Origin of the sequence: Streptomyces noursei, from assembly GCF_016917755.1 — a bacterium.
Classification (GTDB): Bacteria; Actinomycetota; Actinomycetes; order Streptomycetales; family Streptomycetaceae; genus Streptomyces; species Streptomyces yunnanensis.
Genome location: NZ_CP070326.1, coordinates 4,788,840 through 4,903,299, shown reverse-complemented (window position 1 = coordinate 4,903,299; position 114,460 = coordinate 4,788,840). Strand labels below are relative to the sequence as shown.

Below are 114,460 nucleotides of genomic sequence, written 5' to 3'. Positions count from 1 at the left end.
GTCGGTGGCCTGCGGATCCTTCTCGATGACGTTGAGTACCTGCCAGGCGGTCCGGGTGAGGCCGAACTCGGCCAGCATGGCGTTCATGTAGCAGGTGAGGGCCTTGTCGGTGCGGTTGAGCCAGTAGCCGATGGGCTTCATGTCGTGCTCCGGAGCGGGTCAGTGATGCCGGGGCCGGGCCGTGCGCGGCAGTAGCCGCACGAGGGCGCAGCAGGCGAGGGTGCCGACGGCGACCGTGGCGAGGCTGTGGACGGCTGCGGACGCGGGGGCGCCGGCGGTGTGGAAGTAGACGGTGGTGATGGCCGCGGCGCCGATGCTGTTGGCGAGTTGTGCGACGGCGGAGAGTGCACCGCTGGCGCTGCCCGATTCCTTGGGTCCGATGTCGCCGAGGGTGACCTCGTAGACGGTGCCGAAGCAGGAGCCGAGACCAAGGCCGGTGACGAAGACCGGGGCGAGGAGCGTCCACGCCGTCGGGCTGGTGGCGTGGACCAGGACGAGCAGCGACAGCGTGCCGGTCAGCGTGAGCAGCAGGCCGATGAGGATGAGCGTGCGGCCGAGGCGGGCCATCAGACGGTGCGCGGCGATCGAGGCGAGGATGATGCCGGCGGCGACCGGGGCGAGGCAGAGCGAAGTCTGGGTCGGGGTGCGGTGCAGCCCGTCCTGGAGGAAGAGGGAGAGAACGAGGAGCAGACCGGCGACCGCCGCGTTGAAGACGAGGCCGAGGATCAGGCCGGAGGTGAAGCCACGGTTCTTGAGCAGCGAGGGCTCGATGAGTGGGCCGGCGGCGCTTCGCTGACGCAGGCAGAACAGCGCGAAGAGCAGAGTGCCGGCGGTGAGGGAGAGGATCGGGACGGGCGTCCAGCCGTGGCCGGAGCCGTCGATCAGGCCGTAGAGAAGGCCGAACATCGTGGCGGCGAGCAGACCGGAGCCCGGAACATCGACGGTGACCGTCCGGTCTCCGGCGTCGCGGGGCAGCAGTCGGGCGGCCAGGGCGATCGTGAGGCCCCCGAGTGCGATGTTGATCAGGAACATGGAGCGCCAGCCGAAGCTGTCGATGAGGAACCCGGCGAGGACCGGGCCGCTGATCGCCGACAGGCCGAGGCAGGGGGCGAAGACGCCGAACGCCTTGCCGATCTCGTTCGGGGGGAAGACCGCACCGAGGATGCCGAAACCCTGTGGGATCACGAGGGCGCCGAAGGCTCCTTGGAGCAGGCGGAACCCGATGACGGAGGCGGGTCCTGTGGCCAGGCCGCAGGCGACGGACGCGAGCGTGAAGCCGGTGAGGCCGGCCAGGAACAGGCGGCGGCGGCCGAACTTGTCGCCGAGCCTGCCGCCGACCACCAGCAGGACGCCCATGGCCAGGGCGTAACCGGCGCCCAGCCACTGGACGAGGGCGTCCCCGCCGTGCAGGTCGGTGGCGATGGTCGGGGCGGCGATGTTGGTGATCGTGGAATCGAGGAGGTCGAGGACGGCGGCGAAGAGGACGACGGCGAGGACGGCCCATCGGCGGCGTTCGGTCCTGGTCTGTGGGGTGGCGGGGGCCTGGTTCAAGGCCGTGGACATGGAATCCCTTAGGCGGAGGGGACGGGCCTGTGTGGTGTGGGCCCGCCCGGATCAGTGCCGGGTGAAGGCGGCGGCGTTCTCGCGGGCCCACTGCCGGAAGGTGCGGGCGGGGCGGCCGAGGAGGGTCTGGGCGGTGTCGGCGATGGCGGCCGGACCGTGGTTGGCGGCCTCCCACAGGTCGAGCAGCGAGGTGACCATCGGCGCGGGCAGGTGGCGGCCCATCTGCTGCTCGGCCTCGGCGCGAGTGATGTGCTCGACCGGGATCTCGCGGCCGAGGGTGTCCGCGAGGACGGCGAGTTGTTCGCGGAAGGTGAGCGAGTCGGGGCCGGTCAGGGTGACCGAGCGGCCGGTGAGGGAGGTGCCGGTCAGCGCCTCGACGGCGATGTCGGCGATGTCCTCGGGGTGGATGGGCGCGATGTGCGCGTCCGGGTAGGCGAGTGGGATCGGCATCGACTGGCCGATGAAGTAGGCCCAGCCGAGGGAGTTGCTGGCGAAGGCGTCCGGGCGCAGGAACGTGCAGGCGAGGTCGGAGCCGGCGAGGGCGCGCTCGACCTGGAGGCTGTGACTGGCGAGCGGATCGTGCTCGGCCTCCGGGCCCAGGACCGAGGAGGACGAGAGCAGGACGACGTGCTCGACGCCGGCGGCCTCGGCAGCCTTGACCAGCTCGCGGATGCCGGCTGGCTCGGGGTAGAGGAAGACCTGGCGGACGTCGCGGAGTGCGGAGTCGAAGGTCTCGGGCCGGTCGAGGGCGAGCTCGGCGACGTCGACGCCGTCCGGGACGGTCAGTTCGGCGGGGTTGGCGCTGGCGGCGCGGACGGTGAGACCGGCCGATTGCAGGCGGCTGATGATCGCCTGGCCGATCCTGCCACGGGCGCCGGTGATGAGGGTGGTCATGGAATGCTCCGTTCGTCCATTGCTCAAAAGCATATGCATGCAATCATGCACACGTTTGCTAGTCAACACATGCCTTCGTGGGGTCATCCATGTCTGTACGATGAGGGCATGACGAAGCGCGAGCCGAAGACCGCGGAGGAACTGCTGGACGCCGTGGGTCCGGCATTCGGGAAGCTGCGGCGCTCCTCGCTCCTGGAGGTCGAGGACCCGATTTCCCACAAGGACCTGAGCCGCACGCTGGTTCTCAGAATCGTCCTGGAAGCCGAGCAAGACGACACGGAGGGTGAGGCGGGCGGGCAGTCCGGTGCCGGCGAGATCACCGTCGGCGCTGTCGCCCGGCACCTGGGCGTGGATCCGTCGGTGGCCAGTCGCATGGTCTCCGACTGCATCTCGGCCGGCCATCTGATCCGCGCGGCCTCCCAGCAGGACGGCCGCCGCACCGTCCTCCAGCTCAGCCCCGAGGGCCGTGAGCTGATGGCCCGCTTTGTCCGCCATCAGCGCTCGGCCTTCGAGTGCATCACCGCTGACTGGACCGAGCGGGAGCGCCTGGATTTCGCTCGCCTCATGCTCAAGTACGTCGACTCTCAGGACGCCCTCCGCCACCGGCGCCCAGGTAAGGACGCTCCGCGCTGAGCCACCCCGGCGCGTGCCCTCGCTCAACTGCTTCTGGGACGGGCGGCGATGGAGAAGGGGCGTGTGGCACCAAGCGCCGTTGGGTGTCTCCGCATCAGCACCGGCTCCCGCCCGCTTGACGCAGGTTGCCGTTGGCCGTGCGCCCCTGTCGTCATCGGCGTCGAGCAGGGGCCCGCTTTCGGACAGCGGTGCGCCGGCGGCGGCCGCCGAAGGCCGCCGCCTGACTGGCCGTCAGTCCGCTGGGTCAGGTCTTCGGCACCTTCGCGCGGCCGGGGGCGGCGACCTCGCGTACAGCCGCGGCGACGGCGCGGAAGTCCTTTTTCAGGATCGAAGCGTGGGTGCTGGTGACCTTCGGGTGGATGGTGATGTGCGGGTTGCGGGCGGCCACCGCGGGGAGGGTGGCGCGGTGCCGTTCTTGCTCGTCGCCCTTGCTTCCGAAGGACTTCCCCGAGGCGATCACGTACCGGGTCGGGACGGTGATGTGGTCCAGCACGGGGCCCAGGTTGCGCGCGCGGGCGAGCTTGCCGAGTTCGATGTTGCTGTTAGCGATCTGTGCGGCGGACATCCGCGGGGTCAGGCCCGTCGGGCGCAGCAGCAGCATGATCGGGCTCAGCCGCCGAAACAGCTTCCGGATCCGCTGCTCCATGGCCTCATCGAGCCAGTCGTCCGGTTGCGCGCCCTCGACCAGGACCGCGCCCACGGTACGGCCGGGATTCCGGCTGGCCCAGTGCGCAGCGAGGAACGCTCCGTAGGACCAGCCCACCACCAGCGCCCGGTCCACGCCCCTGGCCGCGAGAACGGCATCGACATCCCGGAGGTGCGTCTCGAACGAATTGGGGTCCGCCGAACGCTTCGACTTGCCGCGGGCCCGCATGTCGTAGGTGATGTGCCGCCACCCCGGCCCCAGTTCGGCGAGGACCCGCCGCCAGTATCCCTGAGTGGCGACGTGGCCGTTGAGGTAGACCACCGGGGTACCGGGACCGCCGGTGTCGGTGACGGCCAGGGCCGTGTCGTCCACCGGCACCATGCCGGTCCACGGTGAATGGTGCGAGGAAGTGCCGTTCTTCGTCATGTGTTCCTCCTGGTTGCGCGAGGCGTCCTGCGCGACTTCTCTGAGTTCTGCACGTGGTTCGCCGACCCTGGATCTGATCGGCTGTCGTTCGGGTGTCTGTTCATTCATGAGAGGTCGCGATCCGGATTCTTCTCAGCGCCGGCCACAGGGTGAGTGATCCCCAAGGCCGGCTTGTTCCCTCGCTGTTGCGAGGGGGCCCGGCGCCCAGCGGCACCGAGCCCCCTCAAGGGTGGCGTCGGCGACTGTCCTGAGCCGGTCGTGCAGCTGATCGCGGAACGTGGCGGCGTCGAAGGCCGGAGCCTGGTCGAGGTCTTCTGCGGACCGACCTCGACCAGGCAGGCCGGCAGGCGGATCAGTCGTCGATTGCCTGGTAGAGCGTGGTCCAGAAGTCGTGGATGGCCCGCGCCGAGTCCGGGGTGGACATCCCGACCTGGGTGAGCAGGATGCCGACGAGTTGGTTGTGCGGGTCGGCGTAGGTGGTGGTGCCGGATCCGCCGTCCCAGCCGAACTGGCCGATGGGCGCGTAGTCGCCTCGGTAGGTGCGCACCGCCATCCCGAAGCCCCAACCGCCGTGCTGGCCTTGGCCGTACGCCAAGTGGACGGCGTTGCGGGCCAGGGCTTCTCGGGCGGCCAGCTGCTCGGCCGGGAGGCGGTTGGTGGTCATCAGCTCGACGGCGGCCCGGGACAGGATCCGCTCGCCCCCGTGCATTCCGCCGTTGAGCAGCATCCGGAAGTAGGCGTGGTAGTCGTCGGCGGTGGAGTCGAGTCCGCCGCCGCCTGACGGGAACGCCGGAGGGCTGCTGTGGTGTCCCCCTTCGGCCGGGTCCTCTACGGTGAACTGTCCGGTCTGCGGGTCGGGGGCGTACAGGGGCGGCAGTCGGTCGATCTTGTCGGCGGGCACGTGGAAACCGGTGTCCTTCATGCCCAGCGGGGCGAAGATGCGCTCGCGCAGGAACGTCTCGAAGGACTGGCCGGTGACCCTGGCCACCAGCACTCCGAGCACGTCGTTGCTGATGTTGTACTGCCACCGCTCCCCGGGCTGGTACATCAGCGGCAGCGAGCCCAGGCGGCGCATCCACTCATCCGGCTCCACCGCCGGCAGCAACCATCCGTTCTCGCCGTAGACCCTGCGCTCGAAGAGCGCGCCCATCATCGGGGAGCCCATCGCCGTCATATCCAGTCCGAGCCCGAACGTGGAGGTGAGCAGGTCCCGTACGGTGATCGGCCGCCGCGCCGGCACGGTGTCGTCCAGCGGGCCGTCGGGCCGCTTGAGTACCTGCCGGTCGGCCAGTTCCGGCAGCCACGGGTCTATCGGGTCGTCCACTCGCAGCCGGCACTCGTCCAGCAGGACCATCGTCGCCGCGACCGCGACCGGCTTGGTCGTCGAGGCCATCCGGAAGATGGTGTCCCGACGCATCGGCGCGCCACCGTCATGGCGCATCGTCCCGATCGCCTCGACGTGCGTCTCCTCGCCCCGGCTGACCAGGGCGACAAGCCCGGGAATCCGCCCGGACTCGACATGCCGCGCCAGTCCCTCGCGCAGCCTGCGCAGCCCTGCTTCGGAGAAGCCGCTCTTGCCTGTTCCCCTCATCAAATCCCCCTGCATAAGAGTGTTGGATACACACAGTGTTCGAACTTGCGAGACCCGTCCCGGTGTGGCGCTCATGGACTGTGCACGGCCGGTGCACGGGCTCGCTCGGGATGCTCAGTCCGCAGCCCCCAGGCCGCGAATGGATGAAGTGTTCATGACATGCGCCATCGTCAAGCGTGCTCTGATATCGACTGCCACCGTCCTGGCGTCGCCGCTGACAGGCGGTGGGAGGTGGCCGGCGGATGGCCCTGTGACCGAGTCACGTCGTCGTCTCGACACGGACGGCTCCGGGTGGCGCACGTCCATACGGAGAGGCGATGCGCACGACTTCGGGAGGTATCCCCGGGTCGACGGTGGGGAAGTCGGCTATGGCGCGACCGGACGCACTTCCACTCCCCGTAGCCAGCGCTCTTTTGTCTCAGCTCGCTGTAGGCCGCAGGCACCGGGACGGCAACAACTGCCGTCCGGCGTCGCCGCCTCCCGGAGTCGTGCACATCCGAAAAGCGCCGAGGGTCGTGGCGCCGCCCGAACTGCCGTCGAGATGCTGCTCCTTGCCGTGTACGAAGCCACAGCCGGGCATGACCCCATGGCCGCGTAGCGCAGAAAGTCGATGGCAGTGCCGCCCGATGCCGGGCGCGATGTGCTGGGCCGTTTTCAGGCCGTCTTGCCTGTTTTTCTGGTGCCTTAGCCGGCGGTGCGCTCGATGGCGTCGGTCAGCTGCTTCCGCGCACGGGCGGGCACGTAACCGCCCTCCGAATAGTTCTGAGCGAACGTCTTGACGAACTCCGCCGGGTCCTCCCCGACGATCTCGCGTATCGACGTTCCGTCCGCCGCAGCCCGTTCAAACAGGTCCGCGAGGTCTTCGAACATCGACTCGGCGCTGTCACCGTCGGCCGGCACGAAGTGCATCAGGTACCGCTCGATCGCTTCGACCGCCGTGCGGTGGTCTTCGGGAAGCTCCTTGACGCGCGCCTTGTACGCCCTCCAGCGCTTCTTGGGCCCGATCACCTTCGAGATGATGCCGCTCTTTTCGACCTCGGACATGGTCACTTTCCCCCTTCGCGGAGCTGTTCCAGTCGTTCCGTGAGGAAGCTCCAGGTCCTCCAGAACTCTTCGAGGTACTCCCGCCCTTGAGCGTTGAGGGAGTGCACCTTGCGGGGTGGCCCCTTCTCGGAGGGGACCTTCTTCACGTCGACGAGGCCGCGCTTCTCCATCCTGATGAGCAGCGCGTAGATGGTCCCTTCGGCGATGTCGGAGAAACCCTGCTCCCGCAGCCGTGCCGTGATCTCGTAGCCGTAGGCGGGCCGGCCGGACAGGGACGCGAGAATGACGCCCTCCAGCGTGCCCTTGAGCATCTCCGTCAGCAGCTTGGCCATGGAACACCTCCTTCCCGAGCTAGTCGGTGTCGTTGAGTACCGGTAGACCGTAACACTGACTACCGGTACTTAGCAAGACGGATTAGTGGAGTTGCAAGCCAGGGCCGCAAGCGTGTGGGTACGGGCGACCTGATCGCTGCTCATGAACGAGGTCGCCGCCCCCTTCAGGGGGGCGCGGGTTGCGTCAGCCCATTGGAGATCCTCGGCTTCACCGTCGTGGATGCGGCGGGAGCACCGGCGACCATGAGCGCAGCCGCGAATGCCGCAATCGCTGCTGGCCGCCCGAGCCTCCTAAAACACGGCCTAGCGGCCGAGCTGTATTCATACCGACCGTCGAACTTGGGGTTCGAGCCGGGGGATCGGCTGATCCCGGAGTGATCGATGCGTGAGGAGGGGCCTCGTGGCCGTTCGGGTGCTGCCCCGGTTCGTGCTCACCGATCTCCGCCAGCACCTGGAGTGGTTCGCCGAGCCGGGCCCGGACGGTCTGGTCTTCGTCGGCGAGCGCGGCGCACCCTTCCGCAGGTCCGCCTTCGGGCGCAAGTACCGCAAGGCGCGGAAGAAGGCCGGCCTGCCCGACGACTTCCGCTTCTACGACCTGCGGGGCACCGGCAACACCCTGGCCGCCGACACCGGCGCCAAGCTGAAGGACCTCATGGTCCGCGCAGGCCATTCCAGCGCGCGGGCCCAGCTGATCTACCAGCACTCCGAGAAGAGGCACCAGCGCAAGATCGCCTCCGCCATCGACGCCGACGTACGGCGTCAGCGCCAGGAGACATCCGAACGCGGAGAGCGGGCCGGTGAGTTGGCCTCTGCCCGAAGAGCGGCTTCGCAACCGCACCGGAACCGACTCCACGGCATGGAGTGGCGAAGGCCACGGAAAGTCGATCTCGCGATTCGAGATGACGGCCGATCAGGATGGTCGGGAAGGGCTTGCGGGCCCCAACTCGGAGCGTTAATGGGCGACTTGTGGCACGCGAATGGCACGCCGCCCCGAAATGGTCTAGACAGCGAACAAGCCCCAGGTCGCTGACCTGGGGCTTCTGTATGGAGCGGGTGACGGGAATCGAACCCGCGCTCTGAGCTTGGGAAGCTCATGTTCTACCATTAAACTACACCCGCGTGACACCGCCCGGTCTGGAGGGAACCAGCCTGGAGGCGGAGCGTCCTCGCACACTCTACCCCATCGCCGCTTCGCGGTGCATTTGGCATGTCCGGGGGCGGGGTGGGGGCCTCGGCGGGTGTCTCGCGCGGGGGTGCGCGCGGGGGTGTCGGGGCGGGATGCGGGTGCGGGGGAAGGGAGTTGGGGCGTACGGTGGGGCATCGGAGTGCCGCCTGCGAGTGCACCCAGTTCATCCCCTAATGTGGCTTTTGTTGTCCACGCAGTTGGGAGAGGGACTTGATGGAGCGCACCGTCGTACGTTGTGCCGAGGGGCACGTCTTCAGCACCGCTTCGTTCCCCATGCAGACCACCGACCGGCTCGGCCCCGGGCGGCTGCTGCGCTGCCCGCGCTGTGCTCGGCTGCGGCACTCGGTGCCGGTGGAGCACGCGAAGCGGTAGCGGCGGTCGCGGGGTCGCGGTGAAGGTCGGCGGTGATCTTCGCACGCGACGTCGGCGTGAGGTCGTAGTGGCCCGGTCCCCGGTGGGGCCGGGCCCTCGTCGTACGGCCGGGGGTGCGCGGGCGCGTATCCTCGTCTGCGTGCTTCTCTCAGACAAGGACATCCGGGCCGAGATCGACGCAGGTCGGGTGCGCATCGACCCCTACGACGAGTCGATGGTGCAGCCGTCCAGCATCGATGTGCGGCTCGATCGCTTTTTCCGGGTGTTCGAGAATCACCGCTACCCGCACATCGACCCCGCCGTCGAGCAGGCGGACCTGACCCGCGAGGTCGTGCCGGAGGGCGACGAGGCGTTCATCCTGCACCCCGGTGAGTTCGTGCTGGCCTCGACGTACGAGGTCATCTCGCTCCCCGACGACATCGCCTCGCGGCTGGAGGGGAAGTCCAGCCTGGGACGGCTCGGGCTGCTGACGCACTCGACCGCGGGTTTCATCGACCCGGGGTTCAGCGGGCACGTGACGCTGGAGCTGAGCAACGTCGCGACGCTGCCGATCAAGCTGTGGCCGGGCATGAAGATCGGGCAGCTGTGCATGTTCCGGCTGACTTCGCCGGCGGAGCACCCGTACGGCAGCGAGCGCTACGGCTCGCGGTATCAGGGACAGCGCGGTCCGACGCCGTCCCGGTCGTTCAAGAACTTCCACCGTACGCAGGTGTGAGGCACCTCGCGGCGCAGGTGTGAGGCACCGCGCGCGAGGGTGCGAGGGCGGGGCCGGCACGGGCCCCGGAGACGAAGAGAAGGTCTGGGAGAGTCGTGGGTGACGTGCGGGAGAACCTGACGTACGAGCGCTTCGGCGGAGCGATCCGTGAGCTGGCGCAGACGATCGCGGATGACGGGTACGAGCCCGACATCGTGCTGTCGATCGCCCGGGGCGGGGTGTTCGTGGCCGGCGGTCTGGCGTACGCGCTGGACTGCAAGAACATTCACCTGGTGAATGTCGAGTTCTACACCGGGGTGGGCACCACCTTGGAGATGCCGGTGATGCTCGCGCCGGTGCCCAACGCGATCGACTTCTCGGACAAGAAGGTCCTGATCGCGGACGACGTCGCCGACACCGGCAAGACGCTCAAGCTGGTGCACGACTTCTGCCAGGGGACCGTCGCCGAGGTCCGCAGCGCGGTGATCTACGAGAAGTCGCACTCGCTGGTGAAGTGCGAGTACATCTGGAAGCGCACGGACGACTGGATCAACTTCCCGTGGAGCGTCGAGCCGCCGGTGGTCCGGCGGGACGGTCAGATCCTCGACGCCTGACGGGCGCCCGCACGGCGTTTTCCGTTCCCGCGAGCCCGCGTACTTTGCGGGCTCGCGGGCTTTTTGTGGCACGCGTTTCGGCCAGTTCTGTTCCGGGTGTTCCACCGTTCTGTACCTCCGAGTAGAAACCGGCGGTAACAGCAGACCGGAGGGGAGGTCCGATGGTGCGTGCGAGACGCGGGCCGCGAGGGAGCGGACGTGCACGAGGGCGGCGGTTACGGGCCGCCGTGGCGGTGTCGGCGGCGGCGTTGACCGCCGCGTTCACGGTGACGGCGGGCGGTGCCAGCGCCACCGGGGTCGCCGGCGCGACGGCGGGTAGCGCGGCGACGGCCGGGCGGCCGGCCGTCCAGCCGCTGTCGCCGGAACTGGAACGGATCCGGGCGCGGGAGGCGACCAAGCTGTACGGCGACGCCGCCGTGCGGCCGCTCGCCGACCGGAAGACCTCGCTGATCTCGCTGGGCGACAGCGAGATCTCCGGCGAGGGCGTCGGGACGTACGAGCCGGGCACCGACGGGCCCACCAACTGGTGCCACCGGTCGCCGGACTCGGCGATCCACCGGACCGGGATCGCCGCGGACGTGACGTACAACGCGGCGTGCTCGGGGGCGTACACCGGCAACATCCGGATCGGCGGCAGCAAGCAGTACGCCGATGAACTGGTGCAGAGCGACAGCCTGGCGATCGCGGCGCGCAACACCCGGCTGAAAATGGTGCTGTTGGTCGCCGGGGCCAACGACGACCTCCAGTTCGGGCCGGTGATGACGGACTGCGTCGAGCGCTGGTTCCTGCTCCAGGGGACCTGCGAGCCCAAGTACCAGCCGGGATGGCAGGCGCGGGTCGACGGGCTGGTGCCGAAGGTCGAGGCCACGGTGCGGGACCTGCGGACCGTGATGCGGGACGCGGGGTACGCCGACGGCGACTACCGCCTCGTGGTGATGTCGTACCCGAGCCCGATCGGTCCGGACGTCGAGGACAACCCCCGGTACCCGGGGAAGATCCCGGGCGGCTGCACCGGGTACACCTCGGACGCCGGATGGGGGCGCAACACGGCGGTGCCGACCTTCGAGCGGGGCATGCGGAAGATCGCACAGGACACCGGCGCCACCTACCTCGACTCCTCGCGGCTCTTCCACGGGCACGAGGTGTGCATGTCGGAGACCTGGGCCCGCGGGCTGTACGTGAACGTCTCCAACCCCTTCCCGCCGGACGCCAATTCGGTCCGCCAGTCCTTCCACCCCAACGCCCGCGGGCACGGCGCGTTCGCGTCCTGCCTGACCCAGCTGTACGCGGCGCCGCAGCTGCGCGAGGCGTCCTGCACCGACCCGGCGAACACCGGGCAGCCCAAGCTGTACCCGGGCGCCTGGGACGACGCCTACCGGCCGCTGAAGAACGCCGCGACCGGCACCTGCCTGGACGCCACCGGCGGGCTGTCCCGCAACGGCACCGCGGTCGGCGGCTGGGACTGCAACGGGCAGCGCAACCAGGGCTGGTGGTACGACCAGGACCGCAAGTCGCTGCATGTGGAGCTGACCCAGGCCCGGTGCCTGGACGTGCCGGGGGCCCGCTACGAGGCCGGCGCCGGGCTGGTGCTGTGGAACTGCTCGGGCGCGGCCAACCAGCAGTTCGTCAGGGACGGCGGCACTCTCCGGCCGGCCGCCGCGTCGTCGCTCTGCCTGACGCTGGGTGCGGCGAAGGACCCGCTGCGGCTCCAGAGGTGCGACGGCTCGGCGGGGCAGCGGTTCGCCTGACCGGCCGCCGGACGCCGTGAGCGGGCCTCCCGCGCCGGCACGACGAGGGGCCCGTTCCGGGAGACGTCGGTGACGTCCATTCGGAACGGGCCCCTCGATCCGTGGGCCGGACCGCGTCGTGCGCCGGTTACAGCGTGCCGAGCTTCACCAGGGCCAGCAGCGCGACCAGTTGGATCGCGGAGGCGCCCAGGGCCTTGGGCCACGGCAGGTCGTGCGACTTGCCGACCATGGAGGTCAGCAGATAGCCGGTGGCGAGCCAGGTGGCCCACCCCAGCACCTGGACCAGCGGGCTGTCGCCGCCCAGGAACATGGCGAAGAGCAGCCGCGGCGCGTCCGGGATCGTCATGACCAGCATGGACAGTCCGACGGTCGGCTGCCAGGCGCCGTCGCCGCCGAGCTGGCGGGCCATGGTGTGGGTGACCGCGCCCAGGATCAGGCTGCCCAGGATGAACATCACCGAGGTGAGCAGCACCCACGGGAGGCTGTTCCCGATCGTCTGGTTGATCACGTCCTCACGGGCCTTGTCGAAGCCGAAGACCGCGAGCAGGCCGTAGACGAAGGTGACGATCAGCGCCGGGCCCCACAGCGCGTGGTCCCGCATCTGCCAGAACGTGGGCGTGGGCCGCAGCACGACGCCGGACAGCAGCTGCTTCCAGTGCAGCCGCGGGCCGGCCGGCGGCGCGCTGGTCTGCCCGGCGCGGTAGGTGCCGCCCTGCGCGTACTGGTCGTCGCCCGACCCGTACCCGTCCCCGTACGTGCCGTAGCCGTCCGGGGCGTCGCCGACGCTGAACTGCTGGGTGTGACCCGGAGCGTTGTTGCGGTTGTCGTAGGGCGTGTACGACGGCTCCGCCGGGTACCCGCCGTCGCCGAAGTACTCGGGCTGCCCCTGTGGGGCCGGCCCGGCCTGGGCGGCGCCGTACGGCTGCGGCGCCGACGGCCACTGACCCTGCGGGGGCGGGGCCTGCCGCCCGTACGAAGCCGGCGGCCCGTACGCCTGCGGCCCCTGGGCCCCGGCCTGCTGTCCGTCCTGTGCGGGGCGGGCATCCCGTCCGCGCCCCATCCTGAATCCAGCCACGCTTTCGAAAGTACCTGGTCCCACGACGCGGGGTGGCCCGCGGAGAATTCTGACGGCCCTTTGGAGCCGAGCTGTGACATCCCCTAGGGGGTACCCCTGGGGTGCGGTGGCGACCGTCACCGCACCCGACCGTCCCGCGCAGCGGACCGGCCCCGCGCAGCGGAACGGCCGGCCCCCGAGGGGACCGGCCGTCACCGTTTCGGCGTCCGGGACGCCGAGGAACTACTGCAGTCGAGGAGCTACTTCACCGGCTCCGGCTCCGGCGCATCCGCCGGCTCCTCCTCGTCCGACGGCGGGTCCATCGGCGTCTTGACGGAGTCCAGCAGCAGCTGGGCCACGTCCACGACCTGGATGGACTCCTTGGCCTTGCCGTCGTTCTTCTTGCCGTTGACCGAGTCGGTCAGCATGACGAGGCAGAACGGGCAGGCGGTCGAGATGATGTCGGGGTTCAGCGAGAGGGCCTCGTCGACGCGCTCGTTGTTGATGCGCTTGCCGATCCGCTCCTCCATCCACATCCGGGCGCCGCCGGCGCCGCAGCAGAAGCCGCGCTCCTTGTGGCGGTGCATCTCCTCGTTGCGCAGGCCCGGGACCTTGCCGATGATCTCGCGCGGGGGCGTGTAGATCTTGTTGTGGCGGCCCAGGTAGCACGGGTCGTGGTAGGTGATGATGCCCTCGACCGGGGTGACCGGGATCAGCTTGCCCTCGTCGACGAGGTGCTGGAGCAGCTGGGTGTGGTGGATGACCTCGTAGTCGCCGCCGAGCTGCGGGTACTCGTTGCCGAGCGTGTTGAGGCAGTGCGGGCAGGTCGCGACGATCTTCTTGGAAGCCTTGGGCTTCTTCGTCGACTCGTCCTCGCTGTCCTCGCCGAAGGCCATGTTCAGGGCCTCGACGTTCTGCTGGCCGAGCTGCTGGAAGAGGAACTCGTTGCCCAGGCGGCGGGCCGAGTCACCGGTGCACGCCTCGTCGCCGCCCATGATCGCGAACTTCACGCCCGCGATGTGCAGCAGCTCGGCGAACGCCTTGGTGGTCTTCTTGGCGCGGTCCTCCAGGGCGCCGGCGCAGCCGACCCAGTAGAGGTAGTCGACCTCGGTGAGGTCCTCGACGTCCTTGCCGACGACCGGGACCTCGAAGTCGACCTCCTTGGTCCAGGCCAGACGCTGCTTCTTGGCCAGGCCCCAGGGGTTGCCCTTCTTCTCCAGGTTCTTGAGCATCGTGCCCGCCTCGGACGGGAACGAGGACTCGATCATGACCTGGTAGCGGCGCATGTCGACGATGTGGTCGACGTGCTCGATATCCACCGGGCACTGCTCGACGCAGGCGCCGCAGGTGGTGCAGGACCACAGCACGTCCGGGTCGATGACGCCGCCCGCGGCGAAGCCGCTGTCGGACGCGGCTTCGAGGGTGCCGATCAGCGGGCGCTCGGCCTCGGCCAGAGCAGCGGCCGGGACGTCCTTGAGCTGTTCCTCGGTCGCCTTCTCGTTGCCCTCCGCATCCTTGCCGCCGCCGGCCAGCAGGTAGGGCGCCTTGGCGTGCGCGTGGTCGCGCAGCGACATGATCAGCAGCTTCGGGGACAGCGGCTTACCGGTGTTCCACGCGGGGCACTGCGACTGGCAGCGGCCGCACTCGGTGCAGGTGGCGAAGTCCAGCAGGCCCTTCCAGGAGAAGTGCTCGATCTGGGAGACGCCGAACTGGTCGTCCTCGCCCGGGTCCTCGAAGTCGATCGGCTTGCCCGCCGACGTCATCGGCTGGAGGGCGCCGAGCGCCGTGCCGCCGTCCGCCTCGCGCTTGAACCAGATGTTGGGGAACGCCAGGAACCGGTGCCAGGCCACGCCCATGTCGGTCTTCAGCGCGACCGTGATCATCCAGATGAACGAGGTCGCGATCTTCACACCGGCGAAGAGGTAGGTGAGGTTCTGCAGCGTGCCGACGCTCAGCCCCTTCAGCCACGCCACGACCGGGTACGAGATGAAGAAGGACGCCTCGTAGCCGTCGACGTGGTGCTGGGCGCCCTCCAGGGCGTGCAGCATGAAGATGCAGATGCCGACGATGAGGATGACGGCCTCGACGAAGTACGCCTGGCCGAAGTTGGAGCCGGCGAAGCGGGACTTGCGGCCCGGCTTGTTCGGCTTGCTCAGTTGCCGGATGACGATCAGGGCCAGGATGCCGAGCGTCGTCATGGTGCCGACGAACTCGACGAAGACGTTGTACGGCGTCCAGTCCCCGATGATCGGCAGGATCCAGTCGGCCTTGAAGAGCTGGCCGATGGCGTTGACGATCGTCAGCAGCAGGGAGAAGAAGCCGACCGCCACGAACCAGTGCGCCACGCCGACGACGCCCCAGCGGTTCATCCGGGTGTGGCCGAGGAACTCCTTGACCACCGTGCCGGTCCGCCGCACGGGATCGTCGGTCCGGGTTCCGGCGGGTACCGGCTGGCCTAGCCGCATGTGGCGGTAGATCTGCAGGATGGCACGGCCGAACAGCGCGACGCCGACCGCGATTAGGACCAGCGACACGATGATCGCGGCGAGTTGCATTGGGGGCTCCTCGAACCTGCGAGAGCGGGCGAAATCTTCAGGGATCCGCGTGATCGGAACGGCCGGGCCGTGGAGATCCGAGCGGAACTACTAAGCGGTAACTTTTTGGGTCTGCGGCTGAGGTTACCGAGTATTCGGGGCCCCTTGAAGCCGCCCGGCCGGTGATCTGTGTCGCGCGGGCAACCGTCGGGCCGGCCCCGGCGTCCTCCGGAATGGCCTGGTGACGATAAGAGGGACATAAAAGTTGAGCACCCTCGGCTCAGGTCTGTTGACAGCTTCGGCTCGGTGCTGCACCCTTGAGCCTGTTCCACTCAAGTCAGCTGGAGGAATCGAAATGGCACGTGCGGTCGGCATCGACCTGGGCACGACTAACTCCGTCGTCAGCGTTCTCGAAGGCGGCGAGCCCACCGTCATCACCAACGCCGAGGGCGCCAGGACCACGCCGTCCGTCGTCGCCTTCGCCAAGAACGGCGAGGTGCTCGTCGGCGAGGTCGCCAAGCGTCAGGCGGTGACCAACGTCGACAGGACGATCCGTTCGGTCAAGCGCCACATGGGCACCGACTGGAAGATCAACCTCGACGGCAAGGACTTCAACCCGCAGCAGATCTCTGCGTTCATTCTGCAGAAGCTGAAGCGGGACGCGGAGTCCTACCTCGGCGAGAAGGTCACCGACGCGGTCATCACCGTCCCGGCGTACTTCAACGACTCCGAGCGCCAGGCCACCAAGGAGGCCGGTGAGATCGCGGGCCTCAACGTCCTGCGCATCGTCAACGAGCCCACCGCGGCCGCCCTGGCCTACGGCCTGGAGAAGGAAGACCAGACCATTCTCGTCTTCGACCTCGGCGGTGGCACCTTCGACGTGTCGCTGCTGGAGATCGGTGACGGCGTCGTCGAGGTGAAGGCCACCAACGGTGACAACCACCTCGGTGGTGACGACTGGGACCAGCGCGTCGTCGACTTCCTGGTCAAGCAGTTCGCGGGCGGCCACGGCGTGGACCTCTCCAAGGACAAGATGGCGCTCCAGCGCCTGCGCGAGGCCGCGGAGAAGGCGAAGATCGAGCTGTCGTCGTCCAGCGAGACGACGATCAACCTGCCCTACATCACCGCGTCCGCCGAGGGCCCGCTGCACCTGGACGAGAAGCTCACCCGCTCGCAGTTCCAGCAGCTGACCGCGGACCTGCTCGACCGCTGCAAGACCCCGTTCCACAACGTGATCAAGGACGCCGGCATCTCGCTGTCCGAGATCGACCACGTGGTCCTGGTCGGCGGTTCGACCCGTATGCCCGCCGTCGCCGAGCTCGTCAAGGAGCTGACCGGCGGCAAGGAGGCCAACAAGGGCGTCAACCCGGACGAGGTCGTCGCCATGGGCGCCAGCCTCCAGGCCGGTGTCCTCAAGGGCGAGGTCAAGGACGTCCTCCTGCTGGACGTCACCCCGCTGTCCCTCGGTATCGAGACCAAGGGCGGCATCATGACCAAGCTCATCGAGCGGAACACGACGATCCCGACCAAGCGGTCCGAGATCTTCACCACCGCCGAGGACAACCAGCCGTCCGTGCAGATCCAGGTCTACCAGGGCGAGCGCGAGATCGCGGCGTACAACAAGAAGCTCGGGATGTTCGAGCTGACCGGTCTGCCGCCGGCCCCGCGCGGTGTCCCGCAGATCGAGGTCTCCTTCGACATCGACGCCAACGGCATCATGCACGTGACCGCCAAGGACCTGGGCACGGGCAAGGAGCAGAAGATGACCGTCACCGGCGGCTCCTCGCTGCCGAAGGACGAGGTCGACCGGATGCGTGAGGAGGCCGAGCGGTACGCGGAGGAGGACCACAAGCGCCGCGAGGCCGCCGAGACCCGCAACCAGGGCGAACAGCTGGTCTACCAGACCGAGAAGTTCCTCAAGGACAACGAGGACAAGGTGCCCGCCGAGGTCAAGACCGAGGTCGAGACCGCCGTCGGTGAGCTGAAGGAGAAGCTCAAGGGCGAGTCCGCCGAGGGCGACAACACCGCCGAGATCCGCACCGCGTCGGAGAAGGTCGCGGCCGTCTCCCAGAAGCTCGGCCAGGCCATGTACGCCGACGCCCAGGCCGCCCAGGGTGCGGCCGGCGCCGCGGGTGCCGCCGGTGGCCAGCAGGCCAAGGCCGAGGACGACGTCGTGGACGCCGAGATCGTCGACGACGAGAAGCCCAAGGACGCCAAGGGTGGTGCGGCGTGACGGAGGAGACCCCGGGCTTCGAGGAGAAGCCCGACGTCCCTTCCGATGCCGCTTCCGAAGACGCGGCGCAGGCCGAGTCCGCCGACAAGGCGGGCTCGGCCCCGGCCGGGGACGTCCAGGGCGTCGCGCTCCAGGCCCAGCTGGACCAGGTGCGCACCGCGCTCAACGAGCGCACCACCGACCTTCAGCGGCTCCAGGCGGAGTACCAGAACTACCGCCGCCGGGTGGAGCGCGACCGTGTGACGGTCAAGGAGATCGCGGTCGCCAACCTGCTCTCCGAGCTGCTGCCGGTGCTCGACGACATCGGTCGGGCCCGGGACCACGGCGAACTGGTCGGCGGCTTCAAGTCGGTCGGCGAGTCGCTGGAGACCGTGGTCGCCAAGCTCGGTCTGCAGCAGTTCGGCAAGGAGGGCGAGCCCTTCGACCCGACGATCCACGAAGCACTGATGCACTCGTACGCGCCCGACGTCACGGAGACGACATGCGTCGCCATCCTGCAGCCCGGGTATCGCATCGGTGAGCGCACGATCCGCCCCGCGCGGGTCGCGGTCGCCGAGCCGCAGCCGGGCGCGCAGGGCGCCAAGTCCGCCTCCGACGAGGAGGCCAAGGGTGCCAAGGGCGGTAAGGGAGCCAAGGGTGCCAAGGCTGCGGACAAGGAGAGCGGTGGCCCGGACAAGGGCTGACGTACGGGCAGAGTCGAGAACCGCGCGGAAGGAGGGACGTCGGGGATGAGCACCAAGGACTTCGTCGAGAAGGACTACTACAAGGTCCTCGGCGTCCCCAAGGACGCCACCGAAGCGGAGATCAAGAAGGCGTACCGCAAGCTCGCCCGCGAGTTCCACCCGGACGCCAACAAGGGCGACGCCAAGGCCGAGGAGCGCTTCAAGGAGATCTCCGAGGCCAACGACGTGCTCGGCGACGCCAAGCGCCGCAAGGAGTACGACGAGGCCCGGGCGCTGTTCGGCAACGGCGGCTTCCGGCCGGGCCCCGGCGGAGGCGGGAACTTCAACTTCGACCTCGGCGACCTCTTCGGAGGCGCCGGGGGCTCGGGGGGTTCCGGCGGCTTCGGCGGCGGGCTCGGGGATGTCTTCGGCGGCCTGTTCAACCGCGGTGGTTCCGGCACCCGTACGCAGCCGCGCCGCGGCCAGGACATCGAGTCCGAGGTGACGCTCAGCTTCACCGAGGCGGTCGACGGGGCCACGGTCCCGCTGCGGATGTCCAGTCAGGCGCCCTGCAAGGCGTGCTCCGGCACCGGCGACAAAAACGGTACGCCTCGGGTCTGCCCGACCTGTGTCGGCACCGGACAGGTCAGCCGGGGCGCGGGCGGTGGCTTCTCGCTCACCGACCCGTGCGCCGACTGCAAGGGGCGCGGCCTGATCGCCCAGGACGCCTGCGAGGTCTGCAAGGGCAGCGGGCGGGCCTCCAGCGCCCGCACGATGCAGGTCCGCATCCCCGCGGGCGTCTCGGACGGGCAGCGCATCCGGCTGCGCGGCAAGGGCGCACCGGGCGAGCACGGCGGCCCGGCCGGCGATCTGTACGTGGTCGTCCACGTGGGCGCCCACCCGGTCTTCGGCCGCAAGGGCGACAACCTCACCGTCACGGTGCCGGTCACCTTCCCGGAGGCCGCGCTCGGCGGCGAGGTCAAGGTGCCGACGCTGGGCGGCCCGCCGGTCACGCTGAAGCTGCCGGCCGGCACTCCCAACGGACGCACGATGCGGGCCCGCGGCAAGGGCGCGACCCGCAAGGACGGCACCCGAGGCGATCTGCTGGTCACCATAGAGGTGGTCGTTCCCAAGGACCTCGGCGACAAGGCGAAGGAAGCGCTGGAGTCCTATCGCGAGGCGACCGCGGGCCCGGACCCGCGGGCGGAGCTGTTCCAGGCCGCGAAGGGAGAATGAGATGGACAGCCGGGGCGGGCAGCGTCGTAACCCCTATGAACTGACCGACGAATCGCCGGTGTACGTCATCTCCGTCGCGGCCCAACTCTCCGGCCTGCATCCACAGACCCTGCGGCAGTACGACCGCCTGGGCCTGGTCTCGCCCGACCGCACGGCCGGGCGGGGCCGCCGCTATTCCGCCCGCGACATCGAACTGCTGCGCACCGTCCAGCAGTTGTCGCAGGAGGAGGGCATCAACCTCGCCGGCATCAAGCGCATCATCGAGCTGGAGAACCAGGTCGCGGCCCTCCAGCAGCGGGTCGCCGAGCTCCAGGGCGCCCTGGAGGGCGCGGCCAGCGCGATGCGGCAGCGGGAGGCCGCGGTGCACGCCTCCTACCGCCGCGATCTGGTGCCGTATCAGGACGTGCAGCAGACCAGTGCGCTGGTGGTCTGGCGGCCCAAGCGGTCGTCGGAGTGAGGCCGTGGTCCACGCGACGAAGGGCCGGGGTGGGCACACCACCCCGGCCCTTCGTGTGTGTCCGGCGTCCCCGCGATCCGCGTCGTCCGCCTGCGGTCAGCAGCCGTTGTACCCGGCCGTCGGCATCGACAGCCGCCGGTGCACCTGCGACTTCATCGCCAGGGTGTAGACCGGCTCGTCCAGGTCGGCGGTCTCCAGCCGGACCCCCGCCGCCGCGCACCGCGCGGTGAACTCGTCGGCGCCGTCGATCGCGTACTCCAGCGCCCGCCGGTTGGGCGTGACGAACACGTCGACCAGTCCCTCTTCGACGTCGTGCCACAGTGCGCTGTGGTCGGCGCGCAGCTGGTGCAGGCTGAGCTGGCAGGTCAGACGGTAGTCACGGGCTGCCGCCCACTGTTTGCACATGGCGTGCTGGCTGCGGTCATCGACCAGGAACGGATCCTCGTCCAGCTCGGACAGCGGCATCAGACAGGCGATCGCCGTCACTCGGACCGAGTTCATCGTGCCCTCCGGGGCGTGGCGACTGTGGGGGCGACGATACCCCCGCCGAGGGCCCGGGGTGGAGGGGCTGCGCCGGGCGGTGAGGCGTATCCGCAGGCATGGCAGATCTTCCAGCCGTCCTGATTCACGGCCAACTGGCCGCCGCACCGGGGGCAGTTCTCGGCGTACGGCCGGGGCCGGATCGTCCGCTTCCGCCGCGGCGGACGGCGCGGAACGGTCGTCGTGTTGCCTAATGCCGACGCCATGCGGCCTCCAGCTGCCGTCTTTTGCCCGGGACAGGTCCGATGCCGCTCGTCGATGCGCGGAGGTGTTCGGTTCCTGCCGTTCCTGACTACCAGGTGGGCGCCCGACGGCGGATCTGGAGCATCCGGTTTCGGCCAGGTCCAGACCTGGACGGGGTCGCGGGCGGCCTCAGGCCCGGCCGAGGGCCTTGGTCACCGCGATCTCGATCATGACGCGGTCGGGGTTGGGCTCCGGGGTCCGGCCGTACCGCTCGGCGTACCGGCGCACCGCGTCGGCCACCGCCTCGGCGTCCGTCCGCACCCGGGCGACGCCCTCCAGGGTCGCCCAGCGACCGCGGTCCACCTGGCACACCGCCACGCGCGCCCCGTCGGGGCCGGCGGCGAGGATGTTCTTGACCTTGGTGCTGTCCTTGCGGGTGATGATCCGCGCGATCCGCTGCTCGGCGTCGTAGGTCACGCCGACCGGGACGACGTGCGGGGTGCCGTTGGCCCGCAGGGTCGTGAGGGTCGGCATCTGGTACTCGCCCCAGAAGGCGAGGTACTCGGGGGACAGTGCGCTCAGGTCGTGGGCCATGGGGGCCAGGGTAGTAGGGGCCGCGGCGGGCGGGCCCCGGCCGGTCACACGAAGTCGGCCGTCTCCAGGTCGAAGGAGAAGGGGGCGGGGAGGGGAAGGCGGTCGCCGAAGGGGGCGGAGTGGGTGGTGAGGTAGTCGGCGTCTTTCGGCTCGCTGAAGAGCGTGACCACGGACTTGCCGCGGTCGACGAGAAGATAGAGCGGAATGGCAGCGCGTGCGTAGGCGTGCCGTTTGGTGACGCGGTCATGGCGGGGCTTGCTCGACGTCACCTCGACGACCATGTCGACACCGTCGCTGGGCATCCATGGCTCCGCACCTCGGAAGAGGCGCAACGCGTAGGGGGCGATGGTGGCGTCGGGGATCACATGGTCCGCGGGTTGGTTCTCCGCGTGGGAAAGGACGAGTCCCTTGCAGCCCGAGATCTGCATGTCGGTTGCGGACCTTCGCGTCACCTGCCTGCCGATGATGCTCAGGTAGTCCTCGTGATCGCCGTCCGTGGGTGGTGTCACAACAATCTCCCCCTCGACTAGCTCGGCCCGGAACCCCTCAGGGGTGTCCAGGCTGAGAAAGAAGTCCAGGAGGGTTTCCGTGTCCGTGGCCATCGGCTCGTGTGCCATAGCCGTCATGCTGCACCTCCTTGTGGTCGAGGGCCAGTGTCACGGGCCGCCGCCTGCGGAAAGAGGCCGATGGTCGGATTTTCACCCGCAGGCGTGAGCGAGCGCCTTGAGTGGAATAGACTCAACTTATCGCACGTTAACCAAGGCAGGATTGGGATAGGGAAGCGCGCCGAGCGCCGGATCGCACGAGGACACGAGGAGGACCAGGCAGACGTGGACGCCGAGCTGACCAACAAGAGCCGGGAGGCGCTGAGCGCCGCCAGTGAGCGGGCGGTGGCCGCCGGGCACGCGGACATGACGTCCGCGCATCTCCTGCTCGCACTGCTCGCGGGGCAGGACAACGAGAACATCATGGATCTGCTGGCGGCCGTCGAGGCGGACGCCGCGCAGCTGCGCTCCGGCGCCGAGCGGCAGCTGGCCGGGCTGCCCAGCGTCCAGGGCTCGACCGTGGCCCCGCCGCAGCCGGACCGCGAGCTGCTCGCCGCCATCGCCGACGCCGCCCAGCGCGCCAAGGACCTGGGTGACGCCTACCTCTCCACCGAGCACCTGCTCATCGGCATCGCCAGCAAGGGCGGCCGCACCGGTGAGCTGCTGGAGCAGCAGGGCGCCACCGCCAAGAAGCTGCTGGCCGCCTTCGAGGCGAGCCGCGGCGGGCAGCGGGTGACGACCCCGGATCCGGAGGGCACGTACAAGGCGCTGGAGAAGTTCGGCACGGACTTCACCGCGGCGGCCCGTGAGGGCAAGCTCGACCCGGTCATCGGCCGGGACCAGGAGATCCGCCGGGTGGTGCAGGTGCTCTCCCGCCGGACGAAGAACAACCCGGTGCTGATCGGCGAGCCGGGCGTCGGCAAGACCGCGGTCGTCGAGGGGCTGGCCCAGCGGATCGTCAAGGGCGACGTCCCCGAGTCGCTGCGCAACAAGCGGCTGGTCTCCCTCGACCTGGGCGCGATGGTCGCCGGCGCGAAGTACCGCGGCGAGTTCGAGGAACGGCTGAAGACCGTCCTGGCCGAGATCAAGGCCAGCGAGGGCCAGATCATCACCTTCATCGACGAGCTGCACACCGTCGTCGGCGCGGGCGCCGGCGGCGACTCGGCCATGGACGCGGGCAACATGCTCAAGCCCATGCTGGCCCGCGGCGAGCTGCGGATGGTCGGTGCCACCACGCTCGACGAGTACCGCGAGCGGATCGAGAAGGACCCGGCGCTGGAGCGGCGCTTCCAGCAGGTGCTGGTCGCCGAGCCGACCGTGGAGGACACCGTCGCGATCCTGCGCGGCCTCAAGGGACGCTACGAGGCGCACCACAAGGTCCAGATCGCCGACTCCGCGCTGGTCGCCGCGGCCACCCTCTCCGACCGCTACATCACCTCCCGCTTCCTCCCCGACAAGGCCATCGACCTGGTCGACGAGGCCGCCTCCCGGCTCCGGATGGAGATCGACTCCTCGCCCGTCGAGATCGACGAGCTCCAGCGCGCGGTGGACCGGCTGAAGATGGAGGAGCTGGCGCTGCGCAACGAGACCGACGCCGGCTCCGTGGCGCGGCTGGAGAAGCTGCGCAAGGACCTCGCCGACAAGGAGGAGGAGCTGCGCGGCCTGACCGCCCGCTGGGAGAAGGAGAAGCAGAGCCTCAACCGCGTCGGTGAGCTCAAGGAGCGCCTCGACGACCTGCGCGGCCAGGCCGAACGCGCCCAGCGCGACGGCGACTTCGACACCGCCTCCAAGCTGCTGTACGGGGAGATTCCCTCCCTGGAGCGGGAGTTGGCCGAGGCCGCCGAGGCGGAGGCCGAGCAGGAGGCGGCCAAGGACTCCGGCGGCGGCGCCAAGGAGTCGATGGTCAAGGAGGAGGTCGGCCCGGACGACATCGCGGACGTGGTCGGCTCCTGGACGGGCATCCCGGCCGGGCGCCTGCTGGAGGGAGAGACCCAGAAGCTGCTCCGCATGGAGGAGGAGCTCGGCAAGCGGCTGATCGGCCAGACCGAGGCGGTCGCCGCGGTCTCCGACGCGGTGCGCCGCTCCCGCGCCGGGATCGCCGACCCGGACCGGCCCACCGGCTCGTTCCTCTTCCTCGGCCCGACCGGCGTCGGCAAGACCGAGCTGGCCAAGGCGCTGGCGGACTTCCTCTTCGACGACGAGCGGGCGATGGTCCGGATCGACATGTCGGAGTACGGCGAGAAGCACAGCGTGGCCCGGCTGGTGGGCGCGCCCCCCGGCTACGTCGGCTACGAGGAGGGCGGCCAGCTCACCGAGGCGGTCCGTCGCCGCCCCTACAGCGTCGTCCTGCTCGACGAGGTGGAGAAGGCGCACCACGAGGTCTTCGACGTGCTGCTCCAGGTGCTCGACGACGGCCGGCTCACCGACGGCCAGGGCCGCACCGTCGACTTCCGCAACACCATCCTCATCCTCACCTCCAACCTCGGTTCGAACTTCCTCATGGACCCGCTGCTGAAGGAGGAGCAGAAGAAGGAGAAGGTGCTGGAGACGGTCCGCGCCGCCTTCCGCCCCGAGTTCCTCAACCGGCTGGATGACCTGGTCGTCTTCCACCCGCTGGGCACGGACCAGCTGGAGCGGATCGCCCGGATCCAGCTGGACCACCTCCAGCGCCGCCTGGGCGACCGGCGGCTCACCCTGGACGTCACCGCCCGGGCGCTGACCTGGCTCGCCTGGCTGGGCCGGCAGCCGGTCGTGGACGCCCCGGCGCCGGACCTCTCCTACGGTGCCCGCCCGCTGCGCCGCCTGGTCCAGACGGCCATCGGCGACCAGCTGGCGCGCGCCATCCTGGCCGGGGACGTGCTCGACGGGGACACCGTCCGGGTGGATGTGGACGGCGACGGTGAGCGACTGTCGGTCGCGGCGGTGCGCCCCGCCGCCTGACGCGCCGGTCCGCGCGGGGTGACCCGCCGCCCCCGTACGCGCCCGTCCGCCGTTCCGGGCTTGCCAGGACCGGGCGCGTATGGGGGAGGATGGCAGGGACCATACGAAGGGAATTCCACGGTGAGCATCGACCCGTCCTCGATTCCGAATTTCGGGGGCCAGCCCGAACCGCAGCCGTCGGGGCCTGATGGTCCCGTCGTCCCCGACCAGGACCTGGTCAAGCAGCTCCTTGAGCAGATGGAGCTGAAGTACGTCGTCGACGAGGAGGGTGACCTCGCCGCCCCGTGGGAGCAGTTCCGCACGTACTTCATGTTCCGTGGTGAGGCGGAGCAGGAGATCTTCTCCGTCCGTACGTTCTACGACCGCGTCCACGGCATCGAAGAGAAGCTGAAGCTGCTGGAGGCGATCGACGACTGGAACCGTCGGACGCTCTGGCCCAAGGTGTACACCCACACCCACGACGACGGCAGCGTCCGTCTGATCGGTGAGGCATCGATGCTGGTCGGCACCGGTGTCTCGCTCGAACACTTCGTGTCGAGCACGGTCAGCTGGGTGCGTGCCTCGATCGAATTCGACAGGTGGATCGTCGAGCAGCTCGGTCTGGAGGCCGAGATCGAAGGAGACTCCGAAGAGAAGCCGGGCGACGACGAGGACTGACCCCCGTCCGCCTCCGGCTGCCCGGGCCCCGTAACCGACGCCCTCGGTTCCGGGGCCCGCGTCGTTGCGGCGCCCGCCCGCGCCGTGGGGCTACAGCCGCTTCAGCCGGCTCGCCGCCTCCTCCAGGACCGAGACGCTCTTGCAGAAGGCGAAGCGGACGAAGGGCGCGCCCTGGTCCTGGTGGTCGTAGAAGACGGCGTTGGGGATGGCGACGACCCCGGCGCGCTCGGGGAGGGAGCGGCAGAAGGCGAAGCCGTCCCCCTCGTGGGACAGCACAGCGCCGAGGGGGCGGATGTCGGTGGTGATGAAGTAGGTGCCGGCCGGGCGGTAGACCCCGAAGCCGGCGTCGGCCAGGCCGGCGGCGAGGATGTCGCGCTTGGCGCGCAGGTCGTCGCGGAGCCCGGTGAAGTAGGAGTCCGGGAGGGCCAGCGCCTCGGCCACGGCGTACTGGAAGGGGCCGGCCGAGACGTAGGTGAGGAACTGCTTGGCCGAGCGGACGGCGGTGATCAGCGCGGGGGCGGCGGTGACCCAGCCGACCTTCCAGCCGGTGAACGAGAAGGTCTTGCCGGCCGAGCCGATGGTGACGGTCCGCTCGCGCATGCCGGGGAACGACGCGAGCGGCAGGTGCTCCCCCTCGAAGACGAGGTGTTCGTAGACCTCGTCGGTGATGACCAGCAGATCGCGCTCGACGGCCAGCGCGGCGACGGCGGCGAGCTCGTCGCGGGACAGGACGGTGCCGGTGGGGTTGTGGGGGGTGTTGAGCAGGATGAGGCGGGTGTCGTCGGTGATGGCGTCACGGAGCTCGTCGAGGTCGAGGCGGTACGTGCCGGTCTCCGCGGACGGGCGCAGCGTCACCGGGACGCGCCGACCGCCGGCCATCGCGATGCAGGCGGCGTACGAGTCGTAGTACGGCTCCAGCGCGATGACCTCGTCGCCCGGTTCGAGGAGGGCCAGGAGCGAGGCGGCGATCGCCTCGGTGGCGCCGGCGGTGACCAGGACCTCGGTGTCGGGGTCGTAGGACAGTCCGAGGTGCCCGTAGAAGCGCTGCTGGTGGGCGGCGACGGCGGCGCGCAGCTCGGGGACGCCGGGTCCCGGCGGGTACTGGTTGCCGCGGCCGTCCCGAAGGGCGCGCACCGCCGCCTCCCGGACTTCCTCCGGACCGTCGGTGTCGGGGAAGCCCTGGCCGAGGTTGATGGAGCCGGTGCGTTGGGCGAGCGCCGACATCTCGGCGAAGATCGTGGTGCCGAAGGCGGCGAGGCGGTGGTTGAGCAGCGGTCGGTCCATGCGCGCCATCCTCCGCCGAACCTCTGGAGTTCCTCAACTGTGCTTTGAGCCGCCCGGGGCCGGGGCATCAGCCCTGCACTGACGACGAAGACGGCCGCCGGCCAGGGCGGCCTCGCGGCGCACGGGCCGCGGGCGGAGCTAGGCTCCCCCACTGCCTGAAGGGCGTGGGAGGTACCCCCACGCTTCGGGGGACGGAAGGAGTGTGCGGCAGTGATTCTGGGATTCGCGGTGATCGCGGTGTGCGTGGGGGTGGCGATCGCCCTGCTGACGGTGGTGATCGTGGCCGCGCGGGGCGGCTCCCGCAAGGGGAGCCGGAAGTACGCCGGCTACAGCGGGTACAAGAGGTCCGGCGGCAGCACCGCCGCCGGCGCCGGGGGCAGCTGGTGGGTCGCCGGCGGTGACACCGGTTCCGGTTCGGGCGGCGGACACCACCATCACCACTCCTCGTGCGGCGGGGGCGGCCATCACGGCGGGCACTCCTGTGGCGGGGGTTCCTCCTGCGGCGGGGGCGGCGGCTGTGGCGGCGGTTCCTGAGAGTGGCGCCAGGGGGCGCTGAGGCACCCCCGCAGGCGCTCGTGCATATGTGCCCATGACCGCGGAACGCGCTCGTCCGCGGTCATGGGCGCCGCTGCTTCTCCGGGCTGGTCCGGCCCTCGTCCGGCGGTCTTTCGGGGGCCCGTTCCGGCACACATGCGGGCAGCCCATGCGGCCTTGCATATGCTCCCGGCGCATGGCGCAAAACCGCCCACCGATATTTGTGCGATGGGGTGTTGAACAGGTGAACTGCATGGCCCTCTAGGGGATGGAAACCAGGGCGAAGATGGGTAAAAACGCTGTGGGTGCTACGCCATCCGTGATTCCCTCTCCCTTGAGAATCCCCCAGTTCTCGGACCTTCGCGTGGGCACGAGCCGGCAGGCGGTCATTCATCCCTGATCCCTTTCTCGCGCGGGCCGGCCCACCATCCACTGCGTGCTTGCGGAGCCGACCCATGCTCACCACTCTGAACACGGCGTATACCGATACCCGAGCATCCGATCTGGCCTGGGCGCTGGGCAGGGAACCCTTGCCGGCACTGGCCGTACTGAATCTTCAACTCGACGACGCCCGAGTGCAGTTGAGGCTGCTGGGGGCGTCCCATCAGGTGCTGCTCGAAGAGGAGCACGGCACCTGTTCGGAGACCGTCGCCTGCATGCCGGGCAGCAGCACCCCGTTGCCGCTCGGCGTGGCCAAGCGGTTGGGCGACTGGGAGTACGAGTTCGCCGCGCACGTCGAGACGCTCTCGCACGGCTCGTTCGCGGGGCGGGCGCAGGAACTGCTGGCGCTGGTCGCCGAGCATCCGCACGGCCTCGCCGGCACCTTCCCCGGCTCGCCGCACGCCTTCACCGCGATGTTGGCGCAGCGTCAGCAGGGGCAGGTGCGGTGGCGTACCTGGCATGCGTACCCACAGGAAGGGCGGCTGGTGGTCACCCGTACGCGGGTGGGGGTGCGGGCGATGGTCGCCGCCTGAAAGCGGTCGTCCCCGGGCCCTGCCGCACCTTTCCGTGCACGACTCCGTACACGGCTCAACTGGTGTGCGGGGCACGCACACTGCACTCGTGTGGGTGACATAGGGGCACTGAATCGTCACGTAGCGTTCATGTCATGATCGACCCGCCAGAGCCCCTCGTCGCCGGCACGCTCGGGCCGCCGGAGGTCCGGACGCCGGCCCGGCTGCCGGTGCCGTCCGGGCTCGGTCGGCTGCTGGTGCTCGTCGTGGTCTTCGTCTGTGCGGCCTGCGGCCTGGTCTACGAGCTCGAACTGGTCGCCCTGGCAAGCTACCTGGTCGGTGACTCGGTCACCCAGGCGTCGGTGGTGCTGTCCTTCATGGTCTTCGCGATGGGGGTCGGGGCGCTGCTGGCCAAGCGGCTGCGCTGCCGGGCCGCGGTCGGCTTCGGCGCGGTGGAGGCGGTGCTGGCGCTGGTCGGCGGGGGCTCCGCGATGGCGCTCTACGCCTGCTTCGCCTGGCTGGGCCAGTCCCGCACCGCGCTCGTCGGCTTCTCGCTGGGCATCGGCGTGCTGATCGGCGCCGAGATACCGCTGCTGATGACGCTGATCCAGCGGGTGCGCCGGCAGGACGCGGGCGGGGCGGTGGCCGACCTGTTCGCCGCGGACTACATCGGCGCGCTGGTCGGCGGGCTGGCCTTCCCCTTCCTCCTGCTGCCCCGCCTGGGGCAGTTGACGGGCGCGCTGGTCACCGGGGCGGTCAATCTCCTGGCCGGCGCGGTGCTGGTGCTGTGGCTCTTCGGCCGCGATCTGACCACCCGTGCGCGGTGGGTGCTGGTCGGCGTCAATGTGCTGGTGCTCGCGCTGTTGGGCGCCGGTGTGGCGCTGGCCGGGCCGTTCGAGCGGGCCGCGCGCCGGGCGGTGTACGGGGCGGCGGCCCGGGTCGCGGAGCGCACCGCCGTCCAGGAGGTCGTGCTGACCGGTGGCACGGGCGATCCGCGCGAGATCGGGGCGGGTTCCGGACGGGGGAGGAAAGGTTCCGGCAGACCGCTGGAGCTGTTCCTCGACGGGCGGTTGAGGGTCAACTCGGACAGTGAACGCTTCTATCACCAGGCGCTGGTGGGCCCCGCGATGTCGGGCGGCCCGCACGGCCGGGTGCTGGTCCTGGGCGGCGGCGACGGGATGGCCGTGCGCGAGCTGCTGCGCTACCGCGCGGTCCGGTCCGTGACGGTCGTCGAGATCGACCCCGAGGTGGTGCGGCTGGCCCGCACGGACCCGGGACTGTCCGCCCTCAACCGCCATGCCCTTGACGATCCCCGGGTGCGGGTCGTCACCGCCGACGCCTTCAACTGGCTGCGGGGCCAAGGCCCTCCGGCCGGCCGGCGGCCGGAGCGCTACGACGTGATCGTCTCCGACCTCCCCGACCCCGGGATCACCGCCAGCACCAAGCTCTACTCCCAGGAGTTCTACGGACTCGCCGCCCGGGTGCTGGCCGCCGACGGACGACTGGTGGTGCACGCCGGGCCGCCGCGCGCCCGGGCCCGGACGTACTGGACGGTGGAGGCGACGCTGCGCTCGGTGGGCCTGCGGACCCTGCCGTACCGGATCCCCGGCCGGCCGTCGGACTTCTCGGGCGGCCCGGACCGCTGGGTCGCCCCGCAGGACGGGCCCGGCACCGACGACCGACCGTCGGCGGCGCGGTCCTTCGGCCGGCAGCGGCCCTCCGCCGTGCCGCCGGACGGGGCGGGGTACTGGGGCTTCGTGCTGGCCGCCCGGCGACCGCCCCGGCTCGGCGCGGTCCCGGACGCCCCGCCCACCGTCGTCCCGCTGAGCGCCGTGCGGGCCGGCTGGCGCGGCGCGGCCCGCGAGCGGATCCCCGGACTGCCGCCCTCGACGCTGATGCATCCCCGGTATCTCCAGTGACCGGCACGCCCGCTCCGCAGCGGGACACGGGACGGGTCCGGGGCCCGCACCAGAAAGTTCGCGCCGGAGCGGGCACGGGCGGCGGGGGTGCTGGGTAGGCTCCCATGCCATGGAGCATGAGGTGTACGTCCCGTTTCCCGTCGGGACCGTGCGGCAGGCGCTCACCGAACCGGAGCGCGTGGCGCGCTGTGTCCCAGGAGTCCAACTCGATGCCGACGCCGTCCCGCACCGCCCCGAGGGCCGGCTGCGGCTGCGGGTCGGCAGCTCCACCATCACCTACCGCGGTGCGCTGACGGTCGGCGACGGCCCGGAGGACGGCCCCGCCGGGACCGGCGACGCGGCCGCACCGGTGACCGTCGAGGCGAGCGGCGCCGAGACGCGGGGCGACGGGACGGTGGCGCTGGCGCTGACCGTGCGGCTGGTCCCGGCCACCGAGCCCGGTCCCGGGACGACCTTGGTGTGCACCGGCACGGTCCGCAGCGAGGGCCGGCTGGCCGCGGTCGACGGGCAGACCGCGGCGACCGCCGGCCGGCGCCTGCTGGACCGCTTCGCGGAGAACCTCGCGGCGGACCTGACGGACCGGCCGATCGCGGAGGCCCCGGACGAGGCTCCGGACGAGGCCCCCGGGCCGGTGTCGCAGAGCATCTTCGACACCGAGGTCCCGCCCTCCTCGCTGGATCCGCACAGCGCGGCGGAGGACGACGTCGATGTGGTGGCCGACCCGGACGAACCGGAAGCCGACGCGTCGGACGAGATCGCCGCGGACGCCTTCGCCGCGGACGACGACGAGGACGGGCTCGACGCGGCCGGCGGTCCGGAGGAACTCCCCGGGGACGCGCCCGCGGAGGCCGCGCACGCCCGCCGGACGATGATCGGGCGCAGCGCGGAGGAGGTGGACCACGCCCCGCCGCGCGGCCGGTACGCGCCGGTGCCCGCGCCGGAGACCGGCGGGAGCTCGCTGCCGCTGCGTTGGGCGGCCCCCGCCGCCGCGGTGGTGCTGGCCTCGGCCGTGGTCGTCGGGCGGGTGTTGCGGCGGCGCCGGTGACCGGGCGCCGCCCGGGTCCCGGCGGGCGGGTGGGGGCACCGTTAGGGTCGCTTCCGTGAGCACCGAGAACACCACGCAGAGCGCGGCGCGGGAGCGCGGCGCGGACGGCGTACGGCTGTCCGCAGGGGACACCGAACTGACCGTCCACCCTGACCACGGCTGCCGGATCGACAGCCTGCGCGTCGGCGGCACGGAGCTGCTGCGGCAGGGCGACAAGTACGGCTGCTTCCCGATGGTCCCGTGGTGCGGCCGGATCGACCACGGGCGGTTCCGCAACGGCGGTGAGCTGCACCAGATGCCGGTCAACTCCCCGCCGCACGCCATCCACGGCACCGGTCGCAACCTCCGCTGGCGCACCGCGCGGACCGACGACACCACGGCCGCCTTCACCTACGGGCTGACCGATCCCGCGGCCCCCTGGCCCTATCCGGGGACCGTCACCCAGGTCGTCGAGCTGGCCGAGGACGGGGGTTCGCTCACCCTCACCATGGGCGTCGAGGCGACCGGCGACTCCTTCCCGGCGCAGGCCGGCTGGCACCCGTGGTTCCTGCGCAACCTCGGCGAGGGCCAGGACGTGCAGATCGACTTCGCCCCCGAGTGGCAGGAGGAGCGCGGGCCGGACCACCTTCCGACCGGTCGCCGGATCACCCCGAAGCCCGGGCCCTGGGACGACTGCTTCGGGATGTCGCGCGGGGTCGAGGTGACGCTCACCTGGCCGGGGCGGCTGGAGCTGACGGTGTCCAGCCGCACCGAGTGGGTCGTGGTCTACGACGAGCAGGAGGCCGCGGTCTGCGTGGAGCCGCAGTCCGGCCCGCCGAACGGACTGAACACCGCCCCGCGCCTGGTCACCCCGATCGATCCGCTGGAGATCTCCACGACCTGGAGCTGGCGCGCCCTGTAGCCGGCGGACGCCGGGGTGGGGGCGCTGTCCTAAGCTCGTGCGCATGACTGACGACGTGCGCGGCGAGCTGCTGCAGCAGATCAAGGACAAGGCCGTGGTGCACGGCAAGGTGACGCTCTCCTCCGGCAAGGAGGCCGACTACTACATCGACCTGCGCCGGATCACCCTCGACAGCCAGGCGGCGCCGCTGGTCGGTCAGCTGATGCTCGACCTCACCGCCGACCTGGACTTCGACGCGGTCGGCGGGCTGACGCTCGGCGCCGACCCGGTGGCGACGTCGATGCTGCACGCCGCCGCGGCCCGTGGCCGCCGGCTGGACGCCTTCGTCGTCCGCAAGGCGCAGAAGGCGCACGGCATGCAGCGCCGGATCGAGGGCCCGGACATCAAGGGCCGCCGGGTCCTGGTCGTCGAGGACACCTCCACCACCGGCGGCTCGCCGCTGACCGCCGTCGAGGCGGCGCGGGAGGCCGGCGCCGAGGTGGTTGCAGTGGCGACGATCGTCGACCGCGGTGCGGCTTCGGCCATCGCCGACGCCGGGCTCCCTTACCTCACCGGCTACCAGCTCGACGACCTCGGCCTGAGCTGACGACACGATCGGGTCGTTCTCGCTGACCTGTGGCTTTGCCGGGAATCCGGTGTTTCACGTGAAACGGGGAGCAGGGTTTCACGTGAAACACCGGGCGCCGTTTCACGTGAAACGGCGCTTCCCTGGAGCCCGCGGCCGTACGGGCGATGTGGAGCAAGTCGGTGAGTCTGGGAGTATGTGCCACGGCGAAGTCGTCGCCCCCTGGTCAGGGCCAAGAACGCACACCCCGCACACACAAGGAGCGGACAGATGCCCATCGCAACCCCTGAGGTCTACAACGAGATGCTGGACCGGGCGAAGGCAGGCAAGTTCGCCTACCCGGCCATCAACGTGACGTCCACGCAGACGCTGCACGCGGCGCTGCGCGGTTTCGCCGAGGCTGAGAGCGACGGCATCATCCAGATCTCCACCGGTGGTGCGGAGTTCCTGGGCGGTCAGCACAACAAGGACATGGTCACCGGTGCGGTGGCGCTCGCCGAGTTCGCGCACGTGGTCGCCGAGAAGTACGACGTCAACGTCGCGCTGCACACCGACCACTGCCCCAAGGACAAGCTGGACGGCTACGTCCGCCCGCTGATCGCGATCTCCGAGGAGCGCGTCAAGGCCGGCCGCAACCCGCTCTTCCAGTCGCACATGTGGGACGGCTCCGCCGAGACCCTCGCGGACAACCTGGGCATCGCGCAGGAGCTGCTGCCCCGCGCCGCCGCCGCCAAGATCATCCTTGAGGTCGAGATCACCCCGACCGGTGGCGAGGAGGACGGCGTCACCCACGAGATCAACGACGAGCTCTACACCACGGTCGAGGACGCGCTGCGCACCGCCGAGGCGCTGGGCCTGGGCGAGAAGGGCCGCTACCTGCTCGCCGCCTCCTTCGGCAACGTGCACGGCGTCTACAAGCCGGGCAACGTCGTGCTCCGCCCCGAGCTGCTGAAGGACCTCCAGGAGGGCGTCGGCTCGAAGTACGGCAAGGCGTCGCCGTTCGACTTCGTCTTCCACGGCGGCTCCGGCTCCACCGCCGAGGAGATCGCCACCGCGCTGGAGAACGGCGTGGTCAAGATGAACCTCGACACCGACACCCAGTACGCCTTCACCCGCCCGGTCGCGGACCACATGTTCCGCAACTACCACGGTGTGCTGAAGGTCGACGGCGAGGTCGGCGACAAGAAGACCTACGACCCGCGCAGCTGGGGCAAGCTGGCCGAGGCCGGCATGGCCAAGCGCGTCAGCGAGGCGTGCGCCAACCTGCGCTCCACGGGCACCAAGCTGAAGTAAGCGCCCATGGCTCCTGAAGGGCCCCGCAGCCGTACCGGTTGCGGGGCCCTTCGGCATCCGGGGCCGCCGGTGAGCGGGTGGCCGTGGAACGGGGCATGCTCACCGTATGGAGCAACCGGCCAGGAGCGAGCCGGGGCGGGTCAGGCTGGCCTCGCCGCAGGGCCGCTGGGTGCTGGCCACGACCGTCCTCGGCTCGGGGATGGCGATGCTGGACAGCACGGTCGTCAATGTCGCGCTGCCCAGGATCGGCGCGGACCTCAACGCGGATCTGGCGGTCCTGCAATGGACCGTCACCGCCTACATGCTCACCCTCTCCTCGCTGATCCTGCTGGGCGGATCGCTCGGCGACCGGTACGGCCGGCGCCGGATCTTCGTCATCGGCGTCATCTGGTTCGCGGCGGCCTCACTGCTGTGCGGGCTGGCACCGAACGCCGGGGTGCTGGTCGCGGCCCGCGCGCTCCAGGGCATCGGCGGCGCGCTGCTCACCCCCGGCTCCCTGGCCCTGATCCAGGCGGTGTTCCACCCCGACGACCGGGCCCGGGCGGTCGGCGCCTGGTCCGGTCTGGGCGGCGTGGCGGCGGCGGTCGGCCCGTTCGTCGGCGGCTGGCTGGTGGACGGCGCCGGCTGGCGATGGGTGTTCCTCCTCAACGTGCCGCTGGCGGCGGCCTGCGTGCCGATCGCGCTGCGGCATGTCCCCGAGACCCGCGAGCGCGGCGCCGACGGGGCACACGGATTCGACGTGCTCGGGGCGGTCCTGGGCGCGCTGGCGCTGGCCGGGGTCAGCTACGCGCTGATCGAGGCGCCCGGCCGGGGCGCCACACCCGCGGTGATCGTGCCGGCCGTGGCCGGGATCCTGCTCGGAGCGCTCTTCCTCCGCCTCGAACGACGGCGACCCGATCCGATGCTGCCGCCCGGGATCTTCGCCATCCGCCAGTTCACCGCGGTCAACGCGGTGACGGTGTGCGTCTACGCGGCGTTCGGCGGCTTCTTCTTTCTGTCCGTGCTCCAGCTCCAGGTCGTCGTGGGCTACTCGGCGCTCCAGGCCGGCACCGCGCTGCTGCCCACCACCGTGCTGATGCTGCTGCTGTCGGCCCGCTCCGGCGAGCTGGGCCAACGGATCGGACCGCGCATCCCGCTCACCGTCGGCCCGGTGCTCTGCGCCGTCGGCATGCTGCTGATGACCCGGGTGGGCCCCGGCGCGTCCTACGTCGTCGACGTGCTGCCGGCACTGGTGGTGCTGGGCGCCGGCATGGTGACCCTGGTCGCCCCGCTCACCGCCACCGTGCTGGCGTCGGTGGACGTCGACCGGGCCGGCCTGGCCAGCGGCATCAACAACGCGGCGGCCCGGGCCGCCGGCCTGATGGCGGTGGCCGCACTGCCCCTCCTCGCCGGGATGGGCCCGGAGGCGTACCGCTCGGCCCCGGCGTTCGAGGCGGCCTTCCGCCGCGCCATGCCGCTGTGCGCCGGAGTGCTGCTGGCGGGCGCGCTGATCGCCTGGCTGTCCGTCCGCGGCGACGTCCTGCACGCCACGGAACCCGAGGCCACGGAGCCGTGCCACGCCGAGTGCACCTACCACTGCGGCGTGGCCGCCCCACCCCTGGACCCCGGCGAACACACCACGGAACCCACCCCTCCCCCCAACCACCCACCCGCATAAGCCCACCGGCACGCGCCCCGACCCACCGTTTTCATGACCACCAACGGGAGGTGCCAGCCGGCCAGCCCCGCGCAGCGGACAGGCGCCGCAGGCGCAAAGGGCGAACCCCACGGGGGGAACGCCGACAACGTGGGCGGCCGGCCAAGCGCAGTGAACGGGCAGACTGGACCCATGCCCATTCACGAGAACCTGCTCGGGGGACCGCCCCCGACCCACCTGCCCGACGACCCGGAGCCCCGCGAGATGCTCGCCTCGGGCACCGCGCCCGCCGATGTCGCCGCGAAGTACCCGGCCTCCTCCCTGGCCTGGGCCCAGCTGGCCGACGACGCCTTCGAGGCCGGCCGGGTGGTGGAGTCCTACGCCTACGCCCGCACCGGCTACCACCGCGGCCTGGACGCGCTGCGCCGGGCCGGCTGGAAGGGCCACGGCCCGGTGCCGTTCGAGCACGAGCCCAACCGCGGATTCCTCCGCGCGCTGCACGCCCTCGCCCGCGCCGCCCAGACGATCGGTGAGCAGGAGGAGTACGAGCGCTGCACGACCTTCCTCCGCGACTCCTCGCCGACCGCGGCCGACACGCTCTCCTGAGCCGCCGCGACCGCCCGCCCCGCCTCCCGGGGCGGGCGGTCCGGGAGGCCGCGGGCGTGCGCCGGCTCTTGCGCGGTGGTGATGCAGCGCCGATGATTTCCAGTGGGCCGGGTCATCCCGCGCCCGAGGGGACCGGGGCTCCCGAGCCGAGAAGGAAGGAGCGGACCGCTACCCGGTAGTTCGCACCTGAGGAGTCCCTCATGTCGCAGCCGTCTCCCACCCACCCCGCGCACCGCGCCCCGGATACCGCGGCCGCCGAGGCGGACCCGCCGTTCGGCCCCGACCTGAGCATCGGCGCCGGCACCGCCACCCCGTACGAGGACTATGTCCAGGCGAGCGCCCTCACCCACCTCCAGCACCTCCAGTCCGACGACCCGGGCGAGATGGTCTTCCTGGTCACCACCCAGGTGATGGAGCTGTGGTTCACCGTCATCGTCCACGAGTGGACGACCGCCGCCGACGCGTTGCGTCGGGACGACCTGCCGGTGGCGATGGACGCGCTGCGCCGTTCCACGTGGGAGCTGGAAGCGCTGAACGCCGCCTGGAAACCGCTCGCCCGGCTGACGCCCGCGCAGTTCAACGCCTACCGCGCCGCGCTCGGCGAGGGCAGCGGCTTCCAGTCCGCGATGTACCGGCGGCTGGAGTTCCTGCTCGGCGAGAAGTCCGCGTCGATGCTGGTGCCGCACCGCGGCTCCCCGCAGGACCACGCCGCACTGGAGAAGGCACTGCACGAACCGAGCCTGTACGACGAGGTGCTGAGGCTGTTGGCCCGCCGGGGCCACCCGATCCCGGAGACGGTGCTGCGGCGCGACCCCACCCAGCGCTACGAGTCGGACCCGGCGGTCGAGGAGGTCTGGGCCGCCATCCTCGCCGGCGCGCAGGACTCCGAACTCGCGCGGCTCGGTGAGCTGTTGACCGATGTCGCGGAGCTGGTCTGGCGCTGGCGCAACGACCATCTGGTGGCGACCCGGCGGGCGATGGGAGCGAAAATGGGTACCGGCGGATCCGCGGGAGTCGCCTGGCTGGAGAAGCGGGCCCGCAAGAACGTCTTTCCCGAGCTGTGGACGGCGCGAAGCCATGTCTGAGAGCCGTGAGACCCCGAAGAGCCCCGGCCCGGCCGCCGCCGGGTCGCGCAAGGCGGCGATCCGCGCCGCCGAACTGGACGCCGCCGGGCCGCTGACCACGACCCGCGAGAGGTTCGTCCTCGACGACACCGTCTATCTCGACGGCAACTCGCTCGGCGCGCTGCCCCGGTCGGTGCCCGACCGGATCGCCGAGGTGATCCGCCACGAGTGGGGCGAGCTGCGCATCCGCTCCTGGACCGAGGCCGGTTGGTGGACCGCGCCCGAGCGGATCGGCGAGAAGATCGCCCCGCTCATCGGGGCGGCCCCGGGCCAGGTGGTGGTCGGCGACTCCACCAGCATCAACGTCTTCAAGGCGGTGACCGGCGGCATCCGGATGGCCGGCAAGGGCTGCACGGAGATCCTGGTCGACGCCACGACCTTCCCCACCGACGGCTATATCGCCCGCTCCGCGGCCCGGATGGCCGGCCTCGCGGTGCGGCCGGTCGAGCCCGCGCGGATCGCCGACGAGGTCACCGAGCGGACCGCGCTGGCGCTGGTCAACCACGTCGACTACCGCACCGGTGAGCTCAACGACATGACCTCGATCACCGCCGCGCTGCACAGTGCGGGCACGCTGGCGGTCTGGGACCTGTGCCACAGCGCCGGTGCGCTGCCGGTCGCGTTGGACGCGTGCGGGGTGGACCTCGCGGTGGGCTGCACCTACAAGTACCTCAACGGCGGCCCGGGTTCGCCCGCGTACCTCTACGTCCGCAAGAGCCTCCAGGAGCGGTTCGAGTCGCCGCTGCCCGGCTGGAACTCGCACGTCGACCCGTTCGGGATGGAGCCCGGCTACACCCCGGCCGACGGCGTCCTGCGCGGTCGCGTCGGCACCCCCGACATCCTCTCGATGCTGGCCCTGGAGGCGGCTCTGGAGGTGTGGGAGGGCGTCGCCATCGAGGACGTGCGCGCCAAGAGCCTGGCGCTGACCGACTTCTTCCTGGAGTGCGTGTCGGAGTACGCGCCGCCCGGCCGGGTCCGCTCGGTCACCCCGCACGAGCACCGGAGGCGCGGCAGCCAGGTCTCGCTGGCATGCTCCCCCGGGGGCTCCTCCGCGGCCGCGCAGAGGGGTGCCCCCGTGGCCGGTGAGGTGATGGCGGAGCTGATCCGGCGCGGTGTGGTCGGCGACTTCCGGCCGCCGGACGTGCTGCGCTTCGGCTTCACCCCGCTCTACACCACCTTCGCGGACGCGGAGCGGGCGGCGTGGGTGCTCGGCGAGGTGCTGCGGGAGCAGGCCGCGGCGGAGTCGGCGTCAGGGTCGGAATCGGCGTCGGCGCCGGAGTCGGCCGGCGCGGGGCAGGAGTCCGCAGCGGGCGGCGACGCCGGGTGAGCGCGGCGGACGAGGAGGCGGCGCTGCTGGGGCTCGCCCCGGTGGCGCCGGACCGCACGGTCGCCTACGGCCCGCACCCGGACCAGGTCGTGGACCTGTACGGGCGGTGGCCGGGGACCGGGCCCCTCGTCGTCCTGCTGCACGGCGGGTTCTGGCGGGCCGCGTACGACCGGCGCCATCTCTCGCCGTGCGCGGCGGAGCTGGCCCGGCGCGGGCTGCCGGTCGCGCTCGCCGAATACCGCAGGGTCGGTGCGGGCGGCGGTGCGCCGCAGACGTTCCAGGACGTCACGGCGGCCGTCGCGACCGCGACCGCCGCCGGGGCGGCGCCCGGCGGCCCGCCCCGTGAGCTGGTGCTCGTCGGGCACTCCGCGGGCGGCCATCTCGCGCTGCTCGCCGCCGCCCACCCCGGCCCGGTCACCCGGGTCGTCGCCGTGGCCCCCGTCGCCGACCTCGCCCGCGCCCACGAGCTGGGGCTCAGCGGCGGCGCGGTGGCCGAGCTGCTCGGCGCCGGGCCCGGTTTCGCCGGGCGGCTGGCCGACGCCGACCCGGTCCGCCACCCGCCCGCCGGCGTCCCCGTCACGCTGCTGCACGGCACCGCCGACCCCGACGTCCCGCCGGACCTCTCCCGTCGCTACGCCGCCGCGCACCCCGCCGCCACCGCGCTGCGCGAACTGCCCGGCACCGGCCACTACGCCCCGCTGACGCCCGGCACCGACGCCTTCCGCACCCTGCTCGGGCTGCTGTGCGGCGGTCCGACCTCCGCGGGGACGGCGGGCGCGGGGCCCGACGGCGCCGCGTAGTACTTGAGACGGACGCCGGCAGATCCGCTTCGGTGGGGACGCCCGGCGGGCCGTTGCTGATTACCGTGGTGTGCGTGAACAAGACGACTCAGAGGCAGGGCGACCTGCACTCGGAGGCGCGGATAGTCCACGGCGTGCTGCACACCGTGCGCCAGGACCTGTTCGTCGGTGCCTTCGCCTTCCGCCCGCTTCCGCCACTGGACGACGCCAAGCTGGCGCGGCGGCTGTCATGGCTGCCGGAGCGGGCCCGGCGCTGGGCCCGCTGGCTCCCCCACGGCGCCGTCGCCTTCCTCGCGGCCTGCATCTTCCTGGGGTCCGTCGGGCCCGGTTACGGCGCCAGCGCACCGCGGCAGATGCTGGACGTCGTCCTTGCGCTGATGATGGCGGTGCCGCCGGTGCTGGTCCTCTCCCGGCCGGTGGGCGCCTTCTGGCTGTCGCTGCTGGCGTTCGTCGTGGAGTCGATCGGCGCCCAGTTCTTCTCGTCGTACGCCAATGTCTGGGGCTCCGCCTTCGTCGTCCACCTGGCCGTGATGGCGCTGGTGGTGCTGCGCACCCGGCCGCGGCTGGCCGTGGAGATGTGGGTGGTCACGTTCGGGCTGGGCTCGGTGGTGTCGGTACTCGTCCGGAACGGTGCGCTGGGCGACATGCCGCCGGTGGCGTTCTTCTCCGCCGTCGTCCTGGTCTCCGTCGCCGCGGTCCGGGCCTGGCGGGAGGAGCGCAGGCAGGTCGTCGAGACCCGCAGCGTCACCGCCGAGGAGCGCTCCCGCCGCACCCTGCTGGAGGAGCGCGCGCTGATCGCCCGGGAGCTGCACGACGTGGTGGCGCACCATATGTCGGTGATCGCCATTCAGGCCGAGGCCGCACCGTACCGGGTCACCGACCCGCCGCCCGAGCTCGCCAAGTCCTTCGCCACCATCCGGGAGAACGCCGTCGCGGCGCTCACCGAACTCCGCCGCATCCTCGGCGTGGTCCGCTCCGAGGACCCGGACGCCTTCGCCGAACGCGACCCGGAGGCCCCGCAGCCGACGCTGGCCAGCCTGGACGCGCTGCTGGACAGTGTCCGGGGCGCCGGGCTGACCGTCGAGTCGGTGGTCACCGGGGCCGCCCGGCCGCTGCCGCAGGGCGTGGAGCTGTCGGCGTACCGGATCGTGCAGGAGGCGCTGAGCAACGCGCTGCGCCACTCGCCCGGCGCGGACGCACGGGTGGAGATCTCCTACGTCCTGGGCGGGATCGGGCTGCGGATCGTCAACGGTCCCCCGAGCCGGCTCGCCAAGCCGTCGCCGGGCGCCGGCCACGGGCTGCTCGGCATGCGGGAGCGGGTGCAGATGCTCGGTGGTGAGATGACGGCCGACGCCACCGAGGAAGGCGGCTTCGAGGTCGCGGCCTTCCTACCGGCGGCGAACACGGCGGCGGAGACCGCGAGGGGCGGGAACGGAGCATGATCCGGGTACTGATCGTCGACGACCAGGTGATGGTCCGCGAGGGCTTCTCCGTGCTGCTCAACGCCATGCCGGACATCGAGGTGATCGGCGAGGCCGTGGACGGCCGGCAGGCGGTGCAGAAGGTCGCGCTGCTCAAGCCGGACGTCGTCCTGATGGACATCCGGATGCCGGAGATGAACGGCCTGGAGGCGACCCGCGAGATCGTCGCCGCCGACGCGGACGCCAAGGTGCTGGTGCTGACCACCTTCGACCTGGACGAGTACGTCTACCAGGCGCTGCGGGCCGGGGCCAGCGGCTTCCTGCTCAAGGACGCCTCGGCCGGCCAGCTCGCCGAGGGCGTGCGGATCGTCGCCGCCGGGGAGGCGCTGCTCGCCCCCACCGTCACCAAGCGCCTGATCAACGAGTTCTCCCGGCTGGGCTCGCCGCGCGCACCGGCGCAGGAGCGCATCGGCGATCTGACGGAACGGGAGACCGAGGTCCTGGTGCTGGTGGCCCAGGGCCTGTCCAACGGCGAGATCGCCGCCCATCTCGTGGTCGCCGAGTCGACGGTGAAGACGCATGTCAGCCGGATCCTGGTGAAGCTGGGGCTGCGCGACCGCACCCAGGCGGCGGTCTTCGCCTACGAGGCGCGGCTGGTGACACCGGGCGGCTGACGACGGCGCCGCCCACTCCGACGCTGTCCACACCCTGTGGACGGCGTCGCCGTCGACCACAGTGCGCCGCCGGAGTCCGCTACGGCTCCGACGGCGCACGACCGGGGCGGCCGGCACCGGCCGGCGTCAGCTGAGGTCAATCGATGTCAGCAGATGTCAGCTGATCTCACCCGATGTCGCGGCGGCGCAGCCCGACCAGACCGGCGGATATCAGGACCACCGACAGGGCCGTCAGCCACAGGAACGGCGCGGCCGTCACCGCCCCGCCGGGCAGCTTGGGCAGGTGACCGTACGGCGAGAGGTCCAGCGCCCACTGCGGCAGCCGCAGCACCGGGCCGAACCAGCCGAGGGCGAGGCAGCCGCCGGTCAGCGCCCAGACCGCGCCGGCGGCCCGGGGCAGCAGGCCGAGCACGGCCATCGCCACCGCGGCGAGCGTCCACACCGCCGGGACCTGGGCGAGCGTCGCGGCCAGCACCCGGCCGGTGCCGCCGGCGACATCGCCGACCGAGGCGCCGTAGGCGATCCCCAGGGTCAGGCCGGCGGCGGCCAGCACCACGGCCGTGCCCACCAGCGCGATGACCAGATGGCCGCCCGCCCAGCGCAGCCGGCCCACCGCGCCCGCCAGGACCGGCTCGGCGCGACCGCCGGTCTCCTCGGCGCGCATCCGGAGCACCGCGCCCACCGCGTAGAGCGCCGCGACCATGCCGAGCAGGCCGGTGATCGAGGCCAGGAAGGCGTCCGTCAGGGACTGCTGTCCGCCGAGCCGCTCGAAGATCTCCCGGGTCCGCTGATTGCCGTCGACCAGGCTCGCGGCCCCCTTGGCGATCCCGCCGAACACCGCGCCGGCGAGCGCGAGACCGGCCGTCCAGCCCGCCAGGGTGGTCCGCTGCAGCCGCCAGGCCAGGCCCGTGGGCCCGCCGAGCGAGCGCGGCGCCCGGGCCGGGCCGGGGCGGGCCGGCAGGAAGCTCATCCCCAGGTCGCGACGGGCGGTCAGGGCGTAGGCCGCCGCGGTCGCCAGCGCCGTCGTGGCGGCGAGGAGCAGGACCACCCACCAGCGTTCGCCGGCGTAGGCGCGCAGGTGCTGTGCCCAGCCGATGGGGGAGAGCCAGGTGAGCGGGGAGCCGCCGTCGGCGGATGCGTCGCCGGCGGCGCGCAGCGCGAAGGCGGCGCCCAGGACCGCGCCGGTCAGCCCCTTGGCCAAGCGGGCGCTCTCGGTCAGTTGGGCGGCGATCGCGGCCAGGGCGGCGAAGAGCAGGCCGGTGCCGCCGATCGCGACGCCCAGGGCCAGCGATCCGCCCACCGGCCGGCCGGACGCGGCGAGCCCGGCGGCGGTCAGCACGGCGACCCCGGCGTCCGCGACCAGGGCCGCCAGCAGGGCTGCGGTCAGCGGCGCCCGCCGGCCCACCACGGCGGCGGAGAGCAGCTCCTGGCGGCCGGCCTCCTCCTCTTCGCGGGTGTGCCGGATGACGATCAGCAGGCTCATCACGGCCGCCAGCACCGCCCCGAACCCGGCCATCCGCCAGGCGACGAGACCGCCGAGGGAGTCGCCGAAGACCGGTCCGTACAGCGCCCGCAGCGAGCCGTTGGCGTTCATCGACGCGGCCAGCTCGGCGCGCTTGGTGGCGGTGTCGTAGAGCGACGCGAAGGACGGACCGGTGGCGACGACGGAGAGGCCGAGGAGCAGCACCCAGACCGGGATCATCAGCCGGTCGCGGCGCAGCGCCAGGCGCAGCAGGGTGCCGGTGCCCGCCAGATGGCGCGGATCGCCCGGGCGGACGGCGGCGGGCGCGACCAGGGCGCTCATCGGGCGACCGTCCCCGCGGGCCGGGCGCCGTCCTGTTGGCCGGCGTCGGGGCGCAGGTCGTCCTGATAGTGGCGGAGGAAGAGCTCCTCCAGGGTGGGCGGGGTACTGGTGAGGCTGCGCAGGCCGGCCGCGCCGAGCGGGCCGAGCACCGCGCCCAGCCGGTCGGTGTCGGCCTGGAGCCGGACCCGGCAGGCCGGGCCGCCCTGGAGCGGCTGGACGGTGAGGCCGTGGACCCCGGGCAGCCCGTCGAGTCCGGCCGGCGGGCCGGCCAGCTCGGCGACGACGGTGGTCCGGGTCAGGTGGCGCAGCTCCCCCAGGGAGCCGGATTCGACGGTGCGGCCCTTGCGGATGATGCTGACGCGGTCGCAGAGCGCCTCGACCTCGGACAGCACATGGCTGGAGAGCAGGACGGTGCGGCCGCGGTCGCGCTCCTCGGCGACGCAGCTCTGGAAGACCTCCTCCATCAGCGGGTCCAGCCCGGAGGTCGGCTCGTCGAGGATCAGCAGGTCGACGTCGGAGGCGAAGGCGGCGACCAGGGCGACCTTCTGGCGGTTGCCCTTGGAGTAGGTGCGTCCCTTCTTCGTGGGGTCGAGCTCGAAGCGCTCCAGCAGCTCGTCCCGCCGGGTGGCGTCCAGGCCCGCCCGTCGCCCGCCGCCACCCCTCCACGGGGGGCGCTTCGCGCCGCTGCCTCGATGCAGCCGCCCGTAGAGGTCGATGACCTCGCCGCCGGAGAGATTGCGCCACAGGGTGACGTCACCGGGGACGTAGGCGACGTGGCGGTGGATCTCGACGGCGGAGTGCCAGGGGTCCTTGCCGAGGACCTGTGCGGTGCCGCCGTCGGAGCGCAGCAGCCCCAGCAGGACGCGGATGGTGGTGGACTTCCCCGCCCCGTTGGGCCCGAGGAAGCCGTGCACCTCACCGGGCTCGACGCGGAGGTCGAGGCCGTCCAGCGCGTGGGTCCGGCCGAAGGACTTGCGGAGGCCGGCCACCCGGATCGCGGGGAAGGGAGGGATCGCCTTCGTCATGATTTCGAAGGTACGCTAGCTTCATAAATTTGTGAAGTTAAGAAACCATATAAAGTTGGAGATGTTGCGCTGAACAGGGGAGATGATGCGGACATGAGCGAGCAGTACGAGCGGGGAGCGGGCCGGCCGGCCCGCGACGACGAGGCGGTCCTGACGTTCGTCGAGCGCTTCGCGGCGCAGATGGTGGACGCCGGGATGCAGCGGATGCCGGCCCGCGTCTTCTCCTGCCTGCTGGCGTCCGACTCCGGCGTCCTGACCTCCGCCGAACTGGGCGAACGGCTCCAGGTCAGCCCGGCGGCCGTCTCCGGCGCGATCCGCTACCTCTCCCAGGTGGGCATGGTCAGCCGCGAGCGCGAGCCCGGTTCCCGGCGCGACCGCTACCGCGTCCACAGCGACCAGTGGTACGAGGCCCTGGCCCGCCGGGACAGCATCCTGACCCGCTGGGAGGACGTACTCCGGGAGGGCGTGGACAGCCTCGGCCCGGACAGCGCGGCCGGCCGCCGGCTCGGCGAGACGCTGGCCTTCACGGAGTTCATGCAGCACGAGCTCGTCGGCATGATGGCGCGCTGGCGCGACCACCTCGGAAAGCTCCGCACGGACGAGGCGGACGAGGCGGACGGGCCCACCCGGTGGGCGGCCGGTGGCACGTCGCGGGAGAACGGCCCGGCCACGCGGCGCTGACCCCGCGCCTACTCCTGCCGCGGCAGCCGCAACCGCCAGGCCCCCGGCTGCACCGTCCACGTCCGGGTCCGCACCGGCCCGCCGACCAGCGCGTCCGCTCGGTAGTGGAAGTCCGCACCGGACACCGTCACCGCCCGTGCCCGTACCCGTATCGGCCGCTCCTCGCCCGGCCAGTGCACGACGACCTCGGCCAGCCCGCCCGGCCGCCCCGCGGGGTCGTCGGTCCCGTCGCCCCCGTCGCCGGCGCCCGGCACCACCGACACCCCGCGCACCGGCCGGTCCAGATCCACCAGCAGCGCCCCGTCGGCCTCGATCCGCAGCCGCAGCCGCTGCGCGGGCACCCGCCCCCGGCGGCCCCCGCCGGCCGCGGGCGTGGCCAGCAGCGACAGCGCCGTACGGGCGGTCCGGGCGGCCGGCTTCCACCAGGCCCGGTGCCCCGGATCCGCCGCGTCGGCCCCCGCGCCCCCGGGGGCCGCGGCCCGCCCCGGATACCCGGCGACCCCGCCCGTCGCCCCGTGCACCGCCGGCTCCCCGGGCGCGCCGTACGCCGCGTACCCCGGCAGCCCCCCGGCTCCGTCGCCGCACGGGATCCGCAGCCCGCCCAGCACGATGCCGTCGCTGTCGTCCGTGAGCAGGTCCATCGGCCGCTCCCCGCCGTCCAGGACGGTCCGTGCGGCGGCCACCGCGTCCGTGGGGACGCCCAGTGCGCGGCTCAGCGCGACCGTCTCCGGCGGGCCCACCGGCACCATCGACAGCGGCACCCCGGCCAGCTCACGCTCCCGGTGGAGCAGGCTCACCGCCCGCAGCAGCGCCCGGTCGTCGCCGACCACCACCGGGTGCCGCCGACCGCGCCGGGCCAGCGCCTGGGCGAATTCCTCGGGGCCCTCCGGGAGGCAGATCTTCGCCCCTGCGCCGGCGCACAGAACGTCCTTCGCGATTCGCACGGATTCGCCGTCCGTCCTGCGGGCGACCGGGTCGATGACCACAAGCAGGGGGCACCCCCGAACGGAGTCCGCGGGAGAGTGCCCAGAAGACTGCGCCGACACCTCGGTCCTTCCTCAGGTAGCATCTCGGTGCAAGAGCCCCTTGCGCTATTGCGCCAGGGGCTTCGTCTATTCCGGGGCACCGGTCCGACGGCTCCGGCGACGACGTACGCGTGAACACGCGGGCGTCGCGCCATCCACGCACGTTGGACATGCCCCGCCCGGAAGGGGTGTACGCCTGTGCCCGCACTTGTGCTGCTCGGTGCTCAGTGGGGTGATGAGGGCAAGGGAAAGGCCACCGATCTGCTCGGTGGGTCCGTGGACTATGTCGTGCGTTATCAGGGCGGCAACAACGCCGGCCACACGGTCGTCGTGGGCGACCAGAAGTACGCACTTCACCTCCTCCCTTCCGGAATCCTCTCGCCGGGGTGCACCCCGGTCATCGGCAACGGCGTCGTCGTCGACCCGGCGGTCCTGCTCTCCGAGCTGAGCGGACTCAACGAGCGCGGCGTCGACACGTCCAAGCTGCTGTTGAGTGGCAACGCGCATCTGATCACGCCGTACAACATCACCACAGACAAGGTGACGGAACGCTTCCTCGGCAAGCGGAAGATCGGCACCACCGGCCGCGGCATCGGCCCGACCTACGCCGACAAGATCAACCGCACCGGCATCCGGGTCCAGGACCTCTACGACGAGTCGATCCTGACCCAGAAGGTCGAGGCGGCCCTCGACGTCAAGAACCAGCTGCTCACCAAGCTCTACAACCGCCGCGCCATCGAGGCCGGCCAGGTCGTCGAGGAGCTGCTGGGCTACGCCGACAAGATCAAGGGCTATGTCGCCGACACCACCCTGATCCTCAACAAGGCCCTGGACGACGACAAGGTCGTGCTCTTCGAGGGCGGGCAGGGCACCCTGCTCGACATCGACCACGGCACGTACCCCTTCGTCACCTCCTCGAACCCGACCGCGGGCGGCGCCTGCACGGGTGCGGGCGTCGGCCCCACGAAGATCAGCCGGGTCATCGGCATCCTCAAGGCGTACACCACCCGGGTGGGCGCCGGTCCGTTCCCGACCGAGCTGTTCGACGAGGACGGCGAGGCGCTGCGCCGGATCGGCGGCGAGCGCGGTGTCACCACCGGCCGGGACCGCCGCTGCGGCTGGTTCGACGCGGTGATCGCCCGCTACGCCACCCGCGTCAACGGCCTGACGGACTTCTTCCTCACCAAGCTCGACGTCCTCACCGGCTGGGAGCAGATCCCGGTCTGCGTGGCCTACGAGATCGACGGCGAGCGCGTCGAGGAACTCCCCTACAGCCAGACCGACTTCCACCACGCGAAGCCGATCTACGAGATGCTGCCGGGCTGGTCCGAGGACATCACCCAGGCCAAGACCTTCTCCGACCTGCCGAAGAACGCCCAGGCGTACGTCAAGGCGCTGGAGGAGATGTCGGGCGCCCCGATCTCCGCGATCGGCGTCGGCCCCGGCCGGACCGAGACGATCGAGATCAACTCGTTCCTGTCGTGAGCCGTCCGGTGGGCCGCGCGGCGCGCCCGTAGCGGTTCGGTCCCCTTCGGGGACACCTGACGCCAGGGGTGGCGGCGGGGGCCTGGTGCCCCTGCCGTCACCCCTTCTTCGCGTACAGCAGCGGCGCCAGGCCGCCCGCGTCGTCGAAGGTCCGCCGCAGCTGCCCGGCGATCAGCTCCAGGGTGCTGCGGGAACCGGGACGGCAGGTGTCGGGCGGGCCGGAGACCACGGTGGACGGGCCGAGCCGCACCGGCGGGCCGACGCTCTCCAGGGTCGCCGCGAAACGGCAGTCGTACGTGGGGCCGGTGGCCTGCATCCGGAGGACGGTCTCGCCGGGCTTGCCCTGGACGAGGGTGAAGCGGCGGACGTCCACGGTGGAGTCGCCCACCGTCGTCGTCCAGATGCCCAGGTAGTCGGCCGGAATGCCCCCGGGGGCCGGGGGCCGGTTCGTGGCGCGCTGCTCGGTGGCGGCGGCGCTGCCGTCCGAGCCGCCCAGCAGCGCGTACCCGGTGGCGGTGCCCGCCCCGGCCAGCACCAGCACGGCAGCGGCCAGCAGCGCCCGGCCCTTGCGGCGGCGGGGCGTCGGGGACGGGCCGGCCGGCGGCGCCACAGTGGCCGGAGCCGTGGCGGACGTCCCGTGCGGCCGGACGGCGGTCGCCGGGACCGCGCCGTCCTGCGGGTTCTCGGCCTCCAGGAGCTCCACGGCGTGCCGCCCCAGGCGGGCGATCAGCGCCCCCGGGAGCCACGGTTCGTCCTCGCCCGACCCGGCGGCGTCCGGGCCGGCCTCCGCGAGGGCCACCAGTTCCTCGGGCGCGGGGCGCCGCGCGGGGTCCTTGGCCAGGCATGCCGTGACCAGGTCGTGCAGTCCCTCGGGGAGCGCGGTCAGGTCCGGCTCCTCTTCGGCGATGCGGTACATCATCGCGTGCGGCAGGGTCGTCTCGGTGCCGAACGGCTGGCGGCCGGTGGCCGCGTAGACCAGTACCGAGCCGAGGCAGAAGACGTCGCAGGCGGGCGTGAGCGGCTCGCCGCGGACCTGTTCGGGCGCCATGAAACCGGGGGAGCCGACCGCGGATCCGGTGTGCGTCACCCCGCTGACGTCGACGCCCTCCAGGGCCCGCGCGATGCCGAAGTCGATGACCCGCGGGCCGTCGAGGGTCAACAGGACGTTGGACGGCTTGAGGTCGCGGTGGATGATGCCGGCGGCGTGGACGGAGCGCAGCGCGCGGGCCAGCCCGGCGGCCAGGATCCGCACCGTGCGCTCGGGCAGCGGGCCGTGCCCGCCGACCGCCTGCTGGAGGGAGGGGCCGGCGATGTAGCCGGTGGCCACCCACGGGGTCTCGGCCTCGGTGTCCGCGTCCAGGACGGGCGCGGTCCACTCCCCGCCCACCTTGCGGGCGGCCCGCACCTCGCGGCGGAAGCGGGCCCGGAACTCCTCTTCGTGGGCCAGTTCCGCGCGCACCAACTTGACCGCGACGGTCCGGCCGCGGTCCGAACGGGCCAGGAACACCCGGCCCATGCCGCCCTCGCCGAGCCGCCCGAGGAGGCGGTAGTCGCCGATCCACTGGGGGTCGTGCGCGCCCAGCGGTGCCAGCCCTCCGAGCCGTCCGCCCCGTCCCCGCTGCCCCGCCGGTCTCTGCTGTGCCATGGTCCCCCGCCTTTTGCCCGACTTTCCCCCGCCTCCGCCCCACGGGAGCGTCCGCTCGTCCGCGGTGAGGATACCGAGGCCGCGCGCACGGCTGGTGGGGCGGTATTCGGCCAAGGCGCGCGCCCGTAGAGGCGGTTGGGGCGCCGCCGTCCACGAGGTGGCCACCGCCCCGCCGCCAGCGTGCCGGGCAGCCCGCTCGACGCCGCGTCAGCGGGCCTGCGCTGTCCGGGAACTGACGTAATGGATGACTGATTCCGCGAACCGGAACTCTCCGGGGTTATCGATCGTAAAGAAAGGAGAAAAACCGCAGAGAGCGACGACAGGACCCGCACGATCCCCCGTCCCCCTTTCCGCAAGGAGACCGTGTGATACCCGCCGTACGAGCCATCGCGCGCGCCGCCATGGCCGCCCGCCCCGTCCCGCTGGCCGAGGTCCAGGCCCGCGCCGAACTCCTCGCCCGCTTCAGCACCACCTACCTCGTCTCGGTCGACGTCTTCGCCGCCTTCGCGGCCGAACTCGCCGACCGTCGCCGCCCCGGCGGCCCGTTCGCGGCGCTGTGCATCAACGGCCGCCGCTGGTTCCGCTACCAGTCCGTCTACTACGACACCCCCGACCTGCGCTCCTTCCACGACCACCGACGGAACAACCTGCTCCGCTTCAAGATCCGCGAGCGGCTCTACGCGGACACCGGTGAGCGGCAGTTCGAGGTCAAGCTCAAGGGGGAGCACGGCCGGACGGTCAAGCACCGCCGTCCGCTGATGCCCGGCGACCCGGCCCTCGGCCCGGCCCCGCGCGACTTCCTCGCCGCCGTGCTCGACCGCTCCTACGGCATCGAGGCCCCCACCGATCTGGGCCGCTCCATCGAGACCGACTACCAACGGGCCACCTTCGTCGCCGACGGCCAGCGCGTCACCTGCGACGCCGCGCTGGTCTGCCGCGACCTGGAGACCGGCCGCACCGTGCGGGCCGACGGCGGCCTGGTCGTCGTCGAGACCAAGACCTCCGGCCGGCTCACCGAGGCCGACCGGCTGCTGACCGGGTACGGCGTCCAGGCCGCGGACTTCACCAAGTACTGCGGCGGGCTGTCGGCGCTCCGCCCCCACCTGTACGCCAACCACTGGCGCGGCCCGGTCCGGACCGCCTTCCCCGCCGCCACGGCGGCCTGAGGTCGTGCGCGGGGCAGCGGCCCGCACGGGGCGCCGCGGATCCTGACGATGTCCGGGGCAGTCACCCCACCCCCGGGCATCCCTGGAGTTTCCTACAGGACCGTAGACATTCTGTCCGCGCGCGTGGTGAGCGCCATACACAGTGTCGGTACCGGTCAGCGCACCGTGATCCTTACGCTGGGAGCCGTTCGCCGTTCCTGTCCAGCGACGGACCCCCGCGACCGATCCGAGGTACTGACCGTGAGCACGTTGCCCTCCGACCCCTCCACCGGCGCCGCCGTGAAGGCCGCCGACCGCGCGCACGTCTTCCACTCCTGGTCCGCCCAGGGCCTGATCGACCCGCTGCCGATCGCCGGTGCCGAGGGTTCGTACTTCTGGGACTACGACGGCAACCGCTACCTCGACTTCTCCTCCCAGCTGGTCAACACCAACATCGGGCACCAGCACCCCAAGGTCGTCGCGGCCATCCAGGAGCAGGCCGGCAAGCTGTGCACGCTCGCCCCGGGCTTCGCCGTGGACGTCCGCTCCGAGGCCGCCCGGCTGATCGCCGAGCGCACCCCCGGCGACCTCGACAAGATCTTCTTCACCAACGGCGGCGCCGAGGCGGTGGAGAACGCGGTCCGGATGGCCCGGCTGCACACCGGCCGTCCCAAGGTGCTGTCCACCTACCGCTCGTACCACGGCGCCACCGCCGCCGCGATCAACCTCACCGGTGACCCGCGCCGCTGGCCCTCCGACAACGCCTCGGCCGGCGTCGTCCACTTCTGGGGCCCGTTCCTCTACCGCTCGCCGTTCCACGCCGAGAACGAGGCCCAGGAGTGCGAGCGCGCCCTGGCCCACCTGGAACAGACCATCGCCTTCGAGGGCCCCCAGTCGATCGCGGCGATCATCCTGGAGACCATCCCCGGCACCGCCGGCATCATGACCCCGCCGCCCGGCTACCTCGCCGGCGTCCGCGAGATCTGCGACCGCCACGGCATCGTCTTCATCCTCGACGAGGTGATGGCCGGCTTCGGCCGTACGGGCCACTGGTTCGCCGCCGACCACTTCGGCGTCACCCCGGACCTGCTGACCTTCGCCAAGGGCGTCAACTCCGGCTACGTCCCGCTGGGCGGCGTCGCCATCAGCGCCGAGATCGCCGCCACCTTCGACCAGCGCCCCTACCCCGGCGGCCTCACCTACTCCGGCCACCCGCTGGCCTGCGCCTCCGCCGTCGCCACGATCAACGCGATGGCCGAGGAGCGGATCGTGGAGAACGCCGCGGAGATCGGCGAGACGGTCATCGGCCCGGCGCTGCGCGAGATCGCCGAGCGCCACCCCTCGGTCGGCGAGGTCCGCGGCCTGGGCGTCTTCTGGGCCCTGGACCTGGTCCGCAACAAGGAGACCCGCGAGCCGCTGGTGCCCTACAACGCGGCCGGCGCCGACAACGCCCCGATGGCCGAGTTCGCCGCGGCCTGCAAGCGCGGCGGCCTGTGGCCGTTCGTGAACATGAACCGCACCCACGTCGTTCCGGCGTGCACCATCACCGAGGCCGAGGCCAAGGAGGGCCTGGCCGCCCTCGACGCGGCCCTGACCGTCGCCGACGCGCACACCGTCTGAGCCCGCCGCCGGGCGACAGCTCCGCGCGGCCCCCGCCCCTCGTGGGCGGGGGCCGCGCGGTTTCACGTGAAACGCTTCACGTGAAACCACGACAATCGCCTCGCCTATGGTGGGGAGGGCCGCTGCCACCGCGGTCGTGGACGTCGAAGGAGACGCACCGAATGGCCCCGGGCCCGGACAGCTCAGTGATACGACGCAGCACCCTGCGCGAGCAGATCGCCGACGCGCTGCGCGACGAGATCCTGGCCGGCCGGCTGCCGTCCGGCCACCCCTTCACCGTCAAGGAGATCGCCGACCAGTACGGCGTCTCCGCGACGCCGGTGCGCGAGGCGCTGCTGGACCTGTGCGCCCAGGGCCTGCTCGACGTCGAACAGCACCGCGGCTTCAAGGTGCACGCCTACACCGCCGACGACTTCCGCGCCATGGTCGAGGCTCGCACCCTGATCATCGAGGGCATCTTCCGCAGCAACGCCGAACGGGCCCTGCTGGCCACCCCCGCCGAGGTGCTGATCTCCATCCGCCGTCGCGCCGAGGAGGCCGAACGCGCCGCCCGGGCCGGCGACCTGGACGTCCTCATCGGCTACGACCTGCGGTTCTGGCGCGAGCTGAGCGGCATCGTCCAGAACCCCTACATCAGCGATTTCCTGGACCGGATCCGCGTCCAGACCTGGATGTTCGCGGTGCCGCTGCTGCGCCGCGATCCGCGCCTGCGGGGCCGCCTGTGGCACGGCCACAGCGAATTGGCCGACGCCCTGCTGCGGCACGACCTGCCGGACGCCCAGCGGCTGATCGCGGAGTACAACGAGCACTCCCTTGCTCTCGTGGGAACGGCCGGCTAGCACTACGCTGTCCCGACCATCGGCCGTAATGGGCCGTACCCGTGGCTGTACGTGCGCCGGTGCCCTATGTCCCCGACCGGAAGCGAGCCCTCACCCGTGGCATGCGATCTGTGGCTGGTACCCCTCGTCGACGTGCTGTGCCACAGCCCCGACAACCCGTTCTCCGAAGAGATCGCCGCCTACAACGACGCCCTGGTGGGCGCCGGCCTGCCGGAGATCCCGGTCTTCAGCTACATGCCGGGCCTGTCCGGCGACGTGGCGCCGGTCGCCGGCTTCGACTACGACGCGCTGCACTTCCTGCGCCGCGCCTACCTGCTGCGGCTGTGCGGTCTGGAGGTGACCCCGGTCGACGAACTCGGCGGCGACTACGAGCAGTTGCTGGAGATGTTCGAGACCACCGCGCAGCAGTCCCACCTGGTCTGGCACTACGACCACGCGGGCGCGTACGTCCCGGTCGACTTCCCGCACCCGCTCGCCACCGAGGAACTGCTGGCCGGCGGCGGCCCGCTGGGCTCCTCCCACGGACTGCTGCGGGACCTCGAACTGGTCGCCCCGGCGCTGGGCATCGACCCGGCCAACCCGCCGGCCGCCCCCGCGCCGCCGGCCGGCCCCACCTCCCTGGAGGAACGGGCCACCGCGGTTCCCCTGGACGACGGCCCGTTCGCCCGGGAACGGCACGTCTGGCTCGGACTGCACGCCGCCGCCACCCGGAGCCTCGGCCAGGGCTCCATGATCGTCTTCAGTTGAGCGCACCGGACCGGCGGGGCGCCCCACCCCACCCCGGCCCCGCCGGGGCACCCGGTCGGTCCGCGCTCAGCGCGGGGCCTCCGGCGGCCGCTGCCGCGGCATGTTCGGCCGTGTGCCGGGCGGCCGCAGGAACCGCCCCGAGTGCCCCGGGCCCTCCGGCCGCGCCCCCGCCCACGGCAGCACCGCATGCGTGGCCTGCGGCAGCGGGGCGGATCGGAACTCCACCATCCAGTCCGCCGTCTCCGTGCGGACCAACTCCCCGATGTCCTCGTTGAACCGCCGCAGCACGCCCAGGCAGCGCTCCGCCGCTTCGCTCGCGGTGCCCTCCGTCGGCCCCAGCACCTCCCGCACGCTCTCCGTCGCCCAGTCGAACTGCAGCGCCTCCAGCCGCCGGTGGATCGCCTGCGCGGTGGCCAGGTCCCGCATCCAGCCCGCGGTCACCCCGAAGTACCGGTCGCAGCCCACGCACACGGCCGCCAGCAGCAGCGTCAGCGCGCCCCAGGGCGCCCCGTGCTCCCAGACGCCGGCGAGGTCGAGCAACGGCAGCGCGCCGCCCGCGGTCACCCCGGCGGCGGCCCCCAGCCGCAGCGCCCGCGCCCCGCGGCGCTTGGTCAGCCGGTCGCGCAGGTACCAGTCGGCGGTGCGCAGCGCACCCTCCTCGCTCCACAGGTACAGCGCGTCCAGCCGGTTGTCCGGTTCCCCCCAGTCGCCGTGCGGGAACGCCCGCCCCACGAGGTCGCCGCGACCCCGGAGCGGGCCGGCGGGCCGCCGCCCCGGCCGGCCCTGGTTCCGGTGGCGGTCCGGGGACCGCCCGCGACCCCGGTCGGGCCCGCCCTCGCCCCAAGGGGGCCCCTCGGGCTGCATCTCCGGCTGACTCACCCGTGCGCTCCCTCGTACGCGGATCCGTGGGGTGCGCGCATGGCCTACGCAAGATCCGCGCACCGCTCCTTTCCTACCGCCGAACGGCTGGCCTCTGTCCCAAGATCGCCCGGTTTCCGCCCGGAAGTGGTGCGGGATCCGGTATAGGACGTTCGCGGATCTCACCCGAAAGAGTTGCCGCCGTGCCGGTGGACGCCGCCGGCACCGGCGGTTTCCGGCCCGGGACCGCGTTTGTGCGATCGGGGCACGCCCGGCGGTCGGCCGGTTGGTGTATTCGTCTAGGCTGCACACCGTGAAGGTCCTCGTCATCGGCGGCGGCGCCCGCGAACACGCCCTGTGCCGCTCTCTGTCCCTCGATCCCGACGTCACCGCGCTGCACTGCGCCCCCGGCAACGCCGGCATCGGCGAGGTGGCCGAACTGCACGGGGTCGACGCCCTCGACGGCCGGGCGGTGGCCGACCTCGCCGTCGACCTGGCGGCCGACCTCGTCGTCGTCGGCCCCGAGGCCCCGCTGGTGGCCGGCGTCGCGGACGCGGTGCGCGAGCGCGGCATCCCGGTCTTCGGCCCCTCGGCACAGGCCGCCCAGCTGGAGGGCTCCAAGGCGTTCGCCAAGGACGTGATGGCCGCCGCGGGCGTGCCGACCGCCCGCAGCTACGTCTGCACCACCCCGGAGGAGATCGACGACGCCCTGGACGCCTTCGGCGCCCCGTACGTCGTCAAGGACGACGGCCTGGCGGCCGGCAAGGGCGTCGTCGTCACCGAGGACGTCGCGGCCGCCCGCGCCCATGCGCTCGGCTGCGACCGCGTCGTCATTGAGGAGTTCCTCGACGGCCCGGAGGTCTCGCTCTTCGCCGTCACCGACGGCGAGACCGTCGTCCCCCTCCAGCCCGCCCAGGACTTCAAGCGCGCCCACGACGGCGACGCGGGCCCCAACACCGGTGGCATGGGTGCCTACAGCCCGCTGCCCTGGGCCGACCCCAAGCTGGTCGACGAGGTGCTGCAGACCGTCCTGCAGCCCACCGTCGACGAGCTGCGGCGCCGCGGCACCCCCTTCTCGGGGCTGCTCTACGCGGGCCTGGCGATCACCTCCCGCGGGATCCGCGTGATCGAGTTCAACGCGCGCTTCGGCGACCCGGAGACCCAGGTCGTGCTGGCGCGTCTGAAGACCCCGCTCTTCGGCCTGCTGCACGCCGCCGCCACCGGCACCCTCGCCGCCTTCCCGCCGCTGCGCTGGGACGACGGCGCCGCGGTCACCGTCGTCATCGCCTCCCACAACTACCCGGGCACCCCGCGCACCGGCGACCCGATCGGGGGCCTGGCGGAGGTCGCGGAGCAGGACGCCCCCGACGCCTACGTGCTGCACGCCGGGACCCGGCGCGACGCGTCCGGCGCGGTGCTCAGCGCGGGCGGCCGGGTGCTGTCCGTGACGGCCACCGGCGCCGACCTGGCCACCGCCCGGGAGCGCGCCTACCGCGCCGTCGGCCGGATCTCCCTGGACGGTTCGCACCACCGCACCGACATCGCCGCGAAGGCGGCGGCGGGGGAGTAGCGCGGGGCGGTGCCCGACCGCTCCCTGCCACTCGCCGGCCGCTGCCGCGACGACCACGACACCTGAGGCATATGTCATTTCCCTGACATATGCCTCAGGTGCGTCATGGGCCTTTCCGTTCGCCGGAAGCAGCCCAGATCCGCCCGCTGTCGGTTCACGGCTTTACCCAAAGCCATTCCATCGAGTGACCATGCGGGTATCCAGCTGACGAACCCCGCACCCCCAACTATGGTGCCGCGCAAGCGTCCTGCGGTCGCGGTGCCGGAATCCGGGGTCGCCACCCCGGCCGCGTCCGGCAACTGGCCCACCGACATTGCGATGTCAGTGGCCGGTGCCACAGTGGTGGGGAGCGGGCACGCTCGCCCGCCCGCACACCGCACGACCGTCGTTCGTCCGTCCGTCCGCGTTCTTCCGTCCCGTCCCGTCAGGACCGCAGGGGGTGTACAGGCTCGTGGCAAGTCCGGAAACAGGCGTCCTGGTGGCGCGTGCCCGCGCCCTCGCGGTGCTCCGCGTCCGCGGTGCGGCGCTGGCGGTGGCCCTGCTGCCGGCCGCGGCCGCCGTGGTGCTCCTCGTGGGCGGCGCCACCGGCCGGCTCGGCACCGAGGGCGGCTGGGCGGTCGCCCGCTGGGCGGTCGGCGGGCTCACCGTGCTCAGCCTCGTGCTGGCCGCCCTGGTCTCCGCCGTCGTCGCCCGCGCCCGCCCCGCGCTCAGCCCCTCCGTGCCGATCGCCGAGGACGCCGCCCCGGACCTCTACCGCCTGGTCCGCGATCTGGCCGACCGCCTCGACGTCCCGGCCCCCTCGGCGATAGCGCTCACCCCGGACTGCGACAGCTGGCTGGAGGACCGCACGCACCGCGCCCACGGCCCGCCGCGGGCCGGCCGCCGGGCTCCCGAGGCCCCGGTCCTGGTCATCGGTTCGCCGTTCCTGTGGTGGATGCGGGTCGCCGAGCTGCGCGCCCTGCTCGCCCCCGTCGTCGCCGGCACCGGCCCGTCCGCGCACCCGGACATAGCGGCCGCCCGCCGCTTCATCCGCGGGCTGGACGCGGCCGCCGGGGTCGCCGCCCGCGCCCGGGGCCCGCTGCGCACCCTCCCGCTCCGCTTCGTCGGCCGGGTCGCCCGGCTGCTGCTGCGCGCCGCCCGCGAGCACGCCACGCTCATGGAGCGCGGGGTCGCCGCCGCCGCCTCCGAGCGGGCCCAGGGTGTCGACTACGGCCTGCGGATCGTCGCCCAGGAGCAGGTCGGCCTGGCGTACGCGGGATGGGACCGGCTGCTGACCAGGGTCGCGCTGCCCGCCTGGCGGCTGGGCCGCTGGCCCTCCCGGCTGGATGCCGGCGTGGTCTCCGCGCTCACCGAGCTCTCCCGCCGGGACCGCCTCGCCGAGGGGTTCGCCTCCCGCCTCGGCGAGCGGCCCGCCTGCGACCTCCTGGAGGAGCCCGGCACCATCGACCGCGCCGCCTCCCTGCTGGCCGCCCGGCTCTTCCACGGCGGCCCGGCCGAGCCCGGCCCGGACTGGTCGCCGGTCGGCTGGCAGCAGTACCCACAGGAGATCGTGGACCGGAAGTGGCGCCTGGAGGCCGCCCGGCTGCACCGCGTCCTCGACGCCCTCCCGCCGACCGCCGCCGACCTCGCCCCGGAGGCCCCGGACGCGTCCCGTGCGCCGGACCGCCCCGCCGATGCCCCCGGTGCCGCCCCGGCCGCCGCCTCCGCACCGCCCCTCAGCTACGCCGGCGCCCGTGTCCGTACACCCGCCGCCCACCACCCCGCGGGCCTTCCCCGGGCGCTCGACGCCGCCCCGGGCGCTCCGCTCCGTTCGCGCGCCGACGACCCCGAGGCGCAGGCCGGCTCCCCGCTCGCCGACGAGCCACCCGTCTCCCCCGCCCCGGCCGTCGCCCCGACCCTGGCCCGGGTCATCGACCGGCTGGCCCGCGACACCGACGCCGGCGATCTGCTCGCCGCCCGGCTCGGCGCCGAGGTCGCCCGCGAGGAGCGCGAGGCGGCCGCCCGCCAGGCCGCCCGGGACAGCGCGACGAAGCCCGCTGGCAGCGGCACCGGCGGCACCGACATCGCCTGGGGCGACGGCCTGGCCGACGGCGGCCTCCCGCTCTTCCCCCTGCAACCGCCCCGCACGGCCCGCGAACTCCTCGCCGACCACGTCACGGCGATGGTCTGCTGCGCCGCGGTGGACACCGCCGGTGCCGCCCCCGGCCTGGACTGGCTCGACGGCCCGGCCCTCCTCGTGGACGGCGCCCGCCGCGCCGACCTGGGCCGCCCCGTCCTCAGCCTGGTCGACGACGGCGACGCCGAACCGCTCCGCGGCTGGCTGCACCGTGTCGGCGTCCGCCCGGAGAAGCCGGTCCGGCTGGCCTGAGCCCGGCGCCCGGCGACCGCCGGGCCGGCTGAATGTTCCCTTCCAGTTCGCGCTTCGGGGCAAGGGCACCTAAATTCACGACGAAGGGTGACGAAGTGAGTGCGTAATGTGATGTGCTGGGGGATGGGTAAGGCCCGATCGGCCGCGGCCATGGGGGACGCGGGAGGGGAGTGGAAGGTGGCGACGGAACAGATCAGGCGCTGGGAATCGGGCGCCCTCGCCCACGCGGTCACGGATCCGTTCGGACAGGGCCCGCTGCCCTGGCTGCGCGGCAGCGAGACCTACTTCGACTCCGGCCGGATCATCCCCTGGTACGTCGATCCCGCGATCGCCCACGGCGACCTGCGGCTGCCCGCGCCCCGCAAGCACAACGGCCCGCGCACCGCCGACGACGTCCACCGCCAGATCAAGGGCTTCGCCGTCCCCGGCGCGGTGGCCCCCGGCGAGGCCATCGACTTCCGGGTCTCGGTCGACCCGCCGCAGCCCTTCAGCATCGACGTCTACCGCATCGGCCACTACGCCGGCGCCGGCGCCGCCAAGATCACCACCAGCCCGCGCCTCGCCGGCATCGTCCAACCGGCCCCGCTGCTCGTCGACCGCACCGTCTCCTGCCACCACTGGTGGCTGTCCTGGCGCCTCCAGGTCCCCACGTACTGGCAACTCGGCGCCTACGTGGCCGTCCTGACCACCGCCGACGGCCGGTACCGCTCCCACATCCCCTTCACGGTCCGCGACGGCCAGCCCGCCGACCTCCTGCTGCTGCTCCCCGACATCACCTGGCAGGCGTACAACCTCTACCCCGAGGACGGCCGCACCGGCGCCAGCCTCTACCACGCCTGGGACGAGAAGGGCGCCCTCCTCGGCGAACGGGACGCCGCCACCACCGTCTCCTTCGACCGCCCCTACGCCGGCGCCGGCCTCCCCCTCCACGTCGGCCACGCCTACGACTTCATCCGCTGGGCCGAGCGCTACGGCTACGACCTCGCCTACGCCGACGCCCGCGACCTGCACGCCGGCCGGGTGGACGCCACCCGCTACCGCGGCCTGGTCTTCCCCGGCCACGACGAGTACTGGTCGGTGCCCATGCGCCGCACGGTCGAGGCCGCCCGGGACAGCGGCACCTCCCTGGTCTTCCTCTCCGCCAACACCCTGTACTGGCAGGTGGAGCTCTCCCCGTCGCCGGCCGGCCCCGACTCCCTGCTCACCTGCCGCAAACGCCAGGGACCCGGCCGTCCGGCCCTCTGGCGCGAACTCGGCAATCCCGAGCAGCGGCTGATGGGCATCCAGTACGCCGGCCGGGTCCCCGAGCCCGCCCCCCTGGTCGTGCGCAACGCCGACCACTGGCTCTGGGAGGCCACCGGCGCCCACGAGGGCGACGAACTCCCCGGCCTGGTCGCCGGCGAGGCCGACCGCTATTTCCCGCGCACCAGCCTCCCCGCGCACACCCGCCGCATCCTGCTCTCCCACTCCCCGTACCGCGACGGCGAGGGCGCCCGCCGCCACCAGGAGACGTCCCTGTACCGCGCGCCCAGCGGCGCCCTGGTCTTCTCCTCCGGCACCTTCGCCTGGTCGCCCGCCCTGGACCGCCCCGGCCACATCGACCAACGCGTCCAGCGCGCCACGGCCAACCTCCTCGACCGGATCTGCAAACGCGACTAGGGCCTGTCGTCGAACTCCCGCCCGGGGCTCGCGCTACCGCGCCGCGTACTCCCCCAACTCCCGTGCCAGCGCCACCGTCAGCGCCCGGAAGATCCGCACCTCCGGATGGGGATCCCCGGCCCGCGTCGCCAGCACGCTCTGCGCGCTCGGCGCGTCCAGCACCGGCACGAACACCGTCCCCGGCCAGGGGTAGTACCGGGCGAAGGACTTCAGCCCGGAGCCCGCCCCGCGCCCCGCCGCCACGCTCGTCAGCACATCGTGCGGGGTCAGCGCACAGTCCGGCGCCCGCCGCTCCCCCTCCTGGAAGTAGAGGTAGTCGACGAACGGCCGCGGGGTGCGCGCCGGCAGCCGCAGGAACGGCAGGTCGATGATGTCCGCGGTCCGCACCCCCTCCCGCGCCGCGTCCGCCAGCGGCGACCGCGCGGAGACCGCCACGATCCGCTGCTCGGTCGTCAGGACGTCCACCTCGATGCCCTCGGCCCGCACCAGGGGCCGGACGAACGCCACGTCCACCCGGTCCTCGCGCAGCGCGCTGCAGTGCTCGGTGAAGTTCAGCTGCACCAGCGACACCGGCACGTCCGGCCGGGCCCGGCGGAAGGCGTTCACCGCGGCCGGGGTCACCTCCGCCGACCCGTGGCTCATCACCCCGACCCGCAGCCCGTGTCCCGGCGACGGCCGGCCCCGGACGGCCTCGGCCACGTCCGCCGCCGCGGCGTTCGCGGCGGCCAGCAGCGTCCGGGCGTGCGACACCAGGCGCTGTCCGGCGACGGTCGGCACCACCGGGCCCCGGCCGCGGTCCAGCAGCCGTGTCCCGAACTCCCGCTCCAGTTGCTGCACGTGCTGGGTGACGGCGGCCGGCGACAGGAACAACCGGGCCGCGGCCCGCCCGAAGTGCTGCTCCTCGACCACCGCCAGGAAGGAAGACAGTCGACGCAGATCCATACCGGCCACGATAGGACGGGGGCGAAGCCCCCTTCTCGGGCCGTTCACATTTCCTGAACGCGGGCCGCGCGCCCGCCCGCCCGCGCCGTACAACGTCCCCATGTCCGTGTCACACACCCCGACGGCCCGGGTCGGCGAAGCGGTCGCCACCGCGGCCCCCGCCCCCCGCTACTGGCTCCGCGCCGGCTGGCTGATGACCGCCTCCGGGTGGAGCGCCAACCAGTACTCCTCCCTGCTCGGCGCCTACCGCGCCCACCTCGGTCTGACCGCCGCCACCACCACCGCCCTCTTCGCCGTCTACGTCCTCGGCCTGATCCCCGCCCTCCTCGTGGGCGGCCCGCTCGCCGACCGCCACGGCCGCCGGCGGGTCGCCCGCACCGCCCTGGGACTGTCGGCCCTGGCGACCTGCCTGCTGATGGCCGGCCCGGCCGTCCCCGCGCTGCTGTGGCCCGGCCGCTTCCTGACCGGCGTCGGCGCGGGCACCCTGCTCACCGCCGGCAGCGTCTGGATCAAGGAGCTCTCCACCCCGCCGTACGGCACGGCCCCCAGCCCCGGTGCCGCGGCCCGCCGCTCGGGCCTCTTCCTCTCCGCGGGCTTCGCCACGGGCGGCCTGGCCGCCTCCCTGATCGCCCAGTGGGCCCCGCTCCCGATGGTCCTGGCCTACGTCCCGCACCTGGTGCTGTCCGCCGCCGCGGCGCTGAGCGCCGCCCGCGCCCCCGAGACCGCCCCGCCCCGGGGCCCGCACACGGCGGTCGCCGAGCCCGCCGTCCCCGCCCACCGCACCCCCTTCCGCCGCCTGGTCGTCCCGGTGGCCCCCTGGGTCTTCGCCGCCCCCTCCATAGCCTTCGCCGTCCTCCCCGCCCTCGTCGACGGTCGCCTGCACGGCTGGCAGACCGTCTACGCCGGGATCATCACCGCCGTCACCCCCGGCGCCGGCCTCCTCGTCGCCCCGCTCGCCCGCCGGCTGAGTGCCCGGCACAGGCTCGCCACCGCCGGCACCGGCCTGCTCGTCACCGCCGTCGGCCTGCTGATCGGCGCCCTGGCGGTGGCCCACGCGCAGCCGGTGGTGGCCCTGTTCGCCGCCGCCCTGCTCGGCGCCGGCTACGGCCTGTGCGTGGCGTACGGCCTGACCGAGGTCGCCGCCCTGGCGTCCCCGCACCACCTGGCCCGCCTCACCGCGCGCTTCTGGGCCCTGTGCTACCTGGGCTTCCTCGCCCCGTACGGGGTGACCCTGCTCACCGGCGCGCTCGCCCCGTCGACGATCCTCACCAGCGTCGCGGCCCTGGCCCTGGTCTCCCTCGCCGTGCTCCTCCGCCCCGGAGCCCGGTCCTCCGCTTGACCGTCCCAAGGTGTGTGCACGGCCCCCCGACGGCGACCCTGCGGCAGAGCCGCCCCGGTGCATACGGGAGAATCACCAGGACTCCTGGATCAACCTACGCGGAGGCAGCGTGTCCGGATTCGTAGAAAAGCCCGAGCCCGTGCAGGTCCCGGGGCTCACCCACCTGCATACCGGCAAGGTGCGCGACCTCTACCAGAACGCCGCCGGCGACCTGGTCATGGTCGCCAGCGACCGCATGTCCGCCTACGACTGGGTGCTCCCCACCGAGATCCCCGACAAGGGCCGGGTGCTGACCCAGCTGTCCCTGTGGTGGTTCGACCAGCTCTCCGACCTGGTCCCGCACCACGTCCTGTCCACCGAGGTCCCCGAGGGCGCGCCCGCCGACTGGGCCGGCCGCACCCTCGTCTGCCACTCCCTCGCCATGGTCCCGGTGGAGTGCGTCGCCCGCGGCTACCTCACCGGCTCCGGCCTCGCCGAGTACCGGCAGTCCCGCACGGTCTGCGGACTGGCGCTCCCCGAGGGCCTGACCGACGGCTCCGAACTCCCCGCCCCGATCTTCACCCCGGCCACCAAGGCCGCGGTCGGCGACCACGACGAGAACGTCTCCTACGAGGAGGCCGCCCGCCAGGTCGGCGCCGAGACCGCCGCCCAGCTCCGCCAGCTGACCCTCGCGGTCTACGGCCGGGCCCGCGACATCGCCCGCGAGCGCGGCCTGATCCTCGCCGACACCAAGTTCGAGTTCGGCTTCCACGGGGAGCGGCTCACCCTGGCCGACGAGGTCCTCACCCCCGACTCCTCGCGCTTCTGGCCCGCCGACCAGTGGCAGCCGGGCCGCCCCCAGCCCTCCTTCGACAAGCAGTTCGTCCGCGACTGGCTGACCTCGCCCGCCGCCGACTGGGACCGCACCGGCGAGCAGCCCCCGCCGCCCCTCCCGCAGGAGATCGTCGACCGCACCCGCGCCAAGTACCTGGAGGCGTACGAACGCCTCACCGGCCAATCCTGGGTCTAGGTCGCACCCGATCCGACACCCCGGGCCGGTGCCGCCCGCCGGCACCGGCCCATGAAAAAGGCCCCGGTCTCAAGGACCGGGGCCTTTTCTCTGAGCGGACGACGAGGCTCGAACTCGCGACCTCAACCTTGGCAAGGTTGCGCTCTACCAACTGAGCTACGTCCGCATGCTCCGTGCCTGGCTTCCGTTCCGGTCGCCGCCGCGCGGTGCGAGCCCTACTATAGCCAACTTCCCGCGCGCCGTTGCGCGCCTTTGCGTTCCGGCCCCCGCCGCCGCTGCCCGGGCCCGCACCCGTCCGGCGCTCCGCCCCCGCCGCACCCCGCGCCCCGGCCCCGCCGCGCGCCGCGCAACTCCCGGTCGGCACCTCATCGTTCGGCCGGCGCGTCGCGCCCCCGCCCGACCTTCCGTCCCCGGGGTCCGCGCCCGCCCCCGGCCCCGGCGCCCACCCCGGCAATGTGTCGACCGCCACATGCCGTGCCACCGCCCGTCCGACCGCGCGCGCCGCCCACCCCGCGATTTCCCGGGGAAAGTTCCGAGGGCACCTGTGGGCGATCGCCGGCCGGTGCCGTTCGTGATCCCCGGAGCCGTCCGGCTTTTCGGTGGGAAAACGACAAAGGCCCCGATCTCAAGGACCGGGGCCTTTTCTCTGAGCGGACGACGAGGCTCGAACTCGCGACCTCAACCTTGGCAAGGTTGCGCTCTACCAACTGAGCTACGTCCGCAGGCATCCACTCGGCTTTCACCCAGTGGCGCGACAGCTACTCTACCTGATCCTTTGGACCGGTCGAACTGTCAGAGCGGGTGACAGGGATTGCACACTGCGCCTCCCCCTTGGAAAGGGGGCGCTCTACTACTGAGCTACACCCGCGTGACTCCTCGGGACCCGGCCTTTCGGCCTCGCCCCTCGGCGTGCTCCAGACTCTAGCTGATCAGTAGGGGTGCTGTGCAAGTCGGCGGTGCGCGGACCCGCGGACGGTGCGAAGTCGGTTAGTGGTTGGCCGCGTTGAAGGCTTCGTAGACCTTCTTGGGGATGCGGCCGCGCGGCGGGACGTCCATCTGGTGGGAGCGGGCCCAGGCGCGCACCGCGGCCGGGTCCGGGGTCACCGCGGTCCGGTGGAAGGTCTTGCCGGACTTGGCCCGCTTGCGGCCGGCCTCCACGTACGGAGCGAGGGCGCCGCGCAGTTTCTTCGCATTGGCGGGATTGAGGTCGATCTCGTACGACTTCCCGTCCAAACCGAAGATGACCGTCTCTGCGGCTTCTCCTCCGTCGATGTCATCGGAGAGCGTTACTACTACGCGCTGCGCCACGGATATCGGTCCTTTCGTGGAGCAACCCCTTGTTGACATGGGGTGATGCTCCGGATCCGGCTGATTGGGATCAATGCTTTTTCATTTGTACAGCGATGGGCATTGCATTGTGAAGCCCATTTAATTTCGTCAGCGTGTCCCGTCGCAATCCGGCCCCCCGTTCTTTTCGGAGATTTTTCCTTGCGGGCACTCCCGGCGATACCGGCTCGTGATCAGGTGCACCGTATATCTATGCGCGTAGATTTTCGAACGCGGTACTGTGAGGTCACCGCCTTACGCACCACACCACCGGGAGTGCCAGTGGCACGCGTCGTAGTCGACGTCATGCTCAAGCCGGAGATCCTCGACCCGCAGGGGCAGGCGGTGCAGCGCGCACTGCCACGCCTGGGCTTCGAGGGGATCGCCGACGTCCGTCAGGGCAAGCGTTTCGAACTTGAGGTGGAGGGTCCGGTCGACGACGCCGCCCTCGCCCGCATCCATGAAATGGCCGAGACCTTCCTCGCCAACACCGTCATCGAGGACTTCACCGTCCGGGTCGACGAAGCCGTACGGGCCGAGTCATGACCGCTCGGGTCGGAGTCATCACCTTTCCCGGCACGCTCGACGACCGCGACACCCAGCGCGCGGTCCGGGCGGCCGGAGTCGAGGCGGTGCCGCTGTGGCACCGCGACAAGGACCTCCACCAGGTCGACGCCGTGGTCCTGCCCGGCGGCTTCTCGTACGGTGACTACCTGCGTGCCGGCGCGATCTCCCGGTTCTCGCCGGTGATGGGGACCGTGATCGAACAGGCCCGGGCGGGGATGCCGGTCCTGGGCATCTGCAACGGCTTCCAGGTCCTCACCGAGACCCACCTGTTGCCCGGCGCGATGCTGCGCAACAACCACCTGCATTTCATCTGCCGCGACCAGAAGCTGCGGGTGGAGAACGCCACGACCGCCTGGACCAGCGACTACGCGCAGGGCCAGGAGATCAGCATTCCGCTGAAGAACATCGACGGCCGTTATGTCGCCGACGAGCGGACGCTGGACATGCTGGAGGCCGAGGGCCGGGTGGCCTTCCGCTACCTCACCGACGGCCCGACCGCCGACGGGTACGGAAACCCCAACGGTTCGCTCCGCGACATCGCCGGCATCACCAATGAGGCGGGCAATGTCGTCGGCCTGATGCCGCACCCCGAGCACGCCGTCGAGCCGCTCATCGGCACCGGCCGCACCGACGGCCTCGGGTTCTTCACCTCGATCCTGAAGAAGCTGGTCAACGCATGAGCCTCGACACCGTCAAGCACGCAGCCGAGACCCCGGAAACCGACCAGCCCTGGGCCGAACTCGGCCTCAAGCAGGACGAGTACGCGCGGATCCGGGAGATCCTCGGTCGGCGTCCGACCGGCGCCGAGCTGGCCATGTACTCGGTGATGTGGTCCGAGCACTGCTCCTACAAGAGCAGCAAGGTCCACCTGAAGCAGTTCGGCGAGAAGGCCCCCGAGAACGACGCGCTGCTCGTCGGCATCGGGGAGAACGCCGGCGTCGTGGACGTCGGCCAGGGCTATGCGGTCACCTTCAAGGTCGAGTCGCACAACCACCCGTCGTACATCGAGCCCTACCAGGGCGCGGCCACCGGCGTCGGCGGCATCGTCCGCGACATCCTGGCGATGGGCGCCCGCCCGGTCGCCGTGATGGACCCGCTGCGGTTCGGCGCCGCCGACCACCCCGACACCAAGCGCGTCCTGCCGGGCGTGGTCGCGGGCATCGGCGGCTACGGCAACTGCCTGGGCCTGCCCAACATCGGCGGCGAGGTCGTCTTCGACCCCTGCTACCAGGGCAACCCGCTGGTCAACGCCCTCTGCGTGGGCGTGATGAAGCACGAGGACATCCACCTGGCGAAGGCGTCCGGCGCCGGCAACAAGGTCATCCTCTACGGCGCCCGGACCGGCGGCGACGGCATCGGCGGCGTCTCGGTGCTGGCCTCCGAGACCTTCGACGACGCCAAGCCCACCAAGCGGCCCGCCGTCCAGGTCGGCGACCCGTTCCAGGAGAAGCTGCTCATCGAGTGCACCCTGGAGATCTTCCGGGAGAAGCTGGTCGCCGGCATCCAGGACCTCGGCGGCGCCGGGCTGTCCTGCGCCACCAGCGAGCTGGCCAGCGCCGGCTCCGGCGGCATGCGGGTCGAGCTGGACACCGTTCCGCTGCGCGACTCCTCGCTCTCGCCCGAGGAGATCCTCATGAGCGAGTCGCAGGAGCGGATGTGCGCGATCGTCGAGCCGGACAAGGTCGACCGCTTCCTGGAGATCTGCGAGAAGTGGGACGTCATCGCCACCGTCATCGGTGAGGTGACGGACGGCTCGCGGCTGGAGATCTTCTGGCACGGCGAGCAGATCGTGGACGTCCCGCCGCGCTCGGTCGCCCACGAGGGCCCGACCTACCACCGGCCGTACGCCCGCCCGGAGTGGCAGGACGCCCTCCAGGCCGACGACGCCGCCGCGCTGCCGCGCCCGGCGGACGCCGCGGAACTCCGCGCCCAGGTGCTCCAGTTGGTCGGCTCGCCCAACCAGGCGTCCAAGGCGTGGATCACCGACCAGTACGACCGCTTCGTCCAGGGCAACACCGTGCTGGCGCAGCCCGAGGACTCGGGCATGATCCGGATCGACGAGGAGACCAACCTCGGCGTCGCGGTCGCCACCGACGGCAACGGCCGGTACGCCAAGCTCGACCCGTACGCCGGCGCGCAGCTGGCGCTGGCCGAGGCGTACCGCAATGTCGCCGCCTCCGGCGCCCGGCCGCTGGCGATCTCCGACTGCCTGAACTTCGGCTCGCCCGAGGACCCGGCGGTGATGTGGCAGTTCGCCGAGGCCACCCGCGGTCTCGCGGACGGCTGCCAGGTGCTGGGCACGCCGGTCACCGGCGGCAACGTCTCGCTGTACAACCAGACCGGTGACGTGGCGATCCACCCGACCCCGGTGGTCGCGGTGCTCGGTGTCATCGACGACGTCACCCGCCGCACGCCGGTCGGCTTCGCGGAGGAGGGCCAGCTGCTCTACCTCCTCGGCGACACCCGTGAGGAGCTGGGCGGTTCGGCCTGGTCGCAGGTGGTGCACGAGCACCTCGGCGGGCTGCCGCCGAAGGTCGATCTGGAGCGTGAGCGGCTGCTCGCCGAGATCCTCATCTCGGCTTCCCGCGACGGCATGATCGACGCGGCGCACGACCTCTCCGACGGCGGCCTGGTCCAGGCGCTGGTGGAGTCGTGCCTGCGCGGCGGCAAGGGCGCCCGGGTGGTCGTCCCCGACGCGGTGGACCCGTTCGTCTTCCTCTTCTCCGAGTCGGCGGGCCGGGCGATCGTCTCGGTGCCGCGCAGCGAGGAGCTCCGCTTCACCGACATGTGCGGTGCGCGGGGGCTGCCGGCCACCCGGATCGGTGTCGTCGACGGCGACGAGCTCGCCCTCCAGGAGCAGTTCAGCATCCCGCTGGCCGAGCTGCGGGCGGCCCATGAGGCGACCGTCCCGGGGCTGATCGCCTAGCGCCGTGCCAACGGGGCCGGACGCGCGCCCCGTTGTGTCCGTGCCGGAGCGGCCCGCCAGGAGTGCCTGGCGGGCCGCTCCGCCGTTTCGGTCGACGCCCGGCCGCCCGGGCCGGCGCGCGGAATTCCGGGCCGGCTGTCGGTGGTGCCGCCTACGCTGGGTGTATGTCTCCTGCTGCCCGCGCACCGCGTGCCCGCCGGTACGACCCGGCCAAGACCCGTGCCGCCGTCACCGCCCAGTGCGCCCACGTCCGCCGGGTCGTCGGGGCCCTGACGCCCGAGCAGTTGGTGCTGCCGACCCGGCTCGGCGACTGGACGGTGCGGGAGCTGGTTGCGCATCTGTCCATAGCGGTCGGCAGTGTGGCCCGCGCCCTGCGGCTGCCGGCCCCGGCCGCGGCGGAGCTCACCCTCCAGGACTGGCCGTCCATGACCGCGCGGTTCGCCGCCGGCGCCGCCGAGTCCATCCGCGAACTCGCGGCCGGGAGCGACCCGGTGGAGCTGCTGGAGCGCGCCGCCGAGGAGTACGCCGCGACGGTGCCGTCCGCGCCGGACGACCGGGTCATCGCCTGTCGGCCCGCCGCGATGCTGCTCGGCGACCAACTCGTCACCCGCTGCCTCGAACTCGTCGTGCACACCGACGACCTGGCCGACGCCCTCGGCCAGGAGATCCCCTTCGACCGGCATGCCCTGGCCACCACCACCCGGCTGTTGGCCGACGCGCTGGCCGCCCAGGCGCCCGGCGGATCGGTCGAGGTCAGGGTGCCGCCGTTCGCCGTGGTGCAGTGTGTCGAGGGCCCCCGGCACACCCGCGGCACCCCGCCCAACGTCGTCGAGACCGACCCGCTGACCTGGATACGGCTGGCCACCGGCCGGCTGGCCTGGGCCGCCGCGGTGGACGCGGCGACGGTCAGCGCCAGCGGCGAACGGGCCGATCTCGGCGACCTGCTGCCCGTCATGGGCTGATCCGGGCGCCGAGCGGGCAGGACCGACGGAAGGGATCGGTGCGACGCTCCGGACAGGTCGTTTTGGCCGTGATGCCGGACATCGGCGCCCGGGGACGGCGGGAGAACGGGCGGGCGGCGGAACGTCGCGCATCTCACACCGGCAGGACATCCGACATTACGGGCGTAAGCTGCCAAAGCGCCTGACGAGTCCCTGGCGAGTCCCTGTCGGAAGACCGGGCGGAAACGCGAAAGCGCAGCTCAGAGGCTGCGGCACGGCATCAGGCGCGGCCCGCGGCCATCACGCTCACCCGCGGTGACGGATCGCGCCGGCCATCCGGCCGAGGTCGGCATGGCGGCGCCGCACGAGGCGCGGCGCGAGGCGGGGCACCCGGTGACACACCAGGCGCGCCAAGGGCTGCGGGGTCCGCACGGGCGGAAAACCTCGCCGGACGGCCGTGGGCACGTCAAGCGGGTTTAACGCCCCATTCATGCACTCCTCCAGCTCGGCGGCCATCCCCGGTTCGGATGAATCAGCGACCTGCCCTAGACTCTGGAGCGTGCCACGTGGTGACGGACGACTCAACCACGACCTGCTCCCCGGTGAGAAGGGCCCCCAGGATGCCTGCGGCGTCTTCGGTGTCTGGGCCCCGGGAGAAGAGGTCGCCAAACTCACCTACTTCGGGCTGTACGCGCTGCAGCACCGTGGACAGGAGTCCGCGGGCATCGCGGTGAGCAACGGCTCCCAGATCCTCGTTTTCAAGGACATGGGCCTGGTTTCCCAGGTCTTCGACGAAACTTCCCTTGGCTCCCTCCGGGGCCACATCGCCGTGGGCCACGCCCGTTACTCCACCACCGGTGCCTCGGTGTGGGAGAACGCGCAGCCGACCTTCCGCGCCACCGCGCACGGATCGATCGCGCTCGGCCACAACGGCAACCTGGTCAACACCGCCGAGCTGGCCCAGATGGTCGCCGCGCTGCCCCGCGAGGGCGGCCGGGCCACCCAGGTCGCGGCCACCAACGACACCGACCTCGTCACGGCGCTGCTGGCCGGACAGGTCGACGAGGACGGCAAACCGCTGACCGTCGAGGAGGCCGCGCCGCGCGTCCTGCCGAAGGTCAAGGGCGCCTTCTCGCTGTGCTTCATGGACGAGCACACCCTCTACGCCGCCCGTGACCCGCAGGGCATCCGCCCGCTGGTCCTCGGCCGCCTGGAGCGTGGCTGGGTGGTGGCCTCCGAGACCGCCGCCCTGGACATCTGCGGTGCCAGCTTCATCCGGGAGATCGAGCCCGGCGAGATGATCGCCGTCGACGAGAACGGCCTGCGCAGCTCGCGCTTCGCCGAGGCCCGCCCCAAGGGCTGCGTCTTCGAGTACGTCTACCTCGCCCGCCCGGACACCGACATCGCCGGCCGCAACGTCTACCTCTCCCGGGTCGAGATGGGCCGCAAGCTGGCCGCCGAGGCGCCCGCCGACGCGGACCTGGTGATAGCGACCCCGGAGTCCGGCACCCCGGCCGCCGTCGGGTACGCCGAGGCCAGCGGCATCCCCTACGGCTCGGGCCTGGTCAAGAACTCCTACGTCGGCCGGACCTTCATCCAGCCCTCGCAGACCATCCGCCAGCTGGGCATCCGCCTCAAGCTCAACCCGCTCAAGGAAGTCATCCGCGGCAAGCGCCTGGTGGTCGTCGACGACTCGATCGTCCGCGGCAACACCCAGCGCGCCCTGGTCCGGATGCTGCGCGAGGCCGGCGCCGCCGAGGTCCACATCCGGATCTCGTCCCCGCCGATCAAGTGGCCGTGCTTCTTCGGCATCGACTTCGCCACCCGCGCGGAGCTGATCGCCAACGGGCTGAGCGTCGAGGAGATCGGCAAGTCGCTGGGCGCCGATTCGCTGGCGTACATCTCCATCGACGGCATGATCGAGGCGACCACGATCGACAAGCCGAAGCTGTGCCGTGCCTGCTTCGACGGCGAGTACCCGATGGAGCTGCCGGACCCGGAGCTGCTGGGGAAGCACCTTCTGGAGTCCGAGACCAAGGCCCCGGCCGCGTCCGACGTGGACGGCGTCCGGACGCTCACTGCGGGGGTCGGCGGCGCTGACGCACTGCGTCGCCCGTAGAGCTCGTACCCACCCAAACGAAAGTTCTCAGCCATGTCCGCTGAATCAACCGGTGCCAGCTACGCGAGCGCGGGTGTCGACATCGAAGCCGGCGACCGCGCCGTGGACCTCATGAAGAAGTGGGTGGCCAAGGCCACCCGCCCCGAGGTCGTCGGCGGTCTCGGCGGCTTCGCCGGTCTCTTCGACGCCTCCGCGCTCAAGCGCTACGAGCGTCCGCTGCTGGCCTCGGCCACCGACGGCGTCGGCACCAAGGTCGACATCGCCCGCAAGATGGGCGTCTACGACACCATCGGCCACGACCTGGTCGCCATGGTCGTCGACGACCTGGTCGTCTGCGGCGCCGAGCCGCTGTTCATGACCGACTACATCTGCGTGGGCAAGGTCTACCCGGAGCGGGTCGCGGCGATCGTCAAGGGCATCGCGGAGGGCTGTGTGCTGGCCGGCTGCGCGCTGGTCGGCGGCGAGACCGCCGAGCACCCGGGCCTGCTGGGCGAGGACGAGTTCGACGTCGCCGGCGCCGGCACCGGTGTGGTCGAGGCCGACCGGGTGCTGGGCGCGGATCGTATCCGTAAGGGCGACGTGGTGATCTCGATGGCGTCCTCCGGACTTCACTCGAACGGGTACTCCCTGGTCCGCCACGTCCTCTTCGACCGGGCCGGGCTGTCCCTGGACCAGGAGGTCCCCGAGCTCGGCCGCACCCTCGGCGAGGAGCTGCTGGAGCCCACCAAGATCTACTCGCTGGACTGTCTGGCCCTCACCCGCACCAGCGAGGTGCACGCCTTCTCGCACATCACCGGCGGCGGCCTGGCCAACAACCTGGCCCGGGTGGTCCCGGACGGCCTGCACGCCACCGTCGACCGCGCCACGTGGGCGCCGGGCGCCATCTTCGACCTGGTCGGCACCGCCGGCTCGGTGGAGCGCCTGGAGCTGGAGAAGACCCTGAACATGGGCGTCGGCATGATGGCCGTCGTCCCGCCGGAGTCGGTGGACGTGGCCCTGACCACCCTCACCGACCGCGGCGTGGACGCCTGGGTCAGCGGCGAGATCGTCGAGCGGGGCGATCACGCGGAGGCAGTGACCCTCACCGGTGACTACGCGAGCTGACACCGCCGCCGCGCGGGGGCACCGGCCCGGTGGCCCCGCGCGCAGCAGAGAACCCGGTCCGGGGGATTCCCTGGACCGGGTTCTTGATGGTGCTATCAGCCCCGCGAGCGCACAGAGTGTCAGGCGCGACGACGCTGGTGGGAGGAGTGGCCCTCGTCCTCGTCGTCTTCGCTGTTGTAGCGTTCTGCGTACTGCGCGTACGGGTCGTCGTCCTCGTCATCCTCGAACGGCTCTCGGTTCGGAGGCTGCTGGTTCGACTGCGATGCAAGCTCGTCGGCCAGTCGCGAGAGATCCGTCCCACCGCTGCTGTACTTCAGCTGGCGGGCGACCTTTGTCTGCTTGGCCTTGGCCCGGCCGCGCCCCATGGGTCGACCCCCTCAGTGACGGGGCTCGTCGGCCCCAGAGTCTTGACACGCGTTCATGATTCAGAGCGGGCTCTCAAAAGAGAGACCGGCCCTAGGGCTTTAACGGTACCTGCTTCCGCGGCCATACGGTACGTCGCCCGCATCACCCACCGCTCGGCACGACCGGCGCGGCGCCCCGTCCACGCTGGTCAACTGCGATTTTAACCTGTCCTGTACGGCGACCCGCCGACGGGTGGTGAGGGATGTCTCGCCAACCACCCGCCAGGGGCCGCACAAGGGTGTGTTTCCGGCCACGTGGACCGGGTTCGGTCAGGTGTGACGCGCCTCCGCCATCCGGGCCTCGGCGATCCGGTCGGCGGCGGCGGCCGGCGGAATGCCATCCGCCTTCGCACGAGCGAATATCGACAGCGTGGTGTCGAAGATCTTCGCGGCCTTGGCCTTGCACCGGTCGAAGTCGAAGCCGTGCAGTTCGTCGGCCACCTGGATCACGCCGCCCGCGTTCACGACGTAGTCCGGGGCGTAGAGGATGCCGCGGTCCGACAGGTCCTTCTCCACCCCCGGGTGCGCGAGCTGGTTGTTGGCCGCGCCGCACACCACCTTCGCGGTCAGCACCGGCAGCGAGGCGTCGTTCAGCGCGCCGCCCAGGGCGCACGGCGCGTAGACGTCCAGGCCCTCGGTGCGGATCAGGGCGTCGGTGTCGGCGACGGCGGTCACCCCGGGGTGCCGGGCGAGGATCCGCTCCACCGACTCGGCCCGGACGTCGGTGACCACGACCTCGGCGCCGTCCTTGAGGAGGTGCTCGACAAGGTGGTGGCCCACCTTGCCGACGCCCGCGATGCCGACCTTACGGCCGCGCAGCGTGGGGTCGCCCCACAGGTGCTGGGCCGAGGCCCGCATGCCCTGGAAGACGCCGTAGGCGGTCAGCACGGAGGAGTCGCCGGCGCCGCCGTTCTCCGGAGAGCGCCCGGTGGTCCACCTGTTCGTCCGGGCGATCACGTCCATGTCGGCGACGTAGGTGCCGACGTCGCACGCGGTGACGTAGCGGCCCCCGAGGGACGCCACGAACCGGCCGTAGGCGAGCAGGAGTTCCTCGGTCTTGATCAGCTCGGGATCGCCGATGATCACCGCTTTGCCGCCGCCGTGGTCCAACCCGGCCAGGGCGTTCTTGTACGACATGCCGCGCGAGAGGTTCAGGGCGTCCAACACGGCCTCGTCCTCGGAGGCGTAGGGATGGAAGCGCGTGCCGCCGAGGGCGGGGCCCAGGGCGGTGTTGTGGAGGGCGATCACGGCCTTGAGGCCGCTGGCCCGGTCCTGGCAGAGAACGACTTGCTCGTGGCCGCCCTGCTCCGTGCGGAACAGGGTCTGCAGCACGCCGCCGGCGGCATCTGCAGGGGCAGGACGTACGTCGGTCACGGTGGTGACTCCCATAGTCGCGAAGGACGCCCTCCTGAGGGTGGGGAGGGCCGGTTGGGACGAGCGTAGATCCTGGAGGCGGGTTGATCGGTCAGGTCGGGAGGATCACCCTCTCCCGGGGGACGGGCGTGGGACGATCTGCCGTATCCGGGCCGGGCGGGGGCAGGCAACTCCGCGCGGTGGACTTTCCCTTGGAGGGCGGGCGTGGCCTTGGCGTCGTCGGTACGGGTCCCGTATGTGGCGTATCTGCGGGTCTACGAGCCGCTGGCGGCGTTCTCCGAGCCGGAGCGTTCCTACTGGGCGCGCTACGCCCGGCGCGACGACACCCCCACCGCCGTCGAGGAGCAGCGCCGGGCGCTCGCCGACCTGCTGCCGACGCCGCCGGTGCCGGTGCCGGTCCACGAGAGCGGGGACGCCTTCGTCGCCGTCGTGGACGGCGTGACCTGCGTCTGCCCCTGGCGGACCCGGCTGCGCGGCTGGCAGGCGCTCCAGGGCCTGGAGGAGCTGCTGCCGGCCTCGGTGCTGGACGCCGCGCTGCCCCCGGTGGTGCGCCGGCAGGCGGCCACCGACTACGAGCGGTGGCGCGAGCGCAACCCGGACGCCCGGCCGTGGATCCGCGCCGCCACCTGGCACGTCCCGGTGCGCTGGTTCGTCCTCTTCGAGGATGCCGAGCGGGAGTATACGAAGGGTGGCCCCGCGGATCTGTTGCGTTACCGCACGCCGATGGCGCAGGCGCGTCGACGGGTCGCGCGCGGACTGCGTACGCTTCGGGATGCCCTGGAAGAGGGGCCGCTGATCGACGGCCTGGTAGATGTGGGGCGCTGGCTCGAAGAGTTCCATCCGCGTTCGCTCGTGGAGCTGGACTACGGAGGGCTGGTGCACGCGGTGTCCGAGGGGCAGCTCGCCGAGGACCGTTCCGTCGCGGAGGTGGCGGAGGGGTTGGCGGCGCTGCGCGAGGGGGACGGCGAGCGGGCCGACGCCGCGTACGAGAAGCTCGCGCAGCGGTGGCGCGTGATGCGCGAACGCCAGTTCTCCAGCTGAACGCCGGGGGTCCGGGACGGAGTTGCCGGCCGCGGAGATCCCGCAGGCCGGGCGTACGGGACGTAGGTCCCGATCCGGGCTATTCCCCCAAGCGTGACCTAAAGCACTGACTTCGGGTCTTGCTCCCAAGGTGCACCCTCGTGCCAAAATAGGACAAGGAGCCTGACTTGGGCTCCTTCCGTCCAACTAAGGGCGGATAGATCGGTATTGCGCTCCTTGAGGGGTCTCGTGGCGGCTGGTCACGTTGTGACTGATCGTCACGGTGGTGTGACTGTCCGCTATGGCACGGTCCATCGGCATCCGCCAAGGTTGAACACCTGAGAGGGCAATTCCATCGGTTTGGCCGACGTGGCTGGACAGATGGTGTAGTTGTAGTGCCGAGGACAAGCCGTTCGTCCTATAACCGACTCGGCCCGCGTCCGCCATTTCGGGCAACGTGGGTCAAGGTGCAGAATTTAGAGGAAAGAACCGTGATGGTTCGGTTCTCCCGAGGAGGCCGCTCATGACCGCTCGCACCCCTGACGCCGAGCCGCTGCTTACCCCCGCTGAGGTCGCCACGATGTTCCGCGTGGACCCGAAGACGGTGACCCGCTGGGCCAAGGCAGGCAAGCTCACGTCCATCCGCACGCTCGGAGGGCACCGGCGTTACCGCGAGGCTGAGGTCCGCGCACTGCTCGCGGGCATCCCGCAGCAGCGCAGCGAGTCCTGAATAACCGCATAACCAGGCTGTTTTCGGGCCCCCCAACCCGGAAACGCCCGTTTTTGCGCCACAGCTCCACCTGCTTCACCACGCTCCAACAGAGCTCATACGACGCGGTGCCTGCCCCAACAGGCCCCACACCCACTTCACACGGGTACGTCATCGATCGCGCTGGACTCCGCCGGGTCCGGCGCGATCTCTTTTTGTGTGCGGCCGCTCCCGGGCCGCTCGCGACGCTTGGGCCACCCTGGCGCCGACTGGCCCCGGTAGGGGCGTCAGAGCGCCCTCAGGGGCTTTGAGAGGGCCCGTCAGGCCGGACCTGGCGACCTTGTTTCGGAATGCCATGAGGGTGGTGCAATTGCACATATTAAATTGACGAGTGGAAGGGGGGCGGTGAGTTCCCCATCCCGCGAAACTTGTTCGGTGACTCCCGTCACATCGCGAGGTCCTTGAAGGGTGAATGGCGCTGGGGTATAGCGCCCTCCCGCCGCTCTTCCCTCAACAGCCTTCCACCCCGGGCCCGGTGGCGCAGGCGTCCTTGGTCACCCGCCGGCGGGACTTTCGTCCTCCGCCGGCGGCTCGCAGGCGGCCCGGGAGGGGGTCGGGGCTGCCGGGGGCGCTGCGGGCCCGGAGCGGGCGCCGTGCGGCTCCATGGCGAGCCGCAGCAGCTGATGGCAGACGGGGCAGTGGTGGGTCCGATGGCGGTAGCCGTAGCGCAGGGCCGCCGACAGATGGGCGCGTAGCAGCGCCCTGGTCTCGTGCCGTACCGCGGTCGTCATCGCACGCCACCTCCCGGCCCCACGCCTTCTGCTGAGTGAGTACCGGCGGCAGGTGCCGCCGTCAAGATGGCCGTCCGCCCCGGCCCGCACCTTCGGGCCACCCCGTACCGGGTCCGCCGGCGTAGGGCCCGTGCATCCGGATAACGCGACGGCCCGCACCGGAGAACGGTGCGGGCCGTGAAATGCGGTCCTGACGGGATTTGAACCCGCGGCCTCCACCTTGACAGGGTGGCGAGCACTCCAAACTGCTCCACAGGACCTTGCTTTGTGCCTCCCGCTTGCGGCGGGCTGCGAAGCAAGACTGTACAGCAGGTCAGGGGGTGCGGTCGAACTCGGTCCCGGCTGCCGCCCCGGTGACCGGGGCGGCGCTACGGCGCCGCGGCGTCCACCGCCTTCATGATCCGCTTGTCGGAGACCGGGTAGGCGGTCCCCAGGGCGTGCGCGAAGTAGCTCACCCGGAGTTCCTCGATCATCCAGCGGATCTCCCGGGCCGCGGCCGGCACCGGACGCCCCTGGGGGAACTGCTCCAGCAGCCAGGCGTATTCGTCCTGCATCTCCTTCACCTTCGCCATCCGGCTGCGGTCCCGTTCGGCGTTGGTGGGCAGCTGCGTCAGGCGGCGGTCGACGGCGACCAGGTAGCGCATCAGGTCCGGCAGCCGCTTGGCGCCGTGCGCGGTCACGAAGCCCGGCTTGATCAGCGCGGCGAGCTGCTCCTTGACGTCCGCCAGCGACGGCAGCAGCGAGGGGAAGGCGGTCGCCTTCAGCCGGCGCTCGCACGCCTGCCAGGCGGCCAGCACCTCCTGCACCTGCTGGATGGTCTTCAGCGTCGCCTCCACCAGATCGGCCCGCACCGCGTCGAACAGCTTGCGGAACGACTCCTCGTCCCACACCGGGCCGCCCCGGGCCGCGATCAGCCGGTCCGCGGCGGCGGTCACGCAGTCCTCGAAGAGCGCCGCGATGGAGCCGTGGGGGTTGCGGGAGAGCGCCAGCTTCTGTTGGTTGCTGAGCTTGTCCTGGGCGAACTTGGCGGGGTTGGTGGGGATGTTGAGCAGGATGAGGCGGCGGGTGCCGGCCCACATCGCCGACAGCTGCTCGGCCTCGGTGTCGAAGAGCCGCACCGCGACGCTGCTGCCCTCGTCGACCAGCGCCGGGTACGCCTTCACCGGCTGGCCGGCGCGGCGGGTCTCGAAGGTGCGCGGCAGCGTGCCGACCGTCCAGGACGTCAGGCCGGTGCGCTGCTCCGGACCGGCCAGCGGGGTCTCCCGCCGGCCGCCCCTGCGGTCCTTGCCGGGCCGCTCGGCGGCCTGCTCGAAGGCCCGGGAGATGGCGGCCTGGGTCTTCGGCTTCAGCTGGAGCCGCAGCGCCTCCAGGTCCTTGGCCTCGGCGAGCTTGCGGCGGCGTTCGTCGACCACCCGGAAGGTGATCTTCAGGTGGTCCGGGACCTTGCTGAGGTCGAAGTCCGCGGCCTCCACCGGTACCCCCACCATCCGCTGCAGGCCGGCGGCCAGCGACGTCGTCAGGGCGCCCTGGAGGGGGACGGTGGTGTCCAGGAAACGGGCGGCGAAGTTCGGCGCCGGGACGTAGTTGCGGCGGATCGGCTTGGGCAGTGAACGGATCAGCTCGGTCACCAACTGCTCGCGCAGGCCCGGGATCTGCCAGTCGAAGCCCTCGGAAGCGACCTGGTTGAGGACCTGGAGCGGGATGTGGACGGTCACGCCGTCCGCGTCCGCGCCCGGCTCGAACTGGTAGGTGACCTTGAACTTCAGCTTCCCCTGCCGCCAGGAGTCCGGGTAGTCGTCCTTGGTGACGGCCTCGGCGGACTCGTTGATGAGCATCGAGTGCTCGAAGTTCAGCAGGTCCGGGTCTTCCCGGTGCTGCCTCTTCCACCAGGAGTCGAAGTGCGCTCCGGAGACCACGTCCGCCGGGATCCGCTGGTCGTAGAAGTCGAAGAGCGTCTCGTCGTCGACGAGGATGTCGCGGCGCCGGGCGCGGTGCTCCAACTCCTCGACCTCGCCGAGGAGTTTGCGGTTGTCATGGAAGAACTGGTGGTGGGTGCGCCAGTCGCCCTCCACCAGGGCGTTCCGGATGAACAGGTCACGGGAGACCTCGGGGTCGATCCGCCCGTAGTTGACCTTGCGCTGGGCCACGATCGGGACGCCGTAGAGCGTCACCCGCTCGTACGCCATCACCGCGGCCATCTTCTGCTCCCAGTGCGGCTCGCTGTAGTTCCGCTTCACCAGATGCTGGGCCAGCGGCTCGATCCACTCCGGTTCGATCCGGGCGTTCACCCGCGCCCACAGCCGGGAGGTCTCGACCAGCTCCGCGGACATCACCCAGCGCGGCGGCTTCTTGAAGAGCGCGGAACCGGGGAACACCGCGAACTTCGCGCTGCGGGCGCCCAGGTACTCGTTCTTGGCGTCCGTGTCCTTCAGCCCGATGTGCGAAAGCAAACCGGAGAGCAATGACGTGTGGATGTGCTCCGGCGCCGCGTCCGTCTCGTTCAGGTGGACGCCCATGCCCTTGGCGACCGTCCGCAGCTGCGAATAGATGTCCTGCCATTCGCGTATCCGCAGGTAGTTCAGGAACTCCGATCGGCACATCCGGCGGAAGGCGGACGAGGACAGCGCCTTCTGCTGCTCGCGGACGTAGCCCCAGAGGTTGAGGAACGCCAGGAAGTCCGACGCCTCGTCCTTGAAGCGGGCGTGCTGCTGGTCGGCCTGCTGCTGCTTGTCCGACGGCCGCTCCCGCGGGTCCTGGATGGACAGCGCCGCCGCGATCACCATGACCTCGCGGACGCAGCCGTTGCGCTCCGCCTCCAGCACCATCCGGGCCAGTCGCGGGTCCACCGGCAGCTGGGAGAGCTTGCGGCCCAGCGGGGTCAGCCGCTTGCGGGTGTCCTGCTGCGCGGTGTCCAGCGCGCCCAGCTCGCGCAGCAGATCGACGCCGTCCTTGATGTTGCGGCGGTCCGGCGCGTCGATGAACGGGAACTTCTCGATGTCGCCGAGGCCGGCCGCGGTCATCTGGAGGATGACGGAGGCGAGGTTGGTCCGGAGGATCTCCGCGTCGGTGAACTCCGGGCGGGTCAGGAAGTCGTCCTCCGAGTACAGCCGGATGCAGATGCCGTCGCTGGTCCGGCCGCAACGGCCCTTGCGCTGGTTGGCGCTGGCCTGCGACACCGGCTCGATGGGCAGCCGCTGCACCTTGGTGCGGAAGCTGTACCGGGAGATCCGGGCCATGCCCGGGTCGATCACGTACTTGATGCCGGGGACGGTCAGCGAGGTTTCGGCCACGTTCGTGGCCAGCACGATCCGCCGGCCCGTATGGCGCTGGAAGACCCGGTGCTGCTCGGCGTGCGACAGCCGCGCGTACAGCGGCAGCACCTCCGTGGCGGGGAGGTTCTTCTTGTTCAGTGCGTCCGCGGTGTCGCGGATCTCCCGTTCACCGGAGAGGAAGACCAGGACGTCGCCGGGGCCCTCGGCCTGGAGCTCGTCCACCGCGTCGCAGATCGCGGTGATCTGGTCGCGATCGGGGTCCTGACCGCCCTCCTCCAGCAGCGGCCGGTAGCGCACCTCGACCGGGTACGTCCGCCCGGAGACCTCGACGATCGGCGCGTCCCCGAAGTGCCGGGAGAACCGCTCGGGGTCGATCGTCGCGGAGGTGATGACGACCTTCAGATCCGGGCGCCTGGGCAGCAGCTGCGCCAGGTAGCCCAGGATGAAGTCGATGTTGAGGCTGCGCTCGTGCGCCTCGTCGATGATGATCGTGTCGTACTGGCGCAGCTCCCGGTCCGTCTGGATCTCGGCGAGCAGGATGCCGTCCGTCATCAGCTTGACGAGGGTGTCGTCGCCGACCTGGTCGGTGAAGCGGACCTTCCAGCCGACCGCCTCGCCCAGCGGCGTCTTCAGCTCCTCGGCCACCCGCTCGGCGACCGTACGGGCCGCGATCCGACGCGGCTGGGTGTGCCCGATCAGCCCCTGGACGCCGCGCCCCAGCTCCAGACAGATCTTGGGGATCTGGGTGGTCTTGCCGGAGCCGGTCTCGCCCGCGACGATCACCACCTGGTGGTCGCGGATGGCCGCCAGGATCTCGTCCTTCTTCTGGCTGACCGGGAGTTCCTGCGGATAGCTCACCGCCGGCGCAGCGGCGCGCCGCTGCGCCACGCGCAGCTCCGCCTCGTCGAGGCCGGCGGCGATCTCGGCGAGCACCGCCGCCCGGGCTTCGGGCTTGCGGATCCGGCGCGCGCCGTCGATCCGGCGCCCCAGCCGCTGCTGGTCGCGCAGCATCAGCTCGGGAAGTCGCTTCAGCAGGGAGGGCAGCGTGGGGGCGGCACCGTCGGACAGGGCGGAGGCAGGCTGACTGGACATACGTCCCCCAGGATCTCACCTCGCGGAAAAGACTGGCGAACCATTTCACGGCGGCGGCCGGACGGTGCTCCCCACCTGGGCGGATCCCCGCCGGCCGGGTCGGCGGCGGCCCGGGCCGCCGCAGTCCGGGCCCGCCGGGGGCTCGGACCGGTCGGGAGGGCCCCGCCGGCCGGGAGGCGAGACCTGGGGCGGTATGTCCGACATCGGTTGCTTAGCGGGTTTCCCATGCGTGATCACGAAGGTGACACCGCCCCGCACGGCGCGCACGCCGCCGGAGCCTGAGACGACCGGTCCCGCCCCGCACGCCGACGGGAGGGCTTCCCGAAGAGACCTCGAAGAGACCCCCAAAGAGACCCCGAAGAGACCCCGAAGAGACTCCTGAAGAGAAAAAACCGCGCGGAGATTTTCGCCGGGAGATTCCCGGGTGGCGGGAGGCGAAGACGGGAAATGAAGACGGGAAATGAAGAAGGTCCCGGTTCGTAGACGAACCGGGACCTTCTCCCAATGGGTGTGGCTGGGGCCGGGGTCGAACCGGCGACCTTCCGCTTTTCAGGCGGACGCTCGTACCAACTGAGCTACCCAGCCGCAGCGGTCCTGACGGGATTTGAACCCGCGGCCTCCACCTTGACAGGGTGGCGAGCACTCCAAACTGCTCCACAGGACCTTGCATTGTGCGAGTGGCGTGAACCAGTCTCGCACACGGTGGTGCGTGCCCCCAACGGGATTCGAACCCGTGCTACCGCCTTGAAAGGGCGGCGTCCTGGGCCACTAGACGATGAGGGCTGATGGCCCGCCTTGGTGCCGTTGCCGGCCCCGTCGGGGACGTGAGAAGCATATGGGATGGGAGGACCGTTCGCCAAAACGGTTTACCCGGGCCGGTCGGAGGGCGCCGCCGACGGGCTCGGGGCCGGGGTGCCGCCCGGTGCCCCGGGCTGGTTCTCGCGGGGCAGGTGTCGGCTGACCTCGGCGCGCGTCAGCCCCAGCCCGCCCAGCGTGATCTCGTCCCACGCCTGGAGCCGTCGGGTGGTGCGGTCCAGGTAGAGCACCGATGCCTGGACGGGCGCGGGCTGCTTGTCCTGGACGGCGCGCAGCCCGCCGCCGCCCGTGGAACCCTCGACCATCAGCCGGGTGCCCTGGGGGAGCGTGCTGATCACGCGCTGGTGGAGGTGGCCCGCCAGGGCCAGCGGGACCAGGCCGTCCGCCTCCGCCGCCGCGGCCGGGTTGTGGGCCAGCGCGATGTCGACCGGGGTGCCGGCCAGCCGCTGGGTGCGCAGCGCGTCGGCGAGCCGGCCGCCGGCGGTGCGCTCGGCCGCGTCGCCGGCCGCGACCACCGAGCGGTCCGGGGTGAACTGCGGGTCGCCGACGCCCGCGATGCGCACCCCGGCCACCTGGGTGACCCGGCCGTCGTCGAGGACGGTGACGTGCCGGCGGCCGGTCAGGTAGCGCTGGGTGGTGCGCGAGTCGTGGTTGCCGCGGACCCACACGTACGGGGCGCCGAGGGTGGCGACCGGGTCCAGGAAGTGGTTCTCGGCGGCCGAACCGTGGTCCATGGTGTCGCCGGTGTCGATGATCACGTCGATCCGGTACTGCTTCACCAGGGAGGCGATGATGTGCCAGCTGGCCGGGTTCAGGTGGATGTCGGAGACGTGCAGGACGCGGAGGGTGGTCGGGTCCGGCCGGTAGGCGGGCAGCGTCGAGGCGGCGTCGTAGAGCTTGCTGACGTTGGTGACCAGGCGCGCCAACTCCTTTTGGTAGACGTCGAATTCGCTGACGATGCTGCGCGCCGTGCCGACCACGGACGGGGCCGAGGAGAGCAGTCCGGAGAACCGCGGCTCCAGCACGGACTTGGGGTTCCAGGTGGCGTACGCGGCGGCCCCGGAGGCGGTGAGCAGGGCCAGCGCGAGGCCGCCGGCGGCCAGGGCGCGCCGCGGGCGGCGGTAGACGACCAGGCCCAGCGCGGTGGCGCCGCCGGCGACCGCGGCGCAGGAGGTCACCACCAGGCCGGCGGCGCCGCGCAGCACGTCGCGGGTGACCTGCTGCTGGAGTCCGGCGAAGCGCTCCGGGTGGTCCACCAGCGCGGCGGAGCGGACCGGGTCCAGCCGGTCGACGGCGACGTCGAGGCGGACGGGGGCGCGGTGGCTGTCCAGTTCGAGGTCGCCCAGGGGCGGGACGGTGATCCGGGTGCCGCCGGTCAGTGCGGGGCGCAGCGCCATGGTGGTGTCCATCGGGCCGACCGGCGCCCGGACGCCGCCGAGGAGCAACAGCCCCAGCCAGGCGCCGAGCAGGCTGACGGCCAGCAGGCCGAGGGCCCGGGTGTACGGGCGTGCGGGCGGCGCGAGCGTGCTGTCCGGGGCCGGACGGCGGGCGCGACGACGGAGGGCGGTGGGCGGCCGTCCTGCGGCGCCGGACCGGTCGCGTACGGCGGGGCGGCGGCGGGGGCCGGGCAGACGGAGGCGGGGGCGGCCTGGCGGGTCGGGGGGTGATGTCCGGGAGCGCGCGGCGCGGGCCATTGGTCCCCTATGCCCGCTGTGCCGTCCGTTATGCGGGAGGGGGCGGCTCCGCTCGCGCGCCCGGCGGCGGGGAGCGGTGGCGGACAATGGTGGCGTGCTGGAAATGACGCGCGAGGAGTTCGAGGAACTGGTCGCCGAGGCGCTGGACCGGATCCCGCCGGAGCTGACCCGGCTCATGGACAACGTGGCGGTCTTCGTCGAGGACGAGCCCCCGGCCGACGACCCCGACCTGCTCGGGCTCTACGAGGGGACCCCGCTCACCGACCGCGGCGAGTGGTACGCGGGTGTCCTGCCGGACCGGATCACCGTCTACCGGGGGCCGACGCTGCGGATCTGCGACACCAAGGAAGACGTGGTCGCGGAGACGGAGGTGACGGTCGTTCACGAGATCGCCCATCACTTCGGCATCGACGACGCGCGGCTGCACGCGCTCGGATACGGCTGAGGGACGCCGGGGCCGGCCCGGGCGCACCACGGGGGCCGGCGGGCGGTCGGGGCGGGTGTGTCCGCCGCCGCGTGTCCTCAAGCGGGGGGCGGGAGTTGGGCAGGGCGTCCGACGCCGTCCCTGCGCTCCGGATCCGGAGGTCCCGCCCGTGCGCCCGATGCCCCCTCGTCCGTCGTCCGCCGCCGAACCGATCACCGCCAGGGCGCCCGCGCCCCCGCCGCCCGTGCGCGCGAGGGCGCGGTTCGCGGTCGCGGCGGTGACCGTCTCCGCGCTGGCCGCCTCGCTGGCCGGCTGCATGAGTGTCAGCGACCCCGGGCACCCCGCGCCGTCGGGCAGTGTCGCCCGCCCCGGCGACGGGAAGGGGAAGGCCGCCCGCCCCGGTGGGTCGACCGCCGACGGGAGGGGCAACGGCTCGCGGCGGACCGGCCACGGCGGGCCGGCGAGGCCGGCGGGCGGGGACGCCGGGACGGGGCGCGAGGGCGATGCCGGGGCGTCGCCGAGCGCGGTGCCGTCCGCGTCGGCCCCGGCGTCGAAGACGCCCCCACCGGCCCGGCCGTCCGGCCCGCAGCCGGGGCCGGCCCATGGCGGGACCCCCGGCACGGACGGCCCGTCGGGGCCCGCGCAGCCCTCGCCGTCCCGGCCCGGCCGCCCGTCGTCCCCGCCCAGCGCGCCGGGCTCCGGCTCGCCGAGCGCGCCGCCGAGCGGGCCGTCCGGCGGTTCCGCGACGCCGGGCGGCGGTGTCCACGCGTCCGGCCCGTCGCCGCTGGTGCCGCAGGCCCCGCCGAAGTTCTCCCAGAAGTCGTCGGACGCCGCGCACGCGTCCGAGTCGGGGGCCGGGGTCTCCTCGCTGTCCTCACCGGTGTCGCCGCAGGTGGAGTGGGACGCCTGAGGGGCGGGCGGGCCGGGCGGGGAGGGGGCGGTCGAGGGAGCATTTGCTTTGTGGGGGGTGGGGTGCGTATGGTGGTAGATCGTTTGATCCCATTTGCCCGGCGCCCTGACCACAGCGCGCCGCGTGGCGCGTTCTCTCCCTTGCCGTGGCTGACCGCATTGAGGCGGTCTTTGTGAAATCACACGGAGTTGTGGGCGCGTGCCGAGACTCCGGAAGGTTTCGCATTTCGCATGTCCGTTTCCCCTGATCAGTCCGTCCTGCCCGCACACGACGAGCAGCCCGCGCAGCCGGTTTCCGAGGTCGTCGAGACCGTCGAGACCGTCGAGGCGACCGCTGCGGCGGACGTCGTCGCCGAGGCCGACGTCGACACCGACACCGACACCGACCGCGCCGAGGACGCCGACGCCGACACCGTGACCTTCGCGGACCTCGGGCTGCCCGAGGGCGTCGTCCGCAAGCTCGCCCAGAACGGCGTCACCACCCCGTTCCCGATCCAGGCCGCGACCATCCCGGACGCGCTGGCCGGCAAGGACATCCTGGGCCGCGGCCGCACCGGCTCCGGCAAGACCCTCTCCTTCGGTCTGCCGACCCTGGCCCGCCTGGCCGACGGCCGCACCGAGAAGAAGAAGCCGCGCGCGGTCATCCTCACCCCGACCCGCGAGCTCGCGATGCAGGTCGCGGACGCCCTCCAGCCCTACGGCGACGTGCTCGGCCTGAAGATGAAGGTCGTCTGCGGCGGTACGTCCATGGGCAACCAGATCTACGCCCTGGAGCGCGGTGTCGACATCCTCGTCGCCACCCCGGGCCGGCTGCGCGACATCATCAACCGTGGCGCCTGCTCCCTGGAGGACGTCCAGGTCGCCGTCCTCGACGAGGCCGACCAGATGTCCGACCTGGGCTTCCTGCCCGAGGTCACCGAGCTGCTGGACCAGGTGCCCGACGGCGGCCAGCGGATGCTGTTCTCGGCCACGATGGAGAACGAGATCTCCACGCTGGTCAAGCGCTACCTGACCAACCCGGTCAGCCACGAGGTCGACAGCGCCCAGGGCAACGTCACGACCATGACCCACCACGTCCTCGTCGTGAAGCCGAAGGACAAGGCGCCGGTCACCGCGGCGATCGCCGCCCGCAAGGGCCGCACCATCATCTTCGTCCGCACCCAGCTGGGCGCGGAGCGGGTCGCCGAGCAGCTGATCGAGGCCGGTGTCACGGCCGACGCGCTGCACGGCGGCATGACGCAGGGCGCCCGCACCCGGGTCCTCGCGGACTTCAAGGACGGCTACCTCAACGCGCTGGTCGCCACCGACGTCGCCGCCCGCGGCATCCACGTCGACGGCATCGACCTCGTCCTGAACGTCGACCCGGCCGGTGACCACAAGGACTACCTGCACCGCTCGGGCCGTACCGCGCGTGCCGGCCAGTCCGGCACCGTCGTCTCGCTGTCGCTGCCGCACCAGCGCCGGCAGATCTTCCGCCTGATGGAGGACGCGGGCGTGGACGCCTCGCGCCACATCGTCGGCGGCGCCGGTGCCTTCGACGAGGAGCTGGCCCGGATCACCGGTGCGCGTTCGCTCACCGAGGTCCAGGCCGATTCGGCGAACAACACCGCCAAGCAGGCCGAGCGCGAGGTCGGCGTCCTGGCCAAGGAGCTGGAGCGGCTCCAGCGCCGCGCCACCGAGCTGCGCGAGGAGGCCGACCGGCTGACCGCCCGGGCCGCCCGCGAGCGCGGCGAGGACCCGGCGGAGGCGCTGGCGGTGACCGCCCAGGCGGCCGCCGAGGCAGTGGCCGAGGCGGCGGCGGAGGCCACGGTGCCGGCGCAGGCCGGTTCGGGCGACCGCCGGCCGTACGAGCGCCGGGACGACCGTCGTGACGAGCGGCGCGGCGAGCGCCGGGACGAGCGCGGGAACTTCGAGCGCCGGGACCGTCGTGATGACCGCGGTGGTCGTTCCTTCGAGCGTCGTGACGAGCGCGGTGGCGACCGTGGCGGGTTCGGTCGGGACCGTGACCGGGACCGTCGTGACGACCGTGGCGGTCGTTCCTTCGAGCGTCGTGACGAGCGCGGTGGCGACCGCGGTGGGTTCGGTCGGGACCGTGACCGGGACCGTCGTGACGACCGTGGCGGTCGTTCCTTCGAGCGTCGTGACGAGCGCGGTGGCGACCGCGGTGGGTTCGGTCGGGACCGTCGTGACGACCGTGGTGGTCGCTCCTTCGAGCGCCGCGACGACCGTCGTGACGACCGTGGCGGCGAGCGCGGTGGCGAGCGCGGCGGCTTCCACCGGGACCGCGGTGACCGTCCGAGCCGTCCGTTCGGCCGTGACGACCGCGGCGGGCGCCCCACCGGCGGCTACCGTTCCGGCGGCGGCGACCGTCCGTTCAACCGCGACGACCGCACCGGCGGCCGGCCGGTCTCCAGCTACCGTTCCGGCGGCGACCGCCCGTACGGCCGGCGGGACGACCACCGCGGCTCCGGCAGCGCGTCCGGCTTCGGCCGCCGCGAGGACAAGCCGCGCTGGAAGCGCAACAGCTGATCCGGCGGTGGCCGGTCTCCTGACGGAGCGCCGCCCCTAGCCTGATGGCCTTCTCAGGGCCCGTACCGCACGGAAGTGCCGTACGGGCCCTGTGCGTTGGGGCGCCGGATACGGGGGCAGTCGGCGCGCGTGTTGGCGCGTTGCGGGGCGCGTGCCGTACCGGGTGCGCGGTGCTCGCGGGCGCCTCGTAGGGCCGCGGGGCACGGCCGTAGCTGCGGAATCGGGGCCGGCGGGGGACGGCCACGGCACGCCGCGGATCGGCCGAATCCCCCATGCCTTCGGGCTGCGGCGCGTCCTCGGGCTATGCTGCTCGGTGCGGGCCATTAGCTCAATTGGCAGAGCAGTGGACTTTTAATCCATTGGTTCAGGGTTCGAGCCCCTGATGGCCCACCGTCAGCAGTGCCAGCGGTTCCCCCGCTGACCTGCAACTTAGCGTCCCGTCCGGGCTTTACTGGGCGGGGCGCGCTGTCGTTCCCGCCCTTCCTTCCGCCCTCATGTGAGCCCGAGGTGAGCCCGGCGGTGCGGCTGGTGGTGCGGTCGGCCTGCCGCGGGACGAGCCGCGCCGCCGCTTCGGCGACCTCCATGTCGACCTCGGGAAGCAGGCTGGTGTACGTGTCCGAGGTCAGCGTGATCGTGGAGTGCCGCAACGTCTCCTTGATGGTGTGGAGATCACCGCCGCCGGCGTGCGTGAGCGTCGCGGCGACGTGCCGCAGGTCTCTCAGATTGATCGGGGGAAGCCCGGCCGCCTTGTGGATGCGCCGGAAGGCCGCTGACATGGTCTCAGGGTGCAGCCAGGTGCCGTCCTCCTGCGTGAAGACCTTGCCCGTGTCCGTCCACGCCTCGCCCCACTTGAGCCGCTCCTTGTGCTGTCGCGCTCGGTGCGCCCGCAGAACGGCCACAGTGCCGCTGTCGAGGCCGATCTCGTCGCGGCGGCCCGCCCCGAGGTCGAGGCGGTCGCCCAGGAAATCCGCATCACGCAAGCGGTGATGGCCAAGGCCGAGCAGAAGGCCGCGACCGACAAGCCTGGGGACGCCCGCGCCGATGCCGAGGCGGCCCGCGCCAAGCTGTTGGAGTTGGGCGAGGTGCCCGAGCTGCCGCGCATGCTGATGCGCGACGTCACCCTCGAGGCGCTGGCCAAGCGCATGGCCGAACAGAGCGGCCGGATCGGCTCGCTGGCTTCCGAGGGTGGACTGTTCAAGGTCGCGGCCGGTCTCTACGGCGCAGGTGGCAAGGCCAATACGGATCTGCTGTTCGAGGCGTACACCGGCAGCCCGTACACCATCGACCGCGCCGGCCGCCCGGCGCTCCACATGCCGCACACCTTCCTCGCCCTGGGCCTGATCGTGCAGCCGGGCGTGGTGGCCGGCCTCGAGCGCGCCAATCCGGAGTTCCGCGACTCCGGTCTACTGGGCCGCTTCCTGTACGCCCGCCCGGCCCCCGGTGGCGCGGACACCTTCGACTCCCCGCCCGTGCCCGAGCCGGTCGCCGACGCCTACGCCGCCCGCATCGGCGCCCTGGTGGAGCAGGTGTGGCGCAGCGAGACCGTGCAGGATCTCGAACTGTCCGCAGATGCCCGCGCGTTGTTCGCCGAGTTCTACAACGCGTTCGGCGCGCGCCGGAAGCCCGGTGGGGACCTGCACGAGATCGCCGACTGGGCAGGCAAACTGCGCGGACAGCTCATCCGCGTTGCTGCCTGCCTGACCTTGTACGAGGACCCGACCGCCCGAACCATCAGCGGGCCGGGGATGGCCAACGCGCTCGGCCTGGCCCCGTACTTCATCGCTCACGCCAAAGCTACGTTCGACCTCATGAGCCGCGACAGCGAGGGCACCCTGCGACCGCTGCGCGACCTGCTCGCGTGGCTGCGCACTCGCCCCGACCCGGCCGCGGTGTTCACCGCCCGGGAGGCGTGGCAGGCGCTCAAGGGCCGTTCCTGGGCACAGGACATGGACGCCATGGCCGACACGTTGACCGCCCTTGAAGACTACGGGTGGATAGCCCTCGTGCCGCTGGTCGAGGTTCCGGGCAAGCGTGGGCGCAAACCCTCCCCCCGCTACGAACCGCACCCCTGGATCGCCGTCCCGCCGCAATCCTCGACGGCTGCGCGCCCATTGCGCGCAGCCTGACCCGAACGCCCAGCGCGCCCACCCTCCGGACCACTCCGGAAGGTGGGCGCCTTCATTCCGCAAAGCACCTACCTCGAAGTGTCGCGCTGCGACCGGTCGCGTGTTGCGCGCGCGGGCACGCGCGAGTACCACGCGCCACCGACAGTGGCGCATAGGCTGATCGGCTCGACGCATCGAGCGGTCGATGTCCCTCCCGCGCGCGGCAACACATCATCCGCACCCTGTCGCTTTGCACTTTGACGACGCCGTGCAAACGCCCCAGCGCTCGACACCTTCTTGCCAACGCTGGCAAAAACGCTGTCACGACGCGAGCCTCGAACTTTCGTAACGGTCTGTCGACTTATCCGCCGCGCTGTCCCGGCTCTGCAGGCGGCCATACCCGCGCTCCTCCGGCGGCTGACGGCGGACACGGTGCGTAATCACCCCCCCCGGGGGGGCCCTGGGCCCCAGTCTGAGGGACCGCCGGGGAGGGCGCGCGCCAGACCGTCAGGTTCAAAACATTCCGTCATCACTGAGGGGATCGGAGAGACACTGCACTAGACCGCGATGGGCTCCGGCTTGGTCTCCTCGACGCTCGCCTGCGGTACGTCCGGACGCGCCGTGGGAAAGCCGTACGCACGCGCCATGACGACCACGAGCATGGCAGCCGCGGCCAGCACAGCGGCGATGGCCGGCAGAGAGCCCACACCCAGGCGGGCGAGGAACTGACCGCCGGCGCCGGATCCGGCGAAGATGCCGAGGTTGAAGGCGAGGATGAACAGCGCGGACGCGGCGGTCTGAGCTGCGGGCGCTGCCTTGAGCGCAGCGGACTGGAGCAGCGTCGGCAGGGCCGCATAGGCCAACCCCAGAATGATCGTTAGGCCCACTGTCACCGCCGGAGCTCCGTTGATCACGCCCAGCCCGACCAGCGAGAGGGTGACCAGGCCGACCGCCCACAGCAGTGCCCCGCGCGGTCGCTTGTCGACCAGAACTCCGGCTGCCCAGACGCCCACGATGCCCGCGACGCCGAAGGCGAACAGCGCTCCGCTGACCCCGCCCTCGGTGATGCCCCGGTCCTCAAGGTAGGGAGCGATGTAGGTGTAGAAGGTGAAGTGGGCCAGCATGATCAGGGTTGTGGCGAGCACGATCGCCTTGATGCCCGGGGTCCGGAACGCCTGCCCGATCCCGACCTTGCCCGACTTGGCACCCTCGACCTGTGGTAGCAGCACCGATCCTGCCAGGACGACGAGGACAGCGATGACACCCATGGCCACGAAGGAGGTCCGCCAGCCGAGCGCGGTGCCAACCGCGGTGCCCAGCGGCACGCCGAGGGTCAGGGCGGCGGAGTTGCCCGCGAAGACGGTGGCGACCGCTCGGCCCGCCTTCTTCGGCGGGACCAGGCGGGTGGCGTAGGTGGCCATCATCGACCACAGCACGCCGTGCACGGCTGCGGCTATCAAACGGGCCACGACCGCCACCGCGTAGTTCGGCGACGCAGCGAGCAGCAGGTTGCTCACCGCGAACACCACCATGATCGTGACGAACAGCCGACGGCGTGGCCAGTGCGAGGTCCAGGCGGTGAGCGGCAGCGTCACGAACAGGGTGACGAGTGCGTAGAACGAGACGAGTTGACCGATCATCGATTGAGAGACCCCGATGCTCTCGCTCATCTGCGGCAACAGACCCATCGGGAGCGTCTCCGTGGTGATGGTGAGAAACGCTCCGACAAACAAAGTGATCAAGCTGGCCACAGCCGCCTTACCGGAGGGCGGTGCGCCGTTGGCCGTGTCATTCATGATCAGGACGCTAAACTTTCTCATCCATGTGAAGGTCAAGTCGCGGGACGGGAGGTGGGTCACGTGAGGATCGGAGAGCTTTCCCGGCGCACGGGCGTCAGCACCCGGCTGCTGCGCTACTACGAGGAGCAGGGCCTACTCCACCCAGACCGGAAATCCAACGGCTACCGCACCTACGCCGAAGGCTCGGTCGAACGGGTCGAGCAGATCCGCGACCTGCTCCAGGCGGGCCTGAGCACGCAGACCATCCGCGAAATCGTGCCCTGCTTCATTGGCACCGGCGCCCAGATGCGTCCGATGGTCCACCCGGTGCTGGCCGCCAACCTCGCCCACGAACTCGCCGAGATCCAGCGCCGGATCGACGTGCTGGTGCGCAACCGCGACGCCATCCGTGCCTACGTCGAGGCCGCCGGAAGGCCCGACTCGACGCAGGTGACCGGCCCCGGCCGTATGCCGTGCGAACTGCCCACTAATGCCGAGGACCACACAGGGACCTGGGCCCACTGACTTCGGCCCCCCGCCCGGCTGCCCCATCCCAATCCCCGCTGGCTGCTGCCCGTCCTGTCACCGAGCGTCAGAATCACCGGGAGGCGGCATGGTAAGCGGAGGAACGTGCCTAGGCGATCGCGCGCCGCCCCGGTCACATGGCTTCTGCACAACGCAAACCGGGGCACCGCCCATCATGTGGTTCCGAGACCCGCAACTCATCGGCAAGACGTTCCGGCCCGATGGTCGCGAGCGCCCACAAAGCACTGACCTCGCGTGCGGACCCCCAGATGCCGGACATGGAAGCGTCGGGGAGCAGGAAGGGGACGATGGCGGTGCCCAGCACGGCGAACGGCTCAACGTCGAGGTAGCGCATTCCGCCGGTTCCACACAGATAAGCGTTGCTGCCCACCGCCGCGGCGAGGTCGGCGAGACGTTGCGACCGGCCTGCGCGGGCGGGAAGATCGCTACTGCGCACCACCTCGCCGTGCCAGCCCACCGATGTGAGCAGGGCATGGGCCGACGACTCGGCGATATCGGCCGTGCGATCGGTTGTTCCGAAGCGGTCGAGAACGGGCTCGAGGGCAGCCTGCATGGCCCTCCAGTGGGTGCTGTGGCCCGTAGTGCTGCCGGATGCGTTCGGCAACCCTGCGGCGGCTCTTGAGCGGCTCGACGAGCCGACCGTCGCTGATCAGGGTCGGCCGCCCGTTGGGCAGGTGCGTCGGAAGTGAGAGCCACTGGCGGGCATGGGGCGCATCCAAGCGCGCCAATCGGGCCCGGTGTTGGTAGTCGCGTCGGGCGAACTGCACGTCGTCGAGGACGACCCAGCAGTCCGCCGCGAACAGCTTCGCCAGTGTGGACAGCCTCGGGAAGAGGTTCGGTTGATGGATGGCGCAGCGCTTGCTGCCCGGGGGTGTCGACGACGTGTCAGGACTTGAAGAGCCGGCTGTCGAATCCGGCGTGTAGGAGTCGCTCGTAGGCGGCAAGGACGTCATCCGGTACCTCCTGCTCGATGGCGAACCCCAACTTCGGGTACTCGATCACTCGTTGCAGGTCACCGACCATCGTGTCGATGACGAGTCGTTCGTCGCCGATGCTCTTCACGTAGTCGGCGAAGTCCAGTGGATCGGAAGCGCATACGACGTCGGCCTCGGGCCATACCTTGCGGCACGTCGCGTAGGCGCGGCGCTCCATGTACGGCATGGCGATCAGCATCACGGACCCGACCTCGACGCCGGCCCCGAGCAGGACGTCGCGCGAGAAGGTGATGTTCTGGCCCGTGTTTCCGGCGTTGGGTTCGAGGAGGATCGCGCTGTCAGGCACGCCCAGGTCGAGCGCGTGCTCGCGGAAGTGCACGGCCTCGCCGCGCGGGTAGAGGTCTGCCGTGGTCGGGCTGTTGCCGCCGCTGAACACGAGCACGGGGAACAGGCCGGCGTGGTACTGCCGGGCGGCGAACGTGGCGGCGCCGAGGTCGTGGCTGCCGAGGCAGATCGCCGCCGAGCAGGGGCGCGGTTCGTGCCCCATCTGGTGAAAGTCCCAAATCACCTGGGCGTCGTTCCACTGCGCGTCGGTGATGGTGCGCTGTTCGCGGTCCGGCACTGGTACTCCCTGGATCATCCTCGCTGGCCACTTACCTCGACAGGACAGCCGACGGGCCGTCGCACGACCGTCGGATGCCCTCGATGCTGCGAAGCTGGTGGCTCAGGCCATACTGCCTCGCCACCTGTGCCGCGTCGTCGAGGACGGACAGCCCATCATCCCGGGTGGCGGGGTCGGACAGAAGAATGTGCCCGTGCGCGGTGTCCAGCCGCACACGCTGCATGGGGGAGTCGACCGTGCCGGTAGAACGTGCGATGTCGATGTACTGGAGAGCCCGCGTGAGGTCGCCGGCCCCGCGGTAGGCAAGCGCGATCTTCTGGTGAGCGACGGACCAGTCCTCGGGTTCCGCGAGGGCCTCGAAATCGTGGGTGGCGGTCGTCATCACCTTGACTGCGTAGTCGTTGTTCCCGTCCTTACTGAGCGCCGTACCGACCCACAGACGGGCTCGGGCACGGTCACGTCCGCTGAGCCGCTCGTCGGCCGCCAGCCGCTCGTACTGGTGGGCCGATGCGTCGAGCCTTCCGGACATCTCGTCGAGCACGGCGAGCGACAGCTCGATCTGTGCCACCCGGCGCGGGATGTCGAGTTCGGTGAACAAGCCACGTGCGGTGCTGTACGAGTGGTGCGCCGAGAGAGGGCCGAGGGTGGCGCCCTGATCGCGTTGGAGATCGCCGAGGAGGACAAGCGATCGGCCGTAGAGGTACAGGCCCTTGTCGTCGAGGGCGCGCGGTCCGTGGCGAGCGAGCCACCGGTTCAACAGGTTCGAGGCGAACCAGAAGTTCTGACGGCTCAGGCACACCACGGCACGCTCGATGTCCTCCGTCCATGTCTCGTAGTCCGCCGCGCGCACGGAACTCCGCCTTGCACCGCCGCCCGCGGAACGGTCGAGCAGTACCTCGAAGCGCCCCCGCGCCAACGTGTCAGCGCGCACGAGCACGGTGTCGAGGATGGCCTGCGTATCCGGCCGGGGGACGGTGCCCGCGCCAAGCTGCTCCCACTTCGCCACCGTGCGCAGTGCGACACCCAGGTGCTCTGCGAATGCGCGTGTACTCATCCGGAGGGCAGCGCGCAGGGCGCTCGCTTCGCGGCCGGTCCATTGCTGAACGCTGATCACGGGCTGCCTCCCTCCCGTTACGTATCGAAGCACGCTGTACGAGGGCTGTGGTCCGGAAGTGCAACGGAAGTGCAACACCCGGTCATTTCGAGGCCGTTGGACTGCCACGACGCTCGGTCTATGGAACCCATCACGGAGCGCCGGCCGGTGAACAGCCCACGCGTGTACGGCTACTTGAGGCAGACGAGCAGCAAGGCGAGGCACAACGCCCTTGCTGACTCGCTCGCCGAATACTGCCGGCAGCACGAGCTGACGCTGTGCGGCCTCTTCACGGAGTGGGGACCGATCGCAGTGGTCAGGTCACCGGCCTTCGTGGGGTTGCTCGACGTCCTCGCGCTGCCGGATGCCTACGGCGTGGTTCTGCCCGCTCGCGTCCACCTGGGGCCGAGGCGCATCGCTGCGGAGCGCGAACAGCAGATAGCCAGACGAACGCGCGCTTGATCGTCGTCCGCGCACCAAGTCCGAGGCGCGGTGATACGCGCCCTGTCGACGCCGACCCCTGCGTGCGGCAGAGAGGAGGTGCGTGATGTCTCTGCGTGAGGCACTGCGCGCCGCTCCGCTCGTCGAGGACGTCCCTGGCATGCACCTGCTCGCGGTCGGCCGTGAATGGGACGTCGTCCGGGTATGCGCCGACATCGGATTCCTCGCGCTCTCACAACTCAGAGCGGCCGACGAGCAGCTCGGCCCGGTGCTCTACGACCGGCCGGGCAACTACCTCTACTTCGCCGTGCCGACCGGCAGCCGGGGCACATGGGCCGGGCTGCCGGTGCATCTGCTGTGCAAGGGCTCATGGCTCGTCGCCCCGAACCCGTACCGCTGCGGCGAGTGGTTCGGCGGATGGTGCGAGCTTCCCGACGACGAGAGGCTCACCGCCCCCGAGGCGCTGCGCCGCGCCCTTGAGCAACACCAGATCGCACCTGCACCACAACCGGAGATCGCCGCAAGGGAGGAGAGGCAACAATGGAAACCTTCGAACGCGCCCGTCTTGATGCCTACTTCGGACGCATCGCCACGCGCTTTGCTCCCCAGGAGCGCCCGGCATCGTTCCTGATCACGCACCTTCTACCAGAGCGCCCGGCGTTCGTGCGGGGCGTGGCGAACGTCACCGACCTGCGGGCCGTACTGCCCAAACCCAAGTCCGTGCAGGCCGAGGCGCGGCGCCAGATCGAGGCCGACGGGCACGCCTGCGACACGCTGACGCGCGACCTGTTCGCCGACGTCGACCGCGCCGTGCGCTACGTCGAGGCGCGCGCCGCCGGCCGCCCGGTTGTGCTGCTCGACGTCGGCGGGTACTTCGCTCCGGCCCTCGACGCGCTCTGCGACCGCTTCTCGGGCCGCATCCTGGGGGTGGTCGAAGACACCGAGAACGGGCACAAGCGGTACGCCGAACGCGACAAGCTGCCCTGCCCGGTGCTCTCGGTGGCCCGCTCGCCGCTCAAGGACCCCGAGGACTTCCTCGTCGGGCAGTCCGTCGTGTTCTCCACCGAGGCCCTGATGCGCATCCGAGGCGACATCCTGCACGGCCGTACTGCCCTCGTGATCGGCTTTGGCAAGCTGGGCAGCTCCATCGCCCGCCTGCTGCACGCCAAGGGGGTACGGGTGACTGTCTATGACATCGACCCCGTACGCCGCACACAGGCCCTCTCACAGGGCTTCACGGTGGCCCGTGACCGCGTGAGCGGCCTGGAGGACGCCGGGCTCGTGCTGTGCGCTACCGGCTCACTCTCCCTGCGCGGCGAGGACTTCCCGCGGCTGCGCAACGGGGCGTACGTGGCGACAGTGACGAGCAGCGAGGACGAGCTCGAGCTCGACGGCCTGCCCGACGTGTACGAACGCGCCCGCATCGGCGAGCACGTCACCCGGTACCTGACGACCGGCCACTACTTCTACCTGCTCAACGGCGGCAACGCCGTCAACTTCCTGCATGGTGCCAGCGTGGGGCCGTTCATCTTCCTCGTGCAGGCCGAGATACTCGCCGCTGCCGCCATGCTCGCCCGCGACGAGCTGGCCCCCGGCATGCACGAGATCAGCCCGACCGACCGCGCCGCCATCGCCGCGACATGGCTCGACTACTTCAACCGATAGGAGACCTGCCCGTGCCCATCACGGCCGAGCACATCCGCGAGACCGTCGACGACTACCTCGACGCCCACCCCGAAGAGAAGGGCCAGCTCGCGCCCGTCCTCGACCTTCTCGACGCCGGGGCCGACCTCAACTCGCGCAAGGAATTCCGAGGACACGCCACGGCTGGTGCGATCCTCGCCGACCCCGCCGGCCGCGTGCTCCACATCCGGCACCTGGCCCTCGACCGGTGGCTGCTACCTGGTGGACACCTTGAGGCAGACGACACCCGGCTCGTCGACGCTGCGCAGCGCGAGCTGACCGAGGAGACCGGCATCCCGGCATCCGCTGTCATCCCGGCAGGGCTCCGGCCGCTCCACATCGACGTACACCCCATCCCCGCCAACGATGCCAAGGGCGAGCCGGAACACCAGCACTTCGATTTCCGGTTCCTCTTCCGCACCTCGGCCGATGTCGGCGAGCTCCAGACCGAGGAGGTCGCCGCCGCCGCATGGCGTGGTGCCGACACCATCGCGGACGAGAACCTGCGTAACCGCGTCGTGCAGGCTCTGCGCTGACCAACTCGGCCGCCGCGGCGCTGTCTCCCGGCCGCATGCCCGGCAGCGGGACACGGTGAACGCCCCGACTCGCGTTCGGTGCGAGCCGGGGCGTTCGTGTGCCGTGGTTCAGATTCTCGTATGGCGCGGTGTTTGCGCTGGTGAGAGGGCATACGGAGTGAGCCCGATGTGAGCCCGGATGCCTTTGAATGGGTTGGCATGGGGCGTGATCACGGTTCGAGGTGATCGGCTCTCACCTGCGGAAACGGCATACGTGATCATGAGTCATCCGGCCCCGTCACGTCCCCCTCGGGACTTTTAATCCATTGGTTCAGGGTTCGAGCCCCTGATGGCCCACCAGAGGGAGCACGTGCGGTGCTCCTGCCATACGAGGAGCGGCGCCCCGACCGGACAGCGGTCGGGGCGCCGCTCGTTGTGCGTGCAGGGGCGGGAGCGGCGTGCCGGCGGCGCGGGGTGGTGCCGCGGGGCGCGGGGGCGTCCCGTCGATTCATTCGGCGGGCGTATGAGTCGGGCGCGGCGGCTATTTGTCCGGGCGGGTCGCCGAATTTAGCGTCGCCGGTGACGGACGGGGGAAATGGCACGGGCGTCGCCCGTCGGCCCGAGGGGGAACCTTGACGATCGAGTGCGTGAATTCTGCCGAGTGCGCGGGCGAAGGGGGAGAAGCGGGAGAAGGGGGAGGGCGGAGCGCGCGGTCCGCCGGCAGAGGGGACGGGGCGGCCCGCCGATGGCGGGCATTCACCGGGCTGAGCATCATCAGTTTCCTGGGGTGTATCGACCTCACCATCGTCAATACCGCGGCGCCGGCCGTTCAACGGGACATGGGGGCCACGGTCACCGAGCTCCAGCTGATCGTCAATGTCTTCATCGTCGCGCTGTCGATGTTCATGGTGACCATGGGGCGGCTCGCGGACCGGTACGGGCGGCGGCGGGTGCTCTACACCGGGACCGCGGTCTTCGGCGTCGCCTCGTTGGCGGCCGGGTTCGCCGGGGACGTACGGACGCTGATCCTGTGCCGCTTCGTCCAGGGGGCCGCCTGCGCCGTGCTCTACACCAGTACCGGCGCCCTGGTCTCGGACACCTTCCCGCCGCAGCAGCGCGGCAGGGCCATCGGGGCGCTCTACGGCGTCAACGGACTCGGCCTGGCGATCGGGCCGATGCTGGGCGGCCTCCTCGTCGGCTGGCTGGACTGGCGCTGGGTGTTCTGGCTGAACGTGCCGCTGACCGCCATCGGGTTGGCGGTGTGCCTTTCCGCGGTGCGGGAATCGCGGGAGCATTCCGCGGCGGCCGGAAAGCCGGACTGGCCGGGGCTGACGCTGATCAGCCTGGCGCTGCCCGCACTCGTCCTCGCGCTGACGCTGGGCGACGCCTGGGGCTGGACCTCCGTGCGCATTCTGGGTCTGCTGGCCCTGGGAATCGCCGGTGTCGTCGCGTTCTGTGTCGTGGAACGGAAAGTGACGGCGCCGATCGTCGATTTCCGGCTGTTCGGGAACCGCACTTTCCTCGGTGCGCTCACCGCCGATTTCTCCCTCGCGTTCTTCTACTGCCTGGCGTTCTTCCTGATGCCTCTCTACCTGGTGTCGGTGCGGCACTACGGGAGCACCGCGAGCGGACTGATGCTGCTGCCGTGCACGGCGGTGATGGCGCTGCTGTCGCCGGTGGTGGGGCGGCTGGTGGACCGGTTCCCGCCGCGGCTGCTGCTCTGCGCGGGGTTCGTGGCATTCGCCCTGTCGGCGGCGTTGCAGGCGCAGTTCACCCGGGACAGCCACGTCGCCTTCGTGGCGGCGGCGTTCGCGTTGATGGGCATCGGCTGGGCGTTCGTCCTCGGGCCGGCCACCGTGGCCGCGCTCTCGGCCGTACCGGAGCGGCTGGCGGGGACGGCGGTCGGCTCGTCGTGGACCTTCCACAACCTGGGCGGGGCGATCGGGCTGGCGGTGGGGATGGCGGTCTACCGCTGGTCGGCGCGGGACGCCCTGGACGCCGCGCTCGCCGCGCGCCACGTGCCGGGCGGGGAGTGGGCGGCGCGGGCCGTGGCCGATCCCGGGGCGGGGGCCGAGCTGTTGCGCGCGCACACCGGGTGGGACGGGCGCGACGTCGAAGCGCTCGCCGGCGACCTGTTCCTGCGCGGCAACCAGGCGGCGATGTGGCTGCTGTGCGGGGTGGCCGGGGCGGCGTTCCTGGCGATCGGGGCGGGGATGCGGGCGCGACGCGGAACGCCGGGCGCGCCGGACGCGAAGAGCGCGGACGCGGCGGCCGGTTGAGGCGCCGCGACGGGCCGGGACGGGGGCGTGGGGCCCGTCGGGGAGCGGCAGGGTCGGCCGGGGGCCGCCGGCCCCCGCCGGGCCGTCAGGGAGCCGACCTAGGATGCCGATCATGGCGATACCGGGCATCGAGCTGCACCACCTCCGCTGCTACCTGGCCCTCGCCGAGGAACGCCACTTCACCCGGGCGGCCGACCGCCTCGGACTGTCGCAGCCCACGGTGAGCCGCACCATCCGCCGCCTGGAGGAGCTGCTCGGCTACCGCCTCCTGGAGCGCACCACCCGCCAGGTCGCGCTCACCGCGGCCGGCGAGCGGCTCTACGACGAACTCCGCGGCCTGCTGCCCCGTTTGGAGGCCGCCCTCCTGCCGACACCGGAGGCACCCGTCTTCCGCATCGGGTTCGCCTGGGGGTTTCCGGCCACGTGGCCGCAGGCCGCCATCGAGCGGTTCGAGGCGGAGACCGGTGTCGGGGCGCGGGTCCACCGGCGGGACGCGGCGCTGGCGGGGGTGGACAGCGGCGAGGTCGATGTGGCGATCCTGCGGGGGGACGTTGCCGTGCCGGGCCTGACGGCGGTGACGCTGCTGCACGAGCGGCGGATCGCGGCGGTCTCGGTGCGGTCCCCGCTCGCGGCGCGGGACGAGGTCGGCTGGCGCGAGCTGGCCCGTATGCCGCTGGTGCTGAACGAGACCGGTGGGCCGACGGACGTGGCGGACTGGCCGGCGGGGGAACGGCCGGAGATCGCCGTCCGGTGCGGGAACTTCGACGAGTGGCTGGAGGCGGTGGCCGGGAACCGGGGCGTCGGTGTCGTACCGGAGTCCATCGGCCGGCAACGGGTGCACCCGTTCCTCTCCTTCGTGCCGATCCCCGACGCGCCCCTGATGCCGTTGCAACTGGTCTTCCCGCGGCACAACGGGCATCCGCTGACCCGGCGCTTCCTCGCCCATGCGCGCGCCACGGTCCGGCAGTGCGAGGGCGGGGGCGGGGGCTAGGGGTTAGGCGGGCGGGGGCAGGGGCCCGTAGGTGGGGCCCGTAGGGGGTGGGGTGGCCCCCAGCCCGTTCCTACCCCGTTCGGCTCAGGAGGACTCGCCGACCGGCGTCGCCCCGGCAAGCCTTGAAGCGGCGAGGCCCCGGGCGCGGTCGTCGCCCTCCCGCCGTCCGCCCGGCAGGCGGGGGTGCGCCGACCGGGCCAGGGGCCCGGCACGCGGCGGTGACGGGCCCCGTTCCGGGCGCCACCGGGCGGCGGAGTGGGAAGAGGCCGGTGCGGATGGTGCGAGGCGGCGAGAACCGCACGGGCGAGGCGGAACGACGGGCGCGCCACGCCCGGATGTCCCCGCTCGGCCGCCGGCTGGCGCGCTGGTTCCCCGCCGCCCTGATCGCCGTCGGCGTGCTCTTCGACCTGGTCTCGCCGCCCGCGTACACCGCGGCCCCGTTCCTCGTCGCCGCCCCTCTGATCGCGGCCCCGCTGTTCTCCTTGTGGGCCACCGCCGGCATGGCCCTGGCCGCCATCGTCACCGAGGTCCTGCTCAGCGCGTACCACGGTGCGCCGGACTACCAGCAGTCGGTGACCGAGTCGAGCACGGTCGTCGTGGTGGCGCTGCTCGCGCTCGCCACCAACCGGGTCGTGCGGGTGAGCGACGCCCGGCTGGCCTCCGTACGGGACGTCTCGGAGGCCGCCCAACAGGCCCTCCTGCCGGCGCCGCCCGCCCGGCTGGCCGGGTTCGGGATCGCCGCGCGCTACGTGGGCGCCCGGGCCGGCGCCCGTATCGGCGGCGATCTGTACGCCGTCCAGGACACCCCGCACGGCGTACGGATGATCGTCGGCGATGTGCGGGGCAAGGGTCTGGAGGCGGTGGAGTCCGCGGTGGTCGTCATCGGCGCCTTCCGGGAGGCGGCCGAGCAGGAGGCCACCCTGGAGGCGGTCGCGGAGCGGCTGGAACGGGCGCTCAGACGGGAGGGCGGGCGCCGCGCCGGCCTCGATGAACAGGAGGGCTTCGCCACGGCCGTCCTGGCGGAGATCCCCGCCGAGGACCCGTTCGTGCTCCGGGTCCTCAACCACGGCCACCCGCCCCCTCTGCTGCTCACCCCGGACGGTGGCCTCCGGGAGCTGGCCCCGTCCGTCGCCGCGCTGCCGCTGGGCCTGGGCGACCTGGGGGACCGGCCGGGCCGTTCGGAGGCGGCGTTCTTCCCGGCCGGGGCGCTGCTGCTGCTGTTCACCGACGGGGTGACCGAGGCCCGTGACCGGGACGGGCGGTTCTACGACCCGTGCGCCCGGTTGCGCGGCAGCTTGTTCAGCGGGCCCGACGACCTGTTGGACGTGGTGGTCGAGGACGTCGCCCGGCACACGGGCGGGGGGCCCGCGGACGACATGGCGCTGCTGGCGGTCCAGCGGCCCCTGGACGGGTAGGCCGTCACCGCGGGCCGGCCGCCCGCCACCGCGTGACCGGGCGGGCGCGCTACGACAGCGCGGAAGGGAGCCAGTGCACGCTGCGGCCGTGCGGGTCGGTCAGCGCGACCGGGCGCTCGTCCAGGGCGAGGGTCAGCAGCGGCGTGTCCGCCGCCCCCGGGGAGCTGTGCTCCGGCGCCGTGATCCACGGCAGCACGCTGTGGTGCTCCTGGGAGATCCAGTGGCCCCCGCCGTCCCGTTCGGCGAGCAGCGACCGGACGAGTCGGGCGAACTCCTCGCGCCGGGCGGGCGGAAGGTGGTTCAGCGTCGCGCTGTGGAACACCACCAGCGTCGCCCCGGGCGGTGCTTGGGCGGCCAGCGCCGGCAGCTCGTCGAGCAGGTCGCCGCGCACGACGGTGGGGCGGGGCGCGGTCCGCGCCGCCTCCACGGCCGCCGAGAGCCGCGCCGTACGGGCCTCGTCACCGGGCCAGACGAGGGCGCGCAGCCACCGCAGGTCGTCCGCCTCCCGGAGGGGGTCGAGCGGCGCCGGGTCGATGCCGCCGCGCCAGACGACCTCGGGCAGGGCGCCGGGCAGCGCCGCCGCGCCGCCCTCGCCACCGGGCGCGAACCCGCTCGCGCGGCAGGTGAACGTGACCGGGCTGTCCGCGGCACCCGGGCCGTCCACCGCGCGGCCGTCCTCCTGGACGTACTGGTAGCGGTACCGGTCCGGGTAGAGGCACAGCCCCGCCGACGTCCCGACTTCCAGGAGGGCCAGTGGCTGCGGCATACGGGCCAGCAGCGGCAGCAGGGTGGCGCACCGGGCCGGCTCGTCGGTCCGGGCGGAGCGGCGCATGATCACCGCACGGACCTCGTCCCAGTGCCGGATCGTCCACTCGCGCCAGCGCCCGTACGCCGCGGCGCCGCGCGGCCCCCATTCCGCGTGCGGACCGTCGAGCTGGCGCACCGCGGCGAGCAGGAGGTCCGGCTGCTGCTTGTGACCGGCCGGCAGCGAAGCCGCGAGCAGTTCGCAGAGCTCGTCGTCGTGGCTGATCCGGGCGGACAGCTCCTCGTGGGCGTCGGACCGTCCCCGGGCCTGTTGCCGGGAGAACTCCCAGTACCGGACCGCCATTTCCTGCGGGGTGCTGACCGTGTTCCCGGCGTTTCCGGTGTTCGCGACGTTGACGACCATGAGGCGACGTTACCGTCCTCACTCTCCGTGATCGATGTGCATCCCTCCGCATAACAAGTGGCGCACAATCGTCGCGAGATCGTTTGGTGGTGCGGCGCCAACTCGCCCAGGTTGCGGCTGAATTGCTAGCGAACGTCCCCTCCGTGGGCCCCTATGGGGGGCCTGCGGAACCCCCGCGGATTCAAGGGAACGCTTGGATTTCCCTCGTCGTCTCTATTACTGTCCGATAACGGAGCGCGGTCGTCCCAGCCGTCGCCAATGGCGGCACCGTGCGCCGACGCCGAATCCCGCACGCGCTGTTCCCGCACGCCCAGAACGTCTCCGAGTCACCCGCCCGAGCCGGCTGTTCGCACGACCCGACCCGTGTCCTCGACCCGCGTCGAGTCGCCCGGATCAACCGGTTTCGAGGGGCCCCGCCGGATCCGCCTGGAATTGCCGGGAATTGAGTCGAGGGAACCGGGGAACCACCCTCTTGGGGTGAATCGGGCGCCTCTCGCCAAGCGGTGCCCGTAGGAGACCTTCCTGCTCCGAACCCGTCAGCTAACCCGGTAGGCGAGAAGGAAGGAAAGGAGTGCGCCCCCGTGGCGTCCAACAGGCCCACCCCACATGGCCCGTCCACCTACGGCCTCGGTGGCCCCGCCGACTTCAGTGGCGCGGTCGGCTTCGGTGCCCCCGTCGGTCCGGCCGGTCCCTCCGGGGCCGGCGCTCCCGTTCAGCCGGCCCAAGTCCCGCCGATCGCCGGTGGGTTGAGGGAGGGACAGTCGCCCCAGGGGCCGTTCTCCCGCGACCTCTCCCACGGCCAGGCGTCCCAGGCGCCGCAGAGCTCGCAGCCGCACCACTGGTCGGCACCGGGCGCGCTGCCCGGTGACGTGCCGTCCCCCGGCCTCGAAGGCGAGGGCGAGGTGCGCGGCGAAGGCGACGGGACCGGCGACGAGTGGCTCCCGGCCGACGAGTCGAGCGACGACGACGGGCCGCTCCGCGCGATCCGCGGCAAGCACCGGGTGGCCAGAGCGCGCAGCGGCGGTCTCGCGCGCGGCGGCACGGCACTGGGCGTCGGTGTGATCGCGGCGGTCGGCGCGAGCGGCGTGGCCGCGGCCCAGGGCCGGCCGCCGGTGCCGATATCGATGCCCGACCCCGGCGGGGCGGCCGACGGCGACGGCACCGGCCAGGAGGCCGGCACGGCGCTCGCCGCCTCCGCCGGCCCCTCCGTCGCCCCCTCCCGGACCGGCACCGCCCCCGACGAGGCCGCCCAGGACGCCCGGCCCGCGGGCGCGGCCGAGGCGCTGCGCAACCGCATCCTCCAGCAGGCCGACGTCCCTCAGACCGACGCCCCACAGGACGCCGCGGAGCCGGAGGCCGGTACGGCCGCCGAGCACGCCGCCACCCCGCAGGCGGACCAGGGCGCGCCCGGGCGGCAGGGGGCGGCGGAACAGGCCGGCACCGCCGAGGAGCGCACGCAGGCCGCGGCTCCGGCGGCGCAGGGGACCGCACCCCGGGCGACGGCGGCCGACACCCCGGCCACACCGGCGGCCGACCACCGCGCCCACCCGACGCAGACCTTCGTCGCGCCGGTCTCCTCGTACACCCTCGCCGCCGGCTTCGGGCAGGCCGACGACCGCTGGGCCGCGGACCACACCGGACAGGACTTCACGGCCCCAACGGGCACGCTGGTCAAGGCGGTTCACGACGGGACCATCACCCAGGCGGGCTGGGCCGGCGGGTACGGCTACCGCATCGTCCTCACCCTCGACGACGGCACGCAGCTCTGGTTCTGCCACCTGTCCTCGATGGTCAAGACGACGGGCAGGGTCCACACGGGTGACGTGATCGGCCGGGTCGGTGCCACCGGGAACGCCACCGGTCCACATCTCCACCTGGAGGTCCGCCCGGACGCCGGCGCACCGACGGACCCGGTGCCCTGGCTGCGCGACCGCGGGACCACCGTCTGACGGACCGGCCGGCCGCCCACGCCCCGTGGGCGGCCGACGGGACCGATCGGGACGCGGGCGCCGGACCCCGGACGAACGCGGAACGAGGAATAACTCCCCACGTCCTGACGTTGTATCGGGCATGACCGTGACACACGCCCAAGGCTCCGCCCCCACTCCGAAGTCGCTCGGTTCGCTGTCCGTCTCCCCCCTCTGCCTCGGCGGCAACGTCTTCGGCTGGACCGCCGACGAGGCCGAGTCCTTCGCCGTCCTCGACGCCTACGTGGCCGGCGGCGGCAACTTCATCGACACCGCCGACGTCTACTCGGCATGGGTGCCGGGCAACAAGGGCGGCGAGTCCGAGACCGTCCTCGGCAACTGGCTCGCGGCCCGCGGCAACCGCGACGACGTCGTGATCGCCACCAAGGTCGGCGCCCACCCCGACCACAAGGGCCTGTCCGCCACCACCATCAAGACCGCCGTGGACCTCTCGCTGTCCCGGCTGCGCACGGACCACATCGACCTCTACTACACCCACTACGACGACGAGTCCGTCGAGGTGGGCGAGTTCCTGACCGCCCTCGACGACCTCGTCAAGGCGGGCAAGGTCCGCGAGATCGCCGCGTCCAACATCTCGGCCCGGCGCCTCCAGGAGTCGCTGGACTTCTCCGACCGCGAGGGCGTGGCCCGCTACGTGGCCCTCCAGCCGCACTACAACCTCGTCTCCCGCGACACCTACGAGGGCGAACTCGCCGACGTGGCCGCCCGCAACGGCGTCGCCGCCGTCCCGTACTACGCGCTCGCCTCCGGCTTCCTGACCGGCAAGTACCGCCCGGGCACCAGCGTCGACAGCGCCCGCTCGGAGAAGGCCGCCGGCTACCTCGCGACCGACCGCGGCCGCCGCGTCCTGGAGGCCCTCGACACCGTCGCCGCGGCCCACGGCGCCGAGCCGACCACCATCGCCCTCGCCTGGCTCGCCGCCCGGCCCACCGTCGCGGCCCCCATCGCCAGCGCGCGCACGGTTTCCCAGCTCCCGGCCCTGCTGGCCGTCAACGAACTCGTCCTCACCGACGCCGAGATGTCCCTCCTCACGGAGGCATCGGCCTGACGCGGCACGGCGGTGCGGGGCCCGCACAGGCCCCCGCGCCGCCGGCCGCCGTCGGTCGCGCGGACCCGGCCCGGCCGTCTCAGCCGCGTCGGTCCGCCACCGCCCACGACGCCAGGGCGACGCCGCCGGCCACCGCGAACACCGAAGGCCACGCCCCGATCTTCTTGGCCAGCGGGTGCGACCCCGCGAACGCCGCCACATAGGCACCGCTCAGCGCGGCAGCCGCCTTCGTGCCGGCCTTCTGCTGCCAGCCCCTGGCCGCCACCGCCCCGGCGGCGGCCAGCGCGACGCCGCCCAACGGCCGCTTCTTGGTCCACCGGGCCACGCCGTAACCGCCCACCAGGCCCGCGGCCGCCACCACGCTCGTCGGTATCCCAGCCATCGCAGAATCCTCCCTTTCACGGACAACTCCCACGAGCCTACGCGCGCCCGCATCCCGCGCACGGAGCACGGTCGGGGGGGGGGGGGGACGGTTCAGCGCGCGGTGCCGGGCGGCGGCGCGGCTTCGTGCGGCGGGGCCGGGGCCGGGGCCGGGTGGCGCGCCGCCCCGGCCGTGCCGGGTCCCGCCGCCCCGCCCGCCCACGCCTGGAGCAGCGCCGGGCCCGCCCACGGCCGGTAGTGCCACAGGCGCTCCAGCAGTTCGCGTTCCCGGGCGGCGAAGTCCGGCGGCGGGCCCGTCAGATGGGCCCGGCGGCGGTGGAAGGACAGGGCGGTGGCCAGCGCCGCGTAGGCGGTGACGGCACGGGCGGCGGCCGGGCCGTGGGTGCGGCGGGCGATGTCGCGGGCCAGCGCGCGGGTCCGCAGCGAGGCGAGGGCGGTGGGCTCCGGTGGGGCGAGCCAGCCGGTGGCGGTGTACGGGGCGAGGTAGTCGCGGACCGAGCGCAGCTCCTGCCGCCGGGCCCACAGCGCCAGCCAGGTAAGGACCAGCAGCACCGGGACCATGAACGCGCCGTAGACGGTGAGGAAGCCGGCGTCGCTGAGGCTGGAGGCGGCGTTCCAGATGCCGTGCAGCAGGACCGCGGTGGCCAGGCCGAAGAGGATGAGCGCGGCGCGGGCGCCGCGGCGCCGCGGATAGCGGGTCGCGGCGATCCCGAACGCCAGCCCGGTGAGGATCGTGAAGAGCGGGTGCGCGAACGGGGAGACCACGATCCGCACGAAGAAGGTGCCGGCGGTGAGGGAGCTCAGACCGGTGTGCCCCAAGGACTGGTCCTCGCCGAAGGCGCTGCCCAGATAGAGGATGTTCTCGGTGAAGGCGAAGCCGGTCGCGGTGATCCCGGCGATCACGATGCCGTCCGTGATGCCGTCGAAGTCACGGCGGCGGAAGCGGTAGAGCAGCACGATGGCGGCGGCCTTCATCACCTCTTCGACGATCGGGGCGATGACCGTCGAGCCCCAGGCTTGTGCCTCGGTCGGCGACGTGGAGGCGATGTTGTTGGCCAGCCAGTCGGTGGCGAAGCCGTTGGCCAGGACCGCGACCAAGGTGGCCGCGCACGCCCCCCAGGCGAAGGCGAACGCCAGATTCCGCCAGGGCTCGGGCTCGATCCGGTCCAGCCAGCAGAAGGCCGCGATCAGCAGGGGCACCGGGAAGACGGCCAGTCCGACGCCGACCAGGAGGCCCTCGGTGCCGGTCTGCCGCCGGACGATGCCGAGGATGAGCACCCCGGAGAGCGCCAGCAGCGCGGCCAGCGCGATGGCCCGGACGGTCTTGCTGTGCCAGGGCGCGGCCCAGCGCCGGGGCCCGCGGTGGTCCTCGGCGGGTGTGTACGGCGGCGGGCCGGCTGGGTGCTCGGGGAGCGGCGGCAAGGACGGGTACACCCATCGACCCTAACGAGGGCGGGACGGTGCGGGCATGCGGGTTTGTCGGGCCGGACCGGCGCGGGCGGGCGCCACCGGGGCCGGGGCCCCGCCGGGCGGCGGCCCTCAGCCCCGGCGGCGGAAGAGCAGGTCGTGCACGACGTGCCCCTTGTCCAGACCCTGGCCCTCGAACCTGGTGAAGGGCCGGAAGTCGGGCCGGGGCGCGTAGCCGTCGTGCAGGTTCTCCAGCGTCGGCTCGGCGGAGAGGACCTCCAGCATCTGCTCGGCGTAGGGCTCCCAGTCGGTCGCGCAGTGCACCAGGGCGCCCGGTGCGAGCCGGGTGGTCGCCAGCGCCACGAACTCCGGCTGGATCAGCCGGCGCTTGTGGTGGCGCTTCTTGGGCCAGGGGTCCGGGAAGTAGACGCGCAGGCCGGCCAGGGAGGCCGGGGCGAGCATCTCGCGCAGCAGGATGATCGCGTCGCCGTTGGCCACCCGGATGTTGGACAGGCCGTTCCGCTCCGCGAGACCGAGCAGACTGCCCTGGCCGGGAGTGTGCACATCGCAGCCGAGGATGCCGGTGCCCGGATCGGCGGCGGCCATCTGCGCAGTGGCCTCGCCCATCCCGAAGCCGATCTCCAGCACGACCGGCAGTCCGCCGAAGAACGCGTCGAGGTCGAGGCGGGAGAGCCCGTCGACGTCCACGCCCCAGGTGGGCCACAGGCGGCGCAGCGCCTCGCCCTGGGAGGCGGTGACGCGGCTGCGACGGGGCTGGAAGGAGCGGATCCGCCGCTCGTGGTGCGAGCCCGCGGGGTCGGCCGCCGGTCCCGTCCCGTCGGGGAACATCGGCTTGCCGCGCCGGGGCACGGCGGCCGAGACGGCGGTGGCACCGAGGGGGCGCGGTTCGTCCACCGGGGCGGCGGGCGCGGCGGCGGTGGTTTCGGGGGTGGCGGGGTTCTCGGACACAGTGTGTCGATTCTACGGACGCCACCGCGGCGGACGGGAACGCCGCCGGCGGCCACGCACCGCGCAGCCCCCACCGTCACTCGAATCCGCAGGTCAGCGCCGCATCGACCGGAATCCGGGCGGTCCCCACAGGGCCGCGACCGGACGCTCCCCGGCGCCCTTCGCCCCGGCGCCCCTCACTCCGCGGGGCCCCCGTCCTGCGCCGCGCGCTCCGGGAGCCCCAGCAGCCGGGTCACCCGCCGGGCCACTTCCCGCCCGATCGGCAGGGAGGCCGTGGCGGCCGGGGACGGGGCGTTGAGGACGTGGATCATGCCGGGGGACTCGGCGAAGAGGAAGTCGTCGACGAGGGTGCCGTCGGGCAGCACGGCCTGGGCGCGGACCCCGGCCGGCGACGGCAGCAGATCCTCCTCCCGGGCGGCCGGCAGCAGGCGGCGGACCGCGTCCGTGAAGGCACGGCGGGACAGCGAGCGGTGGAGCTCGCCCGCGCCGTAGCGCCAGTGGCGGCGGGCTATCCGCCAGGAACCGGGGTAGCCGAGCGTCCCGGCGAGCTCGGCGGGACGGAGGGTGCGCCAGTCGTAGCCCTCGCGGGCCAGCGCGGGCACGGCGTTCGGCCCGATGTGGACGGAGCCGTCGATGCCGCGGGTCAGATGGACGCCCAGGAACGGGAAGGCCGGGTCGGGGACCGGGTACACCAGCCCGCGGACCAGGGCGGCGCGCTCCGGCGCGAGGCTGTAGTACTCGCCCCGGAACGGCACGATCCGCATGCCCGGGGCGTCGCCCGCCAGCCGCGCCACCCGGTCGCAGTGCAGCCCGGCGCAGTTGACCAGGGCGCGGGCGCGGTAGACCGTGCCGCCGGCGGTGCGGACCGCGACCCGGCCGGGGCGGCGGGCGATGGTGGTGACCTCCTCGCCGAGGACGACCCGGGCTCCGTCCTCCTGCGCGAGACGGGCCAGCTGCCGGGCCACCGCCCCGAAGTCGCAGATGCCGGTCGTGCCCACGTGGATCGCGGCCAGGCCGCGCACCTCGGGCTCGTACTCGGCGATCTGGGCCGGGCCCAGCTCCCGCACCGGCAGGCCGTGCTCGCGGCCGCGCTGGATGAGGCCGTGCAGCCGGGGCAGCTCGGCGCGGTCGGTGGCGACGATCAGCTTGCCGGTGACCTCGTGCGGGATGTCGTGCGCGGTGCAGAACTTGACCATCTCCGCCGCCCCCTGGAGGGCGAAGCGGGCCTTCAGCGAACCCGGCGGGTAGTAGATGCCGCTGTGGATCACGCCGCTGTTCCGCCCGGTCTGGTGGCGGGCCGCCGCGGGCTCCTTCTCCAGCACCACGACGCGTATACCGGGCGCCGCGCGCGTGAGGGCACGGGCCGTGGAAAGCCCCACGATCCCGGCACCGATCACCAGCACATCGCAGTCGTACGCCGCCACTGCACCTCCCCAACCGCATGACCGCCGACCCGCCCGTCGCCGCGGGCCCGCGCGTCATCGCCGACGACGTAGTCCATCATGACGGGCGGCACCGACAATCCGCAGTGACCAGTCTGACCTGCGGCGACAGGCCCGCCGCGACGCCCCTTCGACGGCCGGGCCACAGACCGGCCCCCCGGTCCGTCCCGCCCGTGCACCCGACCTAGGCCGGCGCGGCCAGCAACGGCCGGGCCCGCTCGCGGAGTTCGACCACGCGGGGCTCGTCCCCGTACGGCTCCAGGCGGTGCAGCAGATCGCGCACGTACTCCGTGGTGCGGGCCGAGGAGATCCGGCCGGCGACCTCGACGGCGCGGGTGCCGGCGGCGCAGGCCGCGTCCAGATTGCCGGACTCCAGTTCGGCGACGGCGGACACCACGAGGCGCAGCCCGTGCGAGCGGACGAACTCCTCCGTCGGCCGGGACAGCGCCTGCTCGGTGAAGCGCCGCACCTGACGGGGCAGCCGCAGGTCCCGGTAGCACTCGGCGGCGTCGGCGGCGAAGCGCTCGTAGGAGTAGAAGTCCAGCCAGGACGGATCCGGATCGCCGCTGCGGGAGCGCTCCAACCAGCCCTCGGACGCCTTCAGCGCCACCTCGCAGGCGCGCGCCTCCCCGGCTTTGGCCTGCGCCCGCGCCTCCACCAGCCGGAAGAAGCTCATGGTGCGGGCGGTGGCCAGGCCGCGGTTGCGCTCCAGGGCGGCCTGGGCCAGATCGACGCCCTCGTCGGCGAACCCGCGGTAGGTCGCCTGGAGGGACATCGACGCCAGCACATACCCGCCCAGGGGGACGTCGGCGGCGGCCCGCGCCAGCCGCAGCGCCTGGATGTAGTACCGCTGGGCTGCCTCCTGTTGGCCGGTGTCGAAGGCCATCCAGCCCGCCAGGCGGGTGAGTTCGGACGTCGCCCCGAAGAGCGCGCGGCCCACCTCGTCGCTGTACGAGGCGAGCAGCAGCGGCGCCGCGTCCACCCGGAGGCACTCCGGCACCATCGACGAACGCCAGTCCCCGCCACCGTACTTGGAGTCCCAGCGCCGGGCGTCCTCGGCCGCCTCGCGCAGTTTGGTGACGTCGCTGTGGCCGACGTGCTGCGGGGCTCCCGCGTCACCGGCGGCCGCGGCGTCCTTGTCCCGCGCCTCGGCCGTCTCCCGCGCCACCGAACTGTCGGTCGGCGATATCAGCCAGCGGGAGGTGGGGGTGGCATAGGCGCTGACGGCGAAGGATCCGGCCAGGCTCTGCCAGATGCCGCCGCCGCTGCCCCGCCGTCCGGCGAGATCGAGGCGGTACAACTCGGTCGCCGAGCGCACCGCGGCGCCCACGTCGCGAGGGAAGGCCAGCCCCACTTCGGGTGCCGGGTCGGCGTCGGCCAGCCCGATCTCGTGCAGCGGCACCGGGCGCCCGAGCTTGCTGCCGATCGCCGACGCGATCAGATGGGGCGCGGCGCCCTGGGGCACCATGCCCTTGGAGACCCATCGGGCCACCGACGTCTTGTCGTAGCGAAGCGTCAGGCCGCGCTGCGCACCGAGGTCGTTGACCCGGCGCGCCAGTCCGGCATTGCTGATCCCCGCGAGGGCGAGAACGGTGCCGAGCTTTTCGTTCGGCCCGCGTGTATCCCTGGACATGCGCACCCCTCGACACAGCGACAGCCGCCCCGTACCCCGGGGCATGCGTCCACCCAGAGTAGTTCGCCGGATCCCTACCGTTAAGGGTCGGTGTCCTGGATGGCGAGATTCGTGTTCAAACGGGGGTGCGGGAATTGGCATGTGCTCCGGGTACGTGTGCCCATGCGCCCGTGCGTGCGCGCTGGCCCCTCAACGACCCCCACGCTTCGATGAGTTCTGCGTGGGTCGGCCCGCTGCACTGGATCCAGTGGGCTGGGGGACACCGCCACCTCATTCCCCGCGGGTGGCGGTCCGGTCCGGGAGGCGCAGCCCGCTTCCCGGACCGTCGCGGGGGCCGGGCGAAGGCTCGGCCCACCGCGCCGCACGGCGCCGTATACGGGACGGTGCCCGGGCGTCAACTCGGCTGCGCGGCAAGGACTTTGGCCGAAAATCGACGGGTGATGCTTTCACGCCGTCCAGCGCCCTGGGGGCCACACGGGGGGCCACCCGGGGCCGCCGCCGGGCGCGGCCGCCGTCCCGACGGCGCCACACCGCCCCCGTGCGCCCCTTCGCCGTGCCCGCCGCCCCGCCCGCGTCCGGGCCTCCTTCGCCACCTCCCGCAGGCCACTGCCATGGCAGCATGGTCCGCACGACAGCTGGGATATCCGCTGTACGGGGCGGTCGCCGGCCACCCCGGCGGACGGGGAATCGGGTGGAGGCGGCGATGCGCTGGCTGGTGGGGTGGAGCAGTGCCGCGACCGCCCACAGGGAGTGCCGCACGCTGCTGCCCGTGGGCGCCCAACTCCTGTGGGGCGACCCCGATCCCCTCTGGGCGGTGGGCGACTGGCGGCCCCACGAGGTGCGCGTCGTCCAGGCCGACCCGGAGACCCGGCTCGCTGTCTTCGGGGTCTGCGGCGCCACCGACGACCAGTTGAAGGTGGGCCTGTTCGCCGCCCGCGGGGGCGCACTGCGCCACCTGACCGCCTGGCCGGGCAGCTACACCGCCGTCGCCCAAGTGGGCCGCCGGATCACCGTCACCGGAGACCTGGCCGGCGCCCGGCCCGTCTTCCACACCCGGTGGGCCGGCGGGACCGCCTACGCCACCGCCGCCCTGCCGCTCGCCGACCTCGTCGAGGCCGGCCTCGACGTCGGCCATCTGGCCGCCCTGCTGGCCTGCCCGGACGCCCCCGAGGCGGTGGGCGCCGGCACCCCGTACGACGGGGTCCGCCGGATCCCGCCCGGCCACGCCCTGGTGCTGCGCACCGGCAGCAGCGAGATCGCCTCCTACGAGCCGCCCGCGTCCCTGGCCGTCGCCGCCCCCCAACTCGCCCCGGAGCAGGCGGTGGACGGCGTCCGGGAGGCCCTCGTGGAGGCCGTGCGCGCCCGGCTGGCGGCCCCCCGCTTCGCGCCCGACCCGGACGGCCTCGACCGGCTCGACCCCGGCCCGGTCCCCGGCATGGGCCCCGCGGAGCGGCGCGCGGCGCGCGGCGGACCGGCCCCCGGCATCGGCGCCGACCTCTCCGGAGGCAGCGCCTCCGGAACCCTCGCCCTCCTGGCCGCCGGCCTCCCCGGGCAGCCCGGCCGGATCAACGGCCACGGCGAGCGCCTGCTGGCGGTCACCTTCAACGACCGTGCCACCCATGGCGACCGGGCCCAGCACGAGGCGGAACTGGAGCGCGCCCGCGGCATCGCCGAGGACCCCCGGCTGCACCACGTCGTCGTCGCCGCCGGCGAGGAGGCCCTCCCGTACACCGGCCTGGACGCCCTCCCGCTCACCGACGAGTCCGGCCCCTCGCTGACCCTGGCCGGCCGGCACCGCAGACGGCTGCTGTCCGGCGGCGCCGACCACTTCGTCGGAAACGGCGCCCGCCAGGTCCTCGACGCCCACCCCGCCCGCCTCGCCGACCTCCTCATGGACCGCCGCCGGCGCCATCTGCTGCGCCCGGTCACCGCGTTGGCCAAGGCCGACGGCCCCTCCGCGCACTCGGTGTTGGTCCCGTTCACCGTCTACCGGGCCGCCCGGAAGCTCGCCCGCACCCCCTACGCCACCGGGATGGCCGAGGCTGCACGCCACCTGATGGAGCGCCGGTTCGCCGACGAGCCGGTGGCCGGCGGCGCGGTGGACGCCTCCCTGGCCGCGCTCGCCTGGTGCCGCCCGGGGCCCGCGGCCCGCTGGCTCACGGGGGAGGCGCTGGCCGAAGTATCGGTTCGCCTCGGGGACGCGGCGCACCGTTCGCCCGCCGCGGGCCGTCCCGGCGAACGACGGGCCCGCGCCGCCCTGGCTCGCCAGGCCGCCGACCACCGGATCTTCGAGCAGGCCGTAGAGGTCCGCAGCCAGCGGCTGCACGCCCCCTTCCTGGACAACCAGGTGGTGCTGGCCTGCCGCGCCCTGCCGGACACCCTGCGGGTGCAGCCGGGCGCCCGGGCCGCCGTCCTGCGCGCCGTCCTGGCCGGCGCCGGCGTGCGGGACCTGCCGTCCGGCTGGGGCGCCGCCGCGCACCACACCCACACCGCCGCGGTCCGCGCCGGACTGCGCGCCGCGGTCGGCCCGTTGCTCCAGCTCTTCGACACGCCCCTGCTGGCGGACGCCGGCCTCGTCGAGGCACGGGTGGTCCGCCGCGCACTCCGCGCGGCGGCCGAGGGCGCCCCGGTGCCCCTGGACGGTCTGGCCGAACTGGTCGCCGTCGAAGTGTGGTTGCGCCGGCTGCTGGCCCGTCGTGGCTCGTGCTGGACGGGCGCGCAGGCGCCACGGCAACGGGCGCTCGCCGAGGGTGTGGTGCGCGCGCGGCTCTCCTGACGCGCCC

General features: G+C 72.2%; 94 protein-coding genes, 9 tRNA genes, 3 pseudogenes and 1 riboswitch (1 of these 107 running past the window's edge). Of the genes and pseudogenes, 61 read left to right on the top strand and 45 right to left on the bottom strand.

The window, feature by feature from the left end:
• The 3 genes in view from JNO44_RS21610 to JNO44_RS21600 are tightly spaced (at most 51 nt apart) and all read right to left on the bottom strand, a layout consistent with a single transcriptional unit that may run on beyond the window.
• Positions 1–141, bottom strand: the start of a protein-coding gene (locus JNO44_RS21610) for a MarR family winged helix-turn-helix transcriptional regulator (protein ID WP_205365725.1). 273 nt of this gene lie to the left of the window's left edge; only the first 141 of its 414 coding nucleotides appear in the window; its start codon is at positions 139–141; its stop codon lies off the left edge, out of view.
• Between the two features lie 18 nt (positions 142–159).
• The gene (locus JNO44_RS21605; RefSeq protein WP_205365724.1) at positions 160–1,563 is read right to left on the bottom strand and encodes a DHA2 family efflux MFS transporter permease subunit; all 1,404 of its coding nucleotides are present in this window, start codon (positions 1,561–1,563) and stop codon (positions 160–162) included.
• 51 nt (positions 1,564–1,614) lie between these two features.
• A complete protein-coding gene (locus tag JNO44_RS21600) occupies positions 1,615–2,457 on the bottom strand; it encodes an NAD(P)H-binding protein (RefSeq protein WP_205365723.1) in 843 nt (280 codons plus the stop codon).
• A gap of 108 nt (positions 2,458–2,565) precedes the next feature.
• On the opposite strand from JNO44_RS21600, the gene JNO44_RS21595 reads away from it, so the two are divergent.
• A complete protein-coding gene (locus JNO44_RS21595) occupies positions 2,566–3,090 on the top strand; it encodes a MarR family winged helix-turn-helix transcriptional regulator (RefSeq protein WP_205365722.1) in 525 nt (174 codons plus the stop codon).
• Positions 3,091–3,334: 244 nt separating this feature from the next.
• On the opposite strand, the gene JNO44_RS21590 is transcribed toward JNO44_RS21595, so the two are convergent.
• The 4 genes from JNO44_RS21590 to JNO44_RS21575 form a co-directional block, all read right to left on the bottom strand.
• Positions 3,335–4,162 carry an alpha/beta fold hydrolase gene (locus tag JNO44_RS21590; protein WP_205365721.1) on the bottom strand — a complete coding sequence of 276 codons (828 nt, stop codon included), beginning with the start codon at positions 4,160–4,162 and terminating at the stop codon, positions 3,335–3,337.
• Positions 4,163–4,514: 352 nt separating this feature from the next.
• On the bottom strand, positions 4,515–5,753 hold the full coding sequence (locus JNO44_RS21585) for a serine hydrolase domain-containing protein (RefSeq protein ID WP_205365720.1): 1,239 nt from the start codon (positions 5,751–5,753) through the stop codon (positions 4,515–4,517).
• Positions 5,754–6,437: 684 nt separating this feature from the next.
• Complete coding sequence (locus JNO44_RS21580; protein ID WP_205365719.1) at positions 6,438–6,797, bottom strand: DUF1048 domain-containing protein; 360 nt, start codon at positions 6,795–6,797, stop codon at positions 6,438–6,440.
• 2 nt (positions 6,798–6,799) lie between these two features.
• The gene (locus JNO44_RS21575) at positions 6,800–7,129 is read right to left on the bottom strand and encodes a PadR family transcriptional regulator (protein ID WP_205365718.1); all 330 of its coding nucleotides are present in this window, start codon (positions 7,127–7,129) and stop codon (positions 6,800–6,802) included.
• A gap of 415 nt (positions 7,130–7,544) precedes the next feature.
• Here JNO44_RS21575 and JNO44_RS21570 point away from each other — a divergent pair.
• Positions 7,545–7,910, top strand: a pseudogene (locus tag JNO44_RS21570) (tyrosine-type recombinase/integrase); the annotation flags it as partial.
• A gap of 264 nt (positions 7,911–8,174) precedes the next feature.
• Here the strand turns inward: JNO44_RS21570 and JNO44_RS21565 are convergent.
• Positions 8,175–8,248: transfer RNA gene (locus JNO44_RS21565), tRNA-Gly, on the bottom strand.
• A gap of 280 nt (positions 8,249–8,528) precedes the next feature.
• On the opposite strand from JNO44_RS21565, the gene JNO44_RS21560 reads away from it, so the two are divergent.
• From JNO44_RS21560 to JNO44_RS21545, 4 genes are all read left to right on the top strand, one after another.
• Positions 8,529–8,687: a hypothetical protein gene (locus JNO44_RS21560; RefSeq protein ID WP_016573140.1), complete on the top strand. Its 159-nt coding sequence runs from the start codon at positions 8,529–8,531 to the stop codon at positions 8,685–8,687.
• Between the two features lie 139 nt (positions 8,688–8,826).
• Entirely contained in the window at positions 8,827–9,402 is a 576-nt protein-coding gene (gene dcd, locus JNO44_RS21555) for a dCTP deaminase (protein WP_067349509.1), read from the top strand.
• Between the two features lie 95 nt (positions 9,403–9,497).
• Positions 9,498–9,995 carry a phosphoribosyltransferase gene (locus JNO44_RS21550; protein ID WP_205365717.1) on the top strand — a complete coding sequence of 166 codons (498 nt, stop codon included), beginning with the start codon at positions 9,498–9,500 and terminating at the stop codon, positions 9,993–9,995.
• A 161-nt stretch (positions 9,996–10,156) separates the two neighbouring features.
• Positions 10,157–11,743 (top strand): ricin-type beta-trefoil lectin domain protein, encoded by a 1,587-nt coding sequence (locus JNO44_RS21545; protein WP_205365716.1) that lies wholly within the window; start codon positions 10,157–10,159, stop codon positions 11,741–11,743.
• Between the two features lie 127 nt (positions 11,744–11,870).
• Here JNO44_RS21545 and JNO44_RS21540 read toward each other — a convergent pair whose 3' ends face one another.
• Together JNO44_RS21540 and JNO44_RS21535 are read right to left on the bottom strand one after the other, a co-directional pair.
• Positions 11,871–12,803 carry a Yip1 family protein gene (locus JNO44_RS21540; protein ID WP_205370161.1) on the bottom strand — a complete coding sequence of 311 codons (933 nt, stop codon included), beginning with the start codon at positions 12,801–12,803 and terminating at the stop codon, positions 11,871–11,873.
• Between the two features lie 254 nt (positions 12,804–13,057).
• Positions 13,058–15,352 carry a (Fe-S)-binding protein gene (locus JNO44_RS21535; RefSeq protein WP_205365715.1) on the bottom strand — a complete coding sequence of 765 codons (2,295 nt, stop codon included), beginning with the start codon at positions 15,350–15,352 and terminating at the stop codon, positions 13,058–13,060.
• 334 nt (positions 15,353–15,686) lie between these two features.
• On the opposite strand from JNO44_RS21535, the gene dnaK reads away from it, so the two are divergent.
• From dnaK to JNO44_RS21515, 4 genes are read left to right on the top strand one after another with little or no spacing between them, the layout of a single operon-like run.
• The gene (dnaK, locus tag JNO44_RS21530; protein ID WP_039634952.1) at positions 15,687–17,564 is read left to right on the top strand and encodes a molecular chaperone DnaK; all 1,878 of its coding nucleotides are present in this window, start codon (positions 15,687–15,689) and stop codon (positions 17,562–17,564) included.
• On the top strand, positions 17,561–18,247 hold the full coding sequence (gene grpE / locus JNO44_RS21525; RefSeq protein WP_073446471.1) for a nucleotide exchange factor GrpE: 687 nt from the start codon (positions 17,561–17,563) through the stop codon (positions 18,245–18,247). The genes dnaK and grpE overlap by 4 nt, the downstream gene beginning before the upstream one ends.
• A 45-nt stretch (positions 18,248–18,292) precedes the next feature.
• Positions 18,293–19,462 (top strand): molecular chaperone DnaJ, encoded by a 1,170-nt coding sequence (gene dnaJ / locus JNO44_RS21520; RefSeq protein ID WP_205365714.1) that lies wholly within the window; start codon positions 18,293–18,295, stop codon positions 19,460–19,462.
• A 1-nt stretch (position 19,463) separates the two neighbouring features.
• Positions 19,464–19,919, top strand: a complete 456-nt coding sequence (locus JNO44_RS21515; protein WP_043265068.1) for a heat shock protein transcriptional repressor HspR — start codon at positions 19,464–19,466, stop codon at positions 19,917–19,919.
• Between the two features lie 96 nt (positions 19,920–20,015).
• Here the strand turns inward: JNO44_RS21515 and JNO44_RS21510 are convergent, their stop codons facing one another.
• The 3 genes from JNO44_RS21510 to JNO44_RS21500 all read right to left on the bottom strand — a co-directional run bounded on the left by JNO44_RS21510 (position 20,016) and on the right by JNO44_RS21500 (position 21,862).
• Positions 20,016–20,420: a hypothetical protein gene (locus JNO44_RS21510; protein WP_039634961.1), complete on the bottom strand. Its 405-nt coding sequence runs from the start codon at positions 20,418–20,420 to the stop codon at positions 20,016–20,018.
• A 411-nt stretch (positions 20,421–20,831) separates the two neighbouring features.
• Complete coding sequence (locus JNO44_RS21505) at positions 20,832–21,236, bottom strand: pyridoxamine 5'-phosphate oxidase family protein (RefSeq protein WP_205365713.1); 405 nt, start codon at positions 21,234–21,236, stop codon at positions 20,832–20,834.
• Positions 21,237–21,280: 44 nt separating this feature from the next.
• Positions 21,281–21,862 carry a Uma2 family endonuclease gene (locus JNO44_RS21500; RefSeq protein ID WP_205365712.1) on the bottom strand — a complete coding sequence of 194 codons (582 nt, stop codon included), beginning with the start codon at positions 21,860–21,862 and terminating at the stop codon, positions 21,281–21,283.
• A gap of 204 nt (positions 21,863–22,066) precedes the next feature.
• Between JNO44_RS21500 and clpB the strand changes: the two genes are divergently transcribed.
• The gene (gene clpB / locus JNO44_RS21495; RefSeq protein WP_205365711.1) at positions 22,067–24,721 is read left to right on the top strand and encodes an ATP-dependent chaperone ClpB; all 2,655 of its coding nucleotides are present in this window, start codon (positions 22,067–22,069) and stop codon (positions 24,719–24,721) included.
• Between the two features lie 120 nt (positions 24,722–24,841).
• The gene (locus JNO44_RS21490; RefSeq protein WP_205365710.1) at positions 24,842–25,378 is read left to right on the top strand and encodes a YbjN domain-containing protein; all 537 of its coding nucleotides are present in this window, start codon (positions 24,842–24,844) and stop codon (positions 25,376–25,378) included.
• Between the two features lie 90 nt (positions 25,379–25,468).
• On the opposite strand, the gene JNO44_RS21485 is transcribed toward JNO44_RS21490, so the two are convergent.
• Positions 25,469–26,662: a pyridoxal phosphate-dependent aminotransferase gene (locus tag JNO44_RS21485; protein ID WP_205365709.1), complete on the bottom strand. Its 1,194-nt coding sequence runs from the start codon at positions 26,660–26,662 to the stop codon at positions 25,469–25,471.
• Positions 26,663–26,872: 210 nt separating this feature from the next.
• Here JNO44_RS21485 and JNO44_RS21480 point away from each other — a divergent pair, with 210 nt between their 5' ends.
• From JNO44_RS21480 to JNO44_RS21415, 14 genes are all read left to right on the top strand, one after another.
• Positions 26,873–27,196, top strand: a complete 324-nt coding sequence (locus JNO44_RS21480; protein WP_235093737.1) for a hypothetical protein — start codon at positions 26,873–26,875, stop codon at positions 27,194–27,196.
• A gap of 455 nt (positions 27,197–27,651) precedes the next feature.
• Positions 27,652–28,170 (top strand): DUF2617 family protein, encoded by a 519-nt coding sequence (locus JNO44_RS21475; protein ID WP_205365708.1) that lies wholly within the window; start codon positions 27,652–27,654, stop codon positions 28,168–28,170.
• Positions 28,171–28,304: 134 nt separating this feature from the next.
• Positions 28,305–30,068: a polyamine aminopropyltransferase gene (locus JNO44_RS21470; RefSeq protein ID WP_205365707.1), complete on the top strand. Its 1,764-nt coding sequence runs from the start codon at positions 28,305–28,307 to the stop codon at positions 30,066–30,068.
• A gap of 109 nt (positions 30,069–30,177) precedes the next feature.
• A complete protein-coding gene (locus JNO44_RS21465) occupies positions 30,178–31,113 on the top strand; it encodes an SRPBCC family protein (RefSeq protein ID WP_205365706.1) in 936 nt (311 codons plus the stop codon).
• A gap of 55 nt (positions 31,114–31,168) precedes the next feature.
• The gene (locus tag JNO44_RS21460) at positions 31,169–32,014 is read left to right on the top strand and encodes an aldose epimerase family protein (RefSeq protein ID WP_205365705.1); all 846 of its coding nucleotides are present in this window, start codon (positions 31,169–31,171) and stop codon (positions 32,012–32,014) included.
• A gap of 43 nt (positions 32,015–32,057) precedes the next feature.
• The gene (gene pyrE / locus JNO44_RS21455) at positions 32,058–32,600 is read left to right on the top strand and encodes an orotate phosphoribosyltransferase (protein WP_039634974.1); all 543 of its coding nucleotides are present in this window, start codon (positions 32,058–32,060) and stop codon (positions 32,598–32,600) included.
• A 249-nt stretch (positions 32,601–32,849) separates the two neighbouring features.
• On the top strand, positions 32,850–33,872 hold the full coding sequence (gene fbaA / locus JNO44_RS21450; RefSeq protein ID WP_067349553.1) for a class II fructose-bisphosphate aldolase: 1,023 nt from the start codon (positions 32,850–32,852) through the stop codon (positions 33,870–33,872).
• Positions 33,873–33,978: 106 nt separating this feature from the next.
• A complete protein-coding gene (locus JNO44_RS21445; RefSeq protein WP_205365704.1) occupies positions 33,979–35,529 on the top strand; it encodes an MFS transporter in 1,551 nt (516 codons plus the stop codon).
• Between the two features lie 171 nt (positions 35,530–35,700).
• Positions 35,701–36,114 (top strand): DUF3151 domain-containing protein, encoded by a 414-nt coding sequence (locus JNO44_RS21440; protein ID WP_039634978.1) that lies wholly within the window; start codon positions 35,701–35,703, stop codon positions 36,112–36,114.
• A 200-nt stretch (positions 36,115–36,314) separates the two neighbouring features.
• The gene (locus JNO44_RS21435) at positions 36,315–37,199 is read left to right on the top strand and encodes a tryptophan 2,3-dioxygenase family protein (protein WP_205365703.1); all 885 of its coding nucleotides are present in this window, start codon (positions 36,315–36,317) and stop codon (positions 37,197–37,199) included.
• On the top strand, positions 37,192–38,565 hold the full coding sequence (gene kynU / locus JNO44_RS21430) for a kynureninase (protein WP_240167605.1): 1,374 nt from the start codon (positions 37,192–37,194) through the stop codon (positions 38,563–38,565). The genes JNO44_RS21435 and kynU overlap by 8 nt, the downstream gene beginning before the upstream one ends.
• Positions 38,562–39,365 (top strand): alpha/beta hydrolase family protein, encoded by an 804-nt coding sequence (locus tag JNO44_RS21425; protein ID WP_205365702.1) that lies wholly within the window; start codon positions 38,562–38,564, stop codon positions 39,363–39,365. Before kynU ends, JNO44_RS21425 begins: the two co-directional genes overlap by 4 nt.
• Before the next feature lie 74 nt (positions 39,366–39,439).
• Positions 39,440–40,807 carry a sensor histidine kinase gene (locus tag JNO44_RS21420; RefSeq protein WP_240167604.1) on the top strand — a complete coding sequence of 456 codons (1,368 nt, stop codon included), beginning with the start codon at positions 39,440–39,442 and terminating at the stop codon, positions 40,805–40,807.
• A complete protein-coding gene (locus JNO44_RS21415; protein WP_039634984.1) occupies positions 40,804–41,460 on the top strand; it encodes a response regulator in 657 nt (218 codons plus the stop codon). Before JNO44_RS21420 ends, JNO44_RS21415 begins: the two co-directional genes overlap by 4 nt.
• 166 nt (positions 41,461–41,626) lie before the next feature.
• Here the strand turns inward: JNO44_RS21415 and JNO44_RS21410 are convergent, their stop codons facing one another.
• Together JNO44_RS21410 and JNO44_RS21405 are read right to left on the bottom strand one after the other, a co-directional pair.
• Positions 41,627–43,264, bottom strand: a complete 1,638-nt coding sequence (locus tag JNO44_RS21410) for an ABC transporter permease (protein ID WP_205365700.1) — start codon at positions 43,262–43,264, stop codon at positions 41,627–41,629.
• The gene (locus tag JNO44_RS21405) at positions 43,261–44,289 is read right to left on the bottom strand and encodes an ABC transporter ATP-binding protein (RefSeq protein ID WP_205365699.1); all 1,029 of its coding nucleotides are present in this window, start codon (positions 44,287–44,289) and stop codon (positions 43,261–43,263) included. The genes JNO44_RS21410 and JNO44_RS21405 overlap by 4 nt, the downstream gene beginning before the upstream one ends.
• Positions 44,290–44,382: 93 nt before the next feature.
• Between JNO44_RS21405 and JNO44_RS21400 the strand changes: the two genes are divergently transcribed.
• On the top strand, positions 44,383–44,970 hold the full coding sequence (locus JNO44_RS21400; protein ID WP_205365698.1) for a GbsR/MarR family transcriptional regulator: 588 nt from the start codon (positions 44,383–44,385) through the stop codon (positions 44,968–44,970).
• Positions 44,971–44,978: 8 nt separating this feature from the next.
• Here JNO44_RS21400 and JNO44_RS21395 read toward each other — a convergent pair whose 3' ends face one another.
• Positions 44,979–45,956, bottom strand: a complete 978-nt coding sequence (locus JNO44_RS21395; protein ID WP_205365697.1) for a diacylglycerol kinase catalytic domain-containing protein — start codon at positions 45,954–45,956, stop codon at positions 44,979–44,981.
• 237 nt (positions 45,957–46,193) lie between these two features.
• On the opposite strand from JNO44_RS21395, the gene JNO44_RS21390 reads away from it, so the two are divergent.
• Positions 46,194–47,480 carry an adenylosuccinate synthase gene (locus JNO44_RS21390; protein ID WP_205365696.1) on the top strand — a complete coding sequence of 429 codons (1,287 nt, stop codon included), beginning with the start codon at positions 46,194–46,196 and terminating at the stop codon, positions 47,478–47,480.
• Between the two features lie 97 nt (positions 47,481–47,577).
• Here JNO44_RS21390 and JNO44_RS21385 read toward each other — a convergent pair whose 3' ends face one another.
• Entirely contained in the window at positions 47,578–49,125 is a 1,548-nt protein-coding gene (locus JNO44_RS21385) for a serine/threonine-protein kinase (RefSeq protein ID WP_205365695.1), read from the bottom strand.
• A 365-nt stretch (positions 49,126–49,490) separates the two neighbouring features.
• On the opposite strand from JNO44_RS21385, the gene JNO44_RS21380 reads away from it, so the two are divergent.
• The 4 genes from JNO44_RS21380 to JNO44_RS21365 all read left to right on the top strand — a co-directional run bounded on the left by JNO44_RS21380 (position 49,491) and on the right by JNO44_RS21365 (position 53,476).
• Positions 49,491–50,291, top strand: a complete 801-nt coding sequence (locus tag JNO44_RS21380; protein ID WP_205365694.1) for a polyphosphate polymerase domain-containing protein — start codon at positions 49,491–49,493, stop codon at positions 50,289–50,291.
• 240 nt (positions 50,292–50,531) lie between these two features.
• Positions 50,532–51,890 (top strand): aspartate aminotransferase family protein, encoded by a 1,359-nt coding sequence (locus JNO44_RS21375; protein WP_073446442.1) that lies wholly within the window; start codon positions 50,532–50,534, stop codon positions 51,888–51,890.
• 161 nt (positions 51,891–52,051) lie between these two features.
• Positions 52,052–52,729, top strand: a complete 678-nt coding sequence (locus JNO44_RS21370) for a GntR family transcriptional regulator (protein WP_039634997.1) — start codon at positions 52,052–52,054, stop codon at positions 52,727–52,729.
• A gap of 96 nt (positions 52,730–52,825) precedes the next feature.
• A complete protein-coding gene (locus JNO44_RS21365; RefSeq protein WP_073446438.1) occupies positions 52,826–53,476 on the top strand; it encodes a hypothetical protein in 651 nt (216 codons plus the stop codon).
• 66 nt (positions 53,477–53,542) lie between these two features.
• Here the strand turns inward: JNO44_RS21365 and JNO44_RS21360 are convergent, their stop codons facing one another.
• The gene (locus tag JNO44_RS21360; RefSeq protein WP_205365693.1) at positions 53,543–54,355 is read right to left on the bottom strand and encodes an SLATT domain-containing protein; all 813 of its coding nucleotides are present in this window, start codon (positions 54,353–54,355) and stop codon (positions 53,543–53,545) included.
• A gap of 292 nt (positions 54,356–54,647) precedes the next feature.
• On the opposite strand from JNO44_RS21360, the gene purD reads away from it, so the two are divergent.
• The 3 genes from purD (at position 54,648) to JNO44_RS21345 (ending at position 59,931) form a co-directional block, all read left to right on the top strand.
• On the top strand, positions 54,648–55,904 hold the full coding sequence (purD, locus tag JNO44_RS21355) for a phosphoribosylamine--glycine ligase (RefSeq protein ID WP_205365692.1): 1,257 nt from the start codon (positions 54,648–54,650) through the stop codon (positions 55,902–55,904).
• 451 nt (positions 55,905–56,355) lie between these two features.
• Positions 56,356–58,272, top strand: coding sequence for a hypothetical protein (locus JNO44_RS21350; RefSeq protein ID WP_240167603.1), 1,917 nt, complete (start codon positions 56,356–56,358; stop codon positions 58,270–58,272).
• 177 nt (positions 58,273–58,449) lie between these two features.
• Positions 58,450–59,931, top strand: coding sequence for a N,N-dimethylformamidase beta subunit family domain-containing protein (locus tag JNO44_RS21345; protein WP_205365691.1), 1,482 nt, complete (start codon positions 58,450–58,452; stop codon positions 59,929–59,931).
• Positions 59,932–59,964: 33 nt separating this feature from the next.
• Here JNO44_RS21345 and JNO44_RS21340 read toward each other — a convergent pair whose 3' ends face one another.
• The gene (locus JNO44_RS21340; protein WP_205365690.1) at positions 59,965–60,873 is read right to left on the bottom strand and encodes a LysR family transcriptional regulator; all 909 of its coding nucleotides are present in this window, start codon (positions 60,871–60,873) and stop codon (positions 59,965–59,967) included.
• Between the two features lie 100 nt (positions 60,874–60,973).
• Here JNO44_RS21340 and JNO44_RS21335 point away from each other — a divergent pair, with 100 nt between their 5' ends.
• Complete coding sequence (locus JNO44_RS21335; protein WP_205365689.1) at positions 60,974–62,212, top strand: MFS transporter; 1,239 nt, start codon at positions 60,974–60,976, stop codon at positions 62,210–62,212.
• Between the two features lie 109 nt (positions 62,213–62,321).
• A complete protein-coding gene (locus JNO44_RS21330; RefSeq protein WP_205365688.1) occupies positions 62,322–63,221 on the top strand; it encodes a phosphoribosylaminoimidazolesuccinocarboxamide synthase in 900 nt (299 codons plus the stop codon).
• 93 nt (positions 63,222–63,314) lie between these two features.
• Here the strand turns inward: JNO44_RS21330 and JNO44_RS21325 are convergent.
• The 4 genes from JNO44_RS21325 to JNO44_RS21310 all read right to left on the bottom strand — a co-directional run bounded on the left by JNO44_RS21325 (position 63,315) and on the right by JNO44_RS21310 (position 64,529).
• A tRNA-Gly gene (locus tag JNO44_RS21325) sits at positions 63,315–63,387 on the bottom strand.
• A gap of 483 nt (positions 63,388–63,870) precedes the next feature.
• Positions 63,871–63,943: transfer RNA gene (locus JNO44_RS21320), tRNA-Gly, on the bottom strand.
• Between the two features lie 74 nt (positions 63,944–64,017).
• Positions 64,018–64,089, bottom strand: a tRNA-Gly gene (locus JNO44_RS21315).
• A gap of 119 nt (positions 64,090–64,208) precedes the next feature.
• The gene (locus JNO44_RS21310; RefSeq protein WP_039635016.1) at positions 64,209–64,529 is read right to left on the bottom strand and encodes a histone-like nucleoid-structuring protein Lsr2; all 321 of its coding nucleotides are present in this window, start codon (positions 64,527–64,529) and stop codon (positions 64,209–64,211) included.
• Between the two features lie 300 nt (positions 64,530–64,829).
• Between JNO44_RS21310 and purS the strand changes: the two genes are divergently transcribed.
• The 6 genes from purS (at position 64,830) to purM (ending at position 72,204) form a co-directional block, all read left to right on the top strand.
• On the top strand, positions 64,830–65,093 hold the full coding sequence (purS, locus tag JNO44_RS21305) for a phosphoribosylformylglycinamidine synthase subunit PurS (protein WP_016573038.1): 264 nt from the start codon (positions 64,830–64,832) through the stop codon (positions 65,091–65,093).
• A complete protein-coding gene (gene purQ / locus JNO44_RS21300) occupies positions 65,090–65,794 on the top strand; it encodes a phosphoribosylformylglycinamidine synthase subunit PurQ (RefSeq protein WP_205365687.1) in 705 nt (234 codons plus the stop codon). The genes purS and purQ overlap by 4 nt, the downstream gene beginning before the upstream one ends.
• Positions 65,791–68,040 (top strand): phosphoribosylformylglycinamidine synthase subunit PurL, encoded by a 2,250-nt coding sequence (purL, locus tag JNO44_RS21295; RefSeq protein ID WP_205365686.1) that lies wholly within the window; start codon positions 65,791–65,793, stop codon positions 68,038–68,040. The genes purQ and purL overlap by 4 nt, the downstream gene beginning before the upstream one ends.
• Positions 68,041–68,204: 164 nt before the next feature.
• Positions 68,205–69,002 (top strand): maleylpyruvate isomerase family mycothiol-dependent enzyme, encoded by a 798-nt coding sequence (locus JNO44_RS21290; protein ID WP_205365685.1) that lies wholly within the window; start codon positions 68,205–68,207, stop codon positions 69,000–69,002.
• Positions 69,003–69,540: 538 nt separating this feature from the next.
• The gene (gene purF / locus JNO44_RS21285) at positions 69,541–71,100 is read left to right on the top strand and encodes an amidophosphoribosyltransferase (protein ID WP_205365684.1); all 1,560 of its coding nucleotides are present in this window, start codon (positions 69,541–69,543) and stop codon (positions 71,098–71,100) included.
• A gap of 33 nt (positions 71,101–71,133) precedes the next feature.
• On the top strand, positions 71,134–72,204 hold the full coding sequence (gene purM, locus JNO44_RS21280) for a phosphoribosylformylglycinamidine cyclo-ligase (RefSeq protein WP_205365683.1): 1,071 nt from the start codon (positions 71,134–71,136) through the stop codon (positions 72,202–72,204).
• Positions 72,205–72,323: 119 nt separating this feature from the next.
• On the opposite strand, the gene JNO44_RS21275 is transcribed toward purM, so the two are convergent.
• Both JNO44_RS21275 and JNO44_RS21270 read right to left on the bottom strand, forming a co-directional pair.
• Positions 72,324–72,569 (bottom strand): DUF3073 domain-containing protein, encoded by a 246-nt coding sequence (locus JNO44_RS21275; protein WP_039635030.1) that lies wholly within the window; start codon positions 72,567–72,569, stop codon positions 72,324–72,326.
• A 309-nt stretch (positions 72,570–72,878) separates the two neighbouring features.
• Entirely contained in the window at positions 72,879–73,982 is a 1,104-nt protein-coding gene (locus JNO44_RS21270; protein WP_420882666.1) for a Leu/Phe/Val dehydrogenase, read from the bottom strand.
• A gap of 204 nt (positions 73,983–74,186) precedes the next feature.
• On the opposite strand from JNO44_RS21270, the gene JNO44_RS21265 reads away from it, so the two are divergent.
• Both JNO44_RS21265 and bldC read left to right on the top strand, forming a co-directional pair.
• On the top strand, positions 74,187–75,023 hold the full coding sequence (locus JNO44_RS21265) for a DUF8083 family protein (RefSeq protein WP_205365681.1): 837 nt from the start codon (positions 74,187–74,189) through the stop codon (positions 75,021–75,023).
• A gap of 502 nt (positions 75,024–75,525) precedes the next feature.
• Positions 75,526–75,732 carry a developmental transcriptional regulator BldC gene (bldC, locus tag JNO44_RS21260; RefSeq protein WP_003980577.1) on the top strand — a complete coding sequence of 69 codons (207 nt, stop codon included), beginning with the start codon at positions 75,526–75,528 and terminating at the stop codon, positions 75,730–75,732.
• Between the two features lie 533 nt (positions 75,733–76,265).
• Here bldC and JNO44_RS21255 read toward each other — a convergent pair.
• The 7 genes from JNO44_RS21255 to JNO44_RS21225 all read right to left on the bottom strand — a co-directional run bounded on the left by JNO44_RS21255 (position 76,266) and on the right by JNO44_RS21225 (position 83,376).
• Entirely contained in the window at positions 76,266–76,502 is a 237-nt protein-coding gene (locus JNO44_RS21255) for a DUF6274 family protein (protein ID WP_039635037.1), read from the bottom strand.
• 185 nt (positions 76,503–76,687) lie between these two features.
• Positions 76,688–76,762, bottom strand: a tRNA-Asp gene (locus JNO44_RS21250).
• Positions 76,763–76,870: 108 nt separating this feature from the next.
• Positions 76,871–80,866, bottom strand: coding sequence for an ATP-dependent RNA helicase HrpA (hrpA, locus tag JNO44_RS21245; RefSeq protein WP_205365680.1), 3,996 nt, complete (start codon positions 80,864–80,866; stop codon positions 76,871–76,873).
• 511 nt (positions 80,867–81,377) lie between these two features.
• Positions 81,378–81,451 (bottom strand) — tRNA-Phe (locus JNO44_RS21240).
• Positions 81,452–81,455: 4 nt separating this feature from the next.
• Positions 81,456–81,530, bottom strand: a tRNA-Asp gene (locus tag JNO44_RS21235).
• Between the two features lie 46 nt (positions 81,531–81,576).
• Positions 81,577–81,649, bottom strand: a tRNA-Glu gene (locus JNO44_RS21230).
• 83 nt (positions 81,650–81,732) lie between these two features.
• Complete coding sequence (locus JNO44_RS21225) at positions 81,733–83,376, bottom strand: metallophosphoesterase family protein (protein WP_205365679.1); 1,644 nt, start codon at positions 83,374–83,376, stop codon at positions 81,733–81,735.
• A 94-nt stretch (positions 83,377–83,470) separates the two neighbouring features.
• Between JNO44_RS21225 and JNO44_RS21220 the strand changes: the two genes are divergently transcribed.
• The 4 genes from JNO44_RS21220 (at position 83,471) to JNO44_RS21205 (ending at position 87,628) form a co-directional block, all read left to right on the top strand.
• Complete coding sequence (locus tag JNO44_RS21220) at positions 83,471–83,821, top strand: metallopeptidase family protein (protein ID WP_039635044.1); 351 nt, start codon at positions 83,471–83,473, stop codon at positions 83,819–83,821.
• A 157-nt stretch (positions 83,822–83,978) separates the two neighbouring features.
• On the top strand, positions 83,979–84,710 hold the full coding sequence (locus JNO44_RS21215; protein ID WP_205365678.1) for a hypothetical protein: 732 nt from the start codon (positions 83,979–83,981) through the stop codon (positions 84,708–84,710).
• Positions 84,711–84,940: 230 nt separating this feature from the next.
• Entirely contained in the window at positions 84,941–87,238 is a 2,298-nt protein-coding gene (locus JNO44_RS21210; protein ID WP_205365677.1) for a DEAD/DEAH box helicase, read from the top strand.
• Between the two features lie 317 nt (positions 87,239–87,555).
• Positions 87,556–87,628: transfer RNA gene (locus JNO44_RS21205), tRNA-Lys, on the top strand.
• Positions 87,629–87,765: 137 nt separating this feature from the next.
• On the opposite strand, the pseudogene JNO44_RS43545 reads toward JNO44_RS21205, so the two are convergent.
• Positions 87,766–88,158 (bottom strand): annotated as a pseudogene (locus tag JNO44_RS43545) (tyrosine-type recombinase/integrase); the annotation flags it as partial.
• Between JNO44_RS43545 and JNO44_RS43540 the strand changes: the two are divergent.
• Complete coding sequence (locus tag JNO44_RS43540) at positions 88,102–89,364, top strand: DUF3987 domain-containing protein (RefSeq protein ID WP_338058573.1); 1,263 nt, start codon at positions 88,102–88,104, stop codon at positions 89,362–89,364. The pseudogene JNO44_RS43545 and the gene JNO44_RS43540 overlap by 57 nt on opposite strands.
• Before the next feature lie 536 nt (positions 89,365–89,900).
• Here the strand turns inward: JNO44_RS43540 and JNO44_RS21195 are convergent.
• Positions 89,901–91,139, bottom strand: coding sequence for an MFS transporter (locus JNO44_RS21195; protein ID WP_205365676.1), 1,239 nt, complete (start codon positions 91,137–91,139; stop codon positions 89,901–89,903).
• A 63-nt stretch (positions 91,140–91,202) separates the two neighbouring features.
• Here JNO44_RS21195 and JNO44_RS21190 point away from each other — a divergent pair, with 63 nt between their 5' ends.
• Positions 91,203–91,646 carry a MerR family transcriptional regulator gene (locus JNO44_RS21190; RefSeq protein WP_205365675.1) on the top strand — a complete coding sequence of 148 codons (444 nt, stop codon included), beginning with the start codon at positions 91,203–91,205 and terminating at the stop codon, positions 91,644–91,646.
• Positions 91,647–91,779: 133 nt separating this feature from the next.
• On the opposite strand, the gene JNO44_RS44825 is transcribed toward JNO44_RS21190, so the two are convergent.
• The 4 genes and pseudogenes from JNO44_RS44825 to JNO44_RS21175 form a co-directional block, all read right to left on the bottom strand.
• Positions 91,780–92,220, bottom strand: coding sequence for a WbqC family protein (locus tag JNO44_RS44825; protein WP_338058572.1), 441 nt, complete (start codon positions 92,218–92,220; stop codon positions 91,780–91,782).
• 88 nt (positions 92,221–92,308) lie between these two features.
• Positions 92,309–92,620, bottom strand: a pseudogene (locus JNO44_RS44820) (WbqC family protein); the annotation flags it as partial.
• A complete protein-coding gene (locus JNO44_RS21180; protein WP_205365674.1) occupies positions 92,553–93,242 on the bottom strand; it encodes a YdcF family protein in 690 nt (229 codons plus the stop codon). The gene JNO44_RS21180 and the pseudogene JNO44_RS44820, both read right to left, overlap by 68 nt.
• 13 nt (positions 93,243–93,255) lie before the next feature.
• On the bottom strand, positions 93,256–94,338 hold the full coding sequence (locus JNO44_RS21175; RefSeq protein ID WP_205365673.1) for a helix-turn-helix domain-containing protein: 1,083 nt from the start codon (positions 94,336–94,338) through the stop codon (positions 93,256–93,258).
• A gap of 120 nt (positions 94,339–94,458) precedes the next feature.
• Between JNO44_RS21175 and JNO44_RS21170 the strand changes: the two genes are divergently transcribed.
• From JNO44_RS21170 to JNO44_RS21140, 7 genes are all read left to right on the top strand, one after another.
• A complete protein-coding gene (locus JNO44_RS21170; protein ID WP_240167602.1) occupies positions 94,459–94,779 on the top strand; it encodes a hypothetical protein in 321 nt (106 codons plus the stop codon).
• An 85-nt stretch (positions 94,780–94,864) separates the two neighbouring features.
• The gene (locus JNO44_RS21165) at positions 94,865–95,389 is read left to right on the top strand and encodes a hypothetical protein (protein WP_205365672.1); all 525 of its coding nucleotides are present in this window, start codon (positions 94,865–94,867) and stop codon (positions 95,387–95,389) included.
• A complete protein-coding gene (locus tag JNO44_RS21160) occupies positions 95,299–96,423 on the top strand; it encodes an NAD(P)-dependent oxidoreductase (protein WP_205365671.1) in 1,125 nt (374 codons plus the stop codon). The genes JNO44_RS21165 and JNO44_RS21160 overlap by 91 nt, the downstream gene beginning before the upstream one ends.
• An 11-nt stretch (positions 96,424–96,434) precedes the next feature.
• A complete protein-coding gene (locus JNO44_RS21155; RefSeq protein WP_205365670.1) occupies positions 96,435–96,977 on the top strand; it encodes an NUDIX hydrolase in 543 nt (180 codons plus the stop codon).
• A gap of 743 nt (positions 96,978–97,720) precedes the next feature.
• Positions 97,721–99,235, top strand: a complete 1,515-nt coding sequence (locus JNO44_RS21150) for an MFS transporter (protein ID WP_205370145.1) — start codon at positions 97,721–97,723, stop codon at positions 99,233–99,235.
• Between the two features lie 112 nt (positions 99,236–99,347).
• Positions 99,348–100,226 carry a LysR family transcriptional regulator gene (locus JNO44_RS21145; protein WP_205365669.1) on the top strand — a complete coding sequence of 293 codons (879 nt, stop codon included), beginning with the start codon at positions 99,348–99,350 and terminating at the stop codon, positions 100,224–100,226.
• 275 nt (positions 100,227–100,501) lie between these two features.
• Positions 100,502–101,641 carry a PP2C family protein-serine/threonine phosphatase gene (locus tag JNO44_RS21140; RefSeq protein ID WP_205370144.1) on the top strand — a complete coding sequence of 380 codons (1,140 nt, stop codon included), beginning with the start codon at positions 100,502–100,504 and terminating at the stop codon, positions 101,639–101,641.
• 49 nt (positions 101,642–101,690) lie between these two features.
• Here JNO44_RS21140 and JNO44_RS21135 read toward each other — a convergent pair whose 3' ends face one another.
• On the bottom strand, positions 101,691–102,809 hold the full coding sequence (locus JNO44_RS21135; protein WP_205365668.1) for a DUF2332 domain-containing protein: 1,119 nt from the start codon (positions 102,807–102,809) through the stop codon (positions 101,691–101,693).
• A gap of 423 nt (positions 102,810–103,232) precedes the next feature.
• Positions 103,233–103,379, top strand: a riboswitch (cyclic di-AMP (ydaO/yuaA leader).
• A gap of 11 nt (positions 103,380–103,390) precedes the next feature.
• Between JNO44_RS21135 and JNO44_RS21130 the strand changes: the two genes are divergently transcribed.
• Positions 103,391–104,758: a peptidoglycan DD-metalloendopeptidase family protein gene (locus JNO44_RS21130; RefSeq protein ID WP_205365667.1), complete on the top strand. Its 1,368-nt coding sequence runs from the start codon at positions 103,391–103,393 to the stop codon at positions 104,756–104,758.
• Positions 104,759–104,879: 121 nt separating this feature from the next.
• Positions 104,880–105,845, top strand: a complete 966-nt coding sequence (locus tag JNO44_RS21125; protein WP_205365666.1) for an aldo/keto reductase — start codon at positions 104,880–104,882, stop codon at positions 105,843–105,845.
• A 79-nt stretch (positions 105,846–105,924) separates the two neighbouring features.
• On the opposite strand, the gene JNO44_RS21120 is transcribed toward JNO44_RS21125, so the two are convergent.
• The 5 genes from JNO44_RS21120 to JNO44_RS21100 form a co-directional block, all read right to left on the bottom strand.
• Complete coding sequence (locus JNO44_RS21120) at positions 105,925–106,227, bottom strand: hypothetical protein (RefSeq protein WP_205365665.1); 303 nt, start codon at positions 106,225–106,227, stop codon at positions 105,925–105,927.
• A gap of 92 nt (positions 106,228–106,319) precedes the next feature.
• Positions 106,320–107,660 carry a PrsW family intramembrane metalloprotease gene (locus tag JNO44_RS21115; protein ID WP_235093680.1) on the bottom strand — a complete coding sequence of 447 codons (1,341 nt, stop codon included), beginning with the start codon at positions 107,658–107,660 and terminating at the stop codon, positions 106,320–106,322.
• A 105-nt stretch (positions 107,661–107,765) separates the two neighbouring features.
• Positions 107,766–108,602, bottom strand: coding sequence for a tRNA (guanosine(46)-N7)-methyltransferase TrmB (gene trmB / locus JNO44_RS21110; protein ID WP_039635067.1), 837 nt, complete (start codon positions 108,600–108,602; stop codon positions 107,766–107,768).
• 176 nt (positions 108,603–108,778) lie between these two features.
• A complete protein-coding gene (gene lhgO / locus JNO44_RS21105) occupies positions 108,779–110,026 on the bottom strand; it encodes an L-2-hydroxyglutarate oxidase (protein ID WP_073450123.1) in 1,248 nt (415 codons plus the stop codon).
• Positions 110,027–110,228: 202 nt separating this feature from the next.
• On the bottom strand, positions 110,229–111,677 hold the full coding sequence (locus JNO44_RS21100; protein WP_039635071.1) for an NsdA family TPR-like regulatory protein: 1,449 nt from the start codon (positions 111,675–111,677) through the stop codon (positions 110,229–110,231).
• A 703-nt stretch (positions 111,678–112,380) separates the two neighbouring features.
• Here JNO44_RS21100 and JNO44_RS21095 point away from each other — a divergent pair.
• Positions 112,381–114,453, top strand: coding sequence for an asparagine synthase-related protein (locus JNO44_RS21095; RefSeq protein ID WP_205365664.1), 2,073 nt, complete (start codon positions 112,381–112,383; stop codon positions 114,451–114,453).
• The last annotated feature ends 7 nt before the right edge of the window (positions 114,454–114,460 follow it).

Coding starts and splice junctions, on each gene's coding strand:
- JNO44_RS21605 (WP_205365724.1), bottom strand. CDS start 1,563: ATGTCCACGGCCTTGAACCAGGCCCCCGCCACCCCACAGACCAGGACC.
- JNO44_RS21600 (WP_205365723.1), bottom strand. CDS start 2,457: ATGACCACCCTCATCACCGGCGCCCGTGGCAGGATCGGCCAGGCGATC.
- JNO44_RS21595 (WP_205365722.1), top strand. CDS start 2,566: ATGACGAAGCGCGAGCCGAAGACCGCGGAGGAACTGCTGGACGCCGTG.
- JNO44_RS21590 (WP_205365721.1), bottom strand. CDS start 4,162: ATGACGAAGAACGGCACTTCCTCGCACCATTCACCGTGGACCGGCATG.
- JNO44_RS21585 (WP_205365720.1), bottom strand. CDS start 5,753: ATGAGGGGAACAGGCAAGAGCGGCTTCTCCGAAGCAGGGCTGCGCAGG.
- JNO44_RS21580 (WP_205365719.1), bottom strand. CDS start 6,797: ATGTCCGAGGTCGAAAAGAGCGGCATCATCTCGAAGGTGATCGGGCCC.
- JNO44_RS21575 (WP_205365718.1), bottom strand. CDS start 7,129: ATGGCCAAGCTGCTGACGGAGATGCTCAAGGGCACGCTGGAGGGCGTC.
- JNO44_RS21560 (WP_016573140.1), top strand. CDS start 8,529: ATGGAGCGCACCGTCGTACGTTGTGCCGAGGGGCACGTCTTCAGCACC.
- JNO44_RS21545 (WP_205365716.1), top strand. CDS start 10,157: ATGGTGCGTGCGAGACGCGGGCCGCGAGGGAGCGGACGTGCACGAGGG.
- JNO44_RS21540 (WP_205370161.1), bottom strand. CDS start 12,803: ATGGGGCGCGGACGGGATGCCCGCCCCGCACAGGACGGACAGCAGGCC.
- JNO44_RS21535 (WP_205365715.1), bottom strand. CDS start 15,352: ATGCAACTCGCCGCGATCATCGTGTCGCTGGTCCTAATCGCGGTCGGC.
- dnaK (WP_039634952.1), top strand. CDS start 15,687: ATGGCACGTGCGGTCGGCATCGACCTGGGCACGACTAACTCCGTCGTC.
- dnaJ (WP_205365714.1), top strand. CDS start 18,293: ATGAGCACCAAGGACTTCGTCGAGAAGGACTACTACAAGGTCCTCGGC.
- JNO44_RS21515 (WP_043265068.1), top strand. CDS start 19,464: ATGGACAGCCGGGGCGGGCAGCGTCGTAACCCCTATGAACTGACCGAC.
- JNO44_RS21510 (WP_039634961.1), bottom strand. CDS start 20,420: ATGAACTCGGTCCGAGTGACGGCGATCGCCTGTCTGATGCCGCTGTCC.
- JNO44_RS21505 (WP_205365713.1), bottom strand. CDS start 21,236: ATGGCCCACGACCTGAGCGCACTGTCCCCCGAGTACCTCGCCTTCTGG.
- JNO44_RS21500 (WP_205365712.1), bottom strand. CDS start 21,862: ATGACGGCTATGGCACACGAGCCGATGGCCACGGACACGGAAACCCTC.
- JNO44_RS21485 (WP_205365709.1), bottom strand. CDS start 26,662: ATGGACCGACCGCTGCTCAACCACCGCCTCGCCGCCTTCGGCACCACG.
- JNO44_RS21475 (WP_205365708.1), top strand. CDS start 27,652: ATGCTCACCACTCTGAACACGGCGTATACCGATACCCGAGCATCCGAT.
- JNO44_RS21470 (WP_205365707.1), top strand. CDS start 28,305: ATGATCGACCCGCCAGAGCCCCTCGTCGCCGGCACGCTCGGGCCGCCG.
- JNO44_RS21465 (WP_205365706.1), top strand. CDS start 30,178: ATGGAGCATGAGGTGTACGTCCCGTTTCCCGTCGGGACCGTGCGGCAG.
- pyrE (WP_039634974.1), top strand. CDS start 32,058: ATGACTGACGACGTGCGCGGCGAGCTGCTGCAGCAGATCAAGGACAAG.
- fbaA (WP_067349553.1), top strand. CDS start 32,850: ATGCCCATCGCAACCCCTGAGGTCTACAACGAGATGCTGGACCGGGCG.
- JNO44_RS21445 (WP_205365704.1), top strand. CDS start 33,979: ATGGAGCAACCGGCCAGGAGCGAGCCGGGGCGGGTCAGGCTGGCCTCG.
- JNO44_RS21440 (WP_039634978.1), top strand. CDS start 35,701: ATGCCCATTCACGAGAACCTGCTCGGGGGACCGCCCCCGACCCACCTG.
- JNO44_RS21435 (WP_205365703.1), top strand. CDS start 36,315: ATGTCGCAGCCGTCTCCCACCCACCCCGCGCACCGCGCCCCGGATACC.
- kynU (WP_240167605.1), top strand. CDS start 37,192: ATGTCTGAGAGCCGTGAGACCCCGAAGAGCCCCGGCCCGGCCGCCGCC.
- JNO44_RS21415 (WP_039634984.1), top strand. CDS start 40,804: ATGATCCGGGTACTGATCGTCGACGACCAGGTGATGGTCCGCGAGGGC.
- JNO44_RS21410 (WP_205365700.1), bottom strand. CDS start 43,264: ATGAGCGCCCTGGTCGCGCCCGCCGCCGTCCGCCCGGGCGATCCGCGC.
- JNO44_RS21405 (WP_205365699.1), bottom strand. CDS start 44,289: ATGACGAAGGCGATCCCTCCCTTCCCCGCGATCCGGGTGGCCGGCCTC.
- JNO44_RS21400 (WP_205365698.1), top strand. CDS start 44,383: ATGAGCGAGCAGTACGAGCGGGGAGCGGGCCGGCCGGCCCGCGACGAC.
- JNO44_RS21385 (WP_205365695.1), bottom strand. CDS start 49,125: ATGGCACAGCAGAGACCGGCGGGGCAGCGGGGACGGGGCGGACGGCTC.
- JNO44_RS21370 (WP_039634997.1), top strand. CDS start 52,052: ATGGCCCCGGGCCCGGACAGCTCAGTGATACGACGCAGCACCCTGCGC.
- JNO44_RS21340 (WP_205365690.1), bottom strand. CDS start 60,873: ATGGATCTGCGTCGACTGTCTTCCTTCCTGGCGGTGGTCGAGGAGCAG.
- JNO44_RS21335 (WP_205365689.1), top strand. CDS start 60,974: ATGTCCGTGTCACACACCCCGACGGCCCGGGTCGGCGAAGCGGTCGCC.
- purQ (WP_205365687.1), top strand. CDS start 65,090: ATGACCGCTCGGGTCGGAGTCATCACCTTTCCCGGCACGCTCGACGAC.
- purL (WP_205365686.1), top strand. CDS start 65,791: ATGAGCCTCGACACCGTCAAGCACGCAGCCGAGACCCCGGAAACCGAC.
- JNO44_RS21290 (WP_205365685.1), top strand. CDS start 68,205: ATGTCTCCTGCTGCCCGCGCACCGCGTGCCCGCCGGTACGACCCGGCC.
- purM (WP_205365683.1), top strand. CDS start 71,134: ATGTCCGCTGAATCAACCGGTGCCAGCTACGCGAGCGCGGGTGTCGAC.
- JNO44_RS21275 (WP_039635030.1), bottom strand. CDS start 72,569: ATGGGGCGCGGCCGGGCCAAGGCCAAGCAGACAAAGGTCGCCCGCCAG.
- bldC (WP_003980577.1), top strand. CDS start 75,526: ATGACCGCTCGCACCCCTGACGCCGAGCCGCTGCTTACCCCCGCTGAG.
- JNO44_RS21255 (WP_039635037.1), bottom strand. CDS start 76,502: ATGACGACCGCGGTACGGCACGAGACCAGGGCGCTGCTACGCGCCCAT.
- hrpA (WP_205365680.1), bottom strand. CDS start 80,866: ATGTCCAGTCAGCCTGCCTCCGCCCTGTCCGACGGTGCCGCCCCCACG.
- JNO44_RS21225 (WP_205365679.1), bottom strand. CDS start 83,376: ATGGCCCGCGCCGCGCGCTCCCGGACATCACCCCCCGACCCGCCAGGC.
- JNO44_RS21215 (WP_205365678.1), top strand. CDS start 83,979: ATGCCCCCTCGTCCGTCGTCCGCCGCCGAACCGATCACCGCCAGGGCG.
- JNO44_RS21210 (WP_205365677.1), top strand. CDS start 84,941: ATGTCCGTTTCCCCTGATCAGTCCGTCCTGCCCGCACACGACGAGCAG.
- JNO44_RS21195 (WP_205365676.1), bottom strand. CDS start 91,139: ATGAATGACACGGCCAACGGCGCACCGCCCTCCGGTAAGGCGGCTGTG.
- JNO44_RS44825 (WP_338058572.1), bottom strand. CDS start 92,220: ATGCAGGCTGCCCTCGAGCCCGTTCTCGACCGCTTCGGAACAACCGAT.
- JNO44_RS21180 (WP_205365674.1), bottom strand. CDS start 93,242: ATGATCCAGGGAGTACCAGTGCCGGACCGCGAACAGCGCACCATCACC.
- JNO44_RS21170 (WP_240167602.1), top strand. CDS start 94,459: ATGGAACCCATCACGGAGCGCCGGCCGGTGAACAGCCCACGCGTGTAC.
- JNO44_RS21165 (WP_205365672.1), top strand. CDS start 94,865: ATGTCTCTGCGTGAGGCACTGCGCGCCGCTCCGCTCGTCGAGGACGTC.
- JNO44_RS21160 (WP_205365671.1), top strand. CDS start 95,299: ATGGAAACCTTCGAACGCGCCCGTCTTGATGCCTACTTCGGACGCATC.
- JNO44_RS21145 (WP_205365669.1), top strand. CDS start 99,348: ATGGCGATACCGGGCATCGAGCTGCACCACCTCCGCTGCTACCTGGCC.
- JNO44_RS21140 (WP_205370144.1), top strand. CDS start 100,502: ATGGTGCGAGGCGGCGAGAACCGCACGGGCGAGGCGGAACGACGGGCG.
- JNO44_RS21135 (WP_205365668.1), bottom strand. CDS start 102,809: ATGGTCGTCAACGTCGCGAACACCGGAAACGCCGGGAACACGGTCAGC.
- JNO44_RS21125 (WP_205365666.1), top strand. CDS start 104,880: ATGACCGTGACACACGCCCAAGGCTCCGCCCCCACTCCGAAGTCGCTC.
- JNO44_RS21120 (WP_205365665.1), bottom strand. CDS start 106,227: ATGGCTGGGATACCGACGAGCGTGGTGGCGGCCGCGGGCCTGGTGGGC.
- JNO44_RS21100 (WP_039635071.1), bottom strand. CDS start 111,677: ATGTCCAGGGATACACGCGGGCCGAACGAAAAGCTCGGCACCGTTCTC.
- JNO44_RS21095 (WP_205365664.1), top strand. CDS start 112,381: ATGCGCTGGCTGGTGGGGTGGAGCAGTGCCGCGACCGCCCACAGGGAG.